At 66.5% G+C, this 115,343-nt stretch carries 95 protein-coding genes, 7 tRNA genes, 1 pseudogene and 1 riboswitch (2 of these 104 running past the window's edge); of the genes and pseudogenes, 32 read left to right on the top strand and 71 right to left on the bottom strand.

Going from position 1 to position 115,343, the window contains the following annotated elements; genetic code table 11:
* From LDO15_RS08655 to LDO15_RS08635, 5 genes are all read right to left on the bottom strand, one after another.
* A protein-coding gene (locus LDO15_RS08655) for a type IV secretory system conjugative DNA transfer family protein (RefSeq protein WP_223986003.1) crosses the window boundary here: on the bottom strand, positions 1-1,164 show its 5' portion. It extends 519 nt beyond the left edge of the window; only the first 1,164 of its 1,683 coding nucleotides appear in the window; the start codon lies at positions 1,162-1,164; its stop codon lies beyond the left edge, outside the window.
* A 137-nt stretch (positions 1,165-1,301) separates the two neighbouring features.
* Complete coding sequence (locus LDO15_RS08650) at positions 1,302-2,747, bottom strand: ATP-binding protein (protein WP_223986001.1); 1,446 nt, start codon at positions 2,745-2,747, stop codon at positions 1,302-1,304.
* A complete protein-coding gene (locus LDO15_RS08645) occupies positions 2,744-4,243 on the bottom strand; it encodes an SCO6880 family protein (protein ID WP_223985998.1) in 1,500 nt (499 codons plus the stop codon). The genes LDO15_RS08650 and LDO15_RS08645 overlap by 4 nt, the downstream gene beginning before the upstream one ends.
* Positions 4,236-5,603: a type IV secretion system protein gene (locus tag LDO15_RS08640; protein ID WP_223985995.1), complete on the bottom strand. Its 1,368-nt coding sequence runs from the start codon at positions 5,601-5,603 to the stop codon at positions 4,236-4,238. Before LDO15_RS08640 ends, LDO15_RS08645 begins: the two co-directional genes overlap by 8 nt.
* Positions 5,604-5,606: 3 nt before the next feature.
* Positions 5,607-5,894: a hypothetical protein gene (locus tag LDO15_RS08635; protein WP_056084497.1), complete on the bottom strand. Its 288-nt coding sequence runs from the start codon at positions 5,892-5,894 to the stop codon at positions 5,607-5,609.
* A 298-nt stretch (positions 5,895-6,192) separates the two neighbouring features.
* Between LDO15_RS08635 and LDO15_RS08630 the strand changes: the two genes are divergently transcribed.
* Both LDO15_RS08630 and LDO15_RS08625 read left to right on the top strand, forming a co-directional pair.
* Complete coding sequence (locus LDO15_RS08630; RefSeq protein ID WP_223985992.1) at positions 6,193-8,157, top strand: hypothetical protein; 1,965 nt, start codon at positions 6,193-6,195, stop codon at positions 8,155-8,157.
* Between the two features lie 259 nt (positions 8,158-8,416).
* Entirely contained in the window at positions 8,417-12,136 is a 3,720-nt protein-coding gene (locus LDO15_RS08625; RefSeq protein WP_223985989.1) for a hypothetical protein, read from the top strand.
* A gap of 467 nt (positions 12,137-12,603) precedes the next feature.
* Here LDO15_RS08625 and LDO15_RS08620 read toward each other — a convergent pair whose 3' ends face one another.
* Together LDO15_RS08620 and LDO15_RS08615 are read right to left on the bottom strand one after the other, a co-directional pair.
* Entirely contained in the window at positions 12,604-13,491 is an 888-nt protein-coding gene (locus tag LDO15_RS08620) for a C40 family peptidase (protein WP_223985986.1), read from the bottom strand.
* Positions 13,492-14,468: 977 nt separating this feature from the next.
* Entirely contained in the window at positions 14,469-15,368 is a 900-nt protein-coding gene (locus LDO15_RS08615; protein ID WP_223985983.1) for a sigma factor, read from the bottom strand.
* Positions 15,369-15,556: 188 nt separating this feature from the next.
* On the opposite strand from LDO15_RS08615, the gene LDO15_RS08610 reads away from it, so the two are divergent.
* Positions 15,557-15,880 (top strand): helix-turn-helix transcriptional regulator, encoded by a 324-nt coding sequence (locus LDO15_RS08610; protein WP_223985981.1) that lies wholly within the window; start codon positions 15,557-15,559, stop codon positions 15,878-15,880.
* Between the two features lie 31 nt (positions 15,881-15,911).
* Here the strand turns inward: LDO15_RS08610 and LDO15_RS08605 are convergent, their stop codons facing one another.
* The 7 genes from LDO15_RS08605 to LDO15_RS08570 form a co-directional block, all read right to left on the bottom strand.
* Complete coding sequence (locus LDO15_RS08605; RefSeq protein ID WP_223985979.1) at positions 15,912-16,355, bottom strand: hypothetical protein; 444 nt, start codon at positions 16,353-16,355, stop codon at positions 15,912-15,914.
* A gap of 487 nt (positions 16,356-16,842) precedes the next feature.
* Positions 16,843-17,985, bottom strand: coding sequence for an alpha/beta fold hydrolase (locus LDO15_RS08595; protein ID WP_223985975.1), 1,143 nt, complete (start codon positions 17,983-17,985; stop codon positions 16,843-16,845).
* 19 nt (positions 17,986-18,004) lie between these two features.
* The gene (locus LDO15_RS08590; RefSeq protein ID WP_223985973.1) at positions 18,005-18,448 is read right to left on the bottom strand and encodes a hypothetical protein; all 444 of its coding nucleotides are present in this window, start codon (positions 18,446-18,448) and stop codon (positions 18,005-18,007) included.
* The gene (locus LDO15_RS08585) at positions 18,438-19,475 is read right to left on the bottom strand and encodes a hypothetical protein (RefSeq protein ID WP_223985971.1); all 1,038 of its coding nucleotides are present in this window, start codon (positions 19,473-19,475) and stop codon (positions 18,438-18,440) included. The genes LDO15_RS08590 and LDO15_RS08585 overlap by 11 nt, the downstream gene beginning before the upstream one ends.
* Positions 19,472-19,960, bottom strand: coding sequence for a hypothetical protein (locus tag LDO15_RS08580; protein ID WP_223985968.1), 489 nt, complete (start codon positions 19,958-19,960; stop codon positions 19,472-19,474). Before LDO15_RS08580 ends, LDO15_RS08585 begins: the two co-directional genes overlap by 4 nt.
* Before the next feature lie 460 nt (positions 19,961-20,420).
* Positions 20,421-22,328 (bottom strand): UvrD-helicase domain-containing protein, encoded by a 1,908-nt coding sequence (locus LDO15_RS08575; RefSeq protein WP_223985965.1) that lies wholly within the window; start codon positions 22,326-22,328, stop codon positions 20,421-20,423.
* Entirely contained in the window at positions 22,321-24,657 is a 2,337-nt protein-coding gene (locus tag LDO15_RS08570; protein ID WP_223985962.1) for an AAA family ATPase, read from the bottom strand. The genes LDO15_RS08575 and LDO15_RS08570 overlap by 8 nt, the downstream gene beginning before the upstream one ends.
* 370 nt (positions 24,658-25,027) lie before the next feature.
* Between LDO15_RS08570 and LDO15_RS08565 the strand changes: the two genes are divergently transcribed.
* Positions 25,028-25,282, top strand: coding sequence for a hypothetical protein (locus LDO15_RS08565; RefSeq protein WP_223985959.1), 255 nt, complete (start codon positions 25,028-25,030; stop codon positions 25,280-25,282).
* Here the strand turns inward: LDO15_RS08565 and LDO15_RS08560 are convergent.
* The 3 genes from LDO15_RS08560 to LDO15_RS08550 form a co-directional block, all read right to left on the bottom strand.
* Positions 25,269-25,541: a hypothetical protein gene (locus LDO15_RS08560; protein ID WP_223985956.1), complete on the bottom strand. Its 273-nt coding sequence runs from the start codon at positions 25,539-25,541 to the stop codon at positions 25,269-25,271. The two genes, LDO15_RS08565 and LDO15_RS08560, sit on opposite strands and share 14 nt — an antisense overlap.
* Positions 25,542-25,676: 135 nt before the next feature.
* On the bottom strand, positions 25,677-26,807 hold the full coding sequence (locus tag LDO15_RS08555) for a site-specific integrase (RefSeq protein ID WP_223985954.1): 1,131 nt from the start codon (positions 26,805-26,807) through the stop codon (positions 25,677-25,679).
* Positions 26,808-26,894: 87 nt separating this feature from the next.
* Positions 26,895-26,976 (bottom strand) — tRNA-Leu (locus tag LDO15_RS08550).
* A gap of 205 nt (positions 26,977-27,181) precedes the next feature.
* Here LDO15_RS08550 and LDO15_RS08545 point away from each other — a divergent pair.
* Entirely contained in the window at positions 27,182-27,787 is a 606-nt protein-coding gene (locus LDO15_RS08545) for a response regulator (RefSeq protein WP_223985952.1), read from the top strand.
* Positions 27,788-27,943: 156 nt separating this feature from the next.
* Here the strand turns inward: LDO15_RS08545 and pyk are convergent, their stop codons facing one another.
* From pyk to hisI, 11 genes are all read right to left on the bottom strand, one after another.
* A complete protein-coding gene (gene pyk / locus LDO15_RS08540) occupies positions 27,944-29,446 on the bottom strand; it encodes a pyruvate kinase (RefSeq protein ID WP_223985951.1) in 1,503 nt (500 codons plus the stop codon).
* Between the two features lie 77 nt (positions 29,447-29,523).
* A complete protein-coding gene (locus LDO15_RS08535) occupies positions 29,524-30,981 on the bottom strand; it encodes a glutamate synthase subunit beta (RefSeq protein WP_223985948.1) in 1,458 nt (485 codons plus the stop codon).
* Entirely contained in the window at positions 30,974-35,590 is a 4,617-nt protein-coding gene (gene gltB, locus LDO15_RS08530; RefSeq protein WP_223985946.1) for a glutamate synthase large subunit, read from the bottom strand. The genes LDO15_RS08535 and gltB overlap by 8 nt, the downstream gene beginning before the upstream one ends.
* A 264-nt stretch (positions 35,591-35,854) precedes the next feature.
* The gene (gene lgt, locus LDO15_RS08525) at positions 35,855-37,180 is read right to left on the bottom strand and encodes a prolipoprotein diacylglyceryl transferase (protein ID WP_223985944.1); all 1,326 of its coding nucleotides are present in this window, start codon (positions 37,178-37,180) and stop codon (positions 35,855-35,857) included.
* 3 nt (positions 37,181-37,183) lie between these two features.
* The gene (trpA, locus tag LDO15_RS08520) at positions 37,184-37,954 is read right to left on the bottom strand and encodes a tryptophan synthase subunit alpha (protein WP_223987219.1); all 771 of its coding nucleotides are present in this window, start codon (positions 37,952-37,954) and stop codon (positions 37,184-37,186) included.
* A gap of 77 nt (positions 37,955-38,031) precedes the next feature.
* Positions 38,032-39,402 carry a tryptophan synthase subunit beta gene (gene trpB, locus LDO15_RS08515; RefSeq protein ID WP_223985942.1) on the bottom strand — a complete coding sequence of 457 codons (1,371 nt, stop codon included), beginning with the start codon at positions 39,400-39,402 and terminating at the stop codon, positions 38,032-38,034.
* Between the two features lie 124 nt (positions 39,403-39,526).
* Positions 39,527-40,345, bottom strand: coding sequence for an indole-3-glycerol phosphate synthase TrpC (trpC, locus tag LDO15_RS08510; RefSeq protein ID WP_223985939.1), 819 nt, complete (start codon positions 40,343-40,345; stop codon positions 39,527-39,529).
* A 2-nt stretch (positions 40,346-40,347) separates the two neighbouring features.
* Entirely contained in the window at positions 40,348-40,635 is a 288-nt protein-coding gene (locus LDO15_RS08505) for an HGxxPAAW family protein (RefSeq protein WP_223985936.1), read from the bottom strand.
* A gap of 139 nt (positions 40,636-40,774) precedes the next feature.
* Positions 40,775-41,428, bottom strand: a complete 654-nt coding sequence (locus tag LDO15_RS08500; protein WP_223985933.1) for a Trp biosynthesis-associated membrane protein — start codon at positions 41,426-41,428, stop codon at positions 40,775-40,777.
* Positions 41,428-43,059: an anthranilate synthase component I gene (locus LDO15_RS08495; protein ID WP_223985930.1), complete on the bottom strand. Its 1,632-nt coding sequence runs from the start codon at positions 43,057-43,059 to the stop codon at positions 41,428-41,430. The genes LDO15_RS08500 and LDO15_RS08495 overlap by 1 nt, the downstream gene beginning before the upstream one ends.
* 143 nt (positions 43,060-43,202) lie before the next feature.
* Positions 43,203-43,670 carry a phosphoribosyl-AMP cyclohydrolase gene (gene hisI / locus LDO15_RS08490; RefSeq protein ID WP_223985928.1) on the bottom strand — a complete coding sequence of 156 codons (468 nt, stop codon included), beginning with the start codon at positions 43,668-43,670 and terminating at the stop codon, positions 43,203-43,205.
* A gap of 176 nt (positions 43,671-43,846) precedes the next feature.
* On the opposite strand from hisI, the gene LDO15_RS08485 reads away from it, so the two are divergent.
* Positions 43,847-44,491 carry a TIGR03085 family metal-binding protein gene (locus tag LDO15_RS08485; protein ID WP_223987216.1) on the top strand — a complete coding sequence of 215 codons (645 nt, stop codon included), beginning with the start codon at positions 43,847-43,849 and terminating at the stop codon, positions 44,489-44,491.
* Positions 44,492-44,592: 101 nt separating this feature from the next.
* Here the strand turns inward: LDO15_RS08485 and hisF are convergent, their stop codons facing one another.
* The 15 genes and pseudogenes from hisF to LDO15_RS08410 form a co-directional block, all read right to left on the bottom strand.
* Positions 44,593-45,369: an imidazole glycerol phosphate synthase subunit HisF gene (hisF, locus tag LDO15_RS08480; protein ID WP_223985926.1), complete on the bottom strand. Its 777-nt coding sequence runs from the start codon at positions 45,367-45,369 to the stop codon at positions 44,593-44,595.
* A 40-nt stretch (positions 45,370-45,409) separates the two neighbouring features.
* A complete protein-coding gene (gene hisG, locus LDO15_RS08475; RefSeq protein WP_223985924.1) occupies positions 45,410-46,252 on the bottom strand; it encodes an ATP phosphoribosyltransferase in 843 nt (280 codons plus the stop codon).
* A gap of 104 nt (positions 46,253-46,356) precedes the next feature.
* A complete protein-coding gene (locus LDO15_RS08470; RefSeq protein ID WP_223985922.1) occupies positions 46,357-46,620 on the bottom strand; it encodes a phosphoribosyl-ATP diphosphatase in 264 nt (87 codons plus the stop codon).
* A gap of 185 nt (positions 46,621-46,805) precedes the next feature.
* A complete protein-coding gene (ribH, locus tag LDO15_RS08465; protein ID WP_223985920.1) occupies positions 46,806-47,291 on the bottom strand; it encodes a 6,7-dimethyl-8-ribityllumazine synthase in 486 nt (161 codons plus the stop codon).
* Between the two features lie 82 nt (positions 47,292-47,373).
* The gene (gene ribA, locus LDO15_RS08460; protein WP_223987213.1) at positions 47,374-48,036 is read right to left on the bottom strand and encodes a GTP cyclohydrolase II; all 663 of its coding nucleotides are present in this window, start codon (positions 48,034-48,036) and stop codon (positions 47,374-47,376) included.
* Positions 48,037-48,082: 46 nt separating this feature from the next.
* Entirely contained in the window at positions 48,083-48,796 is a 714-nt protein-coding gene (gene ribB, locus LDO15_RS08455) for a 3,4-dihydroxy-2-butanone-4-phosphate synthase (RefSeq protein WP_223985918.1), read from the bottom strand.
* Positions 48,793-49,476: a riboflavin synthase gene (locus LDO15_RS08450; RefSeq protein ID WP_223985914.1), complete on the bottom strand. Its 684-nt coding sequence runs from the start codon at positions 49,474-49,476 to the stop codon at positions 48,793-48,795. The genes ribB and LDO15_RS08450 overlap by 4 nt, the downstream gene beginning before the upstream one ends.
* Complete coding sequence (ribD, locus tag LDO15_RS08445) at positions 49,476-50,660, bottom strand: bifunctional diaminohydroxyphosphoribosylaminopyrimidine deaminase/5-amino-6-(5-phosphoribosylamino)uracil reductase RibD (protein WP_223985911.1); 1,185 nt, start codon at positions 50,658-50,660, stop codon at positions 49,476-49,478. The genes LDO15_RS08450 and ribD overlap by 1 nt, the downstream gene beginning before the upstream one ends.
* Positions 50,661-50,680: 20 nt before the next feature.
* Positions 50,681-50,821, bottom strand: a pseudogene (locus LDO15_RS08440) (nicotinamide riboside transporter PnuC); the annotation flags it as partial.
* 92 nt (positions 50,822-50,913) lie between these two features.
* Positions 50,914-51,065, bottom strand: a riboswitch (FMN riboswitch).
* A gap of 156 nt (positions 51,066-51,221) precedes the next feature.
* On the bottom strand, positions 51,222-51,881 hold the full coding sequence (rpe, locus tag LDO15_RS08435; protein WP_223985909.1) for a ribulose-phosphate 3-epimerase: 660 nt from the start codon (positions 51,879-51,881) through the stop codon (positions 51,222-51,224).
* 195 nt (positions 51,882-52,076) lie between these two features.
* Positions 52,077-53,777 (bottom strand): transcription antitermination factor NusB, encoded by a 1,701-nt coding sequence (locus tag LDO15_RS08430; protein WP_223985907.1) that lies wholly within the window; start codon positions 53,775-53,777, stop codon positions 52,077-52,079.
* A complete protein-coding gene (gene fmt / locus LDO15_RS08425; RefSeq protein WP_223985905.1) occupies positions 53,774-54,694 on the bottom strand; it encodes a methionyl-tRNA formyltransferase in 921 nt (306 codons plus the stop codon). Before fmt ends, LDO15_RS08430 begins: the two co-directional genes overlap by 4 nt.
* On the bottom strand, positions 54,691-55,263 hold the full coding sequence (gene def / locus LDO15_RS08420) for a peptide deformylase (RefSeq protein ID WP_223985903.1): 573 nt from the start codon (positions 55,261-55,263) through the stop codon (positions 54,691-54,693). The genes fmt and def overlap by 4 nt, the downstream gene beginning before the upstream one ends.
* Before the next feature lie 172 nt (positions 55,264-55,435).
* Positions 55,436-56,281, bottom strand: coding sequence for a cytochrome (locus LDO15_RS08415; RefSeq protein ID WP_223985901.1), 846 nt, complete (start codon positions 56,279-56,281; stop codon positions 55,436-55,438).
* An 83-nt stretch (positions 56,282-56,364) separates the two neighbouring features.
* Positions 56,365-56,439: transfer RNA gene (locus tag LDO15_RS08410), tRNA-Val, on the bottom strand.
* A 366-nt stretch (positions 56,440-56,805) separates the two neighbouring features.
* On the opposite strand from LDO15_RS08410, the gene LDO15_RS08405 reads away from it, so the two are divergent.
* The 6 genes from LDO15_RS08405 to LDO15_RS08380 all read left to right on the top strand — a co-directional run bounded on the left by LDO15_RS08405 (position 56,806) and on the right by LDO15_RS08380 (position 57,812).
* Positions 56,806-56,878: transfer RNA gene (locus LDO15_RS08405), tRNA-Gly, on the top strand.
* Positions 56,879-56,924: 46 nt separating this feature from the next.
* Positions 56,925-56,995: transfer RNA gene (locus LDO15_RS08400), tRNA-Cys, on the top strand.
* A 39-nt stretch (positions 56,996-57,034) separates the two neighbouring features.
* A tRNA-Val gene (locus tag LDO15_RS08395) sits at positions 57,035-57,109 on the top strand.
* 58 nt (positions 57,110-57,167) lie between these two features.
* A tRNA-Gly gene (locus tag LDO15_RS08390) sits at positions 57,168-57,240 on the top strand.
* Between the two features lie 49 nt (positions 57,241-57,289).
* Positions 57,290-57,364, top strand: a tRNA-Val gene (locus LDO15_RS08385).
* A 181-nt stretch (positions 57,365-57,545) separates the two neighbouring features.
* Positions 57,546-57,812 carry an antitoxin gene (locus LDO15_RS08380; protein ID WP_223985899.1) on the top strand — a complete coding sequence of 89 codons (267 nt, stop codon included), beginning with the start codon at positions 57,546-57,548 and terminating at the stop codon, positions 57,810-57,812.
* 177 nt (positions 57,813-57,989) lie between these two features.
* Here LDO15_RS08380 and zapE read toward each other — a convergent pair whose 3' ends face one another.
* Entirely contained in the window at positions 57,990-59,027 is a 1,038-nt protein-coding gene (gene zapE, locus LDO15_RS08375) for a cell division protein ZapE (protein WP_223985896.1), read from the bottom strand.
* Between the two features lie 226 nt (positions 59,028-59,253).
* Between zapE and LDO15_RS08370 the strand changes: the two genes are divergently transcribed.
* From LDO15_RS08370 to ybaK, 3 genes are all read left to right on the top strand, one after another.
* Positions 59,254-60,171 carry a sulfurtransferase gene (locus tag LDO15_RS08370; RefSeq protein WP_223985894.1) on the top strand — a complete coding sequence of 306 codons (918 nt, stop codon included), beginning with the start codon at positions 59,254-59,256 and terminating at the stop codon, positions 60,169-60,171.
* Between the two features lie 134 nt (positions 60,172-60,305).
* Positions 60,306-60,779 carry a SufE family protein gene (locus LDO15_RS08365; RefSeq protein ID WP_223985892.1) on the top strand — a complete coding sequence of 158 codons (474 nt, stop codon included), beginning with the start codon at positions 60,306-60,308 and terminating at the stop codon, positions 60,777-60,779.
* Between the two features lie 27 nt (positions 60,780-60,806).
* Entirely contained in the window at positions 60,807-61,304 is a 498-nt protein-coding gene (gene ybaK, locus LDO15_RS08360; RefSeq protein ID WP_223985890.1) for a Cys-tRNA(Pro) deacylase, read from the top strand.
* Positions 61,305-61,359: 55 nt separating this feature from the next.
* Here ybaK and LDO15_RS08355 read toward each other — a convergent pair whose 3' ends face one another.
* The gene (locus tag LDO15_RS08355; RefSeq protein ID WP_223985888.1) at positions 61,360-62,718 is read right to left on the bottom strand and encodes an alpha/beta fold hydrolase; all 1,359 of its coding nucleotides are present in this window, start codon (positions 62,716-62,718) and stop codon (positions 61,360-61,362) included.
* A gap of 139 nt (positions 62,719-62,857) precedes the next feature.
* Between LDO15_RS08355 and LDO15_RS08350 the strand changes: the two genes are divergently transcribed.
* The 9 genes from LDO15_RS08350 to LDO15_RS08310 all read left to right on the top strand — a co-directional run bounded on the left by LDO15_RS08350 (position 62,858) and on the right by LDO15_RS08310 (position 73,400).
* Positions 62,858-63,346, top strand: a complete 489-nt coding sequence (locus LDO15_RS08350; RefSeq protein WP_223985886.1) for a hypothetical protein — start codon at positions 62,858-62,860, stop codon at positions 63,344-63,346.
* 14 nt (positions 63,347-63,360) lie between these two features.
* Positions 63,361-63,861 carry a peptide-methionine (R)-S-oxide reductase MsrB gene (msrB, locus tag LDO15_RS08345; protein WP_223985884.1) on the top strand — a complete coding sequence of 167 codons (501 nt, stop codon included), beginning with the start codon at positions 63,361-63,363 and terminating at the stop codon, positions 63,859-63,861.
* Positions 63,862-64,114: 253 nt separating this feature from the next.
* Positions 64,115-65,524: a DUF6421 family protein gene (locus LDO15_RS08340; protein ID WP_223985882.1), complete on the top strand. Its 1,410-nt coding sequence runs from the start codon at positions 64,115-64,117 to the stop codon at positions 65,522-65,524.
* Positions 65,521-66,327: an SDR family NAD(P)-dependent oxidoreductase gene (locus tag LDO15_RS08335; RefSeq protein ID WP_223985878.1), complete on the top strand. Its 807-nt coding sequence runs from the start codon at positions 65,521-65,523 to the stop codon at positions 66,325-66,327. The genes LDO15_RS08340 and LDO15_RS08335 overlap by 4 nt, the downstream gene beginning before the upstream one ends.
* Before the next feature lie 141 nt (positions 66,328-66,468).
* Positions 66,469-67,557, top strand: coding sequence for a low specificity L-threonine aldolase (locus LDO15_RS08330; protein WP_223987210.1), 1,089 nt, complete (start codon positions 66,469-66,471; stop codon positions 67,555-67,557).
* Between the two features lie 72 nt (positions 67,558-67,629).
* Positions 67,630-68,277 carry a DUF3000 domain-containing protein gene (locus LDO15_RS08325; protein ID WP_223985875.1) on the top strand — a complete coding sequence of 216 codons (648 nt, stop codon included), beginning with the start codon at positions 67,630-67,632 and terminating at the stop codon, positions 68,275-68,277.
* Positions 68,278-68,338: 61 nt separating this feature from the next.
* Complete coding sequence (locus LDO15_RS08320) at positions 68,339-69,697, top strand: HRDC domain-containing protein (protein WP_223985872.1); 1,359 nt, start codon at positions 68,339-68,341, stop codon at positions 69,695-69,697.
* Positions 69,698-69,939: 242 nt separating this feature from the next.
* On the top strand, positions 69,940-71,211 hold the full coding sequence (locus LDO15_RS08315; protein WP_223987207.1) for an acetyl-CoA C-acyltransferase: 1,272 nt from the start codon (positions 69,940-69,942) through the stop codon (positions 71,209-71,211).
* Positions 71,208-73,400: a 3-hydroxyacyl-CoA dehydrogenase NAD-binding domain-containing protein gene (locus LDO15_RS08310; RefSeq protein ID WP_223985870.1), complete on the top strand. Its 2,193-nt coding sequence runs from the start codon at positions 71,208-71,210 to the stop codon at positions 73,398-73,400. The genes LDO15_RS08315 and LDO15_RS08310 overlap by 4 nt, the downstream gene beginning before the upstream one ends.
* A gap of 124 nt (positions 73,401-73,524) precedes the next feature.
* On the opposite strand, the gene LDO15_RS08305 is transcribed toward LDO15_RS08310, so the two are convergent.
* The 12 genes from LDO15_RS08305 to LDO15_RS08250 form a co-directional block, all read right to left on the bottom strand.
* Entirely contained in the window at positions 73,525-74,514 is a 990-nt protein-coding gene (locus LDO15_RS08305) for a hypothetical protein (RefSeq protein WP_223985866.1), read from the bottom strand.
* 59 nt (positions 74,515-74,573) lie between these two features.
* The gene (locus LDO15_RS08300) at positions 74,574-76,178 is read right to left on the bottom strand and encodes an ABC transporter ATP-binding protein (protein ID WP_223985864.1); all 1,605 of its coding nucleotides are present in this window, start codon (positions 76,176-76,178) and stop codon (positions 74,574-74,576) included.
* Positions 76,175-76,933, bottom strand: coding sequence for an energy-coupling factor transporter transmembrane component T (locus LDO15_RS08295; protein ID WP_223985862.1), 759 nt, complete (start codon positions 76,931-76,933; stop codon positions 76,175-76,177). Before LDO15_RS08295 ends, LDO15_RS08300 begins: the two co-directional genes overlap by 4 nt.
* Positions 76,934-76,992: 59 nt before the next feature.
* Positions 76,993-77,814, bottom strand: coding sequence for an ECF transporter S component (locus LDO15_RS08290; protein WP_223985860.1), 822 nt, complete (start codon positions 77,812-77,814; stop codon positions 76,993-76,995).
* Positions 77,815-78,005: 191 nt separating this feature from the next.
* Entirely contained in the window at positions 78,006-79,046 is a 1,041-nt protein-coding gene (locus tag LDO15_RS08285) for a nucleoside hydrolase (RefSeq protein ID WP_223985857.1), read from the bottom strand.
* A gap of 41 nt (positions 79,047-79,087) precedes the next feature.
* Positions 79,088-80,065, bottom strand: a complete 978-nt coding sequence (locus LDO15_RS08280; RefSeq protein ID WP_223985854.1) for an aldo/keto reductase — start codon at positions 80,063-80,065, stop codon at positions 79,088-79,090.
* Positions 80,066-80,138: 73 nt separating this feature from the next.
* Complete coding sequence (locus LDO15_RS08275; protein WP_223985851.1) at positions 80,139-80,357, bottom strand: hypothetical protein; 219 nt, start codon at positions 80,355-80,357, stop codon at positions 80,139-80,141.
* Positions 80,358-80,424: 67 nt separating this feature from the next.
* Positions 80,425-80,982: a hypothetical protein gene (locus LDO15_RS08270; RefSeq protein ID WP_223985848.1), complete on the bottom strand. Its 558-nt coding sequence runs from the start codon at positions 80,980-80,982 to the stop codon at positions 80,425-80,427.
* A 76-nt stretch (positions 80,983-81,058) separates the two neighbouring features.
* The gene (gene dxs, locus LDO15_RS08265; protein WP_223985846.1) at positions 81,059-83,032 is read right to left on the bottom strand and encodes a 1-deoxy-D-xylulose-5-phosphate synthase; all 1,974 of its coding nucleotides are present in this window, start codon (positions 83,030-83,032) and stop codon (positions 81,059-81,061) included.
* 206 nt (positions 83,033-83,238) lie between these two features.
* On the bottom strand, positions 83,239-86,049 hold the full coding sequence (locus LDO15_RS08260; protein ID WP_223985843.1) for an aconitate hydratase: 2,811 nt from the start codon (positions 86,047-86,049) through the stop codon (positions 83,239-83,241).
* A gap of 171 nt (positions 86,050-86,220) precedes the next feature.
* Positions 86,221-87,594 carry a TRAM domain-containing protein gene (locus LDO15_RS08255; RefSeq protein ID WP_223985841.1) on the bottom strand — a complete coding sequence of 458 codons (1,374 nt, stop codon included), beginning with the start codon at positions 87,592-87,594 and terminating at the stop codon, positions 86,221-86,223.
* The gene (locus tag LDO15_RS08250) at positions 87,591-89,567 is read right to left on the bottom strand and encodes an APC family permease (RefSeq protein WP_223987204.1); all 1,977 of its coding nucleotides are present in this window, start codon (positions 89,565-89,567) and stop codon (positions 87,591-87,593) included. The genes LDO15_RS08255 and LDO15_RS08250 overlap by 4 nt, the downstream gene beginning before the upstream one ends.
* A gap of 154 nt (positions 89,568-89,721) precedes the next feature.
* On the opposite strand from LDO15_RS08250, the gene LDO15_RS08245 reads away from it, so the two are divergent.
* Positions 89,722-90,393, top strand: a complete 672-nt coding sequence (locus LDO15_RS08245; protein ID WP_223985839.1) for a TrkA family potassium uptake protein — start codon at positions 89,722-89,724, stop codon at positions 90,391-90,393.
* A complete protein-coding gene (locus LDO15_RS08240) occupies positions 90,394-91,137 on the top strand; it encodes a TrkA family potassium uptake protein (RefSeq protein WP_223985837.1) in 744 nt (247 codons plus the stop codon).
* A 79-nt stretch (positions 91,138-91,216) separates the two neighbouring features.
* On the opposite strand, the gene LDO15_RS08235 is transcribed toward LDO15_RS08240, so the two are convergent.
* From LDO15_RS08235 to dut, 4 genes are all read right to left on the bottom strand, one after another.
* Positions 91,217-92,194, bottom strand: coding sequence for a DUF3159 domain-containing protein (locus LDO15_RS08235; RefSeq protein ID WP_346655986.1), 978 nt, complete (start codon positions 92,192-92,194; stop codon positions 91,217-91,219).
* Positions 92,191-92,646: a hypothetical protein gene (locus LDO15_RS08230; RefSeq protein WP_223985835.1), complete on the bottom strand. Its 456-nt coding sequence runs from the start codon at positions 92,644-92,646 to the stop codon at positions 92,191-92,193. Before LDO15_RS08230 ends, LDO15_RS08235 begins: the two co-directional genes overlap by 4 nt.
* Positions 92,639-93,397 (bottom strand): DUF3710 domain-containing protein, encoded by a 759-nt coding sequence (locus tag LDO15_RS08225; protein WP_223985833.1) that lies wholly within the window; start codon positions 93,395-93,397, stop codon positions 92,639-92,641. Before LDO15_RS08225 ends, LDO15_RS08230 begins: the two co-directional genes overlap by 8 nt.
* Before the next feature lie 245 nt (positions 93,398-93,642).
* Complete coding sequence (gene dut / locus LDO15_RS08220; protein ID WP_223985831.1) at positions 93,643-94,161, bottom strand: dUTP diphosphatase; 519 nt, start codon at positions 94,159-94,161, stop codon at positions 93,643-93,645.
* Positions 94,162-94,304: 143 nt separating this feature from the next.
* On the opposite strand from dut, the gene LDO15_RS08215 reads away from it, so the two are divergent.
* Complete coding sequence (locus LDO15_RS08215; RefSeq protein ID WP_223985829.1) at positions 94,305-94,790, top strand: DUF3093 domain-containing protein; 486 nt, start codon at positions 94,305-94,307, stop codon at positions 94,788-94,790.
* A gap of 10 nt (positions 94,791-94,800) precedes the next feature.
* Here the strand turns inward: LDO15_RS08215 and LDO15_RS08210 are convergent, their stop codons facing one another.
* Positions 94,801-95,100: a DUF4193 domain-containing protein gene (locus tag LDO15_RS08210; RefSeq protein ID WP_223985826.1), complete on the bottom strand. Its 300-nt coding sequence runs from the start codon at positions 95,098-95,100 to the stop codon at positions 94,801-94,803.
* A gap of 321 nt (positions 95,101-95,421) precedes the next feature.
* On the opposite strand from LDO15_RS08210, the gene sepH reads away from it, so the two are divergent.
* Positions 95,422-96,864: a septation protein SepH gene (sepH, locus tag LDO15_RS08205; protein WP_223985823.1), complete on the top strand. Its 1,443-nt coding sequence runs from the start codon at positions 95,422-95,424 to the stop codon at positions 96,862-96,864.
* Between the two features lie 84 nt (positions 96,865-96,948).
* On the opposite strand, the gene LDO15_RS08200 is transcribed toward sepH, so the two are convergent.
* The 3 genes from LDO15_RS08200 to LDO15_RS08190 all read right to left on the bottom strand — a co-directional run bounded on the left by LDO15_RS08200 (position 96,949) and on the right by LDO15_RS08190 (position 101,874).
* On the bottom strand, positions 96,949-98,172 hold the full coding sequence (locus tag LDO15_RS08200; protein WP_223987199.1) for a nucleotide pyrophosphatase/phosphodiesterase family protein: 1,224 nt from the start codon (positions 98,170-98,172) through the stop codon (positions 96,949-96,951).
* A 40-nt stretch (positions 98,173-98,212) separates the two neighbouring features.
* Complete coding sequence (locus tag LDO15_RS08195) at positions 98,213-98,956, bottom strand: DUF5998 family protein (protein ID WP_223985820.1); 744 nt, start codon at positions 98,954-98,956, stop codon at positions 98,213-98,215.
* A 206-nt stretch (positions 98,957-99,162) separates the two neighbouring features.
* Positions 99,163-101,874 (bottom strand): GNAT family N-acetyltransferase, encoded by a 2,712-nt coding sequence (locus LDO15_RS08190; RefSeq protein WP_223985817.1) that lies wholly within the window; start codon positions 101,872-101,874, stop codon positions 99,163-99,165.
* A 67-nt stretch (positions 101,875-101,941) separates the two neighbouring features.
* Here LDO15_RS08190 and LDO15_RS08185 point away from each other — a divergent pair, with 67 nt between their 5' ends.
* Positions 101,942-104,488, top strand: a complete 2,547-nt coding sequence (locus LDO15_RS08185; protein WP_223985815.1) for a DNA topoisomerase IV subunit A — start codon at positions 101,942-101,944, stop codon at positions 104,486-104,488.
* Between the two features lie 328 nt (positions 104,489-104,816).
* Here the strand turns inward: LDO15_RS08185 and LDO15_RS08180 are convergent, their stop codons facing one another.
* The gene (locus tag LDO15_RS08180; RefSeq protein ID WP_223985813.1) at positions 104,817-105,200 is read right to left on the bottom strand and encodes a VOC family protein; all 384 of its coding nucleotides are present in this window, start codon (positions 105,198-105,200) and stop codon (positions 104,817-104,819) included.
* Between the two features lie 260 nt (positions 105,201-105,460).
* Between LDO15_RS08180 and LDO15_RS08175 the strand changes: the two genes are divergently transcribed.
* Positions 105,461-105,979 carry a DinB family protein gene (locus LDO15_RS08175; protein WP_223985811.1) on the top strand — a complete coding sequence of 173 codons (519 nt, stop codon included), beginning with the start codon at positions 105,461-105,463 and terminating at the stop codon, positions 105,977-105,979.
* 72 nt (positions 105,980-106,051) lie between these two features.
* On the opposite strand, the gene LDO15_RS08170 is transcribed toward LDO15_RS08175, so the two are convergent.
* From LDO15_RS08170 to LDO15_RS08150, 5 genes are all read right to left on the bottom strand, one after another.
* Positions 106,052-106,396, bottom strand: coding sequence for a cupin domain-containing protein (locus tag LDO15_RS08170; RefSeq protein ID WP_223985809.1), 345 nt, complete (start codon positions 106,394-106,396; stop codon positions 106,052-106,054).
* A gap of 91 nt (positions 106,397-106,487) precedes the next feature.
* Complete coding sequence (locus LDO15_RS08165) at positions 106,488-107,513, bottom strand: GNAT family N-acetyltransferase (protein ID WP_223985807.1); 1,026 nt, start codon at positions 107,511-107,513, stop codon at positions 106,488-106,490.
* A 21-nt stretch (positions 107,514-107,534) separates the two neighbouring features.
* Positions 107,535-111,311, bottom strand: coding sequence for a thiol reductant ABC exporter subunit CydD (cydD, locus tag LDO15_RS08160; RefSeq protein ID WP_223985805.1), 3,777 nt, complete (start codon positions 111,309-111,311; stop codon positions 107,535-107,537).
* A gap of 7 nt (positions 111,312-111,318) precedes the next feature.
* On the bottom strand, positions 111,319-112,368 hold the full coding sequence (gene cydB / locus LDO15_RS08155) for a cytochrome d ubiquinol oxidase subunit II (RefSeq protein ID WP_223985802.1): 1,050 nt from the start codon (positions 112,366-112,368) through the stop codon (positions 111,319-111,321).
* Positions 112,369-112,431: 63 nt separating this feature from the next.
* Positions 112,432-114,033: a cytochrome ubiquinol oxidase subunit I gene (locus LDO15_RS08150; protein WP_223985799.1), complete on the bottom strand. Its 1,602-nt coding sequence runs from the start codon at positions 114,031-114,033 to the stop codon at positions 112,432-112,434.
* A 434-nt stretch (positions 114,034-114,467) separates the two neighbouring features.
* Here LDO15_RS08150 and LDO15_RS08145 point away from each other — a divergent pair, with 434 nt between their 5' ends.
* Together LDO15_RS08145 and LDO15_RS08140 are read left to right on the top strand one after the other, a co-directional pair.
* On the top strand, positions 114,468-114,854 hold the full coding sequence (locus tag LDO15_RS08145) for a BlaI/MecI/CopY family transcriptional regulator (protein ID WP_223985797.1): 387 nt from the start codon (positions 114,468-114,470) through the stop codon (positions 114,852-114,854).
* Between the two features lie 6 nt (positions 114,855-114,860).
* Positions 114,861-115,343, top strand: the 5' portion of a protein-coding gene (locus tag LDO15_RS08140; protein ID WP_223985795.1) for a M56 family metallopeptidase. Its footprint extends 507 nt past the window's final position; 483 of the gene's 990 nt are visible here — the first part of the coding sequence; its start codon is at positions 114,861-114,863; its stop codon lies off the right edge, out of view.

Here is a 115,343-nt window from a genome sequence, read left to right as displayed (position 1 = left end):
GAGGATCAAGGAAAGAGGTGGCTCCAGCCGACCGCCCGGTGATACGAACGCCATCTCCCTCGCTGCATTGTCGATGTCATCGATCAGTGCGGACAGGTACGGTCCAGCAGCAGCTGCCCCCGCTCGGGTGCCGATGAGATAAAGAGTGCCCCGGTCCCGTATGAAGGCCTTCGGATCGAACTCTTCGGACTCGTCCTGCGGGTTCAGGGCGGCCAGTACTTTTGGCGATGACAGCGGTGCCACCGCCGCCGAGACCCCAATCCACGAGTTGGACGTGTTTCGCGGGTCGTCTTCCAATATCCCCATCAAGTCCGCCTGCCATCCGAGCGCTGCCCCGGGCCGGCCCAGCACCTCGAGCGCTTCCCTTGCCAATACCGGGCTGGAAGACCAACGTCGAAATGCCGTGACTCCCTCACCGCACAGGGCGGCAGCGTGAAGCAGACACTGAAGGACTATCAGCGAGCGCTTCTGCCAGGCTGCGTTCTCGCCCTTCATCTCAGTGTCCGCTGTGATAACCAACCCACGACGGGTAGCCATGTCGGGGTCCTCGCACCCGCGGACAGGCGACCAGCGAAGCGACGAGGGAATTCCGGACATGCCCTGGGGATCAAAGACCGTCACGGGTCGTCCGCCGGACGCCCGGGCCTTCAACGTGACCACCAGGTTGTCAGCGCGCGTAGAAGTCGTGACCACTGCACCGGGCGCATCGAGAATAGCGTTGATGACCACGTACAGACCCTTACCTGATCTCGGTGCGCCTTGGATCACCAATGACTCCTCGGTGGAGACGTGGACCGTGACGCCGCGGGAGCGGCCCAGCGTCCACGAGAGATCCTGCACGGACGGGTTGACGACTCCTGGGCGGGTGAACCTCCCTCTCTTGCGAACAGCCCTGGCCCCGAAATCGTGAAGAACCTCGGCCCGGCGGGCAACGCCGTCGCGATTGAGGATGTCCTGGCGCAGCCACCCGCCTGATTGCTTCCATCGCCGCCAGGCGACCAATACCCCGACGGCGAGCGCACCACCCAGAAGTATCACCGGAGCTAGAACCCACCAGACGCTGTCCGTGCCAACTTCACAGTCGGGTCGGCGGACAAGTATCCACTCCATCTTGTTGGTGAGAAGTCCGACGGCGGCCGCTGGGTTAAAGGGCGACGGCGGCATGCTGCCGCAGCGCATAGTGCCAACTGCGTGCGCTGCCGTGTGAACCAGTGCACAGACACACACGTAGGCTGCAGCCGCCACAAGGCAAGCGGTGACCAGAGGATTGTCACTCGCAGCCCGCGAACTGCCTCGGGCTCTCACAGCATCCTGTCGTCAGTTGAGAAAACGGCCAGTTCGTCAGTAGTCACCCGGTTGGCAACGATGAAGGAGCGGTTTCCCACCTTCCAGAGCCCGACCCCCTTGGGGAGGTTCTCGACGTGCTCGCATTCGGCCTCGGTGAGGCCGAGCGCCTCCTTGGTCAGACGCATCGCGTCATGTTTCTGCCGGTAAATAATCCTGGTGTCAGCCTCGGTCAGCAGCCCAAGGGCTTTCTGCCGGTGCCCACTGGTGCTGTCCCCGATCTCGTTGAGGTCCGCCACCTTGTGCATAATCAGCAGGTTCGCGATCCCGTAGGTTCTGGCTAGCCGCCACTGCTCGCTCATCTTCGCCAACATGTACGGATCAGCGAGCATCCGCCACCCCTCGTCGTAGACCACCAACCGCTTCCCGCCGTCGGGATTTGTAATGGCAGCTTCCAACCATGTGGCGCCACAGGCCGCAGCCAGCGAAAGGGCCTGCTCCGACGCCCCGATCAGGGCTGACGTATCCATCACCATCATGGGCGCGTCCGCATCGAATGCCACAGTGGACGGCGCATCGAACATACCTTCGAGATCGCCGGATACGGTGCGCCTCAACGAGTGGCTGACCGCGGTTCCTCCCTCGACACCGACCAAGGCAGTCATCTCCTTCGAAGGTCTCAGCAAGTGGTCCAACACCATAGGCAATGTGGGGTTCGAATTCTCGGCCATTGTTTCCATTAGGGCGATGTCCAGGGCCGTGTGCTCCACAGGGCGGAGCGGTGTGCCCTGCCGCATGAGGGAGACCAAGGCCACCAGCAAATAGCGACGGCGTTGCCTCACCACCGCCTGCCATTGAGCCTCCGTGAGAGCGCTCGGTCGGGGCCCGGCGTCGAGAGGATTGACTCTTGCAGGGCGGCCGGGGCCAACGGAGATCACTTTGCCCCCAACAGCCTTGGCAACGGCGACCCACTCACCTTTGGGATCAGACGCGACAGCGGCCTTCCGCCCCAACGTGATTGACCGCGTCACCAGCGACTTGCCGCACATTGACTTGCCGGTGCCCACCGTCCCAATCACCACAATCGACGGGCCGCTGATGATCCCCTTGTCGTAAAGGATCCACGGGTCGTAGGAGAAGGCCCCGGACCCGAACACATCTGTGCCGATGTAAGTCCCCTCGTGTCCCAGCCCCGACTCCGTAAGGAACGGATAAGCGGCGGCAAATGTCATTGTCGAGGCACGGTGCGGCGCGGGACGCAGCCGGTGGGGACCACGCAGGGAGCTTTGTTCTTTGCTCCCCCAGTCACCTGTGAAGCGGAAGCCGTGGAAATCCTGCTGCTTGTCCTCTGCCAATGCGCTCGCCGATGTTGCCCCGTAGGGTGCGGACCGCCGTCGCGCTTTCCGCTCGCCCCGGTTCTTCCCCGACGGGACGTACTCAAGGCTCTTCGCTGTCTGCTTCAACGCAGTCCCCTTCCAAGCGGCAGCCCACCGGCGACAAACGCGGCCCACTGCTGTCCGTATAAAAGCCTCAGTTCAACGAATGCGCCGGCAGCGGCGGATTCAAGTTCCTGGCGGTACCGGGCCAAATCCTCAAGGGAGGTCGCTGTGACAGTAATGTAGGCGGCTGGACGCACGTCACCATGGCCGGCGACGATCTCTTCCTCCCTTTGGAGCACCTCTTCTTCCTCGGCTCTTTGCTCACGAGTCAGTGGCCTGTCGAAGCGGGCGTTGATGCGGCGGCGGGTCTCGTGCGCCTCCTGCGCAGAGCGGATGTCACGCAGGGCTTCAGCCGTGGGCACAGCCCGGATGACTTCGGTGAAAGTGTGGCGGAACTCGCCGACATAGATCAGGGGATGCAGGAAACCCGGGAAGACCTTCTGCCGGGGCCATTCAGCGATCCAGAAAGTCTGGTGGAACCCGGTGTCGGTCCGTAGATACGTCCAGTGTTCCTCCACGGCCATTGGGCGATGCCGGTCGGGGTTAGGCGTTTCCTTGCCTGCCGACTCATCCGACGGCGGGGCTGCCGCCACCGGCACTTTCGCGGACGGCAAGGCCGCAGGATCGAATGCACCACGAATGACGCCCAGCAATCCCGCTTCGCCGGCCCATTCCTCCACCTTTACGCCATGAGTTCCCAGCGACGTTTGCATGGCCTCGACTTCAAGCCGCAACACGCGTTCGAGGCCTGTCAGTCCCCCGCCTGACTCCTTGATCCGCCGTCGAGCCTTGCTGGCGTCCAGGACCACCGCCACGAGAAGCTCATGGCTCATAGTCGCCCCGGCAGCACCCAGCAAGTCCTCGTATGCACGGTGTCCCCAGGTGGGCTTCCCGCCACCAGCTTCGGGCCGCGCGGCGTTGTCTCTGTAGTAATCCCAAAGAGCCGACGACGGATAAGGCACGGTGTAATCCTGGATCGCGATCCGGGCCACGCCCTGACGTTGGGCCATGCCCGCCTGAACGCGTGACCAGGCCTGAACCGCCCACGCCTTGTCATCCGCGTCCAGGAGCGCAAACGACCGCGTACTGCACCGCAGTACGGCGATCGCCTCCTTACCGTGGCGGTCGACGATAAAACATTCACCGCTGGCCGTTGTTCGGATCTCGAGATTGCCTAGACCACCCGGGAGGGCAAGCCGCCCAGCAAGTTGTGGCGTTGCGGGCTTTGCGAGAAAACGGATCTGGCCTGTCGCCGCCCGGTAAAAGAACAATACGATCTGTTTCGCCCATACCGGATAAGGGATGCGTGAGTATTGGAGGAGCCCAAGCAGAATGAGCCCAAGCCACATAGGCCCGGAGACGAACAAGCCTGCCGGCCCACCACTGGCGGATGCCACGATGGCGACTGTTGCTCCCCCGGCGATGATGAGCAACTGGTACCACTTGAGCCCGAGGAAGAACCCCCGGCGCTCATATCTTGGGAACTTGACGGCTTCAAGGACGCGCGAATCTTCAGACATGAGGAGTACCTCCCTTCGGAGGGTCGATTCTTGGTGGCTGGGGTTTTGGAGGTTGGGCTCTTGTAGGGCTGGGCCCGCTCGCGTTTGGCTGCGCTCGCCGTTCAGCCGCGTCCGGTGCCTGCGGAGGAGATGTTGCAGCGGCGCCGTACCGCTCACGGGGATCACCGCGCATAAACCCCGGAGACTCCGACGGGTGCGGGGCTCCTGGAGCGCCACGAGAGGCTCCGGTGCCCAGAGCCAGTCGGCTCCCGTCGCTGCCGACTGAAGACGCCCCGGAACGGACACTGGATGCCAGCACTTGTGTAGGGAAAGCGCTACGGCTTGAGTTAATCGGCCGAGTCATTGCGGACCGACTCACGAGGCTCGCGAGTGTAAGGCGGCCACCTGTCTGCCTGCTGATCTGGCGGGCCGCCACGTTGCTGCTCCTGGACAGGACATGGCCGCCTCCGGCCGTCTGGGCCGCTGCCGCGAGTTCCCCGCCAGCGAAGCTCACCAGGCGCAGGGCCATCAATGGTGCACCGCAGGCTAGGACCATGCCGACTGTCCCAGCTGCCAATCCGGCGAAGGACTTGGACTCGGTAAAGAGCTTCACCGCGACTGCCAAGACAGTGGCGGCCAGCGGCTTAGCGAGGACCAGGGCAATGACGACCTCACACCATCGTCGTGCCCAGGACTTTGTCTTGTCCCACGGAAGCAGCATGAGCGCAACGGGGGCGGCGGCGGCCAGCACGACGAGGGCAAAGGAGCGGAAGATCATCGAACACATCAGGATGAAAGCCAGGATCCAGACGACGCCGACCGCCAACACAGTCACAACGACGGCACCAGGAGCGCCTCCGGTGTTCCCTGGGGCCAGCGAGACGAGGTTCCATTCCCGCCCTGCTCCCTCTGGTGCCCGCTCGAAGCCGAACAGCCTCATGAACACCAGGTAGGGATCGGAGCCAATCGATTCGAGCAGGGCCGCCGAGGCTAAGTCGCTGGCCCGCGTCAGTTGCCGGACAAGATACACAGCCGCACCCACCAGCGGGATGGCAGCAGCTCCGCCGAGCATCGCACGTCCTATCCGTCTCGGCTGCTGGCTAACCAGGCCGGACAGTACCTGCAGGATCATCACGACGACGAGCGGCGTCATCATGACAACCACCCACCAGCTCGTGAGCCCTCGGATGGAGAGCCATTGGGAGTCGTCGATGTCCGACACGGTGAAGGCGCCGGTGATGAAGGCCCAAAGCCAGGACGCCATGTTTTGGAGGATGTTGGCGAAGAGGGCCGTGACTGCGCCCAGGGCGTTGTCGTTGGCCTGTGAGACCAAACCGCAGCCGGGCGGCCACCATCCATTGAGGTCGCACTCAGCGGGCATGAGCTAGAACCCGAGAGGGAAGGCGGTCTGCGACCAGAGGATGTAGCCGTTGATGCCGCCGAGAATTGCAGCAACTGGTCCGGTCCAAAGGAGGATCACGCCCCCGCCGGAGGCAAGGCGTGACGACTGGCTAAGTTTGCCGGCCAGCAGCATTGCGGCACCGATGATGGCCACGATGGCAATGATGATGAAAGCGCCGACGAGGATTCCGCCGCCGATCTGTTTGAGTGATTCCAGGAAGGGAAAGCTCGCGTTCGGGGTGATCCCCGGGTCCACCGCTGCAAAAAACATGGGTGCTCCGTCCGTCGTGTTCCATGGAGTGAGCAGATGAGCTCACGGGTTCATGGAAGTTGAGGGACGAAGCGACATGACTCCACCAGCGATCACCCCTTACAAACGGCAAGAGCACCAGAGGTGCAATGACTCCAGATATCGTTCAAAAGGGGGGTGCGTGCATGATAAGCAGACCCGACCCTTTCACAAGCGATCTGATTGCGCTCGTCGGTGAGCCATGTTGTGGGTCTGATGGAACTCCTGGCACCGCTTGATGTCGACACGCAACCCAGAAGGACACAGTTACCATAAGCCCATGGAACATTCGGAGTCACCTGAGAGGGTCAAGTTCTACGGCCCGCGGGACCTTGCCAGCGGTTGGTTAGCCGAGCAAGCGGTCAAGCTGATTCAAGAATATTCTCATGACCGCAAGATCCACTCGTTGAACGATGCGCTCGAGCTGCACAACGCCCTCGCCTTCGAATCGCACAGCATCTTTCCGCGCCCCCTTAGCGAACAGGAACGAGAGGATCTGGCGGCGTCAGCGCGAGAGTCACGAAGGCAAATCGCCTCGTTCTTCGCCTGTTTCGACCCATCGGACCTCGATCACCTGCTGGGCGACTTCGAGAACGAATACGGGGATGACCTGATACTGCTTCTCGAGAGGCACGGAGTCGCCGAAAAGGTCGGCGGTCAGGCACTATTCGATGCACTGGTGAAAGCACACATGCCATTGGCGACAATGCTTTCCAACCCCCAGTTCGTGAAGGGACACGACGGACGCCTTCGCGACGCACTCCTTGCCGATGCTCGACACGGTGAGTTACTAGTCAAAATGCGACTGATCAGGGACTCCAATTCCTCATATCACCTCCCCGCGAGCTTCACCGGCGAGGACGTACAACAGCTCTTGAGTGCATACATCGAAAGCGCATCACCGCACCCTAATCACGTTGAAGCGATTGCACATGCGAACGACAATCCCGGCTTCGGGATCACCCCTAAGATCCGGCTTCAAGCGAAGAAGCGCTGCGAAGTGCTCATGGACGAGCTCTTCTCGGACGATAAGAACACGCTGCTGAAAAGGCGCTATGGCATCAGGATCGATCCTGAACAGCACGCGCCCGTGCTCGACCACATCGACCATGCCGAGAGCGGGATGACCCACATCCGCTCATTCGGTGGGCGATATCTCTCCGCCACCCTCGAGCAGGAGTCTGTGCTCGCAAACTTCGCCGCAATGGTGGGTTATCTGGATCGCCAAGGGCTGCTCACTATGCCATCGTTCAAAGCGCAAATCGATACATTCGAAAGGCTCTTCCTCGCGGGAAAGGACTCATACCCCAAAGGGAAAATGTACAAGCACTTGGATGCGCTGACGATGCAAGCAACACATTTCTACGCAGAGTTCCTCCGCCAGAACGGTATCGAGGTCGAGGACGCAGTAGCCTGGTTCTTCCGCGAGCACCTCACCAGCAAGTTCGGCGCGGCCGGCTTCTACTACACAGTTTCCAGCCCGACCAGCTCATTTCTCGAACGGTGCCGTCACATCTCCGCGGAGATGGAGAGTATCGCCAGGCAATTCACCCTCTACTGCGACGAGGGCGAACTGGATCTCGAACTCCTCCGCATGACTTCCGCCCCGAGGCCATGGAGTGAGATCCCCAGCCTCGTCGAACACAAGTACCTGCGCAGCGAGGCAACCAGCGATTGCGAACAGGCGCTTTTTCTCCTGTTCAACGACCAGTCGAGGCTCACCTATGTCAACAAGACGCTTCGAGCCAGGAGCTTCGTCCAACTGGTCACAGAGAATGAGCTGCCCTACGACGCGCTCCATCATTTCCAGAAAGAACCCGTCGACTGGTTAATCTCCCAGGGATTGGTTGCAGTCGACGCCGGCGTCATTGAGTTCCCTCTGCCGACGCTGATTCTCGTCCTCAGCGATATCCACAACCGTGAAGCTGCCCCATTCGGCCACTACGGAACGGACGAATCGGCCGCTGCGCTCGCCCTCGTGGATAAGGGATGGCTGGCATTCAGCTCGACACTCCTGACCTCGGCTGAGGCGAGCTACTTCAACTTCATCCTGAACAAGAGCGAGTTCAGTGATGGCCCGGATCTTCGCAACAGGTACGCGCATGGTACAAACGCCGATCCTGGCGATGTGACAGCGCACAGACAGTCGTACGTGCTGCTCCTCCGAATGCTGGTGTCGCTAGCACTCAAGGTCCGCGACGACTTTCAACTGTCGGTCGCGAACTATTCGTCCGCATCACAGTAATGCGGTCGGCAACACGCCCGTCAGTCTGAAGCCGACCTGTGGGCCGCCGAGTCGGCCCAGGGCAGAGCCACCGGAGGTTCCGAGCTCCTTCCTCCACCGTTTCGTGGTCCTGCAGTTCGTGCTCGCAGCGACGAGGTCCATCTTTGCCGCCTGTAAGGCAGCGCTGGGGCCAGTTGAACCGCGAAGCCGGCTTTCTGAACCCTCCACTGGGTCTGAGGCCACTTTCATTACGGTCGGAAGCGGCTGACATACTGACACTGTGGCAGAAGGAACTGAGACTGGAGATGAGTTGAGTAGAGCTGGGGGCAACCCACCTCAGGGCAAAGGACCCGTCGTCACTTTGCGTTCACTCGCGCCCGCATACGGGGAGACACAACACAGCGGTTATGTGCGGCATCTTGAAAACGCGATAACGGATCCAAAGAACAGGAACATCGCCCTCACTGGCCGCTACGGTGCCGGAAAGTCCAGCGTGCTCGACAAGTTCGAATCCGACCATTTAGACAAAACCCTTCGCATCAGCATCAACACACTCGGTCCGGACGAAGACCAAGAAGACCTGACAAACAGGATCCAGAAGGAACTCGTCAAGCAGCTTGTGTACAGGGCCAAGCCTGGGAAGCTCCGTCGTTCCAGGTTCGCCCGGACTGCGCCGCTGACCCGGTCGCTAGCATTCCTCCAGGCTCTTTGCCTGACTACCATCGTGCTGGCGCTACTCTGGCTCATCGGTTTCCGGCCAGGAGACTCGTGGTTCGGCGGGACCACCGATCCGTCTGTGAAGATGGCCTTGGGCGCCCTGTTCTTCGCTCTCGTAGTGGTCGTCGTCTGGGTCGCGCGGTGGATCATCGGTGATCGGATTGTCTCTCAGGTCACGACAGCAGGCACCACGATCACTCTCGGCGAGAAACCGAGCACCTACTTTGACGGGTTCCTGGACGAGATCGTCGCATTCTTCGACGCCGTCGAACCGGAGTACGTGATCTTCGAAGATCTCGATCGCTTCGACGACCCCCAAATCTTCGACTCCCTCCGAGAGCTCAACACACTCATCAACTCATCAGCACACTGGAAAAGTAGGAGCCAGCCCCTTCGGTTCATCTACGCCATCAAGGACAGCCTCTTCGAGCAGCTAGGCACAGATCCTGAGATCCGGGAAAAGAAGGCGGAGACCTCGGCGAGCGGAAACGTCGGCCCTGCTGAAGCAGCCGTGGCTTCCGTTGATCTGGCTGTTGCTGCCGTAGAACGAGCGAACCGGACCAAGTTCTTCGAGATCGTGATCCCTATGGTTCCGTTTATTTCGCACCGCAATGCACGCGACCACCTGGTCGACTCGTTCAGAAGCCTCGGGCTCGCCGAGGACCTCGTGAAGCGCCCTCTGCTGGACCTGGTCGCGCGCCACACGACCGACATGCGGCTGCTGATCAACATCTGCAACGAGTTCGTCGTGTTCGCGGAGCATCTGCTGTGGGTGGAGAACTGTGCCCCCGGCATGACGGCCGACGATCTGTTCGCGCTGGTGGTCTACAAGAACTTCCATCTAGCGGATTTCGAGGCCATCTCACAGCGCGCGAGCTCATTGGACACGCTTGAGCAGCACCATCGAGAACTTGTCCGGGCTTCGATTGAACTTTTGCAGAAGCAGCGACGAGATGTAATGCACACGGAGGGTCTACGGCGGACGCAGGAGCAGACCGCCCAGCTCTTGGGGAGTCGGCTTTGCGCTATCAAAGACACGCTGCCAAACAACACCGGCTACCCCTACAACACTTTTACAGTCGGCGAAACAAGCTACAGCTCCGACGACCTTCGAAGCGTGCCATTCTGGAAGCAGGTCGCCTACACGGGCTCGATAAGCATTGCTTCCCCGCAGAGGAGCGGCTATGGTCCTCCCCCTGTCCACCTCAACAACGAGCTCCTTTCACCTCTTTTCCCGGAGGCCATCGGCCCGGCTAGGTGGAGAGACCCGAATCCCAGCGAACTGGCAAAACAGGTCGAACGGTGCGACCGCGACATCGCATTTCTCCGCGGCGCGGGCTTCAGCGATTTGGTCAACTATGAGCCCATTCCGAAAGGCGCAACGACCTTCAATGAGCAGGTCGCAAAAGGGCTCAAGTCGGAGCTGGCGCGGGATCTCGTCCGTCGAGGTTTCATCAACCGCAACTACGCCGAGTACTCTGCAACCTTCTACGGCAGTTTCATCGGAGTGGACGTTGCATTCTTCTACAACCACAGTGTCCAGCCGAACCAGATGTACCTCGACTTCGAGTTCACTACTGCGAACGCGATCAGCAACCTGCTCGAGCAGGTGCCCTCTGACTTCACGAGTTCAGTCAGTGCGCTCAACATCCAGGTTGTCAGCTATCTCTTGAGTAAGAACTCGAATGAGGCAAGGAAGGTCGTTGCTTTCATTGTGGCCGACCACAGCCGTGACGTGCAGACGTTCCTTGATGCGTTCTTCAACGCGGTTGATGAGCCGCGCGAACAGCTCGTCGCGTTGCTGGCAGCGCATCCGTGGCCTGGACTGATCGAGTACATCGCAAGCGACAGTGGGATCCCCGACGATAAGACCAGGATGAGCCTGCTTGACGCCGCTCTTCTCAACGGGCTCGAGGCTGAAGCCTACAATCTCGGGGAAGCGTCCGTCACGTTGCTGACGGCCGCGCAGCCACATCTGACGGCCTTCAACGAGACGCAGTCTCCCGAGCGCACAGAGCTCGTCCTCTCCTTCGCTAAGTCGGCCGAGGTTCTCGTCGCCGACCTGAACGATCTGGCCGAGCCACTGCGCGAAAGGATTGTCGCCGAGCAGATGTATGAGCTCACAACGTCGAATCTGCGACTCGCACTCGGCATCCAAAGCGCACCCACTCTCGACGAGGTACGGAAGAAGGACAACGTCTGGCAGTACTGCAGGAAGAACGTGGACGAGTACTTGGCGGCGGCTCGAAGCGACGATCCGGTCGAGTATGTCGTGAGAACGGAAGCTGCCCTCCGAGATATTGTCACCGAGCAACATGAGGACTGGACGGAAGAGCAACTCGGCAAGGTCATCGCGGGAAGCTCCCCTGCCGTGGCGCTCAAAGAAATCACTGCAGTGCCTTCGGAGACGTGGCCGGCAGTTATCGAAGGAGCACGCGTGGTCCCGACAGTCGAGAATATCTGGGCATACGTTCAGGCGAATCAGGTCGATCAGCACCTTGCCCGCTTCCTGGCACCGGACGGAAAGACACCGATCGAACTACATGGGGTCGATGAAACCGAAGCTGACACCAGGACGAGTCTTGCGATTCAGATCCTAAACGCCATCGCACAGCTCCAGGCTGCGACACGAGTCCGGCTCGCCGTTGGCCTGAATCTACCCTCTGCACTCGAGGCAACGGCTTTGGAGCCGGCTGGGGATGATCTTCTTGCGCTGGCCTTGGAAGCCGGTCTGGTCCCAGATGCAGCCGATACGTTCGCGCACTTTGCTCAGGCTGGATGGAAGTCGGTATCGGAGGCCTTCGCCGTATCAAAAAACATGGACACCATCCTGACTCCCGGCCTGGTATCCGGATTCGTCGCCGACCTGCTCGCGAGCAGGCAGGTCCCCCACGGTGTTCGCGATAAAGTCGTGAATGACCTCGCCTTGTACGTGGTCGATGACAATGTCGAAGCACTCCGAGCTGCAGGTGCGTACGCGCGGGAAATGAAAATTTGGCTTCCGCTCGTGGAAGTTCAGCGCATCGCTCGGGTCACGCAGGATCCAGACTTGGTACTGTCTCAGCTGGTACGTGCCCGAGACTTATCTCCGGAGGCCTTGATGGAGATGCTGGCACTTCTTGGCTCCCCGTACAGCACGCTCACGGGTGGACTGGGTGCCGAGTTCACCCTGCCTCCGGGATCGTCCAACAACACACTGTTCGAACGCCTAGCAACAGCCGGGAAGGTCGAGATCGTCAAGGACGGTTGGGGCTCTGGGAAGAAAGTCCGCAATCTCGTCTAGACACGCTCGAGTTTTCGGCCTCCAACTGGCTAATCCACATACGCCAAGACGCCCCTATCTGCGGCATGTGGCTGATGCTGCACTGGACTGATGCTCAGGTACGAAGACATCATTTTGCCCGGCGAGGAACGGGGCCTCGTCATCCAGAAGCACGAGGATGGTCGCTGCTGGTGCGGCAAACTCGGGCATTGGCCAACAGGCTAGGAACTTCGTCACGTGCATTCGCCTTGGGGCCCTATGGACCGACATCGCGAACCCTCTCCCCGTAATTCATACGCACAATCTGAGGGCAGTCGCCTCTGACCAGCTTCTTTCTTCGGCATGAGGCGCGGCAGGGCCGCGAGGCCCATACCAGAGAGTTCACCGGTAACAGTAGGTAGCTGGGTTTCTAACCCGGATCTTCCTTGTTCGCTGAACACGCCTCTGGCCTGGGTGCTGCGTTTGACCATCGAAGCCGACGTGCGCCCTCAGGGCCTCAACAGGTCAAAATAGACCGCGCCAGGATTCCAGCTAACGGGATGTAACAGTGTCCCTACCGCCGGGTTCAAAGCACTCCACATCATGCCATCCCCCGCGTAGATGCCGACGTGGCCCCAGTTGTCGGGTCCCTGTGGATTTTGAACCACCAGGTCTCCTGGTTGGGGATCCTTGGTCCGGACACCAACGCGCCATTGTTCTACGCGCGGCAGCTCAATTCCGGCTTGACGATAGATCCACTGCACATAGCCAGAGCAATCCCAGGCTTTGAAGGCAGTGCCTCCCCACACATATGTTCCGCCCAAACCTTCCTGCGTGAACTTCAGAATGTCCTGCCGTAGCTGACTCAAGTTGCGTGGAGATCCCCCGGGCCGCGGCGCTGGCGAGGATTCTGCACAGGAGGAGGGAGTAATGCCACCCTCAAGCGCAGCAACGATTGCCGTGGCCGCCGACTCCCACCGCGCATACAGTTCAGGAAAAGCAGACACTTGGACGGCTTGGGCGGCCAGACCTTTGTCCATAGCCTGCCACCCGGGGATGTCCAGCAGTCCTCGAGGGCTGCCGCGATTCGGTCCCGCCGGACCGCCGTAGAAGGCACGCGCGTTATAGGAGGCATCCATCAGCTGCTCAACTGTCCCCCAGCCCGCCGCCGGACGCTGCTGGGCTGAACCGATCGAGTCATGGTCACGACCAACGCCGTCATTCGCGAAGTGCAGGGAAGCGGGCACGCTGGGGTTCGCGAGCATGCGCAAACTTGACTCCTGCAGCGCCATCATGACAGCGATGATCTGCCCGGAGCGCGGTATTCCAAGCTGCTTGCCGACCGCAATGTATGTCCGTGCAACGCTCTCCTGCCGGGGCGTCAGCTCGTAGAGCAAGCGCCCAGCGTTCCGAACTTCCAAGCGAGCGCCAGTCACGTTGGACGCAGTGGTCATCTCGGTGCCCGCTGCTGTACAAGCAACTGTGGATTGGGCCGCCATACCAGTTATCGCCGCCACGCCTCCGGCAAATGCCATGGCGCCAACAAGCAAGGCGGCGGTAGCGGCTCCTGACACAACCTTCAGCAACGCCCGGAGCCGCATGAGGCCTGCGACCGCTGCCAGAGCAGCCACTAGTAGACGATTCTCTCTGCGGTCGCGTAAAAGCCAACCATGGCGCAGCTCTCAGCTGGAGCGGTGATGGCGGGAGGACAGTTGACCATCACGGTGACCGGCGCCGCATAGGAATTTCTGCCGTTACTGGACTCGTCCACGACTTGCACCGTCACTGTGCATACGTGAAGGCCCTCCCACGGGGCCGGATACTCCTCGACTTTGGCCAACTCAAGATCACAGCGCAGTGACTCAGCGGTGCCGCTTCGGCGCGCAGACTGATCTGCCAGGGTCGCGAATGAACCCGCCGTGACTCCAGTCCCCTCAAACTCTCGGACCAACACAGATAAAGGATTGGATCCATCAGGCAGCAGCTCCCACCATGACCGGATCCTGGCATATACATCCGAGTACGACGACGAACGGCTGTCCCAGGTGTAAATTCCCTTTGCTACGGCTACAGCGAGCGCCCGGTAATCGCGAGTAGGTGGCAAACCATCACGCGTTGCCACCGCCGGCATGTCCGCCTCACCAGGAACTGCCGAGGGCTCGCGTGGAGCTGAGGAAGTTCCAGAAGGCCCCGCGGTTGCCAACGCGGTTGAGGACGTTTTCGGCGGGACCTGCCCGCTGGGTCTATCGGCAGGCCAAAGTAGGAAGATTCCGCCAATCATGAGCAGAGCCACCAGCCCCGCAGCGGACCACTGCCGACGGCCAGCTCTACGGAACCAACTCATCGCCCAACCCCAATGTCCGACACCCATGACCTACAGAGCCGCTCTATTCACTTCGTGCTGAAGCACGCGCCAAGCCGCTCGGTACAACTGCCGGGCAAAGCCGATGTTTACCGCGATGTACCTCTCGGTGACGCCAAGCTCACTGGCCAGAGCTGCCATCTGCACGGATCTATCCGGCCCTCGCAGTCCTGGACGAACTATCGTCTCTGCGACGCTACGGAGAACGATTGTGGGAAGGCAGTTCGCAGCACACCGGCAGAGATCGTCGACGTCTAGTCCGGGCTCGGGGTGGCAGTTCAAGGCCGTGCTGATTGTTTTGGCGGTGTGCCGAACGACAGTTACGGCGTGCCATCGCCGCCGGTCTTGGGGAGACGGAGGTCCGTAATGCCTTGGCCCAGTGAGACTGGAAACGGCAAGCTTCCAAGTTTCCTCGCTGACGCTGCGCTGAACCATGCCCAGCATGGCTTGCGCCCAGGCCTGATCAACATAGTTTTCAACGCCGTCTGCCGCCGCTCCAACACCTATGACAGCGAGGAGCTCGGGTGAGCTTTCCGTCGTCGTGAAGTCAACCAGCAACGGCAACGTTTGATGGCTAAGCTCGCGCCGGATATGAGCAGCGCAGATCTTGTTGCAAACACCCTGGACCCACGCTTCAAAGGGGATCCCGGGCAGCTCCCGGTAGCGACCCCGCGCAACCCCGTCCCACACGGCAACTCGGATGTCCTGCATGACATCATCCACATCGCAGGACCGCCCGATTCGCGCGAGGCGGGATACGACGTAACGATGCACGCCGTCAACCGCGACCATGATCCGGTCGATCGGAATGACGGGTTCTCCTGGCAGAGGTGCGCTTCGCAATGAGACATCGACATCAGCGACCGTGTCTGAGCCCTTAGTAGATTGATACGCCTTGGCTTCGATTTCCATGGCTTCACCGCTTTGACTGTTCAGATCGAGTAGTTCGCAGAGTCGCGCAAAAAGGCCACCCCAGTTAGTGGATGCAGAGATCCAAACAACGATCAGAAGAAGCTACAGGAATTATTGTCGAAGATAATTAAAGTATCGTCAAGAGTGCTGTTCTTACTTTTTGCGTTACCTTCAGGAAGAATGACCTTATGCCGAGAATTACGCAGCCTCACGACGCCGCCTGGTCGGCCGACGTCGAGGCTGCCGTTGCAACCTTCGGCAACCGAGCGCGAAACGAAATTCTTCGGTTCCTAGCCTCTAGCGGGCCTGCGACGCGCGGGGATATCGTCACCGCTGTCAGCGCGGGCGATCCCAGCGTCGCCAAGCACCTGGCCGCCCTCGAAGAGGCCGGAGTCGTGATCGTCGACGTCGAGCCTGGACGCAGGCACGGACGCTCACCGCGGTATTCCGCGAACCCTGTCCGAATCAAGGAGCTGCTCGACGCTCACATTAAGTACTTGCTGGAACAGTAGCCGCAGAGTCTTGGAAAGATGTGCCAGACGTTTAGTATGCCCGCTCCGGCGTCTCATCCCCATCCGACGGCGGACTGGCCGCAGCCTTCTCCCCTTCCGGCCGGCGGCTGATGTCCTTGTTCAGGTACTCGGTGATCGCCCGAAGTGTCTCCGGCGACACGTCACCAAGGGTGCGGGCCGCGAACGTCTTCACCCTCGCAGCGCGGAGAGATTTCACAAACTCAAGCTGCGAATCAATGCGTTGGGGTAGATCTGCGGCCTCGCTACCCACAAGATAAGCGGGATCCACATTGAAGATTTCGCACAAGGCGCCTAGTAGTGCCGGGTCGCTCACCAGCCTGCCCGTGCCGTCCTTCATGTAGAACCAGCGGGCTCTGGAAAGCTTGATCCCCTTCTCCGCCAGCTTTTCCTGGACTTCGCGGAACGTGACGGGTTGTCCTCGCTCGGCCACGACGACGTCGAGCAGCAGGTTCAAGCGGCGTGCAAGTTCGGCCTGGGGCGAGCTTTCCGTGCCCTTGAGGCCTTCTCCATCTCCGGACACGTTTCACCTCCCAGACCTGAGCTGACTATCGCCAGCGGGGCGCCGATTGTTGCCCAGTATTGCCTTGGCCAACTCGCCACGCAATATGTGGGGCCCGTTCTTCCATCGGTATGTACATGAGCGTATCGTTTGGCTGTAGACCCGTCTACAGCGGGTCAAAGAGATTTCCTCGTCACCTGATTGTGGTCTCCATGGCGAATATCTTGATGAATCGAACGCGAAGCCGCCTCATTCGGTATCTGATCACGCATGGCCCGGCAACCTGTGATGAGGTCGCTGCAGCCCTAAATGTGTCTGTTTCCTCTGTCCGCAAACACCTCACTCTTCTGTGCGAGGCGGGCATGATCAGCCTGGGGTCGGGAACGTACAGGGCACGGCCGGATCGGATCGAGAGACATCTTGCCGACCTTGCGGCCACGTTTCAGTCTGCGGGCAGCGACTTCAGGAACCGCGTAACGGACGACTCCCATTTGTCGGGATCGGCGTTCCACTCAAGTGAATGACCCGGAACTTCGAATCGAACCAATTGAACGAGGTCGGGTCGTAGCTCCGCGAATCGCTCCGAGGCTGTCACTGGCGTCGACTTGTCCTCGATCCCGTGCAGTATGAGCGTGGGGGTATTGAGATCACGCGAGCGGGCCAACCAATCCAGCGTGAGAAGGTCAAGAGGTTGTTCGAGACCCGTGACCCACCGTCCCGCTTTCGCGCCCAACATTTTTAGCCCAACTCTGGCCACAGCTTCCGGCAATCCACTGGCTCTCCCGTTGGAGGTCAAAGTCTCGGCCCAGTCCAGGACGGGAGCCACGAGCACCAGGCCGATGATCCGATCAGAATGAGCTGAGAGATTCGCGGCACGCAGAGCCATGGAACCGCCGAGCGACCATCCGAACAAAACGAGCCTTTTAGCGCCGTGGTCCAGGGCGAACTGGATGGCCGCTTCGAGATCCAACCACTCGTTCTGGCCCAAAGAGTACCGGGAATCGTTCGACGGAGGCGCGTCGCCGTCATTGCGGAATGACACGACCAGCGAAGTAAGGCCGAGGCTGCTGGCAACAGGAACACCACGAAGGGCACCAGCGCGTTTCCCACCCATTCCGTGTGCGTGGATGGCCCATGTCGAAGCCGCCGGACCACCGGTCGTGGGCACGAATTTCCATGCGGGTGCCACGCCGTTATCGACCTTGATCTTCACTTCCTCAAAAGGAAGGCCGAGTTGCTCGGCTTTGGAGAAGGCGTAGCCGCTCCAAATCCCGGCTCTGGCAGCGTGTAGGTCGCCGGCGTCAACGCGCTCAACGAGCCGCGTCACTGTTCCGTCGTTCGTGTCTTCGTCCACGACGGCCCCGATGCAGGCATGGCCCTTGCCATTGCCAAACCAAAAGCTGTATCGGCCGGGCGCTCTCGTCAATGGCGTCGCCGGCAGTTCGATCCTCAGGGATCCGTCCTCTCCTTCGAAAACTTGCGTTATAGAAAGATCCTCCCGGCGCGTAGTCGTCGGCACCACGACTCGGCGCGCAAAGTAAGCAGCGCCGAGGAACGTTATTGCGGCCGCACTTACGGCGCCCATGGTTAGAGGGCCCAGCACTCTAGGACTCTTCATCATTGCTCCTGACATGCTCGTCGATGACATCCCGAAGTCGCGCGAGCGTTTCAGGTGATAAATCCTGCAATTGTCTGGCCGCAAAGTTCCTAACCCGGGCCTCGCGCATCGATTTCAGGAGGCCCAGCTGAGCTTCCACCAGCTCGGGGATCTCTGTTGCGTCATCAAGAAGGTATCTGCGATCCACACCGAAGAATATCGCGAGGTTCTGGAGCAGCTCCTTTTCCATAGCCAAGGAGCTATCCCCGCTTCGCATGTAGGCCCACCTTGACCGTGACAACGGGGTGCCCCGTTCAGCCATGACTTGACTGATTTCCCTGTAAGACAAGGGTCCTGCCCCTCGGATCTCATGCAGATCCAGCAGCAGATTTATCTTGCGGGCGAGCCTCGCCCGCGGCGATTCAGAGGGTTCTTCGGCATCATCTGTCACTAGAATCCTTCGTCCTCCCCCATCGTCCCAGACCTGCTCGACCATCCTGCGGGTCCTGAGTGGATGCCAGGTAGTCCTCTGTTCGGCTCAATGTTTGGAAGTCAGCCTCATCCAGCAACTTAGCAGTGGCCGGATCCATCAGGAGAGCATCCTCAATTTCGACAAGCATCCGATGGAGTCTTCGCGTCTCACGGTCACCCGGCTGGATGGCTGTAGCGGGCACCGCCAGGCGTCCAGCCTTACGGGTCGCAGTCGCTTTTTCCCAGGTGGATGTGAGGTTTTCCAGTAAGCCGGCTTGCGTCCTAAGTTGCGCTCGTCGAACAATCCGACGGGCGACCGGTGGCAGGGCCAGGCCAGCACACAGGAACACCATCGCCCCGACAAAACTCGTGTCGTAAACGGCGGCTAACTGCTCCATCGTCGACTGCTCTCCCAGAAGATGGGCGATGTCCATGCCCAAGACAGCAAACACGACGACGAGAGCCAGGGAGCACCCAATGCCAATGAGAGCGAAGGCGACGCGAAAGTAAGACGTGGCCATCCGCCGTCGGAATCTAAAGCACACGTATCCGGTCACGCCGACGACCACCCCGATGTAGGCAAACTGGATGGCGGAATAGACGGCGGCAGCAGGCTGGTCCCCGTAATCCAACATGAATCTTGTTGAGGACACGGGTGCTTTGATGCGGAGGAATGCAAGGACCAGCCCCGCGGAGACTAGACCCAAAATCAGGAGGCCACGACGGCCCCTGCGAATAGGTGCATCGTTGATCTCGGCAGCCCGGAGGATTGCCTGGGAAAGAAAGTAGATTCCCACGACCATCAGGATGTTTGCGGACAGATCCAGGAAGTTGCGGCCTCCGAGCGCTTGATCACCCTCGATATATATCGGGTCGACATTCAAGGAAAGCGCCGTTGCGATTGCTACGGCGGCAACGAGAATGCTGTGGTCTTTTCTGGTGCGGGCGCCGGGCAGGAGGCACAGTACGAGGCTCCAGATGACCGAGGCAGCGATAGTCTGGATCACCCGAAGACCTGTTCAAAGGATCTTGGCTCCATCGTGCTGTCGCGGATAGCGCCAGCAAGAAGATCTGCGAGAGTCTCAGCCGCGGCCTCCAGGTCGTCAACAAAGCTGCTCCGTGCCAAAGCCCGTGACACCAGCTCTCCGTCAAGATTGGGGAAGAGGCTGCCAGCATAGTCCGAGGAAACGCCCAACTCATCGTGGCGAAGGATCATATGTCCAAGCTCATGCAGGATGAACTGCTGCCTATGGAGTTCTGAGTCCGTAACGGCGTGCAGAATGATTTCCCGAGTATCCGTCGACAGCCAGAGGCCACAGACGGACGTGCCGTTGAGAATCGCTGTGGCTTCGATCTCGATTCGACGCCGGCGTAGGGCTGCCACGATCCCAATGAGCCCAGCCAAAGTTAGACGGCTTGGTACCTGCAGCGCCAGAAACGCTTCCGCTGCAATCTGCTCTGGCCCCGGTCCTTGCGATGTTTGCTGGTTCATACCGCCCCCTCATTGCAGCTGACAGCAAGCGTGACTGCCACTGACGGCAGCCACCGCGGAGCGTCGGGCGCCCCAGCTCCAATTGAACGCCTCGGCTCTGGACATGTCCAGAGCGGATGCCCGGCGCGCGGGATCCGTAGGAGCTGACGGCGCCATTTACGATGCTGTGTGGCCCACAACTAGAGATCGTTCCTGCCCGGTCGAACGAACTGATCCACGGGAGGCCACCGGATCGGAAGCCGACACCAGCTGGTGCCGAGTCTAAGCAGTGAAGATAGGGATATACCGCGGTGCAAATTGTCGATCGATCGCTCTCGCTTCAGCGTTTCGCAGACGAGGTGAATGTCATCACCTACGCGGCAAAGCAGGCCGGGCTATCCGCGCACCTTCCAACGGCTACTGACGACCTCAGCGAAGTCTGATACCAACCGCGTCGCCCCTGCACTCTGCGAGCTGCCACTTAGAGCATCTCGATCTCATCCCCACTGAACCATTCACGACTTATGGCAAAGTTCCGGACTGTTTCAGGAGCCCTCGTGTAGGCGACGATAGCTAAACTCTCCTCGGCACGACTGCACGTAACGTAGAAGAGCCGCCTGGTCCGGTCTATGGAAGTATCGAGGTTCTGGAGCTGGTTCTTTTTGTCAGCGGCGGTTGGAACTTTGGCCCCGAAGAGCTTTTCGTAACTGAACATGAAGCCCCTGGCCTCCTCATCGCCAATAACGACCATCACCCGCGGAAACTCCAAGCCCTTGACACCTTGGTGCGTTGCGAAAGTGGATGACCCGCCTATGTACTCCGAATACTGCACGACCTCTGTATAAGAAGCATCGAGACACTGTTGCCAGGCTGACAGATCTTCATCGACTTCGCTTAGATCGTCGCTGCTCGATTCGTTGGCCGCATGCAGAGCGCGGCTCACATCCTTTCCTACAACGAATAAGTTCGAAACCGCAGTTGCCTCCGCGATCTGAAACAGCGACGGAACCCCGCTGGACCAGAGCGCCATGAGTTGGTCGACGGCGGTCTGGGCAGATGCAACAAGCTCTGCCACATCCACACCTGCCTCCCCGCATTCTTTGATGCGCTCCTTCGAAAGCAGTGGCGAGCGTTCCCGGACAATTCGCGCCACTTCGAAGCGATCACCACGTAGCACGGCGTTCCTCAGGGGGACCACTTCGCGTGTGAAAAGTTGCAGGCCACTCAGGGACCCGTCGAGCAGAGCAGTGCGTTCCCTCTCGAGTCGATAGAGCGCCAGGAACAGTTGTTCAAACCCGAGACGTTTTGCTGCCATGTGATGCTCAAGGATTAGCTTCTTCACTCCGGCCGTCGGCCGCCGCTCCCCGGCTGCAATGGGGGCGGAGCTGGACCATGCGGAGTCACCCGTCAAGGCTTCCATCCGCCGGGCCACGCCGTCCTCAATATCACCCACCTCTGTGGATGAGCTATCCACGATAAAAAGCCGCACCGTGCCCACGCGGCTATCATCGCGAGCGAATTGCAGATGGGTATCAACGTCGGTCCGGATCCGGTTTACGAGTTCAACAACACGTTGGCTACTACGGTGGTTCATCCTCTTCGCCGGCTTGGCCCAAGCCGCGGGGATCACATCCTCCAGATTCTCCATGCCGTCGTTGTAGATCCGCTGCATAGTGTCCCCGAAAAGCCCCAAGCCGAACTTCTCCGAATGAGCACGTTCCACCGATAACAACGCCTCAAGAAAGACCTTATTAGTGTCCTGGCTTTCATCAATGAAGATAAACGGATGCCGACCAACGACGATGGCCTGCAAGACAGGCTTGTGCGACAGGAAATCTGCAGCCATGGCGATGACTTCGGTGTGGTTAAGCGCCCCTCGACCGCGACTATCCCCTGAGGGGCTGTATACGAATCGATCGACTGCATCCAGCGATGCAAGTCGGCCCTCGCCTCTCGCGATCTTGTATAGTCGGTCCGTCTCTGCCTTCGTCCCGGCCCTACTAGACTTGGAATGAAGTACGGTTAGGTCCCTCGTGATGTCCGCGCGAAGCCACTCGCGAATATCTACCTGAAACTCGCCGATCAGTCGCCACGCGTATGAATGAATTGTGGCGACTTCGACAGTTGGGTCGAACTCCAGCCGACGTTTGATCTCGTCGGCGGCCGCATTCGTATAGGTAATGACAGCTATCGATTGCCCGCGAATCCCGAGTGCTCGCTTCGACTCCACGAGCAGGCGCTCCACCGCATTCACCAAGGACCGAGTCTTGCCCGAGCCTGCTCCCGCGTACAAGAAGAATGATCGCGGGCTCTCCAAACTCAGGCACTCGGCTATCGATGCGTCGACCAAGTTGTCCGTTTCAGGACCGGCAACGAGGCGCTCAGCCATCAACATGATCTTCCGCAGAAGGGACAACTATTTCCCCTACAGCCTGCGCCTGCTTTCGAAGCCTCGCTTCGAGCCAGTAAAGGCCAGCACTGATATACCCAGGCACCTGGATGTCCTTGAAGCCGATGTCACTAATGATGTCCAGGGCGAACTCAGCTTTTTTCCCAGACTTCAGACTGGTAAACAGCGCTTCAGCGACGGCATCAGGGTTCTGGCCTTCGCTGAGGGCGACTCTGAACTTCTTCGTCAGGCCGACACCGGGTAGCTCCGAAAAGAACTGGACGTTTTCGAACGCCAAGGAATCTTCGAACGTAGAGGGCAACGCCTCCTCCGAGGGGGCGTCACTGGGAATCGCCACCTTTACAGGTGTCTGGTACGCGAATCGCACCGCGAAAAGTTCGTCACCTTCGATGCTCTTCATGTCATCTGCGGCATCTAGAAGGTCATCGATCGCTTTTCCAACTGGCGCCCAGTCCTTGAGCGTTGGGTTGCCCGTCTCTTGGCCCTGACCACGCTTGACCGGAACGCCCTTGCCCTCCTTCAGTGCATCGATGTCGGTTACGACGAGCGTTGGTATCTGGAGGGCCTCAATAAGAGGTTTCAGCCGGTGCGCGTGACTGCCGCCGATCTCCAGAATAGTGATGTAGGCGCTGTTAAGGAATGCGTGAGAATTCCGAATAAAATTTGGAAGTAACATCCGCTCCGCGGGTCCCTCGACGAGAATCACGGCATCGGCGAAAAATAGATCAGCATGGTGGGCACGTAGGTACCGCGTCACGAAGTGTTCGGTCTTATCCTCTGCTCCGAACACGTCCTTGAGACTGATGACAGCCGAAGTTGGAACGCTTGATTGGCTTCCTGCAGGGAGTCGGCGAAAGTATCGAAGACTTGAAAATGGCAGTTCATGCGACACGTGACTGGAGTGCGTGCTTACCACCAGCTGCGTCGTTAATTGGGTCTTCTCTTTCAAGTCCGGATGATTACGAAGGACGTCGAAGGCCTTCTTCGCAAAGACTTGTTGAACCTGCACGTGCAGGTGAGCCTCGGGCTCCTCGATGAGAACAAGGTGCAGGGGCTCGATGTGTACGTCCGTTCGAGTGCGCCCAGCCTTTCCGACGCGCATCCACGCATCTCTGAAGCTCATCAGCCTAAAAACCATCGAGATTAGGTTTTGGTATCCGAGTCCGTTGTGGCTTTCTGGCAGGTGGAGTTGAGGACCCGGTTCACTATCTACGCCGGCAACGTCAACAAGAAACGAGACGGCGGAATCGTGGTTGAGACTATCGGTGGCGCTGAGCTTGCTGGCAATCCGAATCCGTGGATCGCTGACGCCGGGATAGCCCAGCCCCTCCATTTCTGTTATCGCCTGCTTGAATGCCTCGGCCAGGCGTTTGTCGAACTCTCTTTGGGCAATCGAAATCGTGTCCAAGGCGTGGATGTCACTCACGTCCGGATGTTCGGACGGGCTGAGGTGCCGAACGTAGTAATCGCTGAGCTGCCTTGAGAGCTTCGCTCCCTCCGCAGTTGCCGACTTCGCGTGACTGGAACTTGGCGAACTGACTTCTCCGAGGCCACGCTGCGCATTGATCTCGTCGATACGGATGAGATGTCGGAGAGGATCACCAATGAGCGGTGCGGCGTTGTGAGGAAGGAGCTGTGGCGCCGCGAGGTCCCGCGTTGCTGGTTCCAACCTAGACGGATCCAGAACGTAGTGGCGGAGAACAAAATTCTGTCCTCCACCCCTCGACAGGTAGTCAAGAAGGCTTTCGGGCCACAAGGTAAAACTTGTCGTAGTCGCTCCAGCGTTCTCCACTAGCCCGGTGTTGCCCTCGCTAGCACCGTCGAGACCTGATCCCTGGCTCGCCGCATTGAGCAACTCCCTGCTACGTTCCCAAGCAGCGCGGAAGTCCCCGTACAAGGCTTCGACGTCTGTCGGTTCAAGCGCAATCCGGACGCCGAGCAGGCCGCCAGACCAATCGAGAGTCGGAAGTAACGCGCTGACTTGGTGAATTTCGTGGTTCTCAACCCTCAACCAAACGTCCAACGATGGGAGAACTGTTCGCCAAACGTCCGCACTGGCTTCCAGCGGGCCTGACCCTTTCGCCAGCCATTCCTCCCCAATGGCATTGATCTCTGACCATTTGGACAGTGTGATGTCCGTAGCTCGGAATGCCCCAGCACCGTCAACGAGGAAGTGGCGGAGAGCGACCAGCGCCGTTGTCTTTCCGCTGTTGTTTGCCCCGACCAAGAGTGTGCTGTTCTCGGCGAAGTCGATGCGGACAGCAGCAAGTTTACGGAAATTCTGGATTTCCACACATTCAATCCGCATGCACTCCGCCTGCCATCGGGAGAGCGGCCAGCTCAGCAAAAACAGCGATGCGGTGCTTTGTCAGGCGGTATTTCCTGTCGATGGGGTGAGTTGCCATCGGCCTCTCCGATCATGGCGGCGAGAACGCATGAGCACCTCGCCGGATTGTGGACACTCAGAACCATCCAAGACTTCCCTATGCGGCCGTCGCAGGACGCAAACGACACGGGTTCTATATCCGACGCCCACGTCGTTATTGTCCTAGCAAATTTGGGAAGCGCTGGATTTGCTCTCATGGTCGCCGTGACAGGTCAGCTCCAGCCAACCCGCGCCTACGTCTCCGTGGTCACGCTGAGCCCTTCGAGTCGTCACATGAGGCAAGATACTTCTCATGGGGTCCACACCTTTCGAAGACGTCCTTGACCGCTTGTACTTCAAGGCTATCGACCAGAATGACAAGGGAACCAGCTTCGAACGCCTGATCAGACGCCACCTGCAGCTTGAACCCAAGTACGCGGACCAGTTCTCCGACTTGTGGATGTGGAACGAGTGGCCCGGCCGGAACGGCAAGGTCGACACCGGCGTCGCCCTGGTTGCGCGAGACCGGCCCAGACGGGAAACGTCACCCATACTCAGTTCGCCGTAGCCAGTCTGACTTTCGAGCGGGTACCAATGAGCCGATCCTTTGCGGCCGGCCGACTGACGGAAACGGAAGGACCACTGCTACCGGGAAGGATCTCACTCAACTTCGCGATTTCCAGTATGTGCTCGGAAGTGAAAATGATCTTGCCCTTGCCCCAGCACGCGTGGGGGAATCGTCCGCTGGTAGCGCCGTCGCGCAGCCACGACTCTGTGCAGCGCATCAGCGCGGCAGCTTCAGCCGGCTCAAAAAATTCGATCTCCACGGGAACTCCAAAGGAAGGCGTTGCTTTCCACCTTCATGGCCTCGTGGAGACTAGCCGACATGACCGCAAGCGCGAGTCAGGCAAACGGCTCCCGAGGCACACATCCGCACCCTGTTACGCCGAGCAGCGTAGCCATCACCGCAGAAAGGCTGTCACAGAGCGCTCAGTAGCGTCAGCACCGGCTTGCAGCGCCTCGGGCATCAAGTGCCCGTAGACCTGCTCGGTAGTCCGCGTAGAGGCGTGCCCCAGCCGGCGCGAGATGGTGAACAAGGGCACGCCGTCCTGGATCAGCCAGGATGCGTGAGTGTGGCGAAGGTCATGGATCCGTGGGTTTTTGGTAAGGCCGATAGCCTGGGCCGTGTGAACGGCAGGAACCCAGTAGTGGTGCCAGTAGAGCTTGTGAATGATTCGCCCGCCCTTGGGAGTAGTGAACACAAGTTCTTTCCCCGGCCGGCTCGCCACCAGCGGGATCAGCAGCTCCACGAGCGCCGGGTTGAGCCCAATTGTGCGCTTACCGGCACCGGTCTTCGTTGCACCAACGTAAAACTTCGACTTACCGTCTCGCTTCCAAGCCTTGTTGATCCGCGCGGTCGGAGGCTTGGACAGGAGGTCCACGTCCGCCACAGTCAGCGCGGTGGCCTCTCCAAAGCGAGTGCCGGTCATTACTAGGAAATTCGTGAAGGCCTTGTAGCGCTCACCCATCCCCTCCATGATGAGGCTGAACTCAGCATGGGTGAGGAACATAGCCTCGTCCTCAGCCTTTTCAATGGGCGGCAGCTGCACGCCCCGGCAAGGGTTCCGCGGAATGTAGCCCAGCATCTCTGCGGTGTTCATTGCGGCGGAAATGAGGCCATGAACGTTATGGACTGTCTTCGGCGCAAGCCCCTTTGCCATCATCGATTTCACCCAATGCGCGAGCAGACGGTAGTCGAGCTTGTCCGCCGGAACATGGCCGATGACGTTCCGGATATGCAGGTCCAACATGGTTTGGTACGTCTTGATGGTTCCACTCGATGGCCGAACCAACAGATCAATGTGCTCTTGGATGACGTCAGCGATGGTGGGTGTGCGTTTGGCGTTGGAGAGGATGGCGTACTGCGCAATCTCGAAGGATTGCCCGTTGGCGTCCAGAAGCCTCTTCAGGGTTTCAGCTTCGACGAGAGTGGCGACCGTCAGACCCTGCTGCTCGCGGCTCTTCGGGTCCCGCCACAACACCATGTAGGACGCTGTTCCGTCCTTTTTGATGCGTTTTCGAATGCTGGCCACACAAAAAACGGTACGCCGCTGTCAACACTTTGGGCTGTTTTGTCAACACCCAAAGATAAAACAGGCCTCTGACCTGCGGAAACACTGTGCCCGAGGTGGGACTCGAACCCACACACCTTTCGATACCGCATTTTGAGTGCGGCGCGTCTGCCAATTCCGCCACTCGGGCGCGGAGTACACCAGTGTAACAATCGCTCAGCCACAGTGCTGTGAGCAACGCGATCGCTTCCAGTGCGCGAAATTACTCTACATGCAGATAGGCTGAATTCCAGAATCGCGCCAGTGACGCCGCATCGAACCAAACCGGTCCAAGTACATCGGCGGACGAAACCTATGATGGTGGAGTTCCCGCCGTACCTTTCCAAGGAGTTCCCGTGTCAGAACAGACGGAGTCATCCCCCACTTCCCAGCCGGCGCGCCGCGTTATTGTCGCCGAGGATGAGACTCTCATTCGCCTGGACATCATCGAGATCCTGCGCGGCGAAGGCTACGACGTCGTCGGCGAGGCGGACAACGGCGAAAAGGCCGTCCAGCTCGCCGAGGAGCTCAAACCAGACCTGGTCCTGATGGATGTCAAGATGCCCGTCATGGACGGCATCTCGGCGGCAGAGAAGATCGTCAAGGCCCGGATCGCCCCCGTGGTCCTGCTGACGGCGTTCAGCCAGAAGGAACTCGTGGAGCGCGCCCGCGACGCCGGCGCCATGGCGTACGTGGTCAAGCCGTTCACCCCGGCGGATCTCATCCCGGCGCTGGAGATCGCGCTGTCCCGCCACGAGGAGATCAAGGCCCTCGAGAGCGAGGTCACCGACCTGCAGGAGCAGTTCGCCACCCGCAAGCTTGTGGAGCGCGCCAAGAGCCTCCTGACCACCAAGATGGGCCTGACGGAGCCGGAAGCGTTCCGCTGGATCCAGAAGACCTCGATGGACCGCCGCCTCAGCATGCGCGAGGTCGCCGAAACCATCATCAATCAGGTCAACTAGGGTCCAGCAAGGCTGATCAGCAGGCCAGATAGCGTCCGCCAAGTCAGCCGGCGCCGGCCGCCCGCCACAGCAGCACAGCACCACAGCAAAAAGGGAGGATCCCCGCCAATAGGCGGGGATCCTCCCTTTTGTGTTCAAGCGCTCAAGCGCTCAGAACTAAGCCTGGGCCCGGTTCTTCTTCTTCTTTTCCGGCCAGGGGCCGAGCTTGTCCTTGGTCACGGTGGCTCCGCCGTGGCTGCCGGCGTCGGCGAGGTCGCCCACCTTGTGGACCTTCAGCAGGTTCGTGGAACCGGCCTTTCCGGGAGGCGAACCGGCGGCGATAACCACCAGGTCCCCGTCCTCCACCAGGTCCAGTTCCAGCAGGCTGCGGTCAACCTGGGCGGTCATCTCGTCGGTGTGGCCCACCATCGGGACCAGGACCGGCTGGATGCCCCAGGTCAGCGCGAGCTGGTTCCAGACGTGCTCCACCGGGGTGAAGGCGAAGACCGGCCGGATCGGGCGCAGCCGCGAGAGGCGGCGGGCCGAGTCGCCGGACTGGGTGAAGGTACAGATGTACTTCGCTTCCAGCTGGTCGGCGATCTCGACGGCGGCACGGGTGATGGCGCCGCCGCGGGTCTTGGGCTTGGTGCCCAGCGGGGGGACGCGCTCGAGGCCGTGGACCTCGGTGGATTCGATGATCCGGGCCATGACCTTGACGGTCTCGATCGGGTACTTGCCCACGCTGGTCTCGCCGGAGAGCATGACTGCGTCGGCGCCGTCGAGCACCGCGTTGGCGCAGTCGGAGGCCTCGGCGCGGGTGGGGCGCGGGTTGTCGATCATGGATTCCAGGACCTGGGTGGCCACGATGACCGGCTTGGCCCAGCGGCGGGCCAGTTCAACGGCGCGCTTCTGGACGATCGGCACTTCCTCCAGCGGGAGCTCCACACCGAGGTCGCCACGGGCCACCATGATGGCGTCGAAGGCGTCGATGATCTCGGGAAGCTGCTCCACGGCCTGCGGCTTTTCGATCTTGGCGATGACCGGCACGCGGCGGCCTTCCTCGTCCATGATCTCGTGTACGCGGACGATGTCCGATGCGTCGCGGACGAAGGACAGGGCAACCATGTCGACGCCGCGGCGCATGGCCCAACGCAGATCGTCCTCGTCCTTTTCGCTCAGCGCGGGCACGTTGACGGCCACGCCGGGCAGGTTGATGCCCTTGTTGTTCGAGACCCAGCCGCCGACGATCACCTGGGCGACCACCTTGACGGCGTCGACGTCGATGGCGCGCAGGGCGACCTTGCCGTCGTCGATCAGCAGGGCGTCGCCGGGCTGGACGTCTTCGGTGAGGCTCTTGAGCGTGGTAGAGCAGATCTCTTTGGTGCCCGGGACGTCCTCGGTGGTGATCGTGAACGTGTCACCGACCTCCAGGAGGTGCGGACCGTCGACGAAGCGGCCGAGGCGGATCTTCGGGCCCTGCAGGTCGGCCATGATGGCCACGGCCTTGCCGAGCTGTCCCGCTGCCTTGCGGACGTTCTCGTAGGTGTTGTCGTGCACGGAGTAGTCGCCGTGACTCATGTTCATGCGTGCCACGTCGACGCCGGCTTCCAGCACGGCAAGCGTGTTGTCAAAGCTTGCGATTGCCGGTCCGAACGTGGCCACGATTTTAGCGCGTCTCATATACCTACCCTAGTGGTCTGTTGCATGGATGAAGTTGAAGCGAGTGTGAATCCCGGGTGGCCGGAAGGACTGACGGACTACAGGACGGCCATCGCACGGTCGGTCGGCGCCACGGGCGCCGGCAGGATGGTGCTGCCCATCAGGAACTTGTCCACCGCGGCGGCGCAGGCGCGCCCCTCGGCGATGGCCCAGACGATGAGCGACTGTCCTCGGCCGGCGTCGCCGGCGACAAAGATGCCTTCGGTGTTGGTCATGTAGTACCCGTCGCGGGCCACGTTGCCGCGGCCGTCGAAGTCGGCGCTGACCTGCTCGGTGATCCCGGCCGGCTCGGCGCCGGTGAAGCCGAGGGACAGGAAGACGAGGTCCGCGGGGATGATCCGCTCGGTGCCGGCCTTCGGGAGGCGCTTGCCGTCCACGAATTCGGTCTCCGCGACCTTGACGCCGGTGAGTTTGCCGTTTTCGCCGACGAACTCCACGGTGGAGGCGAGGTAGGTGCGTTCGCCGCCTTCCTCGTGCGCGCTGGCAACTTCGAACAGCGTGGGGAACGTCGGCCACGGCTGGTGGCCGGCACGCTCCACCGGCGGCTGCTTGCCGATGGCCAGGGTGGTCACGGACGCGGCCTGGTGCCGGTGCGCGGTGCCGAGGCAGTCCGCACCGGTGTCGCCGCCGCCGAGGATCACCACGTGCTTGCCCGCGGCGTTGATCTGGTTCTTCACGGTCTCCCCCGCCACCACGCGGTTGGCCGGCACGAGGTAGTCCATGGCGAAGTGGACGCCCTCGAGCTCGCGGCCCGGGATCGGCAGGTCACGCGGGACGGTGGCGCCGGTGGCGATCACGACGGCGTCGTAGCGGCGGCGCAGCTGCTCCCACGTGACATCGGTGCCGACGGCCACGCCGGTGCGGAACCGGGTGCCCTCGGCCTTCATCTGCTCGAGCCGGCGGTCCACCTGCTCTTTTTCCATCTTGAAGTCGGGGATGCCGTAGCGCAGGAGCCCGCCGATCTTGTCGTCGCGCTCGTAGACCGCCACAGTGTGACCCACCCGGGTCAGCTGCTGGGCGACGGCGAGCCCGGCGGGGCCGGAACCGACGACGGCGACCGTCTTGCCGGTCAGGCGGGCCGGCGGCAGCGGGTTGACCCAGCCGTTCTCGAAGGCCTGGTCCACGATCGACACCTCGACCTGCTTGATGGTCACCGCGGGCTGGTTGATGCCCAGCACGCAGGAGGCCTCGCAGGGGGCCGGGCACAGCCGGCCCGTGAACTCGGGGAAGTTGTTGGTGGCGTGCAGCCGCTCCATCGCTTCCTCGCCCTTGTCCCGCCAGATGAGGTCGTTCCATTCCGGGATCAGGTTGCCCAGCGGGCAGCCCTGGTGGCAGAACGGGACGCCGCAGTCCATGCAGCGGCCGGCCTGGGCCTTCAGGACACCCTTTTCCTGGGCCTCGTAGACCTCTTTCCAGTCCATGATGCGGACCGGAACGGGGCGCCGCGGCTGGGTTTCACGCTGACGTACTTTCAGAAATCCGCGTGGATCAGCCACCGGTCACCTCCAGGATTCGAGACCAAACTTCTTCGCCGTCGGGGTCCAGGCCCTCTTCGATGGCGTCAAGACGGGTTTGCAGGACGGCCGCGTAGTCGCGCGGCAGCACCTTGGTTATGCGGGCTGCGGTGTCATCGAAGTTCTCGAGGAGCCGGGCCGCGTTGAGCGATTCGGTTTCCTCGACGTGCTTGACGAGCAGCCCGTGGACGATGTCGCGGTCCTCGGCGTCGAGCTCACGCAGCTGCAGCTCGCCGGATTCGAGGGCCTGCTTGTTGACGCGTTCGGTCTGCAGGTCCAGCACGTAGGCCGTACCGCCGGACATGCCGGCGCCGAAGTTGCGGCCGGTGCGGCCGATGATGAGCGTCTGGCCGCCGGTCATGTATTCACAGCCGTGGTCGCCGATGCCCTCGACCACCGCGGTGGCGCCCGAGTTGCGGACCAGGAAGCGTTCGCCCACCTGGCCGCGCAGGAACATCTCGCCGCTGGTGGCGCCGTAGCCGATCACGTTGCCCGCGATCACGTTGCGCTCGGCCGGGAACACGTTGGTGCGGTCGGGCCGGACGATGATGCGCCCGCCGGAGAGACCCTTGCCGACGTAGTCGTTGGAGTCGCCGAACATGCGCAGCGTGATGCCGGCCGGCAGGAACGCGCCAAGTGACTGCCCGGCGGTCCCGTTGAGCGTGATGTCAATGGTGTCCGTGGCCAGCACGTCGGTGCTGAAGGTCTTCGTGACCACGTGGCCGAGCATGGTGCCCACGGAGCGGTCCGTGTTGATGACGTTCACCGAGATCTTCACCGGCGTGCGGTCGCTGAGGGCTTCCGCCGCCATGGCGATCAGGCGCTGGTCGAAGTGCTTGTCCAGCTCGTGGTTCTGGCCGGTGAGGTTGCGCAGCGGGGCGTCGTCGTCGAACTCGAGGCCGTGGAGGATCGGATCCAGGTCCAGCCCCTCGGCCTTCCAGTGGCTGATCGCCTCACGGGAGTCGAGCATTTCGGCGTGGCCGATCGCCTCCTCGATGCTGCGGAAACCGAGCTCGGCGAGGATTTCGCGGACCTCTTCGGCGAGGAATTCGAAGAAGTTCACCACGAATTCGGGCTTGCCGCTGAACCGGGAGCGCAGCTCGGGGTTCTGGGTCGCGACGCCCACCGGGCAGGTGTCCAGATGGCAGACGCGCATCATGATGCAGCCGGAGACCACCAGCGGGGCGGTGGCGAAACCGAACTCCTCGCCGCCGAGCAGCGCGGCGATCACGACGTCGCGGCCGGTCTTGAGCTGACCGTCCACCTGCACCACCACGCGGTCGCGCAGGCCGTTGAGCATGAGCGTCTGCTGCGTCTCGGCGAGGCCGAGTTCCCACGGGACACCGGCGTGCTTGAGCGAGTTCAGCGGCGAGGCGCCGGTACCGCCGTCGTGCCCGGAAACCAGGACGACGTCGGCCTTCGCCTTGGTGACGCCGGCGGCCACGGTGCCGATCCCGACCTCGGAGACGAGCTTGACGTGCACGCGGGCCGAGGGATTGGCACGCTTGGCGTCGTAGATCAGCTGCGCGAGGTCTTCGATCGAGTAGATGTCGTGGTGCGGGGGCGGCGAAATGAGTCCGACGCCGGGGGTCGAGTGCCGCGTCCGGGCCACCCAGGGGTAGACCTTCTGCGCCATCAGCTGGCCGCCCTCGCCGGGCTTGGCGCCCTGCGCCATCTTGATCTGAATGTCGTCGGCGTTGGACAGGTAGAGGCTCGTGACGCCGAAGCGGCCGGAGGCGATCTGCTTGACCGCGGAACGGCGGGTGGGATCGAGCAGGCGGTCCACGTCCTCGCCGCCTTCACCGGTGTTGGACTTGCCGCCCAGCCGGTTCATGGCGATCGCGAGGGTCTCGTGGGCTTCCTGCGAGATGGAGCCGTAGCTCATGGCGCCGGTGGAGAACCGCTTGACGATGCTGGAGACGGGCTCCACTTCCTCGAGCGGCACGGCGGGGCGCAGGCCGGCCTTGAACTTCAGGAGCCCGCGCAGGGTCATGAGGTTCTCGGACTGGTCGTCAACACCGCGGGTGTAGGCCTTGAAGATGTCGTAGCGGCGTTCACGCGTGGCGTGCTGCAGCCGGAAGACGGTCTCCGGGTTGAACAGGTGCGGTTCGCCGTCGCGGCGCCACTGGTATTCGCCGCCGCCGAGCAGGGGCTGGTGCGGCAGTTCAATGCCGTTCTCGGGGTAGGCCATGCGGTGCCGTGCCAGGACTTCGGCGGCGATGACGTCGAGGCCGACGCCGCCGAGCTGGGAATGCGTGCCGGAGAAGTACTCGTCCACGAGGTCCTGGCCGAGGCCGAGCGCTTCGAAGGTCTGGGCACCCGTGTAGGAGGCCACCGTGGAGATGCCCATTTTGGACATGATCTTCAGGACGCCCTTGCCGAGGCCCTTGATCAGGTTGTAGACGCCGTCCTGCGGGGTGACCCCGACGACGTCGCCGGAGGCAATGAGCTGTTCCACGGATTCCATGGCCAGGTACGGGTTCACGGCGGAGGCGCCGTAGCCGATGAGCACGGCGACGTGGTGGGTCTCGCGGACGTCGCCGGCCTCGACCACGAGCGCGGTCTTGGTGCGGTTGGCGCTGCGCAGCAGGTGGTGGTGCACGGCGCTGACGAGCAGCAGGGACGGGATCGGCGCCCACTGGGCGTTCGAGTCACGGTCCGAGAGCACCACGTACTGGACGCCGCGGTTGATGGCGCCGGAGACCTGCTCGCAGATTTCGGTGAGCCGGGCTCGGAGGGCGTGCTCGCCGCCTTCGGGGCGGTACAGTCCGCGGACCTTCATGGCGACCTTGTCGCCGTCGGCGCTTTCGATGTTCGCGATCTTGGCGAGCTGGTCGTTGTTGATCACGGGGAACGGCAGCGAGACCTGCGGCTGCCGGACCTGCTTGGTGTCCAGCAGGTTGCCGTTCGGGCCGATCGCGCACGTCAGGGACGTGACGAGCTCTTCACGGATGGCGTCCAGCGGCGGGTTCGTGACCTGTGCGAAGGACTGCACGAAGTAGTCGAAAAGGAGCCGCGGGCGCTTGGACAGCACGGCCACGGGGGTGTCGGAGCCCATGGCGCCGAGCGGTTCGGCGCCGGTGCGGGCCATCGGGCCGAGCAGGATCTTCAGTTCCTCGGTGGTGTAGCCGAAGGTCCGCTGGCGGATGTTGACCGAGGCGGCGGTGTGGACCACGTGCTCGCGCTCGGGGAGGTCCTTGAGGTCGATCAGGTTGTCCTTGAGCCATTCCGCCCACGGGTTCGCTGCGGCGACCTCGGCCTTGACCTCGGCGTCGTCGATGATCCGGCCGGCGCCGGTGTCCACGAGGAACATCTTGCCGGGCGAGACGCGGCCCTTCTTGACCACCTTGGAGGGTTCGACGTCGATCACGCCGACTTCGGAGGCGAAGACGATGAGCCCGTCCTCCGTGATCCAGTACCGGCCCGGGCGCAGCCCGTTGCGGTCCAGCGTGGCACCGACGAGGTTGCCGTCCGTGAAGGACACGGCCGCGGGGCCGTCCCAGGGCTCCATGAGCATGGAGTGGTACTCGTAGAAGGCGCGGCGCGCCGGATCCATGGTGGCGTGGTTTTCCCACGCCTCCGGGATCATCATCATGATCGAGTGGGTGATGGGCCGGCCGGAGAGCCAGAGCAGCTCCGCAACTTCGTCAAACGAGGCGGAGTCCGAGGCGCCGGGGGTGCAGATCGGGAACAGTTCTTCGGGTGAGTCGCCCAGCAGCGGGCTGGAAAGCTGCGACTGCCGTGCCCGCATCCAGTTGCGGTTGCCCTTGACGGTGTTGATTTCGCCGTTGTGCGCGATGGTGCGGAACGGCTGGGCCAGGGGCCAGGACGGGAACGTGTTCGTGGAGAAGCGCGAGTGGACGATCGCGAGCTTGGTCTTGAAGCGCTTGTCCGAAAGGTCCGGGTAGAACGGCTCGAGCTGGGCCGTGGTGAGCATGCCCTTGTAGACGATGGTCCGGGAGGACAGCGACGGGAAGTACACGCCGAACTTGTTCTGGGCGCGCTTGCGGATCCGCCAGGCACGGGAGTCGAGCTCGTTGCGCTCGAGGGTCTCACCGGTGCTGGAGGCGAAGAAGGGCTGCGCGAAGTACGGCATGCAGGCCCGGGCCATGGCCCCGACCAGGTCCGCCACGACCGGGACCTCACGCCAGCCAAGGACCGTCAGGCCCTCGTCCGCGGCAAGTCCTTCGATGCCGAGCCGGGCGGCGTCGGCTTCGCGCTGCTCGGCCGGCAGGAACGCGGTGCCCACGACGTACTGGCCGGGGGCGGGAAGTTCGAAGTCGGTGACTGCGCGGAAGAATTCGTCCGGAACCTGCATGAGGAGGCCGGCGCCGTCGCCGGTACCTTCATCCGCGCCGACGGCGCCGCGGTGCTCGAGGTTGCGCAGTGCGGTCAGGGCCGCGTCGACGATGTCATAGCCCGGCTCGCCGCGGAGCGTGGCGATGATGGCCAGGCCGCAGGCGTCCTTCTCGTTCTCCGGGTTGTAGAGTCCGGCCGCGGCCGGAATCGACGCGAAGCGTGCGAAGGGTGACGTGGCGGCCGTCGGCTGGTCCGGATCGGACCAGCTGGGGCTGTGAAGAGTTTGGGTCATTGGAGACGTCCTTCCTCCTGATCGTGCGTATGGGAGGGACAACATTGGCCCCACTCAGCCAGCCGGTGTGACGGGCGCAACAGAGTGTTTTTCTAACTGGAATTGTAGGCCAGCCCGGCCTCCTGTACTAACAGTTACGCAGGTGCTGGCCCGGGCTTGCTTGGACAGCGCCTATCTGCTGTCCGCAACAATCCCTCTTGCCACGACGCTGTGGGGTCGGGCCCTGCGAGCGGTAGCTCCGCAACCCGAGTTGCCGGGGCCGAGCTACTTGGTGCCCTCAGCCTCCGACGCGGTTCCAGTTGCCTGGCGGCCGGATACTCCGGCTGCCGGAGCTCCTGTGGCGGACGTGGTGCCGCCGGTGGAGTCCTTGCTCGCATCCGCGCCTGCGCCCGCGGGTGCGGATGCCGATGCCGATGCGGGAACTGGCCCGCTTTGGTTATTCCGGAGATTACCACGGGATTCACTATCTGAGACAGCCGAGTCCGCATGGCGGATGGTCGTGGTGTCCGCGGGGACCGCGCCGGCGTCGTCGGTGGCGGCGCTATCGGCGCCGGTGGTTCCCTCGGCGTCGGCGGATTTTCCGACGGCGGCACTGTCGACGGCGGCACTGCCGGCGGCACTGTCGACGGCGGAACCGGCGGCGTCGTCGGTGGCGGTGACCGCCTCGGCGCCCGTCTTGTCCCCTGCCGGTTCACGGCCCGGGAGGAACACGGTGTCCGGCCCGGAGGGCTTGCGCAGTCCGAGCAGGATGAAGGCGATCAGGGCACCCGCCAGGACAAAGAGGCTGGTCCAGACGTTGAGCCGGGTGGTGATCCCGAAGAGGCTGATCTGCTCGGCGTCGTCGATCCGCATGGCTTCGATCCAGACCCGGCCCAGCGTGTAGTAGACGGCGTAGAGGCAGAAAAGGCGGCCGCGGCGGAAATTGAACTTCCGGTCCAGGGCCAGCAGGATCACGACGCCCGCGAGGTTCCACAGGGACTCGTAGAGGAACGTCGGATGGAAGAGCGTGTCGGCGGGCATGCCGGCGGGGAAATTCGGGCTGGTGGGGTCGATCTGCAGGCCCCACGGAAGCGTGGTGGGCCCGCCGAAGAGCTCCTGGTTGAAGTAGTTGCCCCAGCGGCCGATCGCCTGGGCCAGCAGCAGCCCGGGAGCGGCCGCGTCCATGAAGGCGCTCAGCTTCACCCCGGCCCGCCGGCAGCCGATCCAGGCGCCCACGGCGCCGAGCACGACGGCGCCCCAGATGCCCAGCCCGCCGCGCTGGATCTGGGGAATCAGGGAGAGGTCGCCGGTGCCGTCGAAGCCGGGGCCGAAGTAGGCATCCGGGGAGGAGACCACGTGGTAGAGCCGGCCGCCGATGATGCCGAACGGGATGGCCCAGATGGCGATGTCCCACACGCTGCCCTCGGGCGCACCGCGGCGCGCCCAGCGGACCGACGTGAGCCAGAGGCCGGCAACGATCCCGGCGAGGATGCACAGGGCGTAGGCATGGATGCGCAGTGACCCCCACGGCAGCGGGATGTCGAATCCGGACCAGCTGGGGCTCGGAATGCTCGCGGGAATCATCGCCGCCGCGTGGAGGAGTGACTGCATGGCTTACGCTTCTTCCTTGCTAAGGCCGGTGCTGAGGTCTTTCGTCAAGGAGGCTACCGCATCCACGCCGCCGTCACGGATGGCCGCGACGAGGGCGGTGCCGACAATCACGCCGTCGGCGTATTCGGCGATCTCGCGGACGTGGTCCGCGTTGGAGACACCGAGGCCCACGCAGACGCGTTCGGCGCCCGCGGCGTGCGCGGCGGCGACGACATCCTTGGCCGCGGAACTGACCGAGCTGCGGGCGCCGGTGACACCCATGATGGAGACGGCGTACACGAATCCGCGGCTCGCCTCGACGGTCCGCTTCATGCGTTCCGGAGAGGACGAGGGGGCCACGAGGAACACCCGGTCCAGTCCGTAGCGGTCCGAGGCGGCCATCCATTCGTCGGCTTCATCGGGAATGAGGTCGGGCGTGATCAGCCCGGCTCCCCCGGCCTCGGCCAGGCGGCGGGAGAACTCGTCCACGCCCATCCGGACCACGGGGTTCCAGTAGGTCATGACCAGGACGGCGGCGTCGGTCCTGCTCGTGATGCCGCGGACGACGTCGAAGACCTCCCGGACGTGAAAGCCCTTCGCGAGGGCCTCGGTGGTGGCCGCCTGGATGACCTGGCCGTCCATGACCGGGTCGGAGTACGGGATGCCGATTTCGATGAGGTCGGCGCCGTTCTCGGCAAGGGCGATGCCGGCGGCAATGGTGTCCTCGACGCTCGGGTAGCCGGCAGGCAGGTAGCCGATCAGGGCTGCGCGGCCCTGGGCCCGGGCGCGGTCGATGGCCGCGGCCGACTTGCTGGTGTGCTGGCCGTCGGTGGGGCGGGCGGCGGCCTGGCTGCCGCCGTTCTCGGTGGTGCTCACAGCTGTTCCCCCTCTTTGGCGATGGTGGCTTCGGGCGAATCCTTGTCCAGCAGGTCGAACCATTCCGCGGCGGTGGCCACGTCCTTGTCGCCGCGGCCGGAGAGGTTCACGATCACGATCTTGTCTGCTACCTTGCCGGCGGCCCCGCCAGCGGCGGCGACTTCAGCTGCAAGCCGCTGCCCCACCTTGATGGCTCCGGCGAGGGCGTGGGCGGACTCGATGGCGGGGATGATGCCCTCGGTGCGGCACAGGAGCCGGAAGGCTTCCATGGCCTCGCTGTCCGTGATGGGCTCGTAGCTGACCCGGCCGATGTCGGCGAGGTAGGAGTGCTCGGGGCCGACACCGGGGTAGTCCAGGCCCGCGGAGATCGAGTGTGACTCGATGGTCTGGCCGTCGTCGTCCTGCATGAGGTAGGAGCGCGCGCCGTGCAGCACGCCGGGCTTCCCGAGGGTGATGGTGGCCGCGTGGCGTCCTGTTTCGACGCCCTCGCCGCCGGCCTCGAAGCCGTAGATCTTGACCGAAGGGTCATCGAGGAAGCCGTGGAAGATGCCGATGGCGTTGGAGCCGCCGCCGATGCAGGCACAGACGGCATCCGGAAGCCGGCCCGTCTGCTCCAGGATCTGGGCCCGGGCTTCCTCGCCGATCACCTCGTGGAAATAGCGGACCATGGCCGGGAACGGGTGGGCGCCGGCGGCGGTGCCCAGCAGGTAGTGGGTGTTTCCCACGTTGGCAACCCAGTCGCGCAGGGCCTCGTTGATGGCGTCCTTGAGCGTCTGGGATCCGTTGGTTACCGGGATGACGGTGGCGCCGAGGAGTTCCATCCGGGCCACGTTGAGGGACTGCCGGCGGCAGTCCTCGGCGCCCATGTAGACCACGCATTCCAGGCCGAGGAGGGCTGCCGCCGTGGCGCTGGCGACGCCGTGCTGGCCGGCGCCGGTTTCGGCGATGACGCGGGTCTTGCCCATCCGCTTGGCGAGGAGCGCCTGGCCCAGGACGTTGTTGATCTTGTGCGAGCCGGTGTGGTTGAGGTCTTCGCGCTTGAGGAAGATCCGCACACCCCCGGCGTGCTCGGCGAAGCGCTTGGCCTCGGTCAGCAGCGAGGGCCGGCCCGAGTAGTTCTTGTTCAGGTCGGCGATCTGCGCGGTGAACTCGGGATCGGCCTTGGCCTTCTCGAAGGTGTCCTCGAGCTCGTCCAGGGCCGCGATGAGCGACTCCGGCATCCACCGGCCGCCGTAGTTCCCGAAGTAGGGACCCGGGGCGTGCCGCAGGGACGGTTCGCCCTGCGTCAGATGCTCCTGGGGGCGCTCGCCCTGCAGGAACGCGTCCACGGCACTTTCATCAGAGCCGGCTGCTGGCGCATCGACCATCAGTCTCACCATCCTGTTCCACTGCTAGCTTTGGGGATCTGCAGACGAGATCCGCTCATTGGCCGGGCAACTGCGGGCCCGGTACCGCTCGCGGTCCGGGCGCAGGCGCCAGGACCGGCCGGCTTCAGGCGCGTGCGGCGATTGCCGTTGCGCCGGCGGCCATGAATTCGGCGATCCGCTCGCGGGGCGTCGAGTCACTGACCAGCGCCTCGCCGACCAGGACCGCATTGGCGCCGCGGGACGCGTAGTGCCTGACGTCCTCGACATCGCGCACTCCGGACTCGGCGACCACGAGGGACCCGGCGGGAATGCCGCCGGCCAGTTCCGCGAAAACGGAACGGTCGACGTCGAGCGTCTTGAGGTTGCGCACGTTGACGCCGATGATCCGGGCTTCGGCGGCCACGGCCCGTTCGATTTCCTCGGCGGTATGGGTCTCCACGAGCACGTTCATGCCGAGCTCGCGGCTGAGCGCCGTGAACTCGCGCAGCTGGGCATCCGACAGCGAGGCCACGATCAGCAGGATCAGGTCGGCTCCGTGGGCCCGGGCTTCCCAGATCTGGTATTCGTCGATCATGAAGTCCTTGCGCAGCAGCGGAATCTCCACGGCGGCCCGGACTGCGTCGAGGTCGGCCAGCGAACCGCCGAAGCGGCGCTGCTCGGTCAGGACGCTGATCACGGAAGCCCCGCCGTCGGCGTACTGCGCGGCGAGGGACGCGGGATCGGCGATGTCCGCGAGCCGGCCCTTGGAGGGGCTCCGGCGTTTGACCTCGGCGATCACCTTGAGCTGGTCCCGCGGGCTGGAGTTCCCGCCCAGGGCGGCCCAGGCGTCACGGGCGGGCGCCGCCGCGGCGGCGCGCTCTTTCAGTTCCGCGAGCGTGACGAGGCGCTGGCGCGCCTCCATATCCTCCCTGACACCGGCATTGATGTCGTCGAGAACGCTCACGCTCAGTGGCCGGAGTTCTTCAGCTTGCTGCCGCCGACGCCGTAGCCGGCCTTGCGCATGGCCCAGCCGGCCAGCAGGCCGATCACCATGACCGCCGCGCCCGCAATGAAGATGGGGGTGTTGGCGATCACGAAGGCGATGGACGCAATGAGGGCGCCGATCAGCATCACGATCACGCAGGTCCACGCGGCCGGGCTGTTGCCGTGACCCGGCGCTTCGCTGTGATCGACGTCGTCGTAGACGCCCTTCGGCGCAGCGGACGTGGATGCGGAAACAGTGGCTTTGCTCATTGAAATCTCCTCAGGATAAATACTGCTTACATTCTGCCATTTTTTGACGGCGTTATTGGCCGCGTTGCGGGCCGCGCTGTTGGGCGCCCTGCCGGCCGCGTTGCTGGCCGCGCTGCCGGCCGTGCCCGGCGGCATCGGCTCAGGTGGGGTCGTCGCCCCGGGACAACCGGTCCCAACTGTCAATCTCGTCAGTGGGGGCGGCGGCAGCACCACCAGCTGCAGTCCCCCCGGCTGTGGGAACGGCGGCTGCCGCGTCGTATTTGGTGCGGCTCTTCCAGTAGCGGCCGGCCGGCACGATCGCGAGGGCGCAGATCCCCAACAGGGAACCGGCGACGACGGCGAGGACGGGGAACACTGTCACGTCCACCTGAACGTTGCTTCCGCTGATTCCGGTGGCGGCTGCGATCGATCCCTGCGCCGCGGACAGCGGGTCCGCCAGCACGACGGCTGCCGCGGCGACGATCCCGGCCGCCGCGAGGAGAATGATCGCCGTGATGACCCACCGGGCCACGCGGCCGGCGATGGAGGCGGCGAGGCCGCCGGCGAGGGCAACGAGGGCCAGCGCCGTCACGGTGGTCGCGGCCTTGCTGCCCTGCACCTGTAGGCCGTCCTGGCTGGCCACGGCCGCGCCCAGCTGTGTGGGATCGAGGTGCACCGTGAGCCAGGTCTGGGTGGTGGTCCCGAACACAGCCAGTGCCAGGGCGGCGATTACCACGACCAGGGTGGACTTGCGGGCCCAGCCGGGGACGGCGGGCCGCGTGGTGGTCTTGACGGTGGCTTCGGGCTCCCCCATCAGGAATCCGCCTTGGCGTCGGGCACCGAATCGGCGGTGACCGGTCCGGCGTCGGGCACCGAATCGGCGGTGACCGGTCCGGCGTCGGGCACCGAATCGGCGGTGATGTTGTGCAGCGAACTGGCGGTGTGCACGGCGCGGAGCGGGGCGGCGGCCTTGTTGACCGTTTCCTGGGCCTCGGTGGGGTTGACCGAATCGGCCACGATCCCGCCGCCGGCCTGGACGTAGGCGCGCCCTTCCCGGAGCAGGGCGGAACGGATCGCGATCGCCATGTCCATGTCCCCGGCGAAGTCCAAGTACCCCACCACGCCGCCGTAGATGCCGCGGCGGTGCGGTTCCAGCTCGTCCAGGAGGCGCAGGGCCCGCGGCTTCGGCGCACCGGAGAGCGTGCCGGCCGGGAACGTGGCCTTGAGGACGTCGTAGGCTTTGGCGTCCGGGGCCAGCTTGCCGACCACCGTGGACACGAGGTGCATGATGTGGCTGAAGCGTTCGACTTCCATGAACTGGGTGACGTCGACAGTTCCGGCGACGCAGACCTTGGAGAGGTCGTTGCGGGACAGGTCGACCAGCATCAGGTGCTCGGCGCGTTCTTTCTCGTCGGCGAGCAGTTCCTCGGCCAGGGCTTTGTCGGCCTCGACTGTCTTGCCGCGCGGCCGTGAGCCTGCGATGGGGTGGGTGATGACCTCCTCGCCGGTGACGGTGACGAGGGCTTCCGGCGAGGAACCGACGATCGTGTACTCCCGGCCCGCGGCGTCCTCGAAGCTGAAGAGGTACATGTACGGGCTGGGGTTGGTGTTCCGCAGGACGCGGTAAACGTCGAGGGGGTCGGCGCCGCACTCCATTTCGAAGCGGCGGGAGATCACCACCTGGAAGACCTCGCCGTCCACGATCGCCTCCTTGCCGCGGTCCAGCGCGGCCAGGTAGGCGGACTCGTCCCAGCGTTCCTGCACGCTCGACGCGAAATCCAGGGCCGCGGTTTCGAGAACGGAGACAGGCTGCTCCACGGGGCGGCTGATCTTTTCCAGCAGGGCTTTCACGCGGGCGACGGCGTCATGCCAGGCGTCGTCGACGCGTTCGGTGCTGTTGTCGAAGTTGATGGCGTTGGCGATCAACAGGACGGTGCCGTCCATGTTGTCGTGGACCGCCATGTCCGTGACGAGGTTGAGGGCCATTTCCGGCAGCTCGAGGTCGTCCTCCGGCGGGCTGGTCAGCTTCTCCCAGTGCCGGACGGTTTCCCAGCCCAGGAACCCGACCAGGCCGGAGGTGAACGGCGGGAGGCCGTCGAAGCGGTCGGTGCGGAGCGCGGCGACGGTGTCGCGGATGGCGTCCACGGGGTTGCCATCCAGCGGAACACCGACCGGGGGCTCGCCCAGCCAGAAGGCGTTGCCGTCCTTGGTGGTCAGGGTGGCCCGGGAGCGGGAGCCGATGAAGGAGTAGCGGGACCAGGCGCCGCCGACCGCCGCCGATTCCATCAGGAAGGTTCCGGGCTGGCCGTTGGCGAGCTTGCGGTAGAGCCCGATCGGGGTTTCGGCGTCAGCCAGCACCTTGAGCCGGACGGGGATGACGCGGCTGTGGCCCGCGAGTTCACGGAACTCTTCGAGGCTGGGGCTGATGATTCCAAGGTCCTGCATGGCTGTGCTTTCCGCCTGTTCTTTCGGGGGACCCGTCGGCGGATCCGGTCGTGGGATCCTGCCTGCGGTCCGGTTCGTGAAGCTCTGGGAGTTCCGGAGTGCCCTGCCGGGTTCCGTGGCCTGTGTCCTTTTGCGCGGGGCGCTTAGCCTCCGTGGCCGACGACGGCGTCGAGCTCGCGGCCATCGAAGCAGGTCCGGGTTCCGGTGTGGCAGGCGGCGCCAACCTGGTCCACCCGGACCAGCAGGGCATCGCCGTCGCAGTCCATGGCGAGTGATTTGACCCACTGCACATGCCCTGATGTGTCTCCCTTGCGCCAGTACTCCTGGCGGGACCGCGAATAGAACGTCACGCGTCCGCTCGTCATCGTGCGGTGCAGTGCCTCGTCGTCCATCCAGCCCAGCATCAGCACCTCGTGGGTGTCGAACTGCTGGATGATCGCGGCCACCAGGCCGGCGCTGTCCCGTTTGAGGGCCTCGGCCAGTCCGTCCGGAAGGGGCGAGGCGGTCCCGCCGCCGGCAGGCACGGGGGCGCCGGGCACAGGAGCGCCAAACGCAGTGGCGCCGGGCACGGCGTTGGCGGAGGTGGGGGCGGGTGCGGGCTGCTCAGACATCAGACCAAGTCTAGTGCCTCCGGGCAGGCGGACGGCCTGCGGGTCCACGGAGTGCTTAACACTGGCGCGCCATTCGGCACGGCCCCGCCGCTCCCCGCAGGATGTCGCGGCCAGGCACCACTGCGGCGGCGATTCCTGTGCCCACGTGCGGCCGTCTCGTGCTAGTTTCACAAGTGATGCATTTCGTCGAACCGTCCCGAGAAGTCCTGGCCGAAACCCTACTGGCGGCCGGCCCTGATGCCGGCACGCTCTGCACGGGTTGGCTCACCCGCGATCTTGCCGCGCACCTTTACCTTCGCGAGCGAAAAGTCGCCGTCGGACTGGGCCTGCTGTTCAAACGCCTCTCCAAGGCCTCGGACCAGGCGACGGCCGAACTGGCCGCCACGCTGAAAACCGCCGAGGACTACGCCAACCTGGTCAACGCGTTCCGGGCCGGGCCCCCGGCGCTGTCCCCGCTGCGGATCAAGGCCCTGGACGAGAGCTCCAACCTCATCGAGTACTTCGTGCACACGGAAGACGTCCGCCGTGCCGTGGACCGCTGGGCTCCGCGGGCCCTGGACCAGGCCTACTCCGACGCCCTGTGGGACGAGCTCGTCAAGCGGGCGGCCATCCTCTACCGCGGCGTGGACCTGGGCATTGTGCTGGTGAGCCCCTCCGGGCCGCGGCATGTGGCCAAGCGCGCCCCCGTCTCGGTGGCCATCGTCGGCGAACCCGGCGAACTCCTCATGCACGCCCACGGCCGCACCCGCCACGCCCTCGTGACCTTCGAAGGCCAGCCGGACGCCGTCGCGCTCCTGCAGTCCGCCGAGGTAGGCCTCTAAGCCGCCGCCCCCAGACACAGCAACGCGGGGTCACTTACCGCCCATAATCCCCTCCGGGACGGGCGCTAAGTGACCCCGCGTTGGTTTAGGCGGGGGTGCCGTTAGCGGACTTCGAAGCCTGCCTGCCGGATCGCGGCCTTGACCTGGGCGATCATGTCGAGGGGTCCGAAGTGGAACACCGAAGCGGCGAGGACGGCGTCGGCGCCTGCTGCCACGGCCGGCGGGAAGTGTTCGGGCTTGCCGGCGCCGCCGGAGGCGATGAGCGGGACCTTGACGGCGGCCCGGGCGAGACGGATCAGTTCGACGTCGAAGCCGTCCTTGGTGCCGTCGGCGTCGATCGAGTTGAGCAGGATTTCCCCCACCCCGCGGTCCGCCGCCTCCCTGGCCCAGGCGATGGCGTCGATCCCGGTCCCCTGGCGTCCGCCGTGGGTGGTGACCTCGAAGCCGGATGCGGTGGGCTGCGATCCCGGGCGGGTGCGCCGGGCGTCGAGGGAAAGCACCAGGACCTGGGACCCGAAGTGCCGGGTGATCTCGTCGATCACGTCCGGCCGGGCCACGGCCGCGGTGTTGATGGCGGCCTTGTCGGCGCCGCAGCGCAGGAGCTTGTCCACCTCGGCCACGCCGCGGACGCCGCCGCCGACCGTGAGCGGGATGAAGACTTCCTCGGCGGTGCGGCGGACGACGTCGAACGTGGTCTCGCGGTTGCCGGACGACGCGGTGACGTCGAGGAAGGTCAGCTCGTCGGCGCCGCTGTTGTCGTAGCGGTGCGCCAGTTCCACCGGGTCCCCGGCGTCGCGGAGCCCTTCAAAGTTGATGCCCTTGACCACGCGGCCGGCATCGACGTCCAGGCACGGAATGACGCGCACGGCAACAGTCATGACTTCTCCTGAAATTTGCTGGAGGGACTCGGGCGGGCGCTCAGATGCGGCAGGCGTGGATGCTGCTGACCAGGATGGCGCGGGCGCCGAGGTCGTAGAGCTCGTCCATGATGCGGTTGGTTTCCCGCTTGGGCACCATGGAGCGCACCGCCACCCAGTCCGAATCACGCAGCGGCGAGACGGTGGGTGATTCCAGGCCCGGGGTGAGTCCGGCGGCCTGTTCTACGAGCTCCTTGCGGATGTCGTAGTCCATCATCACGTACTGCCGGGCCACCAGGACGCCCTGGAGCCGGCGGATCAGGACCTCGGTGGCCGGGTTCTGCTCGCCCTTGCGGCCGATCAGCACGGACTCGGAGTTCAGGATCGGCTCGCCGAAGATCTCCATGCCGGCCGCCTTGAGCGTGGTGCCGGTCTCGACGACGTCGGCAATCGCGTCCGCGACGCCGAGGCGCACGGAGGATTCGACGGCGCCATCGAGGCGCACCACCTTGGCCTTGATGCCGCGCTGGGCCAGGTAGCCGCGCAGCAGCCCGTCGTAGCTCGTGGCGAGGCGCTTGCCCTCGAGCTGTTCGATGGAGGTGAAATCGCCCACCGGACCGGCGAAGCGGAAGGTGGAAGCGGCAAAGCCCAGCGGAAGCAGCTCCTCGGCCTCGACCTCGGCGTCGAGCAGCAGGTCGCGGCCGGTGATGCCGACGTCGAGCGTTCCCTGGCCGACATACACGGCAATGTCGCGCGGGCGAAGGAAGAAGAACTCAATGTCGTTGTCCGGGTCCACCATGACGAGTTCGCGGGTGTCGCGGCGCTGGCGGTAGCCCGCCTCGGCAAGCATGGCCGAGGCGGCTTCGGAAAGGGATCCCTTGTTCGGGACGGCAACTCTAAGCATTGGAAAAGTCTCTCTTGGGTTTGGAAGGATCTGTGGGGGCACATCGGCCACGCAGTGCACGGGATCCGCCGGATGGGTCCTGGCGGTTTCCGGTGCGGGCGCGGCTAGAGATGCTTGTAGACGTCTTCCAGGGTGAGTCCTTTGGCGAGCATGAGAACCTGCAGGTGGTAAAGCAGCTGCGAAATTTCCTCAGCGGCGGCTTCATCGGATTCATACTCGGCAGCCATCCAGACCTCGGCGGCTTCCTCCACGACCTTCTTGCCGATGCCGTGGACTCCGGAATCCAGTTCGGCGACGGTGCGGGAGCCCTCCGGGCGGATGGCTGCCTTTTCACTCAGTTCTGCGAACAGCGACTCGAAATTCTTCACGCCCCCAAGCCTACTTGCTCCCGGCGCGGGAACCCCTGCCGGGCCGTTGCATGACGGCGGCGATGTGAGGCACTCCACAAAAACACGGCCGGCACGGACGGCCAGGCGCCGCCCGTGCCGGCCGGTTCTGCTGTGGTGCCGGGTGCTGTGGTGTCGGGCTGCAGTGGTGGCTCAGCCGGTGGGGCTCAGCCGAACTGCTTGAGGGTCACGGCCGTGGCCAGGGCAGCCGTGACGGCCTCGTGTCCCTTGTCCTCAGTGGAACCCGGGAGGCCGGCCCGGTCGATCCCCTGCTGTTCGGTATCGCAGGTCAGCACGCCGAAGCCCACGGGGACGCCGGTGCGAACGCTGACCTCCGTCAGGCCAAGGGTGGCCGCCTCGCAGACATATTCGAAGTGCGGCGTGCCGCCCCGGATAACGACGCCGAGCGCCACGACGGCGTCGAAGTGCGGTGCCAGCCGGGCCGCAGCGACGGGAAGTTCAAAGGTGCCCGGTACGCGCAGGACAGTCGGCTCACTGATGCCGGCGTCCTTCGCGGCGCGCAGGGCACCGTCGAGGAGCCCGTCCATGATCTGGGTATGCCAGCTCGCGGCCACGATGGCCAGCTTGAGCTGGGAGGTTTCCTCCGGCTTGAAGGTGCTGAGGTCGATCTGGGGGGCGCCGTGGCCGCTCATGGGTTTATTCCTTGCTGTTGGGTCTGGTGTTCGGTCTGGTGTTGGGTCTGCACTTTGGGGCGCCGGCCGCCGGGCCGCCCGCTCAGTCCTGGTCGCGCTCGTATCCGGTCACGCCCGCGGCCGGCGCGGGTTCAACGTCAAGGACCAGGCGGTGGTCCATCCGTTCCTTCTTCGTCTGCAGGTAGCGGATGTTCTGCTCCCTGGAGGGAACTTCCGTGGGGACCATCTCCACCACCGTGACGCCGGCCTGGGCGAGCCGGTCCTGCTTGTCCGGGTTGTTGCTCAGGAGCCGGATCTCGTGCAGCCCCATCTCCGCGAGGATCTGGGCCGCGGCCTTGTAGCAGCGCGCGTCGACGGGCAGCCCGAGCTGCTCGTTGGCCTCCACGGTGTCAAAACCGGCTTCCTGCAGCGCGTAGGCCTTCATCTTGTTCGCCAGGCCGATCCCCCGGCCCTCCTGGCCGCGCAGGTACAGCAGTGTCCCGCCGAACTCGTTGATCATTTCGAGGGCATAGGCCAGCTGCTCGCCGCAGTCGCAGCGATAGGAGCCAAACACGTCGCCGGTGAGGCACTCCGAATGCAGGCGGACCAGCGGTGCCGTCCCGTCGACCGGGGGCAGCGGGGAGCTGACCGCCAGGTGTTCGGCGCCGGTGGCCAGATCGGTCCAGGCCTGCGCCACGAAGTCGCCAAACGCGGTGGGCAACTGGACGATGGGACCAGCGCTGACCGGATGCGGCTGCCGCGCCATGGGCATCTCTTCTCGGGTCTTTGAAGTCGTCACTATTTCTCCTCCGTCAGACGGGATCCGCTGCACTGCTGCCATACTGCCCCGCATCGAGGTAGGCCACCAGATCCGCAATCGAAATCAGGGGGCAGCCGTGCTCAAGGGCGAAGCCGCGCAGTCCGTCCAGCCGCATCATTTCTCCGTTGTCGTACACAAGCTCTGCAATCACTCCCACGGGTTCCAGGCCGGCCAGCCGGCACAGGTCCACGGCCGCCTCGGTGTGGCCGGGACGTTCCCGCACTCCCCCCTTAACGGCGCGGAGCGGAAAAACATGCCCGGGACGGGTCAGTGAATTCGGCTGGCTTTGCGGGTCGGCCAGGATCCGGGCCGTCAGGGCACGGTCTGTGGCAGAGATTCCGGTGCTGACGCCGACGGCGGCATCGCAGGACACCGTGTAGGCGGTGCCCTTGGCGTCCTCGTTGACGGCCACCATCGGCGGCAGTGCAAGGGCGTCGGCCCGGTCGGCGTCGAGCGGCACGCAGATCACGCCGGAACTGTAGCGCACCGTCCAGCCCATCAACTCCGGGGTCGCGTGCTCGGCGGCGAAGATGATGTCGCCTTCGTTTTCGCGGTCCTCGTTGTCCACCACCAGGACGGGGCGCCCGGCTGCCATCGCGCGGACGGCGTCCTCGATCGGATCGAGGCCTGTGCGGCCGGGGCCTGAAACCGCGCCGCGGAGCTGCTCGGCCAGGTCATGCCCGGCCTGGTCCTTGACGCGGCTCATTTCGCGGCCCCGTCCGTGAGTGCGGTTTCTGCCCCGGGCGCTGCGGACGCCCGGTGCGCTGCCGACGATCCGCCGGCAAAGGACAGCAGCCGCTCCGTGTACTTCGCCAGCACGTCGACTTCGAGGTTGACGCGGCCTCCGAGGGGCTTGCCTCCCAGTCCGGTCTCGGCCAGCGTGGTGGGGATCAGCCCGACTTCGAACCAGGGCGCCGGATCGTTGGCCGGGCTCACGGCAGTGACGGTGAGGGAGACGCCGTCGACGGCGATGGACCCCTTCTCCGCGATGTACCGGGCCAGTCCGGCCGGCACGCCGAAACGGAGCCTGTCCCAGTTGCCGAGGCCCTCGCGCTCCACGAGCTGGCCGACGCCGTCGACATGGCCCTGGACAACGTGACCGTCCAGGCGTCCGCCGGCGGGCACGCAGCGTTCCAGGTTCACGGGATCGCCCGCGGTGAGTTCTCCGATGGTGCTGCGCACAAGGGTCTCGCCCATGACGTCGACGCTGAAGTCCTTGCCGTCGATCTGCGTGGCGGTGAGGCAGACGCCGTTGACCGCGATGGATCCGCCCAGGGCGAGGCCGTCCGTGGTGCCGGGCGCGTGGAGCCGAACGGTGGCACTGATGTCGCCGTTGCGCTCAACGGACAGCACCTTTCCCTGCTCGGCGATAATTCCGGTAAACATCAGTTGCCTCCTGCGGCGGTGTCCGCGCCAGTGCGGTGCGGGGTTGGATCGGATGAAGTTGAGGGGTCGGCCGGGTCGGCGGCCGGGTTTGCCGGGCTGGCGGGGCGGAGGTGCAGCCGGAGATCGCGGCCAAGGGTCTGGACGGCGCCCCCGGAGGCCGGGTCCCATTCCCACTGCTGGGCCTCGGCCAGGGTGGTGATGCCCAGGTCCTCCAGGGCGGCCGTGCCGGAGCCCAGCAGTGTCGGCGCCAGGTAGACAATGAGTTCATCGACCAGGCCGGCTGCAAGGAATGCGCTCAGGATCCGGGAGCCGCCTTCGACCATGAGGTGCCGGACGCCGAACTCGAACAGCTGGTCCAGCGCCTCGCGCGGATCGCGCGTGGCCAGGTGCAGGACGTTGCCGTCCGCACCATGGATGGCGGCGTCCTCGGGAATGCCCCGGTATCCCATGACGGCACGCAGGGGCTGTTTGCCGGCCGTTTCGCCGTCGGCGTTCCGGGCGGTCAGCCGTGGATTGTCGACGAGCACCGTCTGGGTGCCCACCAGGATCGCGTCAATCCGACCCCGCAGGGCGTGGTTGTCGGCGAGGGACTCCGGGCTGGAAATCCACTGGCTGGTTCCGTCGCTGGCCGCGATGCGGCTGTCGAGGGTCTGCGCGATGTGCAGGGTAACGAAGGGCCGTTTGGCGGCGACGGCGTCGAACCAGCGCCGGTTCATCTCCAGTGCGGCGTCGGCCGCCAGCCCGGACCGGACGCGGACGCCCGCGGCGCGGAGCGTCACGGCTCCGCCGGCGGCCGGATCGTGGGGGTCATCGATCGCGTAGATGACGTCTGAGATGCCGGCCTCGATGATCGCCTGGGCGCAGGGGCCGGTGCGGCCGCAGTGGTTGCAGGGTTCCAGGGTCACCACGATCGTGGTGCCGCGGAGGTCCAGGCCGGCAGCCTTCGCCTGGGTGATGGCGTCGGCTTCGGCGTGGGCGGTCCCGGCGCCGCGGTGGTACCCGGTCACCACGGGCTTGCCGTCGCTTCCGATGACCACGGCGCCGACGAGCGGGTTGGCGCCCCGGGGGCCCTGCACGGCGGCAGCGAGGGCAGCCTGCATTGCGGCAGTCTCAGCAGCGCTGAAGGAGGCTCCGGCGTCGGACCCGCCGAAAGCTGCCGTCGCCGCGAGGTGTGTCCCGCTCATGCCCCGACCGCCAGAGCGAAGATGCCGACCGGCCGGGCCCGGCGGCGAACGCCGCCAGGGGCGCTGAGCAGCCCAAAGTTGTTGCCAAGCCCTTCGCGAAGCATCAGTACAGATCCCGCTACCGGGACCTGTGCTTCGAAGAGCCATCGCAGAGAGTTCATGTGTGTCGTTCCTTCCCTCAAGAACCGCGATGGCTCCGGGGGTATACGACAGCACAATTATGCGGCGCCTGCTGGGCGCCGCAGTAACAGCTGTACGTGCTTCTCTCATCCAGACTTTAACTGTCGGTACCGGAATTTCACCGATTCAACCGTTTGCCGGCATCCCTCCCGAAGGTGGGCGCTGGCGCGCGGGTCGCGGACTATCACCGCCGGTTCGGACTTACACCGACCCCGGAGCACGTATGTGTGTTGTTATTCTGACACAACCCGGGCCGGTCTTCGGCTATTCCCGGCTGCGCATATTACGGGCCGAGTAATCTTTGCGACACGGCTCCCTGCCGGACAGCGGGCTGTCAGCCGTCTCGCAGCTGTGGAGTCAGCCGCGTCCTCCGCGGCGTTGTCAGCGGCGGCGGCCGGCTTCCCGGAGCTTCTCGATCGCGTCCGCGGGGTCCGCCGCGCCGTACACCGCCGATCCCGCCACAAAGACGTCCGCGCCGGCTTCGGCGGCGCGGAAGATAGTGTCCTGGGTGATGCCGCCGTCGACCTGCAGGGCAACTTTGAGGCCCGACCCGTCGATCGCCGCCCGGGCGCGCCGGATCTTCGGCAGCGTCAGGTCCAGGAACTCCTGGCCGCCGAAGCCCGGCTCCACGGTCATGATCAGCAGCATGTCGAGTTCGCCGAGCATGTCCAGGAACGGTTCGACGCCGGTCCCCGGCCGGAGCGCGAGCCCAGCCTTGGCCCCGCGGGCCCGGAGCTCGCGCGCGAGCTTGATGGGAGCGATCGAGGCCTCGGCGTGGAACGTCACGGACGCCACCCCGGCGTCGGCATACGCCGGGGCCCAGCGGTCGGCGTGCTCGATCATCAGGTGTGCATCCAGCGGGACCGGGCTGATTTCCTGCAGGCGCTGCACCACCGGCAGGCCCAGCGACAGGTTGGGCACGAAGTGGTTGTCCATGACATCGACGTGCACGGCATCCGCGTTGCTGATCCGGCTCAGTTCCGCCTCCAGGTTGGCGAAGTCGGCGGAAAGGATGCTCGGGTTGATGCAGCACTTGGTCATGCGGGGTTCCTTCTCGTTCTGATGAAGTGTGGTTCTGATGAAGTGTGGTTCTGATGAAGCGTTCTGATGAAGCTCGTGGGGCCGAAATGTCCGCCGGCAGGACGTGTCCGGCTGGCGGCCTCTGCCGACGCGTCCGGCCGGGGTGTCCCGCGGACGCAGCCTGCGGAGGGGCTAGTGGCTAGTATCGCCCGGTGTTCAGGCTTTTTTGTGGATGAGGGCCAGGAACATGGCGTCCGTGTGGTGCACATGCGGCCACAGCTGGGCGGTGAGCTCGTGCCCGGCCCCGAGGTGGCCGGTGAGGCTGACGCTGTCCAGCACGGCGCCGGCGTCGAGGAGTTCCAGGTCCTCCCGCTTGCGCAAGGCGTCACTGACGACGGCGGTCGTCTCCGCCGGGTGCGGGGAGCACGTCACGTAGGCCACCACGCCGCCGGGTTTGACGGCGTCGAGTGCGGAGTTGAGCAGCTGGCGCTGCAGCGGCCCCAGATCCACAAGGTCCTTCGGCGTGCGCCGCCAGCGCGATTCCGGCCGGCGGCGCAGGGCGCCTAGTCCGGTGCACGGGACGTCGACGAGGACACGGTCGAAGGACTCCGGCTGCTCGGTGCCGAGGTCGCGGCCGTCTCCGGTCCTGACCTCCCACGCGTCCCGCGGGACCGCGGACAAGGCTTGGCGGACCAGTTTGGCACGGTGCGGGGCGAATTCGTTGGCCAGCAGGTGGGCGCCCTGCTGCCTGGCGAGAGCACCGAGCAGGGCGGCCTTGCCGCCCGGGCCGGCGCACAGATCCAGCCAGCGCTCCCCCGCATTCCCGGTGCCCGTACCCGCTTCCCTGACACCGCCGTCGACGTCGTGGTCCCCGGTGAGGTTCCCGCCGGGCGTCCCGCCGGGGTTCCCGCGGGGCTTCCCGCCGAGGTCGACGGCGGCCATGGCGCGGGCCACGAGCTGTGAGCCGACGTCCTGGACCCGGGTGCTGCCGTCGCGTACCGAGGCGAGCCGGCCGAGGTCCCCGCCGCTGGAGAGCGCGGAACCCTCGACGAGTTCACCCGGGGTGGCTCCGCCGTCGAGGGCCTCGTCAAGGCTGCCGATGCCGGGCAGCGCCACGAGGTTCACCACGGGCGCGGCGTTGTCCGCCTCCAGGAGCTCATCGATCTCGGCCACCGGGCGGCCGTGGGCCACCAGCGACTGGCGCAGTGCACGGACGATCCATTCCGGGTGGGCGTAGCGGATGGACGCGATGGTGGTGGCATCGGTCTCGGAGCTCAGCAGCAGTTCCAACCACTCGTCGAGGGTATGGGCAGAAACCTTGCGCAGCACTGCATTGATCAGTGCTGACGGGCCGGCGCCGATTACCGCGCGGGCCAGCCCCACGGTCTGGTCCAGGGCGGCGTGGGCGGGCACCCGCATGGCGAGCAGCTGGTGCGCGCCGATCCGCAAGGCGTCCAGGATCGCCGGGTCCAACTGGTCCAGCGGCCGGTCGACGCAGCGGGCCAGGATGGCGTCATACGTGCCTTGGCCGCGGAGGGCGCCGTAGCTGAGTTCGGTGGCGAACCCGGCGTCGCGCTTGTCCAGCCCGTGGTGCCGGATCCGGGCAGGCAGCACGAGGTTCGCGTAGGCGTCCTCGGCTGCCACGGCACGGAGCACTTCAAACGCCACAAGCCGGGCGGGATCGGCCCGGCGGGTCCGCTGGGAGGGGGCGCTCTCGCTGAAGCCGCGCTGCGGTCCGCGGTTGCGCTCCCGGCCCTGGGCGTCGCGCCGGCTGCCGCCGCGTGCGCCCTGGCCGCCCGGTCCCGGGTTCTGAGACCGGCTCTGGCCGCCCGGCTGGGAGCCGGCCTGTCCGTTGTTGTGCCCGCGGGGCTGGTGGCCCCTGCCTCGGCCGCTGCCGCTGGTCCCGGACTCGCTCATTCGAATACCACGCTTTCAAGTGTTCCCTGTCCGCGCGCCCAATCAGCGGCGGCCATCATTTTCTTGCCCGCAGGCTGGACCCGGGTCAATTCCACCGGGTGCGAGCCCGTGCCCACCAGGACGCGTTTGCCGTCCATGGCCAGCTGCCCGGGCTTGAGCGCGGCGGATTCCGGGGCCGCAAGTACCGGCTCCAGTTTGATCCGCTGGCCGTCCAGCATGGTCCAGGCGCCCGGCTCGGGCGTGACGCCGCGGGCCCTGCGGCCGATCGCCAGTGCGGGCTGCCGCCAGTCGAGCCGGCCGTCTTCGAGGCTGAGTTTGGGTGCCAGGCTGACCTCGCCCTGCTGCGGCAGCGCTACGGCCTTCCCTGCGTCGATGGCGGACAGCGTCTGCGCCAGCAGGACCGCGCCGCTGTGCGACAGCCGGTCCAGCAACGCGCCGGCGGTGTCGCCGTCGTGCACGGTTTCGGTGAGTGTTCCGAAGACGGGACCGGTGTCCAGCCCTTCTTCAAGCCGGAAGGTGACGGCGCCGGTGACGTCATCGCCGGCGATCACGGCACGCTGGACGGGGGCGGCGCCGCGCCAGGCCGGCAGCAGGGAGAAGTGCAGGTTCACCCAGCCGTGGCGGGGAACATCGAGCGCCGCACGGGGAATGAGGCCGCCGTAGGCCACGATCGCGGCGACGTCGGGTGCGGCGGCGGCAATGCGGGCGGTGACCCCCGCATCCACTTTGGCGGCGTGGATGATCTCGATGCCAAGCTCGGCGGCCCGGGCCGCCACGGGCGACGGCGTCAGGACCCTTTTGCGCCCCAGCGGGGCATCCGGGCGGGTCAGGACGGCGACGACGTCGAACCCGGCGTTGATCAGCGCGTCCAGGGACGGCACGGCGACGGCCGGGGTCCCCGCGAAAAGAACCCTCACGGAGTGATTCCGAAGCCGGACCCGCCAAAGCTTGTCCCGACCGTCTTCGCGCGCTTCGTGGTTGTCTGTTCCGTGATGGCGTCGTAGTTGGCGTTGCGGATGGCGCGCAGGGCGGCCTTGCGGTCATCGCCCTCGAGCCTGTCGGTGTAGAGGATGCCGTCCAGGTGGTCGGTCTCGTGCTGGAAGCAGCGGGCCAGCATGCCTTCGCCCTCCACCGTGACGGGGTTGCCGTGGAGGTCGACGCCGGTCACCCGGGTATGGCGGTACCGGCGGACGGGGAAACCGAGGCCCGGGATGGACAGGCAGCCTTCGATCTGGTCGGTCTGGAAGTCCTCGCTGTTTTCCAGCACGGGATTGATGATGTGGCCCTCCACGCCGCCGATCCGATAGGTGAAGACGCGCTGGCTGACGCCGACCTGGGGTGCGGCCAGGCCTGCGCCTTCGACATCCTCCATGGTTTCGGTCATGTCGGCGACGAGCTTTGCCAGGTCAGGCCCGAATTCCGTCACGGGATCTGCGACTGTGCGCAACACAGGATCGCCGATGATGCGGATATTCAAAATGGCCATGTGCAGTCTGTCCTCACGGTGGGCGGCTAGGGATCCAATCCAGTTTAGTTGCAGTCGGGGGCGGATAGCCGTCGGGCCAACCAGGCCTGCTGCTGCCAGCGCTGCGGCCGTCGCTGGCGCCCCCGGCTATCGGGATCAAGGCCCGTACGTGCGCGGCCCGGGCAGTGCCGGCTCAGCGCCTGACGGGAGGAGCGAGCGGGAGCAGGGCTGCTCCCGCGGTGGCCGTGTCGGCGGACATCTCCCACACGCGGCGCAGCGCACAGAATTTCCACCAGTGGTGTTTCAGGACCTCGGGGTTGGCCCGCTGCGGCCGGACTTCCGTCTCGCCCACCGCCACGGCCAGGAGGATCGGGGAGTCGCCGTGCTGCCAGGCCTCCCATTCCCCGGCCTCGGGATCCACGAGGCTTTCCTCGGCCTTCATGCCGGCCACGAGCTGCATCACGACCTTGTCATCGAGGGGCTTGACGGTGCCGTCGCGACTGGTGCCTTTGGTCTTGTAGTCGATGAGACAGGTCCTGCCGTTGATCTTCGCCACGAGGTCCAAGGTGCCGGCATAGCCGACCGTCTTGTTCCACACCGTGATCTCCGGGGCAATGGGTTCCACCTGGAAGAGCTCCCACCATTCATCGAAGCGTGCCGCGAAGGCTTCTTCACCGTTGGCGGCGAGGGCCTCCCGGGTTTCCTTCATCTGGTGCGGCCTGCCGAGCGCGCGCAGCGCAACCTGCTCGCAGTAGTTGTGGACGCGGTCGCCGCGCTTGGCCGCGTCGTCGCGGTATGACTCCGCCGCCTTGGCCGCGCGGCTGACCGCTTGGCGCAGTTTGGCCGGGCTCCCTAGGATGCCGGGGAGCGCGGGGTCCTGGGCCAGGCTGTTGGCGCCCATGTAACCGAACCAGCCGTCCAGGCCGTGAGGCTGCTGGCCGATCACCGTGGTGATGGAGGGGACGGAGAATTGCGCCGATGTGGAGCGTGCGTACATGCGGCCGTAATCCGTGGCGTGGGCGAGGAGTGGAGCGGTCATATGAAGACTCTTTCACGGGGGTCAGACAACGGTGAAAAGCAAAATGGCCCGTTCCGCTGAGTCAGCGGGACGGGCCATTTCGTTGGTGGGCGATACTGGGTTCGAACCAGTGACCTCTTCGGTGTGAACGAAGCGCGCTACCACTGCGCCAATCGCCCCAACGACATTGAATGCTAGCCCACCCGGACGGATTTTAGAAATCGGCCACGCCACACTTGCCTGCCGTCATGCTTTCCCGTCACGCCGGGTTTCCCGTTACGCCCCTCCCCCGGTCGCAGAGTTCCGCACCCTCCTTCCCCACGCCCGTCGTGCGCAACCACCAATCACCCGACGGATCCGCGGCTTCAAACTGGAGCTAATTACAGCGCTGTAATTAGGAAAATCCCCTAGAAATCAAGGAAGTAGGGGCATAGATGCGGGGACGAAGGGTCTCGATTTGTAGATTCCCAGAACCTCCTATAGAGTTCTTACTCGTTGGAACGCGAGGAAATGCCGAATGCGGCACGGAAATCCACTCCAATATTGCGGACGTAGCTCAGCTGGTAGAGCACCACCTTGCCAAGGTGGATGTCGCGAGTTCGAATCTCGTCGTCCGCTCGCAGGACACTGTCACGGCAATGGTTCTTCGGAATCCTGCTTACACGGTGGGTTGGCCGAGAGGCGAGGCAGCGGCCTGCAAAGCCGTATACACGGGTTCGAATCCCGTACCCACCTCGGTGAAAACCATGGTGTCCGGTTTCGGCCGGATGAAATGGGCGATTGGCGCAGCGGTAGCGCGCTTCCCTGACACGGAAGAGGTCACTGGTTCGATCCCAGTATCGCCCACCAAAGCAAGGAAACTTGCTTGATGCAGTACCACCGGCCAGGCCGGCATGGACTTCATATTGCGGACGTAGCTCAGCTGGTAGAGCACCACCTTGCCAAGGTGGATGTCGCGAGTTCGAATCTCGTCGTCCGCTCTCTTGTGTAGTAGATTCACACAAATCCACTCCGGATTCTTCCGGTTGCGGGCGATTGGCGCAGCGGTAGCGCGCTTCCCTGACACGGAAGAGGTCACTGGTTCGATCCCAGTATCGCCCACCATCAAGCAGCTCCCCCGGGGCTGCTTTTTTCATGCCCTCCCCGTGTCAGTACGCCGGGACCGGGCCACAAGACTCTTGACAGCATCGCCCCGGGAATGGGGCCGCTCTTGGCACGACCCGTACCGGCGGTTACTATCGAAGCCGGAGGAGCGATCTGGCTCCGCGACCGAAGGGAGGTGCCCGTGGGTTTACTTGACGATCTGAAGGGCAAGGCTCAGCAAGTCATTGGTGGCAACGAACAGGCCATCAAGGACGGCATCGAGAAGGCCGGCGATTTCGTCGACTCGAAGACCGGCGGCAAGTATGCCGACCAGGTTGATGCAGCGCAGAAGGGTGCTTCCGACTTCGTGGATCAAGCAGACGACAGGCCGGCAACGGCTCCTGTCGCCGAGCAGCCCGTCGCGGATGTTCCCCCTGTAGCCGGGACACCCCGGCAGCAGGGCCTCTGACCCAGGTACGTCAGCGAGGTGTCGGTCCCGCCGAGAGGCGGCGCCGGCACCTTCGGCGTTTAACGGCGCCGAACCACCAACGCGGGGTCACTCCCGGCCCATCCGACGGCTCGGGATGGGCCGGGAGTGACCCCGCGTTGCTTGGTGGGGACGATGCGGCGGGCGGCGGCGTCCGGCTTAGGACGGCTCGTGGTTCTGGCCTTCGCGGGCCAGAGCGGTAAGCCGGGAGACGGCACGGAAGTACTTCTTCATGTACCCGCCGGTCATCATTTCCTCGGTGAAGAGCTGGTCGAACGGCACACCGCTGGCCAGGATGGGCACGTCTTTGTCGTACAGCCGGTCCGCCAGCACCACAAACCGCAGTGCCACCGCCTGCTCGGTGATCGTGTGCACGTTCTTCCAGACAACGCCTTCGATGCCGTCCAGCAACTGACGGTAGCGGCTGGGGTGCACACCGGCCAGGTGGTTGATCAGGGTGCTGAACTCATCGCGCGCCACGGTCTTGCCGTCGAATTCGGCCTGCATGTGGTGCGTCAGGTCGTCATTGCGCAGCGGCGCGGGCGCCGCCGGGAGGCCGCGGTGCCGGAAGTCCTCGCCGTCGATCCGTACGACGTCGAACTGGTCCGCCAGCACCTGGATTTCGCGGGCGAAGTCGACGGCGGCAAAGCGCCCGTCGCCCAGCGACCCCGGCAGCGTGTTTGAGGTCGCCGCGAGCTTCACGCCGGCGTCGGCGAGTTCGCGCATGAGCCGGGACATCAGCACGGTGTCGCCCGGATCGTCGAGTTCGAATTCATCAATGCACACGAGCCTGTAGTGGCTCAGCGCTTCAACGGTCTTGCGGAAGGACAGGGCACCGACGAGGTTGGTGTATTCGACGAACGTGCCGAAGGCCTTGGGCCCGGGGGCGGCATGCCACAGCGAGGCCAGCAGGTGGGTCTTGCCGACGCCGAATCCGCCGTCAAGGTAGATGCCAGCCCGGGAGGTGTCCTTCTTGCCGAAGAGCCGCTTGAACAGGCCGTCGCCGTCGCGCGCGCCGACGCCCGCCGCGAAATGCTCGAGCGAGCGGACCGCGTGCGCCTGGCTGGGCTGGGCGGGATCGGGCCGGTAGCTGGAAAACGAGACCTCACCGAACCGCGGCGACGGATAGAACCCGTTAAGGAGTTCGTCCACGGAAACTGCCGGCGTACGGGCGGCGAGTTGTTCGATATGTACCAAGGTGGTCCGTTCTGCTGGTCACTTGTCCCCAGCAAGAATACCGGCAAAGCACGCCCGCCCCGCGTGCGCCGGCGCGAACCGGCGGACGGCGTGAGCAAGGCCACATTTCCCCGTGTGAACCCGGTGGGACAATCCCGCCGGCCCGTGACTAGTGTTGTTACAGGCCCGGCGCCGCGAACGCTTTCCGCGCCAGGCCTCCTGACCGTTTCAGTGAAAGGCCATCACCATGTCCTACCCCGTTGAGCAGAACGAGAAGTTCGCCGCCTACGCCCACCCCGAGCGCCTGGTCTCCACCGAATGGCTCGCCGCGGCGATTGAGGCCGGCGGGCTCCACGGCGGCAAGCTCGTCGTGGTGGAGTCGGACGAGGACGTGCTGCTTTACGAAACCGGCCACATCCCCGGCGCCGTCAAGATCGACTGGCACACGGACCTCAACGACGAGGTCACGCGCGACTACGTGGACGGCGAAGCCTTCGCCGCCCTGGCCGCGGCCAAGGGAATTTCCCGGGACAGCACCGTGGTCATTTACGGCGACAAGTCCAACTGGTGGGCTGCGTACGCACTGTGGGTGTTCACGCTGTTCGGCCACGAGGACGTCCGGCTCCTGGACGGCGGCCGCGACAAGTGGATCGCCGAGGGCCGCCCGCTGACCACCGCAACCACGGTCCCCGCTCCGGGAACGTACCCGGTGGTGGAACGCAACGATGCTCCGATCCGCGCCTTCAAGGAGGACGTCCTAGCCCACTTCGGCAAGCCGCTGATCGACGTCCGCTCGACCGAGGAGTACACCGGCCAGCGGACCCACATGCCGGCCTACCCGGAAGAAGGCGCCCTGCGCGGCGGGCACATCCCCACCGCGGCGTCCATCCCCTGGGCCCGCGCGGCCGCCGAGGACGGCACCTACCGCGACCGCGGCGAACTCGAGGCGCTGTACCTTGGCGAGGCCGGACTCAAGGAAGGCGACGACGTCGTGGCCTACTGCCGCATCGGCGAGCGGTCCAGCCACACCTGGTTTGCCCTGAAATACCTGCTGGGCTTCGACACCGTCCGGAACTACGACGGCTCCTGGACCGAGTGGGGCAACGCCGTGCGCGTCCCCATCGCCAAAGGCACCGAACGCGGCACGATCCCGGCCGGCCGCTAAGGTCCCCGCTTCAACGGACGGGGCCGCCCAGGACAGGGACAGAGCCTGTCGGGACGAGGACACAGCCGGATTCGACAAGGACGGAACCGGAGGCGACCGGGACACAATTGCCGCCCGTGCGTAAGCTGGGAGTGATGAATACTTCTGCCCTCCCCGCCGCACTGGCGGACATTGTTGACGATTTCCAGGCCCTGACCGAACCGGAACGGCTGCAGCTGCTCCTCGAGTTCTCGCAGGGCCTTCCGGAACTCCCGGAGCGGCTCCGGGACCACCCGGAACTGCTGGAGCAAGTAGTGGAGTGCCAGACGCCGCTCTTCCTCACCATCGAGACGGAACCGGCCGACGGCGGCGCACCGGAGCGTGTCCGGCTCTACTTCAAGGCACCCAAGGAAGCCCCGACCACCCGCGGCTTCGCCGGGGTGCTCCATGAAGGACTCGACGGCCTCAGCGCCGCGGAAATCCTGGCGGTCCCGGACGACATGCCCGAGCAGCTGGGCCTCACCCGGGCCATCACTCCGCTGCGCATGCGCGGCATGACGGCCATGCTGGGCCGGATCAAGCGGAAAGTCGCCGCGTCCGCGCCCCGGCAGCAGCCGGCACAGTCCTGAGCTCCGGCGCCAGGACAGTCAGCCGACATGGCCCGCAAACTCCCGTCGCAGGGAACTCCGGCCACCGCAGCACTCGCGGCCGCCGGGGTTCCCTTTGTCGCCCACCCTTACGCCCATGACCCCGCGGTGGCCAGTTATGGCCTCGAAGCGGCGGAAATGCTGGGCATCGACCCGGCCCGGGTCTTCAAGACCCTGATGGTCGACGTCGACGGGCGGCTCGCCGTCGGCGTCGTTCCCGTGAGCGGAAACCTGGACCTCAAAGCTATGGCGGCTGCCCTGGGCGGCAAGAAGGCCGCGATGGCCGACCCGGCCGCGGCGCAACGACGGACGGGCTACGTGCTCGGCGGCATCTCACCGCTCGGCCAGCGCCAGTCCTCCCCCACGGTGGTGGATGACAGCGCCCTGGCGCTGGAGACCATCCTCGTTTCGGGCGGACGGCGCGGGCTGGACATCGAGCTCGATCCGGCCGAGCTCATCCGGCTGACGGCCGCCCGCACCGCCAGGATCGGGACCCGGCAGGACTGACGCCCTCGAGACTGCAGATCACGGCAGTGCCGGCGCGCCGCACTGCCGCGAACTGTCAGTTCGGCGCGGGGTCCAGGGGCGCCGGCTCCTGGTCCCCGGGATTGGCGCGGGGCGCCAGCTGCAGCCGGAGCCAGGCACCCACCTGCCGCTCCCACCGCTCCGGGTCCACATTCCATTCCTTCGTGTGCCGGGCGGTGTCGAAAGGCTCGAACGTGACCATCTCCGGGTTCTTCTCGGCCAGCTCGGCGGAAGGCTCGAAGGGGACGTATTCGTCGTCCACGCTGTGCACAATGAGGGTCGGCGTGCGCAGCTCCACGGCCCGTGAAACCCAGTCCATCGCCTTGAGGTCCACGGGGGCGGCCAGTCCGGTCAGCCGCCGGCCCGCGGGGTGGCTGAGCATAAGTTGTCCGTAGCGGCCCACGGCCGACGGGATCCGGTTCAGCTCCGCATGGTGCGCCAGCACGTTGACCCAGTTGATCACCGGGGCGTCCAGGACCATCGCCCGGATCACCTGGCGATGCCGCGAGAGGTCGGCCGTCTGGAGGCAGATCGCGCCGCCCATCGACCAGCCGAACAGGACCACCTCGCGGGCGCCCTGCTGCAGGGCGTACTCAATGGCGGCCTCGACGTCGCGCCATTCCGTGGAGCCCAGGCCGTACCGCCCGTCGGTGGCGGACGGAGCCAGGCCGTCGTTGCGGTACGAGATCAGCAGACTGGACATGCCCAGTTCCCGGGCAGTCCGGACGGCCCGCAGGCCTTCCTGCCGTGAGGCGCCGCGGCCGTGCACCATGATCGCCCAGACGTCCGGCACCGTCTCTTCGGACGCCGGGACGGACCGGACCAGCCAGGCCGGCGCGGTCCCGCCGTCGACGTCGATCAGCACGTCTTCCGCCGGCAGCCCGAGCGCGGCGGGATCGGGATAGGCCGCCCCGCTCCACCAGCCGCGCCGGGCGGTGGCGAGGTCCCCGCTGTAGACGGACTCCACCTCCCGCAGGACAGTGCGTTCGGCCGGCGAGTAGGAGAGGATCCGGCCGATCCGGGCATGGCCCCGGCCGCCGTCGAAGAAGAACCCGTACACCCCGTCCACCGTGGCCTCCGGGGTCGCGGCGAGGATGACCTGCACCGCCCGCCCGTCGCGGATCACGGCCAGGATTTCCTGGTCCGCGTCGCGGAACTTGGCCGGGGTGATGACGCGGCGGGCGAAATAGAGCGCGAGGGCCGATGACCCGGCGGCGAGAACACCCGCGGCCGCGCTGCCTCCGATGATGCCGCCAAGGGCCCACTTGGCGCTGCCGGAGGGACCGGCCTCGGGGGACGCGGCGGGGACGGCCGCGACGGCGGTTGCCGCGCCGCGGGCGGCGGCGCGGGCGGCGGCGCGGTTGAGGTCCGGTCGGAGGCGCAAGGAGGAAGCCATGGCACCATTCTGACTGAACTGCGCCCCATCCCCGGCATTCCTGCTGCCCGGGGACCCCGGCCGCGCCGGCCGGGACACGCCGTGTTGCCCGCCGGGACACAACCATGCGGGTCACCACGAGCGCGACTAGGCTGGGGTCATGAGTGATCCAATCGTCATTTTGACAGAAGAGCCCCTCGGTGCGGATGACCGCGTCAACATTGAAACCCTGATTGCCGGCGGCGATGCCCCCCTGCTGGTCCTGGTGCCGGCCAATACCGAGCGGCACTTGGTGGTGGATTTCCTGGAAAACCTCTCCATGCTCGAAATCGCCAAGGCCTTCCGTGAACTGACGGCACACTCCGACCCCGCCGGGGAGCGGGCTGAAGCCGCCGACACGCTGGCCGCTTCGCTGGCCGCGTTGGCCGGGCTGGGCGGCGGCGTCTCGGGCGAAATCGTCGAGGGCAAGGCCGTGGACGGCCTGGTCGCCAAGGTCAAGGAACTCAGTGCCGGACAGGCTGTGGTGATCACGCGCCCGCATGCTGTCGCGGACACGTTCCACACCGACTGGGCTACCAAGGCCCAGGACAAGCTGGGCCTGCCCGTCCTGCATCTGTACGCCGGTTCGGGATTTATCGGGGACTCCTGAGCGTTATTCAGGCTATGAGCATCTTCAACAACAGGTCCAAATCCATGCCCGTAGCCGCGCCCTCGACGGAGCCTGCCGCCGAAACCGCCGCGCCCGTTGAAAAGACGCCCGTTGAAAAGACGGATGCCCAGTGGCGCCAGGAACTGACCCCGGAAGAGTACCGGGTGCTGCGCCAGGCCGGCACCGAGCGGCCGTACACCGGCGAATACTGGGACACCCACACCCGGGGCGTCTACAAGTGCCGGGCCTGCGGCACAGAACTCTTCACCAGCAACGAAAAGTTCGACTCGCACTGCGGCTGGCCGTCCTTCTGGGCGCCGCTCGCCGAGGGCACCGTCCGCTACATCCATGACCGCACCATGGGCATGGACCGGGTGGAAGTCCGCTGCGCCACGTGCGACTCCCACCTGGGGCACGTGTTCGACGGCGAGGGCTACGGCACGCCCACGGATCAGCGGTATTGCATCAATTCAGTGTCGCTGAAGCTCGTTGCCGCGGACGACGCCGGACAGTAGCCGGCCTGCAGGGTCCCCCTGCGGCTTCCCCGCTGCCGTACCGGCAGGATCCGCCGCCACCCGGCGGATCCGCCCGGCGCCCTCGGATGACCCGCAGCCCTCCCGCTCCTTCGGCTGGATGAGCCTTTCAGAATCACTTGCCACAGACTTTCTTATGCTCGAGGCTATTTTGCATTAGAGCTTCTGATTGCTTGCTACGCTCGATTTAGATCCAGCGATCTGCTCCACAGCAAACAGAAAGGCGACGTCGACGATGACCACGACCGCTCTCACCGCCCCCGCCCAGATCACGGCCAGCAACCAGGAATGGCTGCGCCTCAAGGCCGCCGCCACGGCCATTCAGGCCCTTCAGGTCAAGGACGGATCCGTGCCGGATGCCGAGGCCCACGCCGCCGCGGCCGAGTACGTAGAAACCATCACCACAGCGGTCAAGGCGCTGGCCCCGTCCTTCCCGCATGATGCCCGCTACCTCGAACTCCTCGTCACCGACTTTGGCCGCTGGGCCGACGGCGGCTTTGGCGTCCCGGACTTCCTGGATTCCCTGCAGGCCTTCCAGCCGCAGCAGCACCGGATCAACGGACTGCAGCACCTCGTGGTCTTCCCGATGTACACCCAGAACGGCAGCAGCAACCGCTTCGTCGAGGCCGTTCTGATCGAGGTCATCTGGCCCGAGTTCGTCGGCGGCCTGGAAGCGGGCGAATACTCCAACAAGCTCTTCGTCCCGATCCGCTTCCTGGACTTCACCCCGGGCTACGACACCAACTCCGCCGTCCTCTTCCCGGAGACCGTCGCCGTCCGCGAAACCCCGACGTTCACGTGGGGTGCGATCTTCGCCGACCGCGAGGCCGCCCGCTTTCGCCGCGTCCTGCGCGCCGCCGCCGAGATCACCTCGCTGCAGCTGCCGGACGATGCCTCCGCTCTGCTGGAGGACCAGGAGCTGACGCAGGAAACGTTCGTCATGTGGGACCTCATCCACGACCGCACCCACATGCGCGGCGACCTGCCGTTCGATCCCTTCATGATCAAGCAGCGCATGCCGTACTTCCTGTACTCACTCGAGGAACTGCGCTGCGACCTCACCGCCTTCCGCGAGTCGGTGAAGATCGAGAAGGACGAGGACGCCGACCCGGAGGCGCGCCGGCACGCCAAGCTTGTCCAGTACGCCGTGATCTTCGACCGCATCTTCCGCTTCGCGATCACCGGCACCCGCGTCCGCAACTATGACGGCCTCGGCGGTCAGCTGCTCTTCGCGTGGATGCACCAGCACCACGTCCTGCACTGGACCGACAGCAAGCTCAGCATCGACTGGGACGAGGCAGCCGACGTCGTAGTTGAACTCGGTGCCCGGATCGAGGAACTGTACTGGCGCTCGATCGACCGCCCCAAGATGGCCCACTGGCTCGCCGCCTACGAGCTGATCTCCGGCACGGTCACGCCCAACCCGGCCTCCGTCTGGGCCAAGGGCCCGCAGGCCCTTCCCCTGGCCGGCCCGCCGCGCGGCCTCACGGACCAGGTCCTCGACGACGAGTTCCCCCTCTCCATGTTCTACGAGGCCCTGGAGAAGAAGATGCGCCCGGTCATCGAGTCCACCGCCGGCATCACGGGTTCCTCGGACACCGGGTCTGAGTCCGGCAGCGGCACCCAAGCCCTGAACGCCGAATGAGTGCCAGAGGCACTTTGAACGTGCTGGTCACGGGGGGCAGCGGGCCGTCGGGAATCGCGACGGCCCGCGCCCTGCGCGACGCCGGCCACAGGGTCTTCACGGTCGGCTCGGAAGCCGCCCGCATCGAGGCGGCCGCCGCCGAAGCCGGCAGCGGCGTCACGCCGCTCGTCTGCGACCTCACCAGCCTGGGCGGCGTCCGCGCCTTGCGGGAGACGGTGACCGGGATGGCGGGAACCGTCGACGGCGTCATCCACCTCGTGGGCGGCTGGCGCGGCGCGAAAGGCATCACGGACCAGAGCGACGACGACTGGGACTTCCTGGAACGCAACGCGGTCACCACGCTGCGGAACGTCACCCGCGTCTTCTTCGATGACCTCGCCGCCTCGGACACCGGACGCTTTGCCATGGTGTCCTCCACGGCCGTGAGCGCCCCGACGGCCGGAGGCGCCAGCTACGCCGCGGCCAAGGCCGCAGCGGAAGCCTGGACACTGGCGGTGGCCGACGGCTTCCGGCGGGCCCGCGCGGCGACCGCCGGTCCCGGCCCGACCGATGACGGCACCGCTGAGAAAACAGCACAGAAAACCGCGCAGAATGCCGGCCCGACAGAAGCGGAAGCGGAGCTGCACAGCGCCGCGGTCATCTTCGTGGTGAAGGCCCTCGTCGACCCTGCCATGCGGGCCAAGGCCCCCGAGCGCACGTTCCCGGGCTTCACGGATGTGGCCGACCTGGCGGCGGCCGCCGTCGGGCTCTTCAGCACTCCCGCCGGCGAGCTGAACGGCCGGCGGCTGCCGCTCGGCCGCTGACCTGCCTCCAGACCCGCCTCCCGAACCCGGCGCCCCGGTACTGATCCCCTGCACTGATCCCCCGGGCTGAGCCCCGGCCGACTGAGCCCCGGACTTAGCCCCGGCGCCCAGACCTCTTAGACTGAAAGCGTGAGCAAAGCGATGACCAGCACAGTTGAAACTGCCCCTGCCAGCACTGCGGTGCGGCTCCATGATCCGTCCGTCCGGGGCTTCGCCTCGGACAACTATTCCGGCGTGCACCCGGAGGTCCTCGCGGCCCTGGCTGCTGCCAACGAGGGCCACCAGGTCTCCTACGGCGAGGACGAATACACCGCCCGCCTGCAGCAGCTCATGGAAGAGCATTTCGGTGAGGGGATCGAGTGCTTCCCGGTGTTTAACGGCACCGGCGCCAACGTCCTTTCCCTGCAGTCGCTGCTCCCGCGCTGGGGCGCGGTGATCTGCGCCTCCACCGCCCACATCAACATGGACGAAAACGGCGCACCGGAGCGGATCGGCGGCATCAAGCTGCTGCAGGTCCCCACCGGCGACGGCAAGCTCACGCCTGCGCTGATCGACCAGGAGGCCTGGGGCTGGGGTGACGAGCACCGGGCCCAGCCGCTGGCCGTCTCCATCACCCAGACCACCGAGCTTGGCACGTGCTACACCCCGGAGGAAGTCAAGGCCATCGCGGAGCATGTCCATTCCAAGGGCATGAAACTGCACATGGACGGTGCCCGGCTGGCCAACGCCGCCGCGCACCTGGGCGTTCCGCTGCGGGCCTTCACCCGCGATGCCGGCGTGGACATCCTCTCCTTCGGCGGGACGAAGAACGGCCTGCTGTTCGGCGAAGTTGTGATCGCCCTGAACCCGGAAGCGGCCCACGGCCTGGTCTACCTGCGCAAGATGAACATGCAGCTGGCATCCAAAATGCGGTTCATGTCGGCCCAGTTCATTGCCCTGCTCGAGGGTGACCTGTGGCTGCGCTCGGCCTCACACGCCAACGCCATGGCCGCGCGGCTGCGCGCCGGCGTCGAGGCGATCCCCGGCGTCGAGCTGAGCCAGAAGACCGAGTCCAACGGTGTCTTCGCCATCCTGCCTGCCGGGGTCGCGGACCGGCTGCGCGCGTCCTTCCGCTTCTACGACTGGAACGAGGCGGCCCGTGAGGTTCGCTGGATGTGCTCCTTTGACACCACTGAGGACGACGTTGATTCGTTTATCGCGGCCATCAAGCGCGAGCTCGCTGCCGCCTGAGCCGTGCACGGCTTCTCCTGCCCGGCGGCGAGCCTGCCGGGCAGGGGCCGGGCCGTTGCATAACCTTCCAAGGTGAGCTCCCTCGATCAGGTTCCGGCAGATTTCCTCTTCGCCTTGGGGACCCTTCGACAGGCACGGTGCCGCAGCGAACTGCACCTTGACGAAATTCCGGCCCCGTCACGGCTGGCGCCGTTCGCGGTTGCCCTGGGGGCCGAAGTAATCGGCCCGGGCGGTGCCCCCGCCGGCGGCGCGGTCCACGGCCCCGCGGCCGCGGCCCTGGCGCGTGCGTCCGGGAGCGACGACGTCGAACTGGCCACCGGCCGCTTCATCCTGCTCCACGACCCCGACGGCTCCGCCGTGTGGGAAGGGGAGTTCAGGATCGTCACCTACATCCGCGCCCAGCTGGAACCCGAAATGGGCAACGACGAACTCCTGGGATCGGTCGCGTGGACCTGGCTGGTCGAGGCGCTCGACAATCACCAGGCGCCCTACCGCTCCGCCGGCGGCACCGCCACCAGGGTGCTCTCCGAGAGCTTCGGAACGCTGTCGGACCGGCCGGATTCGATCGACATAGAGCTCAGGGCCTCCTGGACCCCCGCCACCCCGGACATCACCTCGCACCTGGAGGCGTGGTCGGATATGGTCTGCACTTTTGCCGGACTGCCGCCGCTGCCCGAGGGCGTCACGCCCCTGCCCCGGCGCCCCCGCGGACACGCATGAGGCGCATTTTCAGCGGCGGTCACGGCCTTATACGCCATGTTGTCGGTAAACTGTAGAGATCATGACCCCTCAAAATCCGGAAATCAGCACGGCCGGCGCCGTTCACAATACGACAGAAGCCGCTGACACCACAGCCCACATCACCGTGGAAGGCTTCGACAGCCTGGTCCCTGAAGTGATCGACCTCGACGCCCCCCGCGACGGCGTGCCGCTGGTCATCGAAACCCAGTCCGGACTCGAACGCTGCGCCGCAGCCCTCGCGGCCGGACACGGCCCCGCGGGCGTGGACGCCGAGCGGGCCTCCGGCTTCCGCTACGGCCAGCGCGCCTTCCTGGTCCAGATCCGGCGCGAAGGCTCCGGAACCTGGCTGATCGATCCGGAGCCCTTCGGGGATCTCAGCATCATCAATGACGCGCTGCGCGGTGTCGAATGGATCCTGCACGCCGCCAGCCAGGACCTGCCCTGCCTGTCCGAACTCGGCATGTGGCCGGACAAGCTCTTCGACACCGAGCTCGCCGCGCGCCTGGCCGGACTGCCCCGGGTGGGGCTCGCCGCCGTCATCGAACAGCTCCTGGGCTTCGGCCTGGCGAAGGAGCACTCCGCCGCCGACTGGTCCACCCGCCCCCTGCCGGAGCCTTGGCTGCGGTATGCGGCGCTCGACGTCGAGGTCCTCACCGAACTGCGCGAGGAACTGATCGAACTCCTCGTCGCGGACGGCAAACTGGAATACGCCGAACAGGAATTCGCCGCCATCCTCGAGGCCGGGCAGGCACCGCCGCGCGTCGACCCGTGGCGCAAGACGTCCGGGCTGCACCAGATCCGGGACCGCCGCCAGCTGGCCGCGGTGCGGGAACTCTGGCTGGAACGTGATTCCCTGGCGCAGAAGCGCGACGTCGCCCCCGGCCGGCTGATCCCCGACTCCGCCCTCGTCGCCGCGGCCAAGGCCATGCCCTCCACGGTCCCCCAGCTCCTGGGCACCAAAGGGTTCCACGGCCGCGCCGCCCAGCGCGAAGCGCCCCGCTGGCTGCGCTGCATCAGCACAGCCCGGGCACTGGATGAGCTTCCCCCGCTGCACCTGCCCACGAACGCTCCCCCTCCCCCGCGCGTCTGGGCGGACCGGGATCCGGAGGCGGCCGCCAGGCTTGCCACGGCCCGGCCGAAGCTCCAGGCCAGGGCCGAGGAACTGAACCTGCCGGTGGAAAACCTGCTGACCCCGGACTACCTCCGCCGGGTCGCGTGGCGTCCGCCGGCCGAGCTCAGCGAGGAAGGCGTGGCCGAGGAACTGGCCAACCTCGGGGCGCGCCAGTGGCAGATCGAAATCACGGCTCCGCTGATCACCGAGGCCTTCCTCCACCCCGAGCCGCTGCCCGCGAAGGAGCCAAGGGTTCCCGCGGAGGCGCCGTCCGGCGCGGCCGGATAGCCCGCGCTGCAGGCGCCACTCCCCTCCTCCTTGCCAGCTATGTTACTGGCGAGTAACATGATGCATGATGTCGCCCGGAAACCTCCCGCCTGTGGCAAGTCCCGCACCAGGCCTTGCCGCTAGCGCGGGTCCGGCACCCATGTCTCGATGAGGAGCAACACGTGAGCCAAGACCGCAACAGCGGAACAGACAGCAACGCAAGCGCCAGCAGCGCGGGCCCCCGCACCGCGGGTCCCCGCGCCGTGCGCGAGGTCGTCTTTGTGGACGGCGTGCGCACGCCCTTCGGCCGCGCGGGCGAGAAGGGCATCTACGCCGGAACCCGCGCCGACGACCTCGTGGTCAAGTGCATCCGCGAGCTGATGCGCCGCAACCCTTCGCTTCCGGCCGAACGGATCGACGAGGTCGCGATCGCCGCCACCACCCAGACCGGCGACCAGGGCCTGACCATCGGCCGCACCGCCGCCCTGCTGGCCGGACTCCCCCGGACCGTCCCCGGCTTCGCGATCGACCGCATGTGCGCCGGCGCCATGACCGCCGTAACCACGACGGCCAGCGGCATCGGCTTCGGCGCGTACGACGTCGTCATCGCCGGCGGCGTGGAGCACATGGGCAATCACCCGATGGGCGCCGGTTCGGACCCCAACCCGCGCTTCATGTCCGAGCGTCTCGTGGACCCGGCAGCGCTGAACATGGGCAACACGGCCGAGAACCTGCACGACCGCTTCCCGGCCATCACCAAGGAACGCACCGACGCCTATGCCGTCGCCTCACAGGACAAACTCGCCGCGGCCTACGCCAGGGACCAGATCCAGCCCGACCTCGTCCCCGTCGCCACCATGAAGCCGGGCCAGGGCTGGACCGTCAACACGGTGGACGAGCCGCCGCGCCCCGGCACCACTGTTGAGGACCTGGCCGGCCTGCGGACCCCGTTCCGTGCCCACGGCCGGGTCACCGCGGGCAACGCCGCCGGACTCAACGACGGCGCCACCGCGGCCCTGCTCGCGTCCGCCGACGCCGCCGAAGAGCTTGGCCTGCCGGTCCGGATGCGCCTGGTGGCCTACGCCTTCGCCGGCGTCGAACCCGAGGTCATGGGCATCGGCCCGGTCCCGGCCACCGAGAAGGCGCTGAAGAACGCCGGGCTCGGCATCGAAGACATCGGGCTCTTCGAGATCAACGAGGCGTTCGCCGTCCAGGTCCTGAGCTTCCTGGACCACTTCGGGATCGCCGACGACGACCCCCGCGTCAACCGCTACGGCGGCGCGATCGCCGTCGGCCACCCGCTCGCCTCCTCCGGGGTCCGGCTGATGAACCAGCTGGCCCGGCAGTTCGAAGAAGACCCCACGGTCCGTTACGGCATGACCACGATGTGCATCGGCCTGGGCATGGGGGCCACCGTCATCTGGGAAAACCCGCACCACGCCGCCTACGGCACCGCCGCTGACACCCGCGCCGGCGGCAGCGCCGATTCCGCCAGCACCGCATCCGCCGCTACCGAGACTGGAGCCACAGCATGAGCGCCGCCGACTTCCGCAAACTTGCCGAACTCTTCCCGAACGAGACGGTCACCCATTCCTACGTCCAGGACCTTGAGCTGCCGGCCGTTGACGGCAAAAGCCCCGGCACCTTCGCCCTGATCACCCTGGATAACGGCCTGGACCACTCCAAGCCCACCACCCTCGGGCCCAACACGCTGGTGGAACTTGGGACGGTTCTGGAGGGGCTGAAGGAGCGCGCCGCCCGTGGCGAGATCGCCGGCGTCGGCGTCACCGGCAAGCCGTACTTCCTCGTCGCCGGCGCGGACCTCTCCACGGTCAAGTCGGTCAGCGGCCGCGAGCAGGGACTCTGGATGGCGCAGCTGGGCCACGAGGTCTACGCCACCCTGGCCAACCTGGGCGTGCCGAGCTTCGCGTTCATCAACGGGCTGGCCCTCGGCGGCGGCCTGGAGATCGCACTGCAGTCCACCTACCGGACCGTCTCCACGGGCGCCGGCGCGCTGGCCCTGCCCGAGGCGTTCATCGGGCTGATCCCGGGGTGGGGCGGCGTGTACATCCTGCCGCGGCTCATCGGACCGGAGAACGCCGTCAAGGTGATGATCGAGAACCCGCTGAGCAACAACCGAACGCTCACGGGGCCGCAGGCCTATGAGCTCGGCGTGGCGGACGCCATGTTCGAGCCGGCGGACTTCGTCGAGCAGTCCGTCGCATGGGCCGCGAAGGTCATCGCCGGCGCCGTGTCGCCCATGCGTGCCAACGCCGTCGACCCGTCCGACCCCGGCATTGCGGCCCGCTGGGCGGACGCCGTCGCCAGGGGCCGGGCGTTCGTCGAAGCCAAGACCTCCAACGCCTCCCCCGCCCCCGCCAAGGTCCTCGAGGTCATGGAGGCCAACCGCACACTCACGCAGGCCCAGTCCGCCGAGCTGGAATGCGACACCCTCGCGGACCTCATGCAGACGGCCGAATTCCGCTCGACCGTCTACGCGTTCCTGGACCTCGTGCAGAAGCGCTCCAAGCGTCCGGCGGGCGCCCCGGACCGCAAGCTCGCCCGTCCGGTGACGAAGATCGGCGTCGTGGGTGCGGGCCTGATGGCGAGCCAGCTCGCCCTGCTCTTCGCCCGCCAGCTCAAGGTGCCGGTGGTTATGACGGACATCGACCAGGCGCGGGTGGACAAGGGCGTCGGCTACGTCCACGCCGAGGTGGACAAGCTCCTGGCCAGGAAGCGGATCAGCCCCGACGCCGCGAACCGCACCAAGGCTCTGGTGAGCGGTTCCGTGTCCAAGGGAGCCTTCGCTGACGCCGACTTCGTGATCGAGGCCGTCTTCGAGGAACTCAACGTCAAGAAGCAGGTCTTCAAGGAGGTCGAGGCGATCGTGTCGGCCGAGTGCGTTCTCGCAACCAACACCTCGTCCCTGTCCGTCACGGCGATGGCAGCGGACCTTGAGCACCCCGAGCGGCTCGTCGGCTTCCACTTCTTCAACCCCGTGGCCGTGATGCCCCTGCTGGAAATTGTCCGTGCACCGAAGACCGACAACGCCGTGCTGGCGACCGCCTTCGAACTCGCGAAGGGCCTGAAGAAGTCGGCCGTGCTCGTCAAGGATGCCGCGGCGTTCGTGGTCAACCGCATTCTGCTGCGCCTCATGGGCGAAGTGACCGCCGCCTTCGACGAGGGCACGCCCGCCGACGTCGCAGACAACGCGCTGCGGCCGATGGGCCTGCCCATGACTCCGTTTGTGCTCGGCGCCATGGTGGGGCTGCCGGTGGCCCAGCACGTCCAGGAATCGCTGCACGCGGCCTTCGGGGACCGCTTCAGAATCTCGGAGAACCTGCAGGCGCTGATCGACAACGGCGTGAAGTCCATCTGGGCCCCTGAAAATGGAACGGCGGGGAACGGCACACCCGCGCCGGGTCCGGACGGCAAGCCCTTCATCCCGGCCGGGACTCTCGCGCTCATGTCCTTCGGCACCTCGCCGTCCACCGCGGAGGAAGTCCTGCGCCGCACGCAGGATGCCCTGGCGGAGGAAATCGGCCTCATGCTCGAGGAGGGCGTGGTGGCCGGTCCGGAGGACATCGACCTCTGCATGATCCTCGGCGCGGGCTGGCCGATGTTCCTGGGCGGCATTACCCCGTACCTGGACCGGGTGGGAGCCTCGGAGCGGGTCAACGGCAAGAAGTTCCTGGCACCGGGGGTGGCCTCCGCGCCGGCCTAAGCCGGGCCCCTGCCTGACCCGCCCACTGCCTGACCCGCCCACAGCCTGACCCGGTTTCCAGGGCCACGCCAAAGCGCCGCCGTCCGCACCCTACCGGTGCGGACGGCGGCGCCGTGTCACCGCCTCAAGTGCCGGCCGGACCAACCACCGCGCTGCGGCGGAAGTAGCGCCCTGCAGAGGGCAGCCAGACCAGTACTGCTGCGACCAGGCCTCCGATGAGCGGCAGCCCCTGGGAAAAGACCGTCAGGAAGATCGCCGACTGCACGCCGCCCGCAGCCGCCGGATTCTCCGGATACGCCGGATTCTCCGGATTCGCCGAAGACACTGACGCAAAGCCGGCGAGCGTGGCCAACACTGCGAGGGCGAGTCCCGCCAGCGGGATGACGGTCACGACGGGCCGGACGAATCGCTTTCCCCGCCCGACTGCCCTGGCGCAAGCGAGGTCTGCAGCCGCCACTGCGGCAAGAGTCAGCCACAGGACCAGCGCCGGAGTCGTGTTTCCGCCCGAACCCATACTTCCCGCAAGGAGGACCAGACCCATGACTGCCTGCAGCCCGGCAACAGCGCCGGCAACAACCAGGATCCAGACCGATGCCACCACCGCTCGTGGCACCCGGCCGGGTGTGGGCTCCGAACCGGCTGGTGTATCCAATGTGTGCGCACCGCCGCTGCCAAAATACGCGTTGGCAGGCGGCAGCCACATGAGCGCTGTGGCGAGGACCGCAGCGGCAACGGCCGCGCCGGCGGGAGAGAGCAGCGCCTCCCGCCACGGCACCTCGCCGGCAGACAGACCGCCGGCAAAGTACGGGAAATAGAGGAATGCCGGAAGTATCACCACATACGCCGACAGGACAATGCGCGCCGGTTTCCGGCCCCTTCTCAGGAGCACGGCGAACACAATCCCCGTCACCGATATGGCCCCGCCGGTGACGTAGAGCGCCAGAGCCGGCAGGTACGTCGCCGGCGGCACCATCCCGCCGAAAGCCAGGACCATGAGCAGCCCCATGAGGGACTGGACGGCGCCGGCTGCCCCGAGCAGCAGCCAGATCACTGACGAAATCGTCACAACGGCCGGAACGTCGGTGATCGCGGCGGTGTCTGCATTAGTGGCCATGGCTCCATGCTCGGGTACCCGGCGCGTAGCCCGGTAGGGTCACAAGCCTCCCGTGCCTGTCAGGCTTCCCGCAGGCTCCCGCCGTCGAGTTCGAGAATGCGGTGCGCGGTGGCCCGGGCGTAGGCGAGGTCGTGGGTGACCATGACGACGGCCGTGCCCCGCGACGCCGCGGCGGCCACGTTTCCGACGAGCCGCTCAAGCCCGTGCCGGTCCAGGCCGACAGTCGGCTCGTCCAGGGCCAGCACGACTGGTTCCCGGGCCAGGACCGTGGCCAGGGCGAGCAGGCGCTGCCGGGAGGCGGACAGCTCGGCCGGGTGGACGGCCTCGGCAGCCGCGGAAAGCCCGACGGCGGCCAGCGCCGCCCGGGCCCTGCCCTCGGCTTCGGCTTTCCCGCAGAGGTGCCGGAGTCCGAACGCCGCTTCCCGCAGGACGGTCCGTTCGAACAGCTGGTCCCTGGGCTGCTGGAAGAGCAGGCCCACCGAGGCCGCGACAGTTCCGACCGGCACCCCGGCAATGCTCCGCCCGCAGACCCGCACGTCCCCTGCCGAAGGCCGGAGAAGACCATTGAAGTGACGCAGGAGCGTCGACTTGCCCGCGCCGTTGGGGCCCGTTACGGCGACAATCTCGCCGGGGTGTACGGCGAGGTCCACATCCCGCAGGACTTGGGCCTGGGCCCGGACCTGGGCCGGTGAAGGGGTTCCCCGCCGGCTCCGCGAATCCTTGCCGTAGCCGAAGCCGACCCCGCGCAGTTCGAGGGCGGCCTTCCCGGGTGCTGCCGCACCTGGACCGGGCGCGGCGACAAGTCCACCGTATATCGGGCCGGCCCCAGGGGCGGCTGCGGGGCCACGAATACCGGCGCCGGGAACGCCGCCAGTGCCGAGAACGCCGGGCACCAGCACGCCGGAGCGCTCCAGCTCGGCCGAGCGGGCCAGCTGCGCGGGCGTTCCCGCGGCGGTGACCGTGCCGCCGTCGAGCACGGTCCAGTGCGTGGCCTCGCCGGCGAGGCGGTCCGCGGCCTGACTCAGCACGACGACGCCGGTCCCGGCGGCGCAGAGGCTGCCGACCAGGGCCTCAATCTGCGCTGCACCGGCCGCGTCCAGCGATGCCAGCGGCTCGTCGAGGATGAGGACCCCCGGTTCTGCGATGACGGCGCAGCCCACGGCGAGCCTGCGCAGCTCTCCGCCGGAGAGCGTGGCCGGGTCCCGGCCCAGCAGCCCGGCCAAGCCGGTCCGTGCGGCGGTGCGCTCCACAGCGCGGAGCATGTCCACCCGTGGCGTCGCCCGGTTTTCCAGGCCGAAGGCCAGCTCCTCGGCCACGGTGGCCCGGACCGTGGAGAGCATTGCGGCCGCGTCCTGCGGGACGAAGGCCACGCGGCGGGACCATTCGGCGGGGTTGATCCGGGGGTCCTCGGGCACGCCGCGGAAATCCAGCCGGGTGCCGTCGAGCTCCAGGCTGCCGCGGAACTGTCCCGCGTGGCCGGCCCGGAGCCAGCCGGCCAGCAGTCGTCCGAGCGTGGATTTTCCGCTTCCGGAGCCGCCCAGGACGGCGGTCAGGGAGCCGGGCGTGACTGACAGCGCCGCATCGTGCAGGGCCGGGCGGCTCTCGCCGTGGAACGTGAACGCGTCGATCCGGACCCGCAGCGCCGTCCTGGTGGCCGCCGTCACGACCCCGCTCCGGCCGGCCAGGAAACGACGAGCCGCGCCACGACGGCTGCCGCCGTGAGCACCAGCGCGGCTGCCCGGAAGCGCCGCTGGGCGGCCGGGTCGGCGACCTCGCGGTAGCTGGTGCGGGGACCCGGGCTGCCGAAGCCGCGGGCGTCGAGCGCCTGGGCGCGGCTGCCGGCGTCGTCCATCAGGGCCAGCACCAGGGGCACCATCTGCAGCCGGAGGGTGCCAAGGCGGGACAGCAGGCCGCCGCGCACCACCATCCCGCGCGTTTCCTGGGCCTGCCGGATCCGGTCCAGGCTGCCGGCGACGGCAGGCAGGAGGGTGAGGGTGGAGGCCAGGATGAAGCCGAACTGCGGCGGGATCCGCCGGGCGGAGAGCGCGGAGAGGAGGTCGGGAACGCTCACGGTGAAAGAGAAGAGCAGGAACACCAGGACGCACGCGGTGGTCCGCGTCCCGAGCTCCAGCGCGAACCCCAGGCCCTCGGCCGTGACCCGGGCCGGCCCCCACTGGGCCAGCACGGTATGGCCCTCGGGGAAGAAGAGACCGTGCAGCACCAGGAGGGAAAGGCAGAGGGGAACAAGGATCACCGCCGCGGCGGGCAGGACCCGGCCGGCAACTCCGCCGCGCACTGCAAGGGCCGCCGCGGCGAGGGCCACGGCGACAGACAGCGGCCAGCTCGACGCCGCCGTCGTGACGACGGCGGTGCAAACCGCGGCAGTCAGCGCGGTGAAGGGGTGAAGGCGGAGGGTCACAGGGTCACAGGGTCACAGGGTCACAGGGTCACAGGGTCACAGCATCACGACCGCCGGCGTCAGGCATCCGGCGCTGACGGCGCCTTGCCGGCGAGCACCCGGAAGCGCCGCACGAACGGGAACTGGAAGGTGGTGCGGCGGGGCAAGGCGTAGGCCAGCAGCGCCGCGATCGTGAAGACGATGGCCTTGTCCATGGGGTCGGAGATCAGTGCCTGCTTGGTGATGGCGGCGAGGAGTGTATCGCCCATGGCGCGGAAGGCGCTGACGATTGCCCCGGTGCCGAGGCCGGAGGTGCCGCCGAAGACGAATGCGGCGATCGGGGCGGAGACGACGCCGGCGAGGATGCCGGTGACGAAGCCGGCAATCGGGGCGAGGTAGAAGCGGCGGAACAGGCCGCCGCGGGCAGCCATGCCTGCGAGGAAGCCGATGAGGGCCGCCCCGGCGGCGAAGGGCAGGACGGTGGGGTTGAAGAAGGACCAGACGATGCTGCTCAGGGCGCCCGTGGCGGCACCGGCGGCGGGCCCGGCGAGCACGGCGATCAGGACGGTGCCGATCGCGTCGATGTAGAAGGGCAGGCCGGTGCTGCCCATGAGCTGTCCGAGGACCACGTTAAGGACCAGTGCCACCGGGATGAGGACGAGGGTGGAGGTGGGGAGGACGGGCAGGACGGCGACAATCAGGAGGACCGCGCCGAGCAGGAATCCGCCGAGGGCCACGAGAGCCGAGAAGCTGGCCGGGCCGTTGGCAATGTCCGCGGGCTGGGTGAGCACCAGGAAGACGTAGGTGGCGGCGATGGCCGCGGCGCCCGCGATTTCGAGCAGGCGGCGACTGCGGCCGGCCGCCTGTCCAGGGGCCGGGACGGTGAGGGCGGGCTGTGACATGGGGTGTTCCTTCGGCTGGGTGCGACAACATCCGCCTCATGTCACCTCGGCGCAGCTACCATCCTAGCGAGCGGCTACCCGTCTGGCGATCTGCCGACCCGCCCGGGGAATATCCCCGGGCCGGCACGGCCACCGCCTCCGCCACCGCGTCCGCCACCGCCTCCGCCACCGTCTGGGCCACGGTCTCGGCCTCAGGCCGCCCCGGCGTTAGGTCGGGGACGGTGCCCCACTGCGCGGGCGAGGGCTCCGACCGAGGACACCAGCTCGTCGAAGCAGTGCCCGGGGTTGTTGTCGGAGACGATCCTGGCGTTCGGCGGCAGTCCCCACAGTCCCCGGAAGTCTGCCACTGTGGTGCCGATGAGCAGCGGCGAGTCCGTTTCGACGTCGACGGCGGCCGTGCGCGTTGCGAACGGCGTGCGCCCCGCGGCAACACAGGCCGCGAAGGCGTCGTGCACGTGGGCCACAAAGCCCTGGTCGTAGAGCCGGTGGAATTCCATGTAGAAGCGCAGGGCATCGGACAGGCAGGCGATGAGGGGGTTGCCGGACCGGCTGCGCCGGCCTTCGGGCTGCTCCGGGAGGACGAGTTCCGGCTCCGGCGCGCCCGCGGCCTCGCCGAGGCGGCGCAGGTGCTCCGGCCGCATCTCGATCCGCTCGGTGGTCTCCAGGGCGCAGACGATCGGCAGCTTGTCCTCGGGCAGACCGCGGTAGGCGGCAAACACTTCCTTGGCGGCGTGCGGGTCCACGGAGGTGTTCCATTCGGCCGTGGGCGTCGTGTTGCCCTGGTAGTAGAAGCTGCCACCCATGATGACGAGCCCCTTGAGCAGCCGCGGCAGTTCCGGCTCGCGGCGCAGGGCCAGGGCAAAGTTGGTCAGCGGACCCGTAATCAGCCCGGTGATCTCCCCCGGGTGCGCCCGCACCTCCTCCACCCAGACGTCGACGGCGTGCCGGGCCGAGATCTGCTGCGCCGGCGCCGGCAGCTCCGCGTAGCCGATCCCCTGCGGGCCGTGCGTCTCTTCGGTGGTGACCAGCGGGATCTCCAGCGGGACCTCGGCGCCGATGGCCACCTCGATACCCGCGCGGCCGCACAGCTCCAGCAGGGCCAGGTTGTTCACCGCCACCTGCCGGGCCCCGACGTTCCCCGCGGTGCACGTGATGGCCTGGATGCGGACCTCGGGCCGGGACAGCAGGTAGACCAGGGCCAGGGCGTCGTCGATCCCGGTGTCGACGTCCATCAGAATCGTGTGTGTCGCGGGGCTGTCCGCGGCCGGATCGTTCAGAACAGGGCCACCTTGGGGGTGCGCGGGAAGAGTTCGTCGAGCTCGGCGAGGTCCGCGGGGCTGGGCTTCCAGGCCACGGCCGCCGCGTTCTGGCGGACCTGCTCCGGCGTGGTGGCGCCGGCGATGACGCTGCTGATGGACGGCTGGGCAGCCAGCCAGGAGAACGCGACCTGGACCTCGTTGAGGCCGCGGGCGGCGGCGAACTCGCCGAAGGCGGCCAGCTGCTCCCGGTCGGCGTCGTGGACGAGGTTGGTGCGGGTGTGGCTGAGCCGGGACCCCTCGGGGGCGGCGCCCTTGGAGTATTTGCCGGTGAGCAGGCCGTTGGCAAGCGGGAAGTACGGCAGGACGCCCAGGCCGTAGGCCTCGGCGGCGGGGGTGACCTCGAGTTCGGCGCGGCGGTCCAGCAGGTTGTAGTGGTTCTGGCTGGAGATGAACCGGGCTCCCCCGCGGGCTCGGGCCACGAACTCGGCCTCGGCGATCTGCCAGCCGGCCCGGTTGGAATGGCCGATGTAGCGGACCTTGCCGCTGCTGACGAGGTCCTCAAGGGCCGCGAGCGTCTCATCGATGGGGGTGAGTGGGTCCGGGGTGTGGAACTGGTAGAGGTCGATCCAGTCCGTGCCGAGCCGGCGCAGCGAGGCCTCGGCCGCCTTGATGATGTAGCGGCGCGATCCGCGGGCGCCGAAGTCCTCGCCGTTGGCGCCGCGCATGTCCATGCCGAACTTCGTGCCGATCACGGCGTCGTCCCGGCGGCCGCCCAGGGCCCGGCCCAGCATGGACTCGCTCAGGCCGGGCTCCCGGCCGTAGGTATCGGCGACGTCAAAGAAGGTAATCCCGGCATCCAGGGCCGCGTGCACGACGGCGTCGGTGCCCTCCTGCGATTCGGTCACGGTCCCGGACCGGCCCAGGTTGTTGCAGCCCAGTCCCACGACCGAGACGGATAGTCCGGAATTTCCCACACGGCGGTATTCAGTCATGGATTTAGCCTATATCGAGCGGGCGGGTGCCCCCGTCCAGGGATGCATGGGGCCCAAGCCAGGGCAGGCGCCGCTACCCTGCGGGCAGCTCGAGCCCGTGCTCGTCCATGGCGTCCTGGAGTTGGGCGACGGTGCGCGGGCAGATGCCCGGCATCCCGGCAAGCCGGCGCCGGCCAAGCTGCACGAGGTGTTCGAGGGTTTCCACCCCCGCGTGCGCGAGGGACTTGCGCGCGGGCGCCGCCAGTCCTGCGGGGAGCGGAGTGCTGCCTGGTCGAGAGGATTTTCGCGTCACTGCGTTGCCTTCCAGTCGGATGCCCCCAAACTGATGTGAGCCGTGCCCGGCTCCTTTCCGGTGTTGCCTAGAGCGTGAAGCTGTTGGCCGGTTTCGGTGAATGCTTGAGCTTAAAAGTCTCCTCGCCAAACGGCGCGGCGCCAATGCTCAGCTTGGTAAAGTCCAGGTCCTCGCCCCGGATGCAGACCTTGATGGCGGAGACCGTTTTGTTCACGTCCGGGGTCAGGCAGAAGATATTGAGCCTGGCATCGGAAAACTCGCTGCGGTCCACGATTCCCAGGCCCCGCCAGGCAAGATGGCTGATCAGGGCGTCTTTGGCCTTTTCCTCGAGGTACTTATCACGGCTGGTCCCCTCCTTGGTCTTGAGCGCATACTGGGCCACCACCCAGAACTGCTCGTCCTCGGGGATTTCGGCGTAGCCGTCCTCGGCACACTGCACCGCGAAGGCGTCCATCAGGCGCTCGGCGGCCTCGGCGTCCTGGACGTCTGTCTCGTCCGTTTTGCTCTGGTGCCCGACAACCCCGTGGTTCATCACGAACTGGCTGTAGTCCTCGTCAAACCAGGCTTCCCTGAACTCCAGGGTGCCCTCTTCGTCACGCTTGTAAACCCGGATAATTCCACTCATATGCCAGTTCCTTCCTGGGCCGTACTGCGCCTCCTTAGGTGGCGCCGCACGGGGTAGTGCTCAACAGACGTGCTGGCTACAGCAGCGGCAGACTGCCGGTGCTGGGGTGTTCCTGGCCGGGCAGGGGCCGCGCAAACGGCACCTTCGTGCCCAGTACCTGCGCGACGACGTCGTGCGTGATCTGCTGGGCGGTCAGCCCGACGCGTTCGAGCACCTGGCTGCGGGTGCCGTGGTCGAGGAACTCCACGGGCAGGCCGACCTCGTTGAGGGCGGTGTCCACCCCGGCGGCCCGCATTTCCTGGCGGATTCGGGAGCCGACGCCGCCGGCCCGCACGCCATCCTCGATGCAGATGACGAGGCGGTGGTGGGAGGCCAGGGCGATGATGGACTTCCGGACCGGGAGCAGCCAGCGGGGATCGACCACGGTGGAGCTGATGCCTTGGGCTCCGAGACGGTTGGCGACGTCCAGCGCGAGTTCGGACATGGCGCCCACGCTCACGATCAGGACGTCGTTCTCGCTTGAGCCGGCGGGGCGGCGGGCCAGCACGTCCACGCCGTCGCTCAGGCGTTCGAGCGCCTCAACCTCGGCGCCGACGCTGCCCTTGGAGTAGCGGATCACGCTGGGGGCGTCTTCGATGGCCACGGCCTCGCGCAGTTCCTCCCGCAGCCGGGTGGCGTCGCGCGGTGCCGCGAGGTGCAGCCCGGGGACGATCTGGACCATGGCCATGTCCCACATGCCGTGGTGGCTCGCGCCGTCGGGTCCGGTGACGCCGGCCCGGTCCAGGACGATCGTGACGCCGGCCTTGTGCAGGGCCACGTCCATCAGCAGCTGGTCGAAGGCCCGGTTCAGGAAGGTCGCGTAGACCGCGACCACCGGGTGCAGTCCGCCGAACGCCATGCCGGCGGCCGAGGTGAGGGCGTGCTGTTCGGCGATGCCGACGTCGAACACGCGCTCCGGGTGCCGGGCGGCGAACTTGTGCAGCCCCACCGGAATCAGCATGGCCCCGGTGATGCCGACGATGTCCTTGCGCTCGTCGGCGATGTCGGCGATTTCATCGGCGAAGACGGCGGTCCACGATTTGGCGCCGCCGACCTCGGCGGGTGCGCCGGTCTCCGGATCGATGATTCCCACTGCGTGGAACTGGTCCGCTTCATGGGCGCGGGCGGGCGCGTAGCCGTGGCCCTTTTCCGTCATGGCGTGAACGATGACGGGGCCGGCATAGTTCTTGGCCGTGGCGAGGGCGTTTTCCATGGCCTGGAGGTTGTGGCCGTCCACGGGACCGATGTACTTCATGCCGAGGTCCTCGAACATGCCTTGCGGGGCCCACCAGTCCTTGATGCCCTTCTTCATGGCGTGCAGGCTCTTGTAGGTGAACTGGCCCGCGGGGCCGCCGTTCTGGAGTTTGCGCTTCCACCATTCGAGCATGCCTTCGTAGGCGGGGGCGGCGCGCAGGGAATCGATGGTGGGGCGCAGGGACGCCAGGTGGTCGGCGAAGCCGCCGACGGTCGGGGCGTAGGAGCGGCCGTTGTCGTTGACCACAATGACAACGCGGCGCTTCTTGTCCGCCGCGATGTTGTTGATGGCCTCCCAGGCCATGCCGCCGGTCAGTGCGCCGTCGCCGACCACCGCGACGACGAAGCGGTCGCCGTCGCCGGTCAGCTGCCGGGCGCGGGAGATGCCGTCGGCCCAGGACAGCGAGGAGGACGCGTGCGAGCTTTCGACGATGTCGTGCTCGGATTCCCCGCGGTCGGGGTAGCCGGACAGGCCGCCCTGCTGGCGGAGCGTGCTGAAGTCATGGCGTCCGGTGAGGAGCTTGTGCACGTAGGACTGGTGCCCGGTGTCGAAGACGATGCTGTCGCGGGGGGAATCGAAGATCCGGTGCACCGCGATGGTGAGCTCGACGACGCCGAGGTTCGGGCCCAGGTGTCCTCCCGTTTGGGAGACGTTGCCGATCAGGAAATCCCTGACTTCGGCTGCCAGCTGATCCAGCTGCGCCTCGGACAACTTACTCAGGTCCTGCGGATTCCGGATGGTGTCCAAGATTCCCAACGGCCCCTCCTTCGGGTGGTAGACATGCCTTTTAACTCTAACGCCTCCGGCAGGGCCGCCGCGCCGGAACGGGAAAGCCCCGGTCCGTCACTGACGGGCCGGGGCTTTCTCGTGGGACTGCTTAGTCTCCGCTAGTTCGCGGAGACGATCTCCGCGAACCCGCGGTAAACCCGGCGATAAAGCGTTGCCGGCTTCACCTCGGGTCCCTACGCGGAGATCTGACGCAGGACGTACTGCAGGATGCCGCCGTTGCGGTAGTAGTCCGCCTCGCCGGGGGTATCGATGCGCAGGACCGCGTCGAAGGACGTGACGGAACCGTCTTCGGCAGTGGCCGTGACCTTGAGGGTCTTCGGCGTGGTGCCTTCGTTCAGGGCGGTGACGCCCTCAACAGCGAACGTTTCCGTGCCGGTCAGGCCCAGGCTGGCGGCGTTCTGGCCGGCCGGGTACTGCAGCGGCAGGACGCCCATGCCGATCAGGTTGGAGCGGTGGATGCGCTCGTAGCTCTCGGCGACAACGGCCTTGACGCCCAGCAGCGCCGTGCCCTTGGCGGCCCAGTCACGGGACGAACCGGAACCGTACTCCTTGCCCGCCAGGACAACCAGCGGGGTGCCGGCGGCCTGGTAGTTCTGGGCGGCGTCGTAGACGTAGGCCTGCGGGCCGTCCGCCTGGGTGAAGTCGCGGGTGAAGCCGCCCTCCACGCCGTCCAGGAGCTGGTTCTTGATGCGGATGTTCGCGAACGTGCCGCGGATCATGACCTCGTGGTTGCCGCGGCGTGAGCCGTAGGAGTTGAAGTCCTTGCGCTCCACACCGTTGGCCAGCAGGTACTGCCCGGCGGGGGTGTCCGACTTGAAGGAACCGGCCGGGGAGATGTGGTCGGTGGTGACGGAGTCACCGAGCTTGAGCAGCACGCGTGCACCGGTGATGTCCTGGACCGGTTCCGGTGTGGCCTTCATGCCCTCGAAGTACGGGGGCTTCCGGACATACGTGGACTTCTCATCCCAGGCGAAGGTGTCGCCGGCCGGGGTGTCGAGCGCCTTCCAGCGGTCGTCGCCGTCGAATACGCCCTCGTAGCCGCGGGCAAACATTTCCTTGTCGATCGAGGAATCGATGACCTGCTGGACCTCGACCGGGTTCGGCCAGATGTCCTTCAGGAAGACGTCGTTGCCGGCCTCGTCCTGGCCCAGGGCGTCGTTGTCGAAGTCGAAGTCCATGGAACCGGCCAGGGCGTAGGCGATGACCAGCGGCGGGGAGGCCAGGTAGTTCATCTTGACGTCCGGGTTGATCCGGCCTTCGAAGTTACGGTTGCCGGAGAGCACCGCGGTGACGGAGAGGTCGTTGGCCTGGATAGCCTCGGAGATCTCGGCGTCGAGCGGACCGGAGTTGCCGATGCAGGTTGCGCAGCCGTAGCCCACGATGTAGAAGCCGAGCTTCTCCAGGTACGGGGTCAGGCCCGACTTGTTGTAGTAGTCGGTGACCACCTTGGAGCCGGGAGCCACGGAGGTCTTGACCCACGGCTTGGAGGTCAGGCCCTTATCGACGGCGTTGCGGGCCAGCAGCGCGGCGGCCAGCATCACGGACGGGTTGGACGTGTTGGTGCAGGACGTGATCGAGGCGATCGAGACTGCACCGTGGTCCAGTTCGAACTCGCGGCCGTCTGCGGTGGTGACGCTGACCTTGTTGGACGGGCGTCCGTTGGACTTCGGGCCGTGGGAGTGCGGGGCCTGGTCCGTGAGGTGGCTTGCCGAGCCCGTGAAGGACGGCGAGTCCGAAGCCGGGAAGCTCTCGTCGATCGCTTCGTCGACGCTGCCGCCGACCAGGTCTTCCTTCACGTAGTTGCGCAGGTCCTCGCGGAACTGGGCCTTGGACTCGGTGAGGATGATGCGGTCCTGCGGGCGCTTCGGGCCGGAGATCGACGGAACAACCGTGGACAGGTCCAGCTCGAGGTACTCGGAGAACTTGATCTCGCGGGAGGGATCGTGCCAGAGGCCCTGTTCCTTCGCGTAGGACTCCACGAGGGCCACGTTCTCGTCGGACCGGCCGGTGAGGCGCAGGTAGTCGAGGGTGACGTCGTCGATCGGGAACATCGCGGCGGTGGAGCCGAACTCGGGGCTCATGTTGCCGATGGTGGCGCGGTTGGCGAGCGGCACAGCCGCGACGCCTTCGCCGTAGAACTCCACGAACTTGCCGACCACGCCGTGCTGGCGCAGCTGTTCGGTGATGGTGAGGACGACGTCGGTGGCGGTGGCGCCGGCCGGGATGGAGCCGGTGAGCTTGAAGCCGACGACGCGCGGGATGAGCATGGAGACGGGCTGGCCGAGCATGGCAGCCTCGGCCTCAATGCCGCCAACGCCCCAGCCCAGCACGCCCAGGCCGTTGACCATGGTGGTGTGCGAGTCGGTGCCCACGCAGGTGTCCGGGTACGCACGCAGCGCCCCGTCAACTTCGCGGGTCATGACCGTGCGGGCCAAGTACTCGATGTTGACCTGGTGCACGATGCCGGTGCCCGGGGGGACAACCTTGAAGTCATCAAATGCGGTCTGGCCCCAGCGCAGGAACTGGTAACGCTCGCCGTTGCGCTGGTATTCGATCTCCATGTTGCGCTCCAGTGCGCCGGAGTTGCCGAAGGCATCGATCTGCACGGAGTGGTCGATCACCATTTCCGCCGGCGCCAGCGGGTTGACCCGCTTGGGGTCTCCGCCGAGTTCCTTGACGGCCTCGCGCATGGTGGCAAGGTCCACAACGCAGGGCACGCCAGTGAAGTCCTGCATGATCACGCGCGCCGGCGTGAACTGGATTTCAGTGTCGGGCTCCGCGCTGGGGTCCCAGCCGGCCAGTGCTCGGACGTGGTCGGCCGTGATGTTGGCGCCGTCCTCGGTCCTCAACAGGTTTTCAAGCAATACCTTGAGGCTGAACGGAAGGTTTTCTGCACCTTCAACGGAGTTCAACCGGAAAATTTCGTATTCGGTACCGGCTACATTAAGTTTGCCTTTTGAACCGAAGCTGTCCACAATGCTCATCGCAGGACTCCTCTCGCAACAGTTTCATCTTTGTCGCGCCGCAGACCCCTTGCTAGTTAGGCGGGCCTAACTAGTACCGGGCCTCGCCGGGGCAAGGATCCGTGGGGATTGCATGAGGTCAGCCGTGATTACGGAGCGCGACGTCGGACTACTCCGACCATCCTAGTGGGATCAGCGCCCGCGAGTCAGTAGCGCCACAGTCTCCATGTGGTGGGTGTGCGGATACAGGTCGAAGGCCCGCAGCCCCGAGAGTTCCCAGCCGCCCTGCCGGAAGTAGCCGAGGTCGCGGGCGAACGACGCCGGATCGCAGGAGACGTAGGCGATGGCCCGGGGTCCGGCGTCCATGAGCTGCTTGACCACGGCTTTGCCGGCGCCGGCGCGCGGCGGGTCCAGGATGAGGGCGTCGAAGTTGCGCGGTTTCTGCCGGAGCACCCGTTCGACGCGGCCCTGGACGATCTCGACCTGGGTGGCGTCGTGCAGGTTCTTGCGCGCATCACGGCTGGTCCCCGGTGCGCCCTCGACCGACAGCACGGATCCTGTCACGCCCACGGCGTCGGCCAGTGGCGCAGTGAACAGCCCGGCACCGGCGTAGAGGTCCGCCACCACGGAGCCCGGCGCGAGGTAGCCGCCGTCGTGCAGGAAGCCGGTGACGGCGCCGACGAGCGTCTCCGGGGCGTCCCGGTGGATCTGCCAGAAACCGTCGCCGGTCACCCGGTAGTCGTGGCCCGCCGCGGACTCCTGGACATACGTGCGGCCGCGCAGCTGCAGCACCTCGCCGGTGGCGGGGTCCAGGCTGGCCACCGAGACGTCGTCGGGCAGCTGGGACAGGATGCCGCCGAGCCGCTTGGACCGGGTTCCGGGGGCGGGTACCAGCAGCACGAGCGGCCGGGAGCCGTTCGCGGGGGCGGCGACCTCGACGCGGTCGATGCCCTGAAGGTCGATTTCCCAGAGCCGGAGCGCGTTGATGCCGTCAACGGCCAGCGGCATTTCGCGCACGGGCAGGATGGCATCGGAACGGTGGGCATGCATGCCGAGCTTGCCGGCCGGGGTCACGGCAAAGCCTGCACGGGTCCGCCAGCCGAGGCCGGGGACGGTCCCGCGTTCCGCGCCGCCTCCGGCAGCCACGCCGACTGGTTCGACCGTGGTCTGCCCTGCGGGCGGGAGTTCGACGCCGGCCAGCCGCTTGAGCTGTTCGGCCAGGACGTCGGCCTTGAGGCTGCGCTGGCGTTCCAGCGAGATGTGGCCGAGTTCGGCGCCGCCGACGGGCGGATGCCGGTGCGCCCAGGAGCGCGCGGAATCGGCGAGGTCCCAGAAATGCGGCACCCGGTCCGGTGAGGGCTCGAGGACCTCCACGACGTCGGCGCGCCAGAATTTGGCGGTGGGGCCGTCGTCGGTCAGCCGGACGCGGACTTTCTCGCCGGGGATGCCGTGGCGGACGAAGACGACGCGGCCCTCATGCCGGGCGACGCAGTGCCCGCCGTGGGCGACGGGTCCGACGTCGACGACGAGGTCGTTGTGGGTATGCGTCCGGGTGTCGGGGGTCATTGGATATCCTGCAGTTTCTTTGCTTCTTCGGACGACTTGAGCTGCCACGGCACGCTGGCCACCATGACGCCGGGCTCGAAGTGAAGCCGGGTCTTGATGCGCAGCGCGGTCTGGTTGTGGACCAGCTGCTCCCACCACTTGCCCACGACGTACTCCGGGATGTAGACGACGATCAGGTCGCGCGGTGAATCCCGGCGCATGTTCTTGATGTACTCCATGATCGGAGTCACCGTTTCGCGGAACGGGCTGGCGAGCACGGTCAGCGGCACCGGAATTTCGAGTTTCTCCCAGTCCGCGACGGTCGCCTCGGTCTCTTCCGGGCTGATGTCCACGGTGATGGCGTCCAGCCGCGACGGGCGTGAGGCGCGGGCGTAGGCGAGCGCGCGCAGGACCGGTTTGCGGACGTGCGAGACGAGAAGCACCGCGTGGACCCGGGTGGGCAGGGCGCGCGGTGAGGAGTCCTCGTCCACGGCGAGTTCCTTGGCCACGTTGTCATAGTGCGCCCGGATGCTCCACATGATCAGGAACAGCACGAACATGGCCAGCAGCGCGATCCAGGCGCCCTGGGTGAACTTGGTGATCAGGACGATCACGAGCACCAGTGCGGTCATGCAGAAGCCCACGGTGTTGATGGTCCGGGACTTGATGATGCGCAGCCGCACGGATGATTCCTTGGACAGTTTCAGTTCCCGGCCCCAGTGCCGGATCATGCCCAGCTGGCTCATGGTGAAGGAGATGAAGACGCCCACGATGTAGAGCTGGATGAGCTTTGTGACGTCCGCGTTAAAGGCGATGATCAGGACGAGGGCGCCGGCCGCCAGGGCCAGGACGCCGTTGCTGAAGGCCAGCCGGTCGCCGCGGGTGCGCAGCTGCCGCGGCAGGTAGCCGTCCTGCGCGAGGATCGAGCCGAGCACCGGGAAGCCGTTGAATGCCGTGTTGGAGGCGAACACCAGGATGACGCCGGTGGCGGCCACCACGATGTAGAACGGGATGGATCCCTCGCCGAAGACCGTCTGCGCGATCTGGCTGATGGCAGGGTTCTGGATATAGCCCTCTTCCAACGGCTTGCCGTTCAGGAGGAACTCCGTTGCCGGATCCAGCACGATGTGCACCTTGGTGGCGTTGGCCAGGTAGATGATGCCGGCGAGCATGGCGGAGGCGATCACCCCGAGCAGCAGCAGCGTGGTCGCCGCGTTTTGGCTCTTGGGCTTCTGGAAGTTGGGCACGCCGTTGCTGATCGCCTCGACGCCGGTCAGGGCCGCGGCGCCCGAGGAGAAAGCCCGCAGCAGCAGGAACGCGCCGGCCAGCCCGACGAGTCCCTCGTCGAAGCCCGGCTCCGGCACGATCGTGAAGGCTGCCGAGGGCGCCTGCCCCAGCTGGCCGGTCACGGCCTGGAAGACCCCGACGGCGGTCATGCCGAGGATGGATGCCATGAAGATGTAGGTCGGCACGGCGAACACGCTGCCGGCCTCGCGGATGCCGCGCAGGTTCACGAGCGCCAGGATCACGACGCCGATCGTGGCAATCGCGGCCTGTTGCCCATGCAGGGAGGGCACTGCGGTGGTCAGGTAGGTCGCGGCGGACGACATGGACACGGCCACGGTCAGCACGTAGTCAACCAGCAGCGCGGAGGCTACGGTGAGGCCCGCATACTTGCCCAGGTTCACGTTGGCGATCTCGTAGTCGCCGCCGCCGGAGGGGTAGGCGTGGACGTTTTGGCGGTAGGAGGCCACGACGGTCAGGAGCACCACCATGACGGCGAGGCCCACCAAGGGCGAGATGGCCACCGCACTCACGCCGGCCAGGGCCAGGGTCAGGAGGATTTCATCCGGCGCATAGGCCACGGAGGACAGCGCGTCCGAGGCGAAAATGGGAAGCGCGATCCGCTTCGGCAAGAGGGTGTGGGCCAGACGGTCGTTCCGGAAGGGCTTGCCTACCAGCACCCGCTTCACGGCATTGAAAATTGTCAGCACCACACAAAACTAGTCTGATTCGGACGCGATGTCATGACGGTGAAGATTGCGTGCGCACACCCGCCGCACGCCGCCTCGTGGCCGTGGCCTTCCGGCGCCCCGCGGCCGGTAGAGTTTTACGCAGTATCAGACGCAGAACCAAGAGGAGGCCCATGTGGCGCACTTCGTGATCATGGGTTGTGGCCGTGTCGGCTCTACCCTGGCACACACGCTCGAGGACGCCGGCCATTCGGTGGCCATCATCGACCAGGATGACCGCGCCTTCCGGCGGCTCCGCACGGGATTCTCCGGACGAAAGGTCACGGGGGTCGGCTTTGACCGCGAGACGCTGAAGCGGGCCGGCGTGGAGGAGGCCTATGCCTTCGCGGCCGTCTCCAGTGGCGACAACTCCAACATCCTCGCCACCCGGGTTGCGCGCGAGACCTTCCACGTTCCCCATGTTGTCGCCAGGATCTACGATCCGGGCCGCGCCGAAATCTACCAGCGCCTCGGTATTCCCACGGTCGCCGCCGTCCGCTGGAGCGCCGACCAGGTGCTGCGCCGCATCCTGCCCGAGCAGCACATCGCCGGCGACTACCGGGAGCCCTCGGGCCGCCTGGTTCTCGCCGAAGTGGACCTTAACCCGGACTGGATCGGGCACCCGATCTCCTCGATCGAGAAGGCGGCCGGCGTCCGGATCGCGTATCTGACCCGGTTCGGCGAGGGCGTGCTGCCCTCTGCCGGCACGTCCTACCAGGACGGCGACACCGTCCACGCCATGCTGAACGTGGACCGGAGCTCCGAGATCGGCCATATTCTCGCCAAGTCCCCCGCCAAGGAGTCCTAAGTGAAAGTCGTCATCGTCGGTGCCGGAAGCGTCGGTTCCTCGATTGCCCGCGAACTGCTGGCCCACAAACACGAAATCCTGCTGATCGACGAGAAGCCGGAGGTGATCGGCCGGAGCGGCCTGCGCGGCGCGCACTGGCTGGTCGGTGATGCCTGCGAACTGAGCACCCTGCAGGACGCCAAACTCGAGGACGCCGACGTCGTGGTCTCCGCCACGGGTGATGACAAGGTCAACCTGGTGGTCTCGCTGCTGGCCAAGACGGAGTTCGGCGTCGGGCGCACCGTCGGCCGGGTCAACAACCCCAAGAACGACTGGATGTTCGACGACTCCTGGGGCGTCGACGTCGCGGTCAACACCCCGCAGCTCATGACCGCGCTGGTGGAGGAGGCGGTGGAGATCGGCGACCTCGTCCGGCTGCTGACGCTGCAGACCGGGGTGTCCTCGCTGGTGGAGTTCACAGTCCCGCACGATTCCCATGTGATCGGACTGACCGTGGGCGATGTCCAGTGGCCCGAGGACTCCACCCTCGTGGCGATCCTGCGGGACCAGGCGCCCATCACGCCCAGCCGCGACGACGTGATCGACGGCGGCGATGAGCTGTTCTTTGTGACCACGATCGCGGCGGAGGACGAGCTCCGCTCCCTGCTGGCCCCGGAATCCCCGCTCGAGGATCAGCACCCGGTGACCTCCGACCAGCACGGCCACGCCACCCAGCCGGGCACGGACGACGGTTTCGACGGCTGACCCGTCGGCCCGTTCTGTCCCTCAATCAGTAATGGCCGTTCCCAGGTCTGGGAACGGCCATTACTGACAGGGCATCGGGTTAGTTGGGCTTTTCGGCCCCGGTCTCTTTCTCCGTCTCAGCCTCGGCTGGCACCCGGACCGGGCGGGTCAGCAGCCAGGCAATCCAGACGCCGAGGATGTAGAGCGGGGCGCCCATGAGGAGCCGGGTGGTGCCGAGGGCGGCGAGGCCCTGCTCCCCCATGAAGTAGAGCGGCACCTGCACCACGAGCCGCAGGACCAGCACGGCAACGATCACCCACGTGCCGATTGAGTAGGCCTTGACCCGCTTCGGGTCCTTGCGCCATTCCAGGCCCTCGTTGCGGATGAAGCCGAACAGCAGGCCGGCGATCGGCCAGCGCACGGCCACCGAGATGGCCATCGCCACGATGTAGCCGAGGTTGGTGAAGAACCCCAGAACGTAGAAGTTCTCTGCCTTGCCGGTCGAGGTGGCCAGCCACGCGGAGAGTCCGACGCCGATGAAGCCCGCCAGTGCCTGGGTCAGCGGCTTGCGCTGGACCAGCCTGGCCACGGTGAAGGCGGCGGCCACGGCCAGGGCAGCCACGACAGCCAGCGTCAGGTTCTCCCTGTCAATGGTGAAGGCAATGAGGAAGACGAGTCCCGGCAGGATGCTCTCCGCGATGCCCTGGATGCCGCCGGCGCTCTTGAGCACGTCGATGTTGCCGTTGCTCGACCGGTGCAGTCCGGCTTTTGTGGCATAGTCCTCGGCGAGCTGGGCGACAGTCGGCTGGGCAGTTACGGGCTTGACAGTTACGGGCTGGGACACAGTGGGCCGCGACGCGACGGGCTGCGAAGCGTCCCGGCCGCCGGTAGAAGACTCCCCCGGCTGCAGCCCGCCGGCTTCCTGGCCAGCCCGATCCGCTGGTGCCCAGTCCCGTCGTGCGGAGTTGTCCGGTGCAGAGTCGTGTGGTGCAGAGTCGTGTGGTGCAGAGTCGTCCGGTGCAGAGTCGTCCGGTGCAGAGTCCAGGCGTGCCCGCTCGGGGTGTTCGGGCAAGGTCATTGCTCCTCCTGGCGGGAGAGTATTTCGTACCGGGGATTGAAGATCGTGGGCAGTCCGTCGCGCATGGTGACCATGCCCTCGAGCCGGAGTTCGGTCCCGGCGTCGACACCCGGGATCCGGCGCCGCCCCAGCCAGACCACACGCAGCCGTTCCTTGGGGCCGGCGGGCCGCTGGCGCTGCGCTCCGGGACGCACGCGCTCAATGGAGACGGCCGCGGCGGGCAGGCTGCCGGCCGTCCCGGCCGCCGGGCTGTTCTTGGCACCGGATGCCAGGAACCGGGGTACCGGGGCAGGCTCGTCGTGGTCGATCAGGATAGCGATAAAGGATGCCACCTGGTTGGCCGGCACGTAGGTGACCGACTCGATGAAGCCGTGGCACAAAACCCGCCCGCGGTCCGGCAGTTCCCGGATCGACACAGCGGGGGTGGCTTTGCGGCCGGGGGCATCAGCCAATCTGGGTTATCTCCGGTCCGCGTTCGGGCTGTTCGAGGTCGGGTGCAGACTGCGGGGCCGGGGCGGCTGCGGTGTCCTTGGGCAGGCGGAGCTGCAGCAAGTCGCGCGGAGGCATGGGGTTCTCACCGCGGACGACGACGATCTGCCGGAACAGCCCTTCGAGCCCGGCAGCGGCGTCGCGGTCCAGCGCAGCCTCGCCGCCGAACACGCCGCGGAGGAACCAGCGCGGGCCATCGACGCCGATGAAGCGGGCCACGCGGTATCCCTGGCTGCCGTCGGCGGCGCCTGCGGGAAGCTTGGCCACGAGCTCGGTGCCGAAGCTGCCCTCGATCTCCTCGACCTGGCCACCCTGGCTGCCGACCGACTGGCCGATCTGCTCACGGATTTCATCCCACAGACCCTCTGAACGGGGTGCGGCGAAGGCCTGGAGCTGCAGGCTCGACCCCTCCAGGTCCATGGTGACGGCGACGACGCGCTGGCTCGCCTCTTCGACCTCAAGGCGGAGTTGGAGTCCCTCGCGGGGGGCGATCAGGAGTGCACCGAGGTCCACGTATCCGTCCTGGGCCTCGATTTCAGAGACGTCAAAGGGACCCGTTGCGGCCCGGCCGGCGGTCTTGGCTGCGTTCCCGGCCGGCATGCCGTCAACAGTCGCGGTGCCGTCAGCAACAGCTTCCTGGGCCGCAGCGTCTTGGGCCGTCTCCGGTCCTGTCAGCTGTTCCTGCTTGGCTTTCCTGCCGCGCCCAAAAACCATGGCGTTGTCTCCTTCAGTTGTGATCCTGTGCCGCCGCAGGACGCCGTCCGGGCGTCTGCCCGCGTTGCCGCCGCGGCCCGGGGGCCGCCAGCTCAATTTTCCCTGCACCGCTTATCTTGCTGCAGTGCTTTGTGCGGCACTGCAAAATCCCGAATGACTCTCGTGGCCAGCCTGAAACCTGTCCGGCTTGGAACTTGTCCAGCTTGGAACCTGTCCAGCCTGAAACCCTTACCGGGGCCGGCTGCTCAGGCCGGCCCGCCGAAACCGCCGGTGGAGCCGAAGCCGCCTCCGCCTCGCACCGAGCCGTCCAGGTCCTCAACGGGAAGGAATCTTGCATACTCCACGCGCTGAATGACCATTTGTGCAATTCTATCGCCGCGGCGCAGCTCGATCGCCGTGTCCCGGTCGGTATTGAGCAGCGTCACCGCGATTTCTCCGCGGTAGCCGGCGTCCACGGTGCCGGGGGCGTTCACAACCGTCAATCCGTGCTTCGTGGCGAGGCCGGAGCGGGGGTGGATCAGCGCAACGAAGCCGTCCGGGAGCGCAATCGAAACCCCTGTAGGTACCAGGCGGCGCTCCCCCGGGGCCAGCACGACGTCTTCGCGGGCGCGAAGGTCGGCGCCCGCGTCGCCCGGGTGCGCGTACGACGGCGGCTCGAGCCCGTCGTCGAGCATCTTCAGCTGAACCGTCAAGGTGGGTGTTCCGTACTCTGCGTCGCCGGCCGGCTGTGCGGCGCCGGCGACGGCGGTGTTTTCTTCAGTCACAGTCCCTCACTCTAATGCCCGCGGGGAACATCGTCCTAGCCGCCCTTGCTCGCTCCTCCAGCCAGCCCGCGCACGCCCCAGGCGGGGTCGGCGCGGGTTGGCGCCGAGATGAAATAGCCCGCGAAAGGTGGAAAGCTGGACTCATGCCCGAATCCAGCGCAGCTGCGCCTGCCCCCAAGAGCGCCCCGAGCGACTCCACTGTTCTTTACACCGAGAAGCTCTGGCCGAACTTCTGGATCTGGTTGGTGTCGGCAGGGCTTTCCAGCGCCGGAATTCTCATGCTCGCGCCCATCAGCATCTGGGCCGGGATTACCGCGGCAATTGTGCTCTTCGTCATCATCTCCGTGCTGCTGGTTCTGTCCACGCCGTCCATCATCGTCACGAAGTCGACCCTCAAGGTGGGCCGGGCCACGATCGAGCGCGGCTACCTGGGACAGGCATCAGCCTTCCGCGGCAAGGAAGCGACGGCCGAACGGGGAACCCGGCTCAATGGGCTGGCGTTCCTGTGTATCCGCGGCTGGGTGGACCCGGTGGTCCGGATCGAAATCGAGGACCCCTCGGATCGCACCCCTTACTGGCTCACATCAACCCGCCACCCGGAGCAGTTGATCGCCGCACTGAAGTCCTGACTGCCGCTGTCTATCCCTCGCAGTCCTTGCAGTACTTGAGGCCGTCCTTTTCGCGGGCAATCTGCGAACGGTGGCGGACTAAGAAGCAGGAGGCACAGGTGAATTCGTCTGCCTGGGCGGGCAGGACCCGGACCAGCAGTTCCTCCCCGGACAGATCAGCGCCGGGAAGTTCGTAGCCTTCGGCAAGGTCGGACTCGTCTTCATCCACCACGGCGGAAGGCTTCTCCGTACGCCGCGACTTCAAAGCCTCGATCGAATCCTCGCTGAGGTCTTCCTCGGTCTTGCGCGGCGCATCGTAATCAGTCGCCATTATTTGTTGCTCACACTCCGCATTCGCTCGATTGGTTCGCCGTTCCAGGGGCCCTGCCGGGCTGGTAACCCTGGGCACTTGGAGCGGTTCACCGATGTCAACGCCGGACATGCGGTTTTTGTGCCCGGTGTCGGTCATTTTTGCTTAAGCGCCCGCCGAACGCCAGAGCCCGCCGGTCCCTTGCTCCGCTTATCTTCCGCAGACCGGCCAGAACCGGCGGAAAGTCGCGGAAAATCACGGCGCGCCTGCCGTCCTAACCCGAAATGAGTCCCGCTGGTGGCAGAGTTTCGATTGTTAGTAATGCCAGGGTGGAGGATTTGTATGCAGGATCTACGGCTTGTAGGCGTCCACGACGACGGAGAGCATCTCCTGTTGAGTGGCACCGGCGGCGCGATGTTCCAGCTGCCGATCGATGAAGCACTGAGGGTGGCTGCCAGCAGGACGGCCGCGAAGGCCGCCGCCAGCGCGGCCGCGCCACCTATTGCCATGTCTCCGCGCGATATCCAGACCAGGATCCGCAACGGAGCCACGGCCACCGAAGTGGCGGAGCTGTCCGGTATTCCACTGGACAAGGTCCGGCGCTACGAAGGGCCCGTCCTCGCCGAACGGGAGTACATCGCCCAGCAGGCCCGCAAGGTGGAAGTGGCCTCCCCCGTCCCGGGCCACGACGTCTACCGGTCAGTGTTCGGTGAAAACCCTGCGTCCCTCAGCGACATGGTCGAGCACCGCCTGAGGGCTTACGGCGTCGAACCCTCAACACTGGAGTGGGACTCCTGGCGCCGCCCAGACGGCAGTTGGAACGTTGTGGCCCGCTTCGAGCCCAAGCCCGGCGGCCCGGCCGGGATCGGCGAGGAGCCGCCGGCCATGTGGACCTTCCATCCTGCCCGGAAATCGCTGCAAAACGCCAACCGCTGGGCCCAGCAGCTCAGCGAACTTGAGCCGCTCGAAGGCCCCGTCCCGACGCGACGGCTCACCGCCGTCTCCGACCGGCCTTTTGACTTTGAAACCGACGCCGAGGCCGCGGCCCGCACGGCGACCGGCCAGCACAGCATCATCCACCAGATGCTGCTGCAACAGGACCGGATCCACCAGGAGCAGGACGCCGACGGGCTCCTGGACATGCTGCGTTCCCGCCGCGGCCACCGGATCGGTGTGGACGAGGACGCAGACGACGCTCTTGCCATGCTTCTGAGCGCAGGAGTCCCGGCGGCCCACCCCCGGCCCGCCGAGGTGACCGAAGCGCCCGAGGATTCCGAGGTTGTGGAGGCGACGGAACCGGAGTCGGCGGCTGAATCTGTTGATACCCACACCGACGCCGGCGCGCCCGGTGGCGCGGTGGACGCCGACGACGCCGACCCCGGGCAGCCGGCCGTTCCGGCCGCGGAGGCGGCCTCCCCGACGGAAAGCGACGCCTTCACGCGTCGGCGCGACGGCAGGCCGTCCATGCTGTCCCGGCTGACGCTGGCACCGCGGCTCCCCGAGGAGGACGACGTCCTGAAGCTGCACGACGGCGTCAGCACCGAGACGCGGGAAGTCACCATCGCGGCCTCGCAACTGCGCCCGGCCGGCAAATCGCCGACCGCAAGCCCGGGCCTGGACGAGCTGATCGGCGGCGGCAGCTCCCGCCGGCAGCACCGCGAGTCCCAGGGCCCGGCCCGGAACGACGCCAGCTCCGAGCAGCCGGAGCGCCAGCCGGCCAAGCCCAAGAGATCGAGTGTCCCGAGCTGGGACGAAATTGTGTTCGGGACCCGCAACGACCAGTAAGCGGCCGGCAACACGCCAGTACACCGCAGCGAGGCTGGCCGGCCGCGGGTCCGGCTCCCCCGCGATTCCCGCTTAAGCCCGCGGTCAGCCGCGGGGCGCTTTCTTGCCGTCCGCCTTGAAACACAGCAGGGGAACTTCACGCTCGGCCTTCGTCAGGGACCCGTGCTGGCCCACAACCTCCAGGGCCGTGGGCCGCACCCGGCGCGTGTCGTAGAGGGCCAGCGAGTCACGGGCCGCGATCATGACATCGCCGATCCGCCGCGTGACCTCGGCCCGGACGTCGCCGAACAGCCCGCCGGCGATCGCTTCCTCACGGGTGAATGCCCAAATTCTGTCTCCGAAGCGGGACCGCCAGTCTGCCAGCAGACGGGTGCGGGCGGCGTCGTCGGTTCCATCCTCAAGGTACAGGTGGACCATCCGCGGCTCGCCGGCCGTATGCCGCACGCCCGCAAGCAGGGCCGGCTCCGCGGAATAGTCAATCCGCTGCGACTCGGGCACATCCACCATGCCGTGGTCCGCCGTCAGCAAGATGGTGGTGCCGGGCGGCAGGGTGGCGTTGAGCCTCCGCACGGTGGCATCGAGTTCTTCGAGCTGGTGTTCCCATTGGGGTGACTGGGAGCCGTAGCGGTGCCCGGCCTTGTCGAGCTCGTTGACGTAGAAGTACATCAGCGAGGACCCGGCGCCGGCCATGGCCTCGGCGGCCGCGCCGGTCCGGGCGTGGGAGGTGGTTCCGGTGATGAACCGCCCGCCGCGGAGCGCGGCCTGGGTCATGGCCGAGGTGCTGAACTGCGGCAGGCTGACGGTGGTGACGTCGACGTGGTCGGCGGCCCGTTCAAAAACGGTGGGGAACGGCTGCCACGTTTGCGGGTCCACGCCGGCGTCCCAGTTGCCGAGCATGTTCACTACCCGGTCCTGGTCCGGGTCCAGGACGTCATAGCCCACCATGCCATGCTGGCCGGCCGACAGCCCGGTGCCAAAACTCGCAAGCGAAGCAGCGGTGGTGGACGGGAAGGCCGAGTCCAGGGACACGGGAACATTGCCCTGGCCGGCCTGCAGGACCGACCGGAGAAACGGAGTGTGGGCGGTCTTCTGCTTCAACAGGTTGCGGCCCAGCCCGTCGGCCAGCACCACACAGACCCGTTTGGCGGCCGGAAGATTCAGTTTGTTCTCAAAACCCGGGACGCCGAGGCTGGCCGCCGCACTCGTCAGGACCTCGGCGATGGAGCGTTGGCCGAACGCCGGGGCGGGCGGAAGCGGGGACGCGCCGACGGCCGTGGCCGTCGACGTACTCAGGACCGGATCCGGCAGCTCATCTTGCGCGGGCTCTGACACACGGACCCGGGCCACGTCAGCGCTGATGACCGCGGCTGAGGCGGTTCCCGAACACGCCCATCCGTGGCCGGGGCGGCAGGCCGGGCCCGGTGTGCTGGACCGGTGCCGCGGAACCGGTGTTCACGGCGCGGAGGGCCCGGGCGAAGAGCTTGGCGTCCTGAACTGCCTGCAGACCGTCCGCTTCGGCGCTGATCCGCAGGACGATGTCTTCCTGCGCGATGGTGCCGCTGTAGCCATGATCGGCTTCGCATTGCGGGTCCCCGCAGCTGGCCGGGCCCACGTCGAGGCGCTGGCCGCCGGACCAGGCAATGGACAGCGTCAGCTCACGGACCGGGTCGGAAGGCTTGTAGTCCTGCGGCTGGGCGTAGACGTAGCTCAGGACCACAGAGCGGATCTGTGTCACGGGGACGGACTCGGTCGACACCTGGGCGACGGTCTGCTCACCGGCCTCGTCGAGCTGCTGGTCGTCCACATGGGTGATGACCAGCATGTCCTCCGTCAGGACCAGGACCGTGATGTGGCGGCGGACCTCCGCACGGTCGAAGTGTGTCTCGAGATGGACCAGGTGGGCCACGCAGTCGCGGCCGTCCAGGGCGTCGGCGACGACGTCGGCCACGAGCCGCGGGTAGAACCCGGCCTGCTGGAGAGACCCTTCCAGGCTCTGGCCCTGCGCACTGTGGTCGTGGAGTCCGTGGTGGTGCGCGGTCTGGCGTCCGGGGGCAGTCGCCAGGGGCTTGGGTGTGGATGGCTGGAAGCTCATGGTCTCCATTTTCACAGATTGGCTGGGGACTTGCTAACTGTCGGGCCCGGAACAGCGGCTACGGGAACAGCGCCGGCGGCGGCACCGGCCGCTGACCCGGCGCCGCCCCAGACGCTGACCCTGCAGCTGGCCCGCCCGACGACCCGGCACACGACCCGTCACATGAGCCGGCACGCGACCCGCCGGGAGCCCCTGCGGCTGAGGGTCTAACTGCGCATGGCGCGGCGGGCACTGTCCGTCCGCTGGGCGGCGTTGGCGATCCGGACGTCGGCGGCCAGGATGGAGGCACCGTCCGGGCCGGCGAGAACGGGGTTGAAGTCCACGAGCGCCACCTCCGGATGGTTGTCCTTGAGCCGTGTAAGCCGGGCGGCGAGATCCTCCAGCGCCGCAACGTCGACGGCGGGCAGGCCCTGATACCCGAAGAGTTTCCTTGAGGCCCGGGGCGCCCGGATGAAGTCGCGGACGTCGGAGCCGGAAAGCGGCGGCACTCGGTGGGCCCAGTCATCGAGCAGGTTCACGGCGTCTCCGGCCAGGCCGAAGGAGATCACCGGGCCCAGCAACGGGTCTTCTATGGCACGGAAGGTGCAGGCCTGCCCCACCGGGACCATCGTCTGCACTTCGAGGGACGGGGATCCGTACCGCTCCAGCGATTTGCGCATCTGCAGCACGTTGCGCCGCAGAGAATCGGCGTCCGGGATGTCCAGCCGCACGCCGCCAAGGTCCAGCCGGTGCCGCAGTGCCGGATCCGTGGTCTTCAGTGCCACGGGCCAGCCGAGCCTTTCGGCGGCCGCCACGGCCTCCTCCGCCGTCTCGAAACCCGCGGACGGAACCACCCGGATGCCGTAGTGGCCCAGCACCCGCGCGGCAGTGTCCTGGTCCAGCCGGACGAGCTGCTCGCCGCCCACATTGCGCAGCAGGTGCTCCAGGTCCGCCCGGGCAGCGTCCGGGTGGCAGCCTTCGGGTTCCACGAAGAGGCCCTGGTCCCGGTCCAGCCACTGGGCGTAACGCACGACGGCGGCCAGGGCCGCCACCGCCGCCCCCGGGTTGGAGTAGCAGGGAACCGGAGGCGTGAGAAATGCCTGGCCTGGTTGCTCCGGTTCCGCGCCGACCATGCCCTCCACGTAGATGGAAGGATCAAGGATTCCGCTAAACGCGGCGACGACGGGCTTGCCTGCTGCCGCGGAACATTCGCCCAGCACGCCGGCGATCTTTTCGACCGTGAGCCCGCGGGCCGGAAGCAGCGCCACCACCACCGCGTGCACAGTGTCCGAGGTCAGTGTTTCCTGCAGGCTGTGCCGCAGGGCCGGCAGCGCGCGGGACATCCCGGCGTCGAGGTCGACGTCGGTCACGATCCGTTCCACCCCGAGCCCCTGAACGGCGGCGCTGTCTGCCACCACCTTGCCCAGGGCGCGCGAGTTGCTGAAGACGGCGATGCCGGGGCCCTTGGGCAGCGGCTGGCTCGACACGATCTGGGCGACGTCCATGAGCTCTTCGATGGTCTCCACCCGGATCACGCCGGCCTGCCGCATCATGGCGTCCAGGGCTTCGGGGGGCGCCTGGGTGGTGCGGACGGCGTGCCCGGGCGGCAGGTTCAGGCCCATGGCGTCTGACTTGGCCACGATCACGGGCTTGGTCCGGGCCAGGCGGCGGGCCAGCCGGGAGAACTTGCGCGGATTGCCGATCGATTCCAGGTACAGGCCCACCGCCGTGGTGTCGGCGTCGTCCTCCCAGTACTGCATCATGTCGTTGCCGGAGACGTCGGCGCGGTTGCCGGCGGAAAGGAAGGTCGAGATGCCTACCCGGCGGCGGCTGGAGGCGGCGTAGAGGGACACGCCGATCGCGGCCGACTGGCTGAACAGCCCCAGCCCGCCGCGGCGGGCCAGGGCCGGCGCCATCGAGGCGTTGAGCGAGACGGCCGGGTTGGTGTTGACGATGCCGAGCGAGGCCGGGCCGATGACGCGCATGCCGTTGGCGCGGGCCTGCCGCACAAGTTCGCGCTGGCGGGCGAGGCCGCGTTCGCCGTCGTCCGCGTACCCGGCGGTGGCCACCACGATCCCCTTGACCCCGGCGTCGGCGCAGTCCTGGACCACTTTGGGGACCTCGTCGTAAGGGACCGCGATGATGGCGAGCGTGACCGGGCCGGGGACCTCGGAGAGCCGGGCGAAGGAGAGCATGCCGGCCAGTTCCAGGGCCTCCGGGTTGATCGCGTAGACCGGGCCGGAGAAGCCGCCCTCGATGATGTGTTCGAGCAGCTGGTAGCCCACGGTGCCCCACTTGCGGCTCGCGCCGATCACGGCCACGGAGGACGGGGCGAGCAGTTCCTGGATGCTGCGGGCCTCGGCGCGGTGCTCGCGGGATTCCATGACGGCCCGGGACTTGTCGGTGGGGTCGATGTTGAACTCAAGGCTGACCACGCCGTCGTCGAAGTGCCGTTTGACGTCGTAGCCGGCATCGGAAAACACCATGAGCATCTTGCGGTTTTCGGGGAGTACTTCGGCGCTGAATTTGCGGATCCCGTTTTCGCGGGCGGCGGCCGCGAGGTGTTCCAGCAGGATAGAGCCGATCCCGCGGCCCTGGTGGGCGTCGGCGATGTTGAAGGCGACCTCGGCCTCGGCGGGGTCGTCCAGCCGGTCGTAGCGGCCGATCCCCAGGATTTCGCCGCCGATGGTGATCACCAGGGCCACCCGGTCCTTGTAGTCCACTTCGGTGAAGCGCTTGAGCTCCTTGCCGGAGAGGCGGGACTTGAACGCGAAGAAGCGCATGTAGATGGATTTCTGGGACTGGCCCACGTGGAAGGCCTGAACCGCGTCCGCATCGGAGGGGTGGATGGGGCGCACATGCGCAGTACCGCCGTCGCGCAGGACAACATCGGCTTCCCAATATTCCGGATATACGCCGTCCGCGGGCTGATCCACCATAGGCTTAGCCTAGTCATAAACTTACGCAGTACCCGTTCAGCACCCCTCAGAAGGACCCACCAGCCCCATGGCACGCCGCCAAACCACGCCCCCGGCAGGGGACGCCAGCCAGGATTCCGCAGGAATATTCGTAGAGAACATCGTCGATATTGATGTCACTTCCGAGATGGAAGGCTCGTTCCTCGAATACGCGTATTCGGTGATCTACTCGCGGGCTCTCCCGGATGCCCGCGACGGTCTGAAGCCCGTGCAGCGGCGCATCCTGTACATGATGAGCGACATGGGGCTGCGCCCGGACCGCGGCCACGTCAAGAGCGCCCGCGTGGTGGGCGAGGTCATGGGCAAGCTGCACCCGCATGGCGACGCCGCGATCTACGACGCCATGGTGCGCATGGCCCAGGACTTCTCCCTGCGGCTGCCGCTGATCGACGGTCACGGCAACTTCGGCTCGCTCGACGACGGCCCGGCCGCCCCCCGCTACACGGAGGCCCGGCTGGCGGCCGCGGCCCTGACGCTCACGGACCACCTTGACGAGGACGTCGTCGACTTCGTTCCCAACTACGACAACCAGCTGACCCAGCCGGACGTGCTCCCGGCCGCGTTCCCCAACCTGCTGGTCAACGGCGCCACCGGCATCGCCGTCGGCATGGCCACGAACATGGCCCCGCACAACCTCGTGGAAGTCATCGCCGCCGCCCGGCACCTCATCGACTACCCGGACGCGACGCTCGAGGACATCATGAAGTTCGTCCCCGGCCCGGACCTGCCCACCGGCGGCCGGATCGTGGGTCTGGACGGCATCCGCGACGCCTACGCCACGGGCCGCGGCTCCTTCAAGACCCGCGCGAAGGTGGAGATCGAGCAGCTCTCGGCCCGCCGTACCGGCCTGGTGGTGACGGAGCTGCCGTACATGGTGGGCCCGGAGAAGGTGATCGAGAAGATCAAGGACGCCGTCAACGGCAAGAAGCTCACCGGCATCAGCGATATCGTGGACCTCACGGACCGCAAGCACGGGCTGCGGCTGGTCATCGAGCTCAAGAACGGCTTCAATCCCACGGCCGTGCTCCAGCAGCTCTACCGTTACACACCGATGGAAGATTCCTTCGGCATCAACAACGTCACCCTCGTGGACGGCCAGCCGCAGACTCTCGGGCTGCTCCAGCTGCTCTCGGTCTACGTGGACCACCGGATCAACGTCGTCCGGCGCCGCACGGCCTTCCGGCTGGGCAAGAAGAAGGACCGCCTGCACCTGGTCGAAGGCCTGCTGATCGCGATCGTGGACATCGACGAGGTCATCCAGATCATCCGGTCCTCCGACGAGGTCGCGGCCGCCCGGACCCGGCTGATGTCCATCTACGACCTCTCCGAGATCCAGGCCAACTACATCCTGGAACTGCGGCTGCGGCAGCTGACCAAGTACTCGCGGATCGAACTGGAAAAGGAGCAGGAGGAACTTCGCCGGGAGATCGCGGAGCTCGAGGCCATCCTGAACTCCCCCGCACTGCTCCGCGCCCTGGTTTCTGACGAACTCGCCGAGATCGCGGAGAAGTACGGCACACCGCGCCGGACCGTGCTGCTGGAATCCGAGGCCGTCTCCCCCACCGTGGCAGCCTCCCTGGCCGCCGCTCCGGGAGCCAAAGGCAAGGCCGCGCCGCTGGCCCTCGAGATCGCGGACGACCCCTGCTGGGCCATCCTCACGGCATCCGGACAGATCGCCCGCACCGCCAACCAGGACAGCCTCGCCGAGGCCGGCCCCCGGACCCGGCATGACGTGTTCGCCTCCGTGGTCAAGACCTCCGCCCGCGGCGAGATCGCGGCCGTGACCTCGCAGGGCCGCATGCTCCGCCTGCAGGTCATGGACATGCCCGTGCTGCCGCCGACCTCGGGTACCCCGAATATGGCCGGCGGCGTGCCGGCCAAGGATTTCATCACCCTGCTCAAGGGCGAGTCGCTGGTGGCCTTCGCGCCGCTGGACCAGATCCTCGCAGTCGGAACCGCCCAGGGCGTGGTCAAGCGGGTGCAGCCGGACTATCCGCTGAACCGCGAGGACTGGGAAGTGATCGCGCTCAAGGACAAGGACACCGTGGTGGGGGTCGCCCCTGCCAACTCCGACGACGTCGACCTCGTCTTCATCACCCGCGAGGCCCAGTTGCTGCGCTTCGGTGCCTCCGCCGTCCGCCCGCAGGGCCGGACCGCGGGCGGCATGGCCGGGATCAAGCTGGCCGCCGGGGACCGGGTCCTGTTTTTCGGGACCGCCAGCCCCGCTGATGCCGCAGCCGACGTCGTGACCATCGCGGGGACCGAAGGCGCCCTCCCGGGCACCGCTCCCGGGGCTGCGAAAGTCACCGCGCTGGCCGAATACCCCGCCAAGGGCCGGGCCACGGCCGGGGTGCGGGCACACCGTTTCCTCAAGGGCGAGGACACCCTGCTCCTCGCCTGGGCCGGCCACGGTCCCGCCAAGGCTTCCTCCCTGGCTGGCGTGGCGCGTTCACTCCCCGGTGAGCACGGCCGCCGCGACGGCTCCGGAATCCCGCTGTCGCAGGCGATCGACGCCATCGGCCCCAGCATGGCGTGGCCGGAGGAAGCCGAAGCTGCCGAGGACGCCGAGGGCTAGGGCGCCAGCGACCCGAAGGCCCGGCCCGCTTCCGGCGAAGGGGTCAACGGCCCGGCCCGCCGCTGCGCCGTTCGCCACGAATGGCCGCTAAGTGCCGGGCTTTGCGGCCATTCGTGGCGAATCGCCGGGGTGGACGGACCTGCGAACCCGGAGCGGTGTTGGGCCCACGGTGGAACCTGAGATTTCGACTTCGAGGTGAGGCGCCACTGCCGGCACGGGCTGCGCAGAACCCGGCGGGGCCGCAGCTTCGCGGCCTCACCGGGCTCTTTATTGTGTTGGAGGCAGCCAACAACCTGACACGGATGTGTCGGCGGTCAGTGGGCTGCACCTAGGCCATGTGGTTCAGACTCAGGATGTTGCCCTCGGTGTCCAGGAACCACGCGGCCGAACTTCCGTCCGGCATGGTGGCAATGCCGTTCTCGGTTTTCAGGCCCGGGAAATCGTATTCCTCGAAGACAACCCCCTTGGCCCGGAGCTCCTCGACGGCAGCCGGCAGGTCGTCAACCGACCAGCCGATCTGCGTATTCTTGGCCGTTCCGGCGTTAGGGGTCTGGTACAGGAGGAAGCCGGTTCCGCCGCCGCACTTGTACTGCAGGTTGTCCTCGGCGTCGGGGTTTTCGGGTTCAAGCCCGAGCTTGTCACGGTAGAAATCACGTGCACGGGCGATGTCCGCCGCCGGGAGCACTGCGTCGACTTGCTTGTCCTTGAGCATGGCTATTCTCTTTCCAGGCCCGCCCCCCGGAAGGAATTTTACTCCTCACGGCGCCCGGCGTACCTGAAAAACCCGGGCCGAACTTCCGCCGCTTCAAGAGCAACGCGGGGTCACTTCGCGCCCATCAGGGCGGTCCGGATGGGCGCGAAGTGACCCCGCGTTGCTTTGGTGCTCTCTGAGTCCGCGCCCGAATGGATCGGGACACCCCGATACCGCAAGGAAGAGGTGCCGGGCGGGAAGAATGCATTTACACTGCTGGAATGCCTATCATCCCGGATACCAAGGACTGGACTTGGGTCCTGTCACGGCCCTGCCCCGAGTGCGGTTTCGATGCCTCCGTTGCGACCCCCGCCACCGTACCCGGCATCGTCACCAGCATGCTTCCGCGCTGGCGCGCCGCCCTCCGCCGGCCGGACGCAACTGAACGTCCCGATGAGGCCACGTGGTCTGTCCTCGAGTATGCCTGCCACGTCCGGGACGTCTTCACAGTCTTCGATCACCGCCTGTCCCTGATGCTGACCGAGGACGACGCCCGGTTCGACGACTGGGACCAGGACAAAGCGGCCGTAGAACAGGACTACGCCAGTGCCGACCCGGCCGAGGTCGGCACCGAGCTCACCGCTGAGGGCGAGCAGATTGCCGCGTCCTTCGCCCGTGTCCGGGAAGAGGACTGGGGCCGCAAGGGAACCCGGAGCAACGGCTCGGTGTTCACCGTCCTGACGTTCGCGCAGTACTTCCTGCACGACGTCGTCCATCACCTCCACGACGTGGACGGATAGACCGTCGACGGTTGGCGCGTGTAACGCTGCCCCGGCCGTTGTGGCTGAGGTCGTTGAAAGTCAGGCGTGGGCCTACTCGTGGCTGACTATGTCGACCGAAATCTCCAACGCCGGAATCGTTCCTCTGTTCTCAAGCCAGTGCGTGGTGTCCCTGTCCCCCGGCCAGCCCACCCCCGGCCCATAGTCCGTGGCGACCCCATTCCGATGGTCAGTAATCGTTCCTTCCAGGACGTAGACGATGCCGGGCCGGCCTTTATGGTCGTGAACCGGGCCGAAGACGCCTCCCGGCTCGATGGTAACCATACGCATTCGCAGTTGGCGCCCTGCCATGCCCTCGATCTCAGGGCCAAGGTCAACCGTTGCAAGTAACTCCGATGTGACACCTTTCGTCTCAGGTGCCACCTGGTCGTTGCTCAATGTGCCCTCCTCTCGGTACTTCCCGGGCCTAACGTTCGACCTTCCTCAACCCCGCGATCGTCTGGGCCGGCATGCGCCGGACACACGCCCCCTAGCGCGTGGCCGGCTCGATTTCCTTGTCCCATGCCATGCTCCGGTTGACCGCCGTATAGCCCATTTTGACGTAGAGTGCGAGGGCCCCGGTCGGGTTCTCCGAATCGACATCCAGGGAGGCCACGTCCATTCCCGCCGCGGCGAAGCGGCGCATGGCATCGGCCAGGAGCACCTGTGCGATGCCCCGGCCCCGGAACTCCCGCCGCACTCCCAGGAGTTCCGTGTACCCCTCGCGGAAGCCGCGGGTCAGGGCACCTTCCGCGTCGTGGGTGGCCAGCTGGTAGCCCGCCACCGTTCCGGTGGAACGGTCCAGCACTACGCCGCTCAGGTCCGGGCGCGCCTGGGGATCGTTCACCACGAATCCCCACGCCTCCTCGTCCCGGGGCTCGCTGCCCCAGTGGTCCTCAAACGCGGCATTGTGCGCCAGCCTCACGGGCTCATGCAGCGCAGGCCCGAACGTCACAAGCTCCAGTCCGGGGTCCAGGACGGCATGGGGGACCGCTTCGCTCAGCGGCCGGTGCATCTCGTTGTAGTAGCGGACAATGCCATAGCCGGACCCGGCGAAGAGGGCCGCTTGGTGTTGGTGCTGCTGCTCCATGTAGAGCCGCAGCCTCGGGCGCGGGACAACGTCCCCGGCATCCCCGGCATCCTCGGCGAAGCGGTCCCTGGTCCGCTGTTCCAGCCAGCCCAGCAGCGCGGTGCCGATCCCGGTCCCCTGCCATGCCGGATCGACGCAGCCGGAGCCGACCGCTTTGTCCCCGTCCCGGTTCTTCGTGATCCGGCCGTAGGCCCGGGCAATCCCCTGCGGATCGAAGCCTAGGATGGTGTTGGCCGCGGCGGGGTTGTTCCTTGAGTCCATGATCTGTTCGAGGTCGGCACGCCGCTCGAACCAGACGGGCTGCTCCACAGCGGCGGTCCGGGCGATCAGCGCGGCCCACGCGTCGAGGTCAGAGTGCTCCGCCGCCCGCCACACCAGCCGGGAATCGGGCACTTGCCGGGGCTGGGGCCCGCCGTCGTAGTTCATGGCAACAGGCTAATCGGCGGCCTACCCCCGCGCCAGCACCGCCGCCGGAACCGGATCCTCGCCCGAGGGGCCCGCGGGCGCCGCGGCAGCAGCGGCGTCGAGGTCCAGGCGGGTGTCGGCGACGTCGATATCGTCCGGGTTGTGGGTCACGAGGACCACGGTCCGGTCCCTTAGCCCGTCCCGCAGTTCGGCCAGCATCTGCCGCCCGGACTCGGCATCGAGGTGCGCGGTGGGTTCATCGAGCAGGATGACATCGGCCCCGGTCATGAGTGTGCGCGCGACGGCCAGCCGCTGGCGTTCGCCGCCGCTGAGAAAAGCGCCGCCCGGTCCAATCCGGGTGTCCAGCCCGTCCTGAAGCCGGGCGAGCACAGGACCGAGCCCCACCGCGTCCAGGTTTGCACGCATCTGGTCCTCGACGTCGGCTGCCGCGGCTTCCCCGGCGGCGCGCGGCTCCGGCCGCGCCAGCAGAAGGTTGCCGCGGATGGTCGAGTCAAACAGGTGTGCTTCCTGCGGGCACCAGGCGGCGCGGCCGCTCAGGAACAGGTGGCCACCGGCGGCCGGCAGGAAGCCCAGGATCACGGCCAGCAGGGTGGACTTGCCGGATCCGGATGCGCCTGTCACGGCGAGCCAGCGGCCAGGGCGGGCCTCGGCCGTCAGTCCGGCAAAGACGTTGTCGCCGCCCGGCCACGCGGCGGCAAGGTCCACGAGTTCGATCCCGGGCGTACCGCCAGGCCGTGCCGCCACCGGCACCAGGCCGCCGGCAGCTTCGTCACCCTGCGAGTTCGCCCCCGGTTCCAGAACGCCGGCCTCGCTGATCCGCCGCAGCACTGAGCGCAGCGCCGGATACTGCCGCACCGCCGTCGTGATGGCCGCGTAGGGGTCCACCAGGGCGAGCTGCACAAGGACGACGACGGCGACCGTCGCCGGCTCCACCGCGCCGCTGAGGGCCAGCGGGGCGGCCAGTACAGCGCTGGCCAGCGCGGCACCGGCGCAGGCCAGCACGGTCAGGGACTGGCCCAGCCCTTCCGCCCACGCCGAACGCTGCGAGGCGGCGGTCGCGGACCGGTCGGCCCGGCTGATCGCGCCGAGCACCGGCGCGCTCACGCCGTTCGCGTGGAGTTCCGCGCGGGCGTCCAGGGCGGCGGCGACGTCGCGGAGCACTTCGGAACGGAGCCGCTGTTCGGTGCCTGCGGACATCCGGTCCGCGGCCAAGGCCAGCGCAGGGGCCACGACGATGCTGAGCAGCGCAGCTGCGACCACGGCAGGAAGCGCCGCGGGGAGCAACAGCCCGATCCCGACTATCGCGGCCGCGGCGACCGCGACGGCGGTCAGCGGCGGCAGCACGACGCGGGGAAGCAGCTCCCGGACGGTGTCGACGTCGTCCACCACGGTGCCCAGGACGTTGCCGCCCTGCAGGAGCCGTCGCAGTGACAGGGCGCGCCGGCTCAGCGATTCCCACAGCCGGCCCCGGAGCCGGGTCAGGGCGGCGAACACGGCGTCGTGCAGCAGTAGGCGTTCGGCGTACCGCAGGCCCGCCCGGCCCACGCCGAAGAACCGCACCCCGACGATCGCGGTGAGCAGATACAGGATGGGCGGCTGTTCGCTGGCGCGGATGATCAACCAGCCGGAAAGCCCGGCGAGGGCCACGGCGAACAGGGCCGCGAGGGTGCCCACGGCTCCGGCGGCCGCAAACCGTCCCGTCACCGGGGCCAGCAGGCGCCGCAGCTGGGCACCGACTGAGCCTGCTGAGCTGGCTGAGCTGTCTGAGCCGGCTGAGCTGTCTGAACCGGACGTGACGGTGGAGTCCGTAGCAGGAACGGAGGTTGTGGACTGGACCGCAGAAGTCACGTCGGCCACCGGGCGTGCCGGCACCCGCGCCGCAGCCGGCGTCCTCATCGTCGCGGTCGTCATTGCGGTCGTCGCAATAGTCGCGGTCGTCGCCGCAAGAGGGCCCGGGGCTGGAGAGGAGCCCGGGACCGGGACCGCTGCGCGGACATGGCCGCTGGCGGCCAAGGGCCGGACTGCTGCAGGCTGGACGTCCGCGTCTCCCCCGGCGGATGTCGGCAGCGGCGTGGCGGAGTCCAAATGCTCGGTGCCCTTGTACCCGCCGCCGCGCGGCGCCACCGCGACAAGCGTGTCGGCCAGCTCCCGGGTCTGCCGGTCGTGCGCGACGAGCAGCACGGTGACCTGTCCGCGGAGCTCCGCGAGGGCCCGGTTGACCACGTTGGCCGTTCCGCGGTCCAGGTGGGCGGTCGGTTCGTCCAGGAGCAGCAGGCGGGCGCCGGCCTCGATCCTGGCCAGCCCGCGGGCCAGCGCCACGCGCCGCAGCTCCCCCGGGCTCAGCTCGGCCGGGTGTTTGGCCGTCAGGTGCCCTGCCGCCACCGCCTCGAGGCAGCGCCGTGCCGCGGCATCGCTTTCCCCGCCAGCCCGGGTGCCGGCCTCGGTGATGGCCTGCGTGGTGGTCCGTGCGCGGGCCGGGCTGCCGGCCCCAGCGGTGTCCCGCCCAAACCTTGGCGCGCCGAGATACAGCCGGACCTCGTCCAGCACCGTGGAGGCCACCATGACGGGATGCTGTGGAACCCAGGCGAGCCCCGCCGTCGTGAATCCTCCGATGCGTCCGGAGACAGCCGTTCCCGCACCAGTCCCGACGGTCCCGGCAAGGACACCGAGCACCGTGCTCTTGCCGGCGCCGCTGGGCCCGTCGAGGGCCGTGATCCGGCCGGCGGCGGCGGTGAAGCTCAGTGGCCCGACGGCGTCGTCCGTGCGGCCGCCGAAACGGACCGCGAGCCCGTCCACGGTGACCGCAGGCGGACCAGCCGCCGCACCCGCGGCCCCGCCAGCAGCATCGCCAGGGCTCAGCGGCACGGCACCCGGATCCGCAAGGACCTCAGTGGTTTCGGCGAGCGCCGCCCGGCCTTCGTCGCTGGCGTGGTGTGCGGTGCCCAGCTCGCGGAGGGGCAGGTAGCAGTCGGGAGCCAGGATGAGCGCAAGCAGCCCTGCCTCAAGCGCCATGTCGCCGTGAACCAGGCGGACGCCGATGAACACGGCGACCACCGCCACGGAAATCGTCGCGATGAGCTCCAGGGCCAGTGCGGAGAGGAAGGCGGTGCGCAACGTCCCCATGGTCCGGGAACGATATTCCTCGGACATTTCCTCCAGCGCCTTGCGCTGGGCGGCGGCCCGGCCCAGGCCCACCAAGACGGGCAGGCCCTTGGCGAGCTCGAGCATGTGGCCGGAGAGCCGGGCCAGCGCCGACTGGGCTTCCCTGACACGTTCCTCCGTGTACCGCCCGATAAGCACCATGAACAGGGGCACCAGGGGCACCGTCAGGACGATCACCACCGCGCTGATCCAGTCGGCGAACAGGATGCGGGCGCCCAGCAGCAGCGGGATCGCCGCGCAGTTCACCAGGGCGGGCAGGAACTGGGTGTAGTAGTTGTCCAGCGCATCAAGCCCCCGGGTGGCCAGGACGGCGAGACCGCCGTCGGCCGGGCCGGCCGACCGTGTTCCGCTCCTCAGCGCCCGCTCCAGAAGTTGCGAGCGGAGCTCCTCCTTCACCCCCAGCGCCGCCCGGCGCGAGGCCACCGACTGGGCCCACACGGTCAGTGAGCGCAGCACGGCCCCGGCCACCCCGAGGACGAGCTGGTCGGCCCAAGCAGGATCATGCGCCGCGAGACCGGCGAGCATCGATGCGACAGCCTGCGCCATCAGCACGAGCGACAGGGCCTTCAGTGCGGCCAGCAGGCCCAGCAGGTAGAGCGCGGAACGGGTTGCGGGGCCGGCGGGGAACGGTCTCATCAGGCAGTTAGTCCTTCGGTGCGAGCGCTTTGGCGGCAATCGCGGGCAGGAAGCTGTGGGCCTCGGGGATGTGTGCGGCGCTTACCCGGCGCCGGAACACCCAGTACGTCCAGGCCTGGTATGCCAGGACGAGTGGCAGCCCGATGCAGGCCACGATGCTCATCAGGCCCAGGGTGTAGTCCGAGGACGAGGCGTTGGTGACTGTCAGGTTGAATGCGGAATCCAGGGTGGACGGCATCACCACGGGGAACGCGGCACCGAAGATGGATGCGCTGCCGAGCAGGAGGAACGCCCCCAGTGACATGAAGGCACGGCCCTCGGCACCCTTGCGGGCGAAGTTCCAGGCGAGTACTGCTGCCACGACGGCTGCGACGACGGCGGCCATGGTCCAGGCCTCGCCGCTGAGCAGCTGCAGGCTCACGGACCAGCCGGCGATGGGCAGCAGCAGTACGGGCAGGAGCCGGACGAACCACGCCCGCGCCCGGTGACGGACCTCGCCGTCGGTCTTCAGCGCCAGGAACCCGAGTCCGTGCAGGAGGGAGAACCCGACGACAGCGAGACCGCCAAGCACGGCATAACCGCTGAACCAGGCGAACGGTCCGCCCACGCGGTCGCCGTTGGCGTCAATGGGCAGCCCCGTGGTGGTCAGCGCCAGCGCGGCGCCCACACCGAAGGCTGCGACGAAGGAACCGGCCGAGATGGCCCAGTCCCAGCGGGCGCGCCACTTCGGGTTGTCCACCTTTCCGCGGTATTCGAAGGCGACCGCACGGAAGATGAGCGCCACGAGGACCAGCAGGAGCGGCAGGTACAGTGCGGAGAACAGCGAGGCGTACCACAGCGGGAACGCCGCGAAGGTGGCACCCCCGGCAGTCAGGAGCCAGACCTCGTTGCCGTCCCATACCGGGCCGATCGTGTTGATCAGGACGCGGCGCTCCGTGTTGTTCCGGGCGAATCCCTTCATTAGCATGCCGACGCCGAGGTCGAAGCCCTCGAGAAAGAGATATCCCGTCCACAGCACCGCGATGGCTATGAACCAGATGGTGGGTAGCAGTTCCATGCTGAGAATCCTCTGCGCTTCTTCGTGTGGGTTGCTGAATAGGTGGGGTTGCTGTGCGGGCGCTTAGTACGCGAAGGCCAGGACGTCGTCGCCGTCGGGCTTGCCCGGAGTTCCGCCCGGGGGCGTTCCGTCGCCCGACTTGTCCGCCGGGGCGTGCACGAGCTCCGGCATGGAGGAGGCGACGCCGCCGCGGATGTATTTGACCAGGAGCCTGACCTCCACCACCAGCAGCACCGCGTAAATGGCGGTCAGCACCACGAGGGAGGTCAGGATCTCCCCGGCCGAAACGCCCGGGGAGACGGCCGCGGCGGTGAACATGAAGACCTGGTCGATTCCGCTCGGGTCCGGGTTCGGGGCGACGACGAACGGCTGGCGGCCCATCTCGGTGAAGATCCAGCCCGCGGCGTTGGCACCGAACGGAGCGAGGATGCCGAACACCGCCAGGCGCATGAGGCCGCGGGAGGCCGGCACGGTTCCCTTGCGCGTGGCCCAAAGCGCCACGAGGGCTGCGAGGGCGGCCAGCCCGCCGAAGCCGATCATCATCCGGAAGCCCCAGTAGGTGACTTCCATGACCGGCACGTACTGGATTTGCTGGCCGGCGCGGTCTCCGTAGATGGGGTTGTCCGGCAGGGTGGTGCCGTACTTGGCCTGGTATTCGTCCAGCAGGCTGTTGACACCCTTCACCTCGGTGCTGAAGTCGCCTTTGGCCAGGAAGGACAGGATGCCGGGGACCTCGATGACGGCCACGATGTCGTTGCAGTTCTTGGAGCCGACGTTGCCGACGCTGAGGACGGAGAAGCCGGTGCCGTCGTGGCAGGCTGCCTCGGCGGCGGCCATCTTCATGGGCTGCTGTTCGAACATGAGTTTGCCCTGCAGGTCCCCGGTGACGGCGGTGCCCGCGAAGGAAATCATGGCGACGACGGCGCCGATCCGGAGCGAACGGATCCAGACGGTGTGGTCGTTGCGGTCCCGTCCGGGGATGCCGGCGGCCTCGCCGGGGATCACCTTGCCGTCGGCCCCGACCGTGTCGATGCCGTCGTGGCGGCGGCGCCACAGGTGGTACCAGGCGATGCCGAGCAGGAAGGCCCCGGCGACCGCGAGGGCGCCGAAGAGCGTGTGCGGCACGGCGACGAGGGCGGTGTTGTTGGTGAAGACGGCCCAGGCGTCGGTCATGACGGGCCGGCCGTTGACCATTTCGACCCCGACGGGGTGCTGCATCCAGCTGTTGGCCACGATGATGAAGTAGGCCGAGAAGACCGAGCCGATCACGGCGATCCAGAGGCAGGCCAGGTGAAGGCCGGGCTTGAGCTGCTTCCAGCCGAAGATCCACAGCCCCAGGAACGTCGACTCCACGAAGAAGGCCAGGAGCGCTTCCATGGCCAGCGGGGCGCCGAACACGTCCCCGACGAAGCGGCTGTATTCGCTCCAGGCCATGCCGAACTGGAACTCCTGCACAATTCCGGTGGCGACACCCATGATGAAGTTGATCAGGAAGAGCTTGCCCCAGAACTTGGTCATCCGGAGATACTCCGGCTTGCCGGTGCGGTACCAGAGCGTCTGGATCACCGCCACCACCAGCCCGAGGCCGATCGTGAGGGGCACCATCATGAAGTGGTAGACCGTGGTGATTCCGAATTGCCAGCGTGCGATTTCCAAGGCGTCCAAGGCAGTCCCTACTTTTGCTAGGCTCGAGCAACTTCTACGCGGCGTAGAAGTACAACTTCTACAGAGTGTAGAACACATCGGCGTCACTCCGTAACCCAGACTCCCATGGCGCGTCACACCCCGCAATGGGCCGGACAACCCCTGTCCGCGCCCGGGCAGCCCGTCACGGGCGGCCGCCCCGCGGGCCGCAGGACCGCCGCGTCACGGGCCGCAGGACCGCCGCGCCACGGGCCGCAGGACCGCCGCGCCACGGGCCGCAGGACCGCCGGCCGGCAGGCCGGGCGACACGCCGGGTGGCCGTGTTCTACTTCATGTAGAAAGAATGCGCAAAACGCGGTAAATTTGTAACTGAAGTATTCACATACACCGCCCCGGCAGGCACCAGCATTTGCCCAGCATGACGCCGGCGCGGCAGTCGAAGAAGGATGTACGCAATGGCAAGTCTCGGTGAACTGGAACGGGCAGTGATGGACCTGCTCTGGGCGGGCCAAGAAGCTGCGACGGCCAATACGCTGCGGGATCTCCTCGCGCAGAGCACCAGCCCCCAGGACGGCACGGCCGGTCACGAGGGCAAGGACCTCGCGGTCACCACTGTGCTGACCGTACTCTCGCGCCTCGAGCGCAAGGGCCTGGTGGAGCGCGAACGCGGCACCCGCCCGCACCGCTACCAGGCCGTCTCCAGCCGCGCGGACCACACCGCGGAACTCATGCACGAGGTCCTCGGCTCCGCACCGGATCGAGAGGCCGTACTGGCCCGGTTCATTGGTTCCGTCACGGACAACGAGGCAGAAACCCTGCGCAAGCTGTTGGGCCGCAGCTAGCGCCCGATGTTCTGGACCTCATATTTTCTGGCGGTCCTGGCGATAGCGCTGGCGTGGCCGGTGCCTATCCTCCTCTCGCGCGCCCAGTGGCCGGCGCGCTCCCCCTTCACGGCCATGCTGCTGTGGCAGGCCATCGCCCTGGCCGGCGGCCTGTCCATGATCGGCGCCATGCTGGTCTACGGGCTCGAACCGGTCGGGGACAACCTGCTCTCGGGCCTGCGGGCCTTGGCGGGGATGGTCTTCAACAATGCCCCCACCACCGAGCTGGGCTTCTGGCACATCTTTGCCCTCTCGGCCGCGGCTCTCCTGACGGCACACCTCGTGTTCACCCTGCTGCTGACGTACTACAAGATCCAGCGCCAGCGCCGGCGCCACCGCGAACTGCTGGACCTGCTCGCCTCGCCGTCCGCCGACGGCCCGGGAACCGTGGTCCTGAACGTTGACTCGCCCGTGGCCTACTGCCTGCCCGGCGGCGCACGCTCCGTGACG

Source organism: Arthrobacter sp. NicSoilB8 (assembly GCF_019977355.1).
Taxonomy (GTDB): domain Bacteria; phylum Actinomycetota; class Actinomycetes; order Actinomycetales; family Micrococcaceae; genus Arthrobacter.
The sequence above is the reverse complement of the archived record's forward strand: the minus strand, read 5'-3'. Positions and strand labels throughout refer to the sequence as shown.

Excerpts from the sequence above, each read along its gene's own strand:
- trpB (WP_223985942.1), bottom strand. The coding sequence starts at position 39,402 with ATGGTCGATGCGCCAGCAGCCGGCTCTGATGAAAGTGCCGTGGACGCG.
- LDO15_RS08255 (WP_223985841.1), bottom strand. The coding sequence starts at position 87,594 with ATGACCCCCGACACCCGGACGCATACCCACAACGACCTCGTCGTCGAC.
- cydB (WP_223985802.1), bottom strand. The coding sequence starts at position 112,368 with ATGGAACTGCTACCCACCATCTGGTTCATAGCCATCGCGGTGCTGTGG.
- hisG (WP_223985924.1), bottom strand. The coding sequence starts at position 46,252 with ATGCTTAGAGTTGCCGTCCCGAACAAGGGATCCCTTTCCGAAGCCGCC.
- def (WP_223985903.1), bottom strand. The coding sequence starts at position 55,263 with ATGGCCATTTTGAATATCCGCATCATCGGCGATCCTGTGTTGCGCACA.
- LDO15_RS08630 (WP_223985992.1), top strand. The coding sequence starts at position 6,193 with ATGGAACATTCGGAGTCACCTGAGAGGGTCAAGTTCTACGGCCCGCGG.
- LDO15_RS08430 (WP_223985907.1), bottom strand. The coding sequence starts at position 53,777 with ATGAGCGAGTCCGGGACCAGCGGCAGCGGCCGAGGCAGGGGCCACCAG.
- LDO15_RS08370 (WP_223985894.1), top strand. The coding sequence starts at position 59,254 with ATGTCCTACCCCGTTGAGCAGAACGAGAAGTTCGCCGCCTACGCCCAC.
- LDO15_RS08355 (WP_223985888.1), bottom strand. The coding sequence starts at position 62,718 with ATGGCTTCCTCCTTGCGCCTCCGACCGGACCTCAACCGCGCCGCCGCC.
- LDO15_RS08305 (WP_223985866.1), bottom strand. The coding sequence starts at position 74,514 with ATGGCCACTAATGCAGACACCGCCGCGATCACCGACGTTCCGGCCGTT.
- LDO15_RS08175 (WP_223985811.1), top strand. The coding sequence starts at position 105,461 with ATGCCTATCATCCCGGATACCAAGGACTGGACTTGGGTCCTGTCACGG.
- hisF (WP_223985926.1), bottom strand. The coding sequence starts at position 45,369 with ATGACTGTTGCCGTGCGCGTCATTCCGTGCCTGGACGTCGATGCCGGC.
- LDO15_RS08365 (WP_223985892.1), top strand. The coding sequence starts at position 60,306 with ATGAATACTTCTGCCCTCCCCGCCGCACTGGCGGACATTGTTGACGAT.
- LDO15_RS08580 (WP_223985968.1), bottom strand. The coding sequence starts at position 19,960 with ATGAACCAGCAAACATCGCAAGGACCGGGGCCAGAGCAGATTGCAGCG.
- rpe (WP_223985909.1), bottom strand. The coding sequence starts at position 51,881 with ATGACCAAGTGCTGCATCAACCCGAGCATCCTTTCCGCCGACTTCGCC.
- LDO15_RS08285 (WP_223985857.1), bottom strand. The coding sequence starts at position 79,046 with ATGGACGTCGACACCGGGATCGACGACGCCCTGGCCCTGGTCTACCTG.
- ribD (WP_223985911.1), bottom strand. The coding sequence starts at position 50,660 with ATGAGCGGGACACACCTCGCGGCGACGGCAGCTTTCGGCGGGTCCGAC.
- LDO15_RS08145 (WP_223985797.1), top strand. The coding sequence starts at position 114,468 with ATGGCAAGTCTCGGTGAACTGGAACGGGCAGTGATGGACCTGCTCTGG.
- LDO15_RS08320 (WP_223985872.1), top strand. The coding sequence starts at position 68,339 with ATGACCCCTCAAAATCCGGAAATCAGCACGGCCGGCGCCGTTCACAAT.
- LDO15_RS08640 (WP_223985995.1), bottom strand. The coding sequence starts at position 5,603 with ATGCCCGCTGAGTGCGACCTCAATGGATGGTGGCCGCCCGGCTGCGGT.
- LDO15_RS08350 (WP_223985886.1), top strand. The coding sequence starts at position 62,858 with ATGAGTGATCCAATCGTCATTTTGACAGAAGAGCCCCTCGGTGCGGAT.
- LDO15_RS08635 (WP_056084497.1), bottom strand. The coding sequence starts at position 5,894 with ATGTTTTTTGCAGCGGTGGACCCGGGGATCACCCCGAACGCGAGCTTT.
- ribH (WP_223985920.1), bottom strand. The coding sequence starts at position 47,291 with ATGAGCGGCCACGGCGCCCCCCAGATCGACCTCAGCACCTTCAAGCCG.
- LDO15_RS08340 (WP_223985882.1), top strand. The coding sequence starts at position 64,115 with ATGACCACGACCGCTCTCACCGCCCCCGCCCAGATCACGGCCAGCAAC.
- LDO15_RS08485 (WP_223987216.1), top strand. The coding sequence starts at position 43,847 with ATGCATTTCGTCGAACCGTCCCGAGAAGTCCTGGCCGAAACCCTACTG.
- LDO15_RS08260 (WP_223985843.1), bottom strand. The coding sequence starts at position 86,049 with ATGAGCATTGTGGACAGCTTCGGTTCAAAAGGCAAACTTAATGTAGCC.
- LDO15_RS08565 (WP_223985959.1), top strand. The coding sequence starts at position 25,028 with ATGGGGTCCACACCTTTCGAAGACGTCCTTGACCGCTTGTACTTCAAG.
- cydD (WP_223985805.1), bottom strand. The coding sequence starts at position 111,311 with ATGAGACCGTTCCCCGCCGGCCCCGCAACCCGTTCCGCGCTCTACCTG.
- LDO15_RS08235 (WP_346655986.1), bottom strand. The coding sequence starts at position 92,194 with ATGACCTTGCCCGAACACCCCGAGCGGGCACGCCTGGACTCTGCACCG.
- LDO15_RS08290 (WP_223985860.1), bottom strand. The coding sequence starts at position 77,814 with ATGTCACAGCCCGCCCTCACCGTCCCGGCCCCTGGACAGGCGGCCGGC.
- LDO15_RS08505 (WP_223985936.1), bottom strand. The coding sequence starts at position 40,635 with ATGAGCAAAGCCACTGTTTCCGCATCCACGTCCGCTGCGCCGAAGGGC.
- pyk (WP_223985951.1), bottom strand. The coding sequence starts at position 29,446 with ATGAGACGCGCTAAAATCGTGGCCACGTTCGGACCGGCAATCGCAAGC.
- LDO15_RS08280 (WP_223985854.1), bottom strand. The coding sequence starts at position 80,065 with ATGACTGAATACCGCCGTGTGGGAAATTCCGGACTATCCGTCTCGGTC.
- LDO15_RS08500 (WP_223985933.1), bottom strand. The coding sequence starts at position 41,428 with ATGGGGGAGCCCGAAGCCACCGTCAAGACCACCACGCGGCCCGCCGTC.
- LDO15_RS08215 (WP_223985829.1), top strand. The coding sequence starts at position 94,305 with ATGCCCGAATCCAGCGCAGCTGCGCCTGCCCCCAAGAGCGCCCCGAGC.
- hisI (WP_223985928.1), bottom strand. The coding sequence starts at position 43,670 with ATGTCTGAGCAGCCCGCACCCGCCCCCACCTCCGCCAACGCCGTGCCC.
- sepH (WP_223985823.1), top strand. The coding sequence starts at position 95,422 with ATGCAGGATCTACGGCTTGTAGGCGTCCACGACGACGGAGAGCATCTC.
- gltB (WP_223985946.1), bottom strand. The coding sequence starts at position 35,590 with ATGACCCAAACTCTTCACAGCCCCAGCTGGTCCGATCCGGACCAGCCG.
- LDO15_RS08610 (WP_223985981.1), top strand. The coding sequence starts at position 15,557 with ATGCCGAGAATTACGCAGCCTCACGACGCCGCCTGGTCGGCCGACGTC.
- LDO15_RS08450 (WP_223985914.1), bottom strand. The coding sequence starts at position 49,476 with ATGTTTACCGGAATTATCGCCGAGCAGGGAAAGGTGCTGTCCGTTGAG.
- LDO15_RS08180 (WP_223985813.1), bottom strand. The coding sequence starts at position 105,200 with ATGCTCAAGGACAAGCAAGTCGACGCAGTGCTCCCGGCGGCGGACATC.
- LDO15_RS08575 (WP_223985965.1), bottom strand. The coding sequence starts at position 22,328 with ATGGCTGAGCGCCTCGTTGCCGGTCCTGAAACGGACAACTTGGTCGAC.
- LDO15_RS08495 (WP_223985930.1), bottom strand. The coding sequence starts at position 43,059 with ATGCAGGACCTTGGAATCATCAGCCCCAGCCTCGAAGAGTTCCGTGAA.
- LDO15_RS08165 (WP_223985807.1), bottom strand. The coding sequence starts at position 107,513 with ATGAACTACGACGGCGGGCCCCAGCCCCGGCAAGTGCCCGATTCCCGG.
- LDO15_RS08225 (WP_223985833.1), bottom strand. The coding sequence starts at position 93,397 with ATGGTTTTTGGGCGCGGCAGGAAAGCCAAGCAGGAACAGCTGACAGGA.
- LDO15_RS08335 (WP_223985878.1), top strand. The coding sequence starts at position 65,521 with ATGAGTGCCAGAGGCACTTTGAACGTGCTGGTCACGGGGGGCAGCGGG.
- LDO15_RS08330 (WP_223987210.1), top strand. The coding sequence starts at position 66,469 with ATGACCAGCACAGTTGAAACTGCCCCTGCCAGCACTGCGGTGCGGCTC.
- ybaK (WP_223985890.1), top strand. The coding sequence starts at position 60,807 with ATGGCCCGCAAACTCCCGTCGCAGGGAACTCCGGCCACCGCAGCACTC.
- LDO15_RS08185 (WP_223985815.1), top strand. The coding sequence starts at position 101,942 with ATGGCACGCCGCCAAACCACGCCCCCGGCAGGGGACGCCAGCCAGGAT.
- LDO15_RS08615 (WP_223985983.1), bottom strand. The coding sequence starts at position 15,368 with ATGGAAATCGAAGCCAAGGCGTATCAATCTACTAAGGGCTCAGACACG.
- LDO15_RS08270 (WP_223985848.1), bottom strand. The coding sequence starts at position 80,982 with ATGAGTGGAATTATCCGGGTTTACAAGCGTGACGAAGAGGGCACCCTG.
- lgt (WP_223985944.1), bottom strand. The coding sequence starts at position 37,180 with ATGCAGTCACTCCTCCACGCGGCGGCGATGATTCCCGCGAGCATTCCG.
- LDO15_RS08595 (WP_223985975.1), bottom strand. The coding sequence starts at position 17,985 with ATGGGCGCCGTAAGTGCGGCCGCAATAACGTTCCTCGGCGCTGCTTAC.
- ribA (WP_223987213.1), bottom strand. The coding sequence starts at position 48,036 with ATGGCGCGGCAGCCGCATCCGGTCAGCGCTGGTCCCATCGTCCAGTTG.
- msrB (WP_223985884.1), top strand. The coding sequence starts at position 63,361 with ATGAGCATCTTCAACAACAGGTCCAAATCCATGCCCGTAGCCGCGCCC.
- LDO15_RS08195 (WP_223985820.1), bottom strand. The coding sequence starts at position 98,956 with ATGAGCTTCCAGCCATCCACACCCAAGCCCCTGGCGACTGCCCCCGGA.
- LDO15_RS08570 (WP_223985962.1), bottom strand. The coding sequence starts at position 24,657 with ATGCGGATTGAATGTGTGGAAATCCAGAATTTCCGTAAACTTGCTGCT.
- LDO15_RS08310 (WP_223985870.1), top strand. The coding sequence starts at position 71,208 with ATGAGCGCCGCCGACTTCCGCAAACTTGCCGAACTCTTCCCGAACGAG.
- ribB (WP_223985918.1), bottom strand. The coding sequence starts at position 48,796 with ATGAGCCGCGTCAAGGACCAGGCCGGGCATGACCTGGCCGAGCAGCTC.
- LDO15_RS08190 (WP_223985817.1), bottom strand. The coding sequence starts at position 101,874 with ATGGTGGATCAGCCCGCGGACGGCGTATATCCGGAATATTGGGAAGCC.
- LDO15_RS08415 (WP_223985901.1), bottom strand. The coding sequence starts at position 56,281 with ATGACCGCTCCACTCCTCGCCCACGCCACGGATTACGGCCGCATGTAC.
- LDO15_RS08645 (WP_223985998.1), bottom strand. The coding sequence starts at position 4,243 with ATGTCTGAAGATTCGCGCGTCCTTGAAGCCGTCAAGTTCCCAAGATAT.
- LDO15_RS08210 (WP_223985826.1), bottom strand. The coding sequence starts at position 95,100 with ATGGCGACTGATTACGATGCGCCGCGCAAGACCGAGGAAGACCTCAGC.